The 115,083-nt window shown below is 66.7% G+C and carries 94 protein-coding genes and 2 pseudogenes (2 of these 96 only partly in view); 48 read left to right on the forward strand and 48 right to left on the reverse strand.

Annotated features, from left to right (window positions below):
* Positions 1-596, forward strand: partial view of a GlxA family transcriptional regulator gene (locus WFQ67_RS19375; protein ID WP_337057928.1) — the 3' portion only. It extends 370 nt beyond the left edge of the window; 596 of the gene's 966 nt are visible here — the last part of the coding sequence; the start codon falls outside the window, past its left edge; it ends in the stop codon at positions 594-596.
* Positions 597-736: 140 nt separating this feature from the next.
* Here the strand turns inward: WFQ67_RS19375 and WFQ67_RS19380 are convergent, their stop codons facing one another.
* The gene (locus WFQ67_RS19380) at positions 737-1,957 is read right to left on the reverse strand and encodes an HD-GYP domain-containing protein (protein ID WP_213625069.1); all 1,221 of its coding nucleotides are present in this window, start codon (positions 1,955-1,957) and stop codon (positions 737-739) included.
* 437 nt (positions 1,958-2,394) lie between these two features.
* Between WFQ67_RS19380 and WFQ67_RS30455 the strand changes: the two are divergent.
* Both WFQ67_RS30455 and WFQ67_RS30460 read left to right on the forward strand, forming a co-directional pair.
* A pseudogene (locus WFQ67_RS30455) lies at positions 2,395-3,168 on the forward strand (PAS domain-containing protein); the annotation flags it as partial.
* Positions 3,169-3,342: 174 nt separating this feature from the next.
* Positions 3,343-3,711, forward strand: a pseudogene (locus WFQ67_RS30460) (methyl-accepting chemotaxis protein); the annotation flags it as partial.
* Between the two features lie 108 nt (positions 3,712-3,819).
* Here the strand turns inward: WFQ67_RS30460 and WFQ67_RS19390 are convergent.
* The gene (locus tag WFQ67_RS19390) at positions 3,820-4,710 is read right to left on the reverse strand and encodes a LysR family transcriptional regulator (protein WP_337057930.1); all 891 of its coding nucleotides are present in this window, start codon (positions 4,708-4,710) and stop codon (positions 3,820-3,822) included.
* Positions 4,711-4,813: 103 nt separating this feature from the next.
* Between WFQ67_RS19390 and WFQ67_RS19395 the strand changes: the two genes are divergently transcribed.
* Positions 4,814-6,340: an NADH-quinone oxidoreductase subunit L gene (locus WFQ67_RS19395; RefSeq protein WP_337057931.1), complete on the forward strand. Its 1,527-nt coding sequence runs from the start codon at positions 4,814-4,816 to the stop codon at positions 6,338-6,340.
* Positions 6,337-8,784 carry a YbcC family protein gene (locus tag WFQ67_RS19400; RefSeq protein WP_337057932.1) on the forward strand — a complete coding sequence of 816 codons (2,448 nt, stop codon included), beginning with the start codon at positions 6,337-6,339 and terminating at the stop codon, positions 8,782-8,784. The genes WFQ67_RS19395 and WFQ67_RS19400 overlap by 4 nt, the downstream gene beginning before the upstream one ends.
* 54 nt (positions 8,785-8,838) lie before the next feature.
* Here the strand turns inward: WFQ67_RS19400 and WFQ67_RS19405 are convergent, their stop codons facing one another.
* Entirely contained in the window at positions 8,839-9,627 is a 789-nt protein-coding gene (locus WFQ67_RS19405) for an EAL domain-containing protein (protein WP_337057933.1), read from the reverse strand.
* A gap of 278 nt (positions 9,628-9,905) precedes the next feature.
* On the reverse strand, positions 9,906-10,814 hold the full coding sequence (locus tag WFQ67_RS19410) for a LysR family transcriptional regulator (RefSeq protein ID WP_213625075.1): 909 nt from the start codon (positions 10,812-10,814) through the stop codon (positions 9,906-9,908).
* Positions 10,815-10,996: 182 nt separating this feature from the next.
* On the opposite strand from WFQ67_RS19410, the gene WFQ67_RS19415 reads away from it, so the two are divergent.
* From WFQ67_RS19415 to WFQ67_RS19440, 6 genes are all read left to right on the forward strand, one after another.
* Complete coding sequence (locus WFQ67_RS19415) at positions 10,997-12,025, forward strand: alpha/beta hydrolase (protein ID WP_337057934.1); 1,029 nt, start codon at positions 10,997-10,999, stop codon at positions 12,023-12,025.
* 17 nt (positions 12,026-12,042) lie between these two features.
* The gene (locus WFQ67_RS19420) at positions 12,043-13,284 is read left to right on the forward strand and encodes an MFS transporter (RefSeq protein ID WP_442969614.1); all 1,242 of its coding nucleotides are present in this window, start codon (positions 12,043-12,045) and stop codon (positions 13,282-13,284) included.
* Positions 13,285-13,381: 97 nt separating this feature from the next.
* Positions 13,382-13,726 carry a cyclophilin-like fold protein gene (locus WFQ67_RS19425; RefSeq protein WP_244862900.1) on the forward strand — a complete coding sequence of 115 codons (345 nt, stop codon included), beginning with the start codon at positions 13,382-13,384 and terminating at the stop codon, positions 13,724-13,726.
* Positions 13,727-13,917: 191 nt separating this feature from the next.
* Positions 13,918-14,457 carry a DUF1003 domain-containing protein gene (locus tag WFQ67_RS19430; protein ID WP_213625078.1) on the forward strand — a complete coding sequence of 180 codons (540 nt, stop codon included), beginning with the start codon at positions 13,918-13,920 and terminating at the stop codon, positions 14,455-14,457.
* Positions 14,458-14,567: 110 nt separating this feature from the next.
* Positions 14,568-15,296: a Crp/Fnr family transcriptional regulator gene (locus tag WFQ67_RS19435; protein WP_213625079.1), complete on the forward strand. Its 729-nt coding sequence runs from the start codon at positions 14,568-14,570 to the stop codon at positions 15,294-15,296.
* Between the two features lie 136 nt (positions 15,297-15,432).
* Positions 15,433-16,155, forward strand: coding sequence for a Crp/Fnr family transcriptional regulator (locus WFQ67_RS19440; RefSeq protein WP_213625080.1), 723 nt, complete (start codon positions 15,433-15,435; stop codon positions 16,153-16,155).
* On the opposite strand, the gene WFQ67_RS19445 is transcribed toward WFQ67_RS19440, so the two are convergent.
* From WFQ67_RS19445 to WFQ67_RS19455, 3 genes are all read right to left on the reverse strand, one after another.
* Positions 16,147-18,267 (reverse strand): putative bifunctional diguanylate cyclase/phosphodiesterase, encoded by a 2,121-nt coding sequence (locus WFQ67_RS19445; protein ID WP_213625081.1) that lies wholly within the window; start codon positions 18,265-18,267, stop codon positions 16,147-16,149. The two genes, WFQ67_RS19440 and WFQ67_RS19445, sit on opposite strands and share 9 nt — an antisense overlap.
* Positions 18,268-18,301: 34 nt before the next feature.
* On the reverse strand, positions 18,302-18,793 hold the full coding sequence (locus WFQ67_RS19450) for an OmpA family protein (RefSeq protein WP_213625082.1): 492 nt from the start codon (positions 18,791-18,793) through the stop codon (positions 18,302-18,304).
* A gap of 132 nt (positions 18,794-18,925) precedes the next feature.
* Entirely contained in the window at positions 18,926-19,228 is a 303-nt protein-coding gene (locus WFQ67_RS19455) for a hypothetical protein (protein WP_213625083.1), read from the reverse strand.
* 740 nt (positions 19,229-19,968) lie between these two features.
* Between WFQ67_RS19455 and WFQ67_RS19460 the strand changes: the two genes are divergently transcribed.
* Positions 19,969-20,346, forward strand: coding sequence for a DUF883 family protein (locus tag WFQ67_RS19460; protein ID WP_213625084.1), 378 nt, complete (start codon positions 19,969-19,971; stop codon positions 20,344-20,346).
* A 422-nt stretch (positions 20,347-20,768) separates the two neighbouring features.
* Here WFQ67_RS19460 and WFQ67_RS19465 read toward each other — a convergent pair whose 3' ends face one another.
* The 4 genes from WFQ67_RS19465 to WFQ67_RS19480 all read right to left on the reverse strand — a co-directional run bounded on the left by WFQ67_RS19465 (position 20,769) and on the right by WFQ67_RS19480 (position 24,918).
* The gene (locus WFQ67_RS19465; protein WP_213625085.1) at positions 20,769-20,927 is read right to left on the reverse strand and encodes a DUF3309 family protein; all 159 of its coding nucleotides are present in this window, start codon (positions 20,925-20,927) and stop codon (positions 20,769-20,771) included.
* Positions 20,928-21,912: 985 nt separating this feature from the next.
* On the reverse strand, positions 21,913-22,746 hold the full coding sequence (locus WFQ67_RS19470) for a BON domain-containing protein (protein ID WP_213625086.1): 834 nt from the start codon (positions 22,744-22,746) through the stop codon (positions 21,913-21,915).
* 114 nt (positions 22,747-22,860) lie between these two features.
* Entirely contained in the window at positions 22,861-23,073 is a 213-nt protein-coding gene (locus tag WFQ67_RS19475) for a CsbD family protein (RefSeq protein ID WP_213625087.1), read from the reverse strand.
* A gap of 1,071 nt (positions 23,074-24,144) precedes the next feature.
* Positions 24,145-24,918 carry an SDR family oxidoreductase gene (locus tag WFQ67_RS19480; protein ID WP_337057935.1) on the reverse strand — a complete coding sequence of 258 codons (774 nt, stop codon included), beginning with the start codon at positions 24,916-24,918 and terminating at the stop codon, positions 24,145-24,147.
* Between the two features lie 117 nt (positions 24,919-25,035).
* On the opposite strand from WFQ67_RS19480, the gene WFQ67_RS19485 reads away from it, so the two are divergent.
* Positions 25,036-25,932: a LysR substrate-binding domain-containing protein gene (locus WFQ67_RS19485; protein WP_337057936.1), complete on the forward strand. Its 897-nt coding sequence runs from the start codon at positions 25,036-25,038 to the stop codon at positions 25,930-25,932.
* 13 nt (positions 25,933-25,945) lie between these two features.
* Here the strand turns inward: WFQ67_RS19485 and WFQ67_RS19490 are convergent, their stop codons facing one another.
* Positions 25,946-27,385 carry an HD domain-containing phosphohydrolase gene (locus WFQ67_RS19490; RefSeq protein ID WP_337057937.1) on the reverse strand — a complete coding sequence of 480 codons (1,440 nt, stop codon included), beginning with the start codon at positions 27,383-27,385 and terminating at the stop codon, positions 25,946-25,948.
* Positions 27,386-27,471: 86 nt separating this feature from the next.
* On the opposite strand from WFQ67_RS19490, the gene WFQ67_RS19495 reads away from it, so the two are divergent.
* Complete coding sequence (locus WFQ67_RS19495) at positions 27,472-28,245, forward strand: alpha/beta hydrolase (RefSeq protein WP_213625091.1); 774 nt, start codon at positions 27,472-27,474, stop codon at positions 28,243-28,245.
* Between the two features lie 107 nt (positions 28,246-28,352).
* On the opposite strand, the gene WFQ67_RS19500 is transcribed toward WFQ67_RS19495, so the two are convergent.
* The 5 genes from WFQ67_RS19500 to WFQ67_RS19520 all read right to left on the reverse strand — a co-directional run bounded on the left by WFQ67_RS19500 (position 28,353) and on the right by WFQ67_RS19520 (position 34,700).
* Positions 28,353-29,282 (reverse strand): hypothetical protein, encoded by a 930-nt coding sequence (locus WFQ67_RS19500; RefSeq protein ID WP_213625092.1) that lies wholly within the window; start codon positions 29,280-29,282, stop codon positions 28,353-28,355.
* 306 nt (positions 29,283-29,588) lie between these two features.
* A complete protein-coding gene (locus tag WFQ67_RS19505; RefSeq protein WP_213625093.1) occupies positions 29,589-30,851 on the reverse strand; it encodes a cyanophycinase in 1,263 nt (420 codons plus the stop codon).
* 302 nt (positions 30,852-31,153) lie between these two features.
* Positions 31,154-32,449, reverse strand: coding sequence for an OprD family porin (locus tag WFQ67_RS19510; RefSeq protein ID WP_213625094.1), 1,296 nt, complete (start codon positions 32,447-32,449; stop codon positions 31,154-31,156).
* Between the two features lie 65 nt (positions 32,450-32,514).
* Complete coding sequence (locus tag WFQ67_RS19515; protein WP_213625095.1) at positions 32,515-32,841, reverse strand: hypothetical protein; 327 nt, start codon at positions 32,839-32,841, stop codon at positions 32,515-32,517.
* Between the two features lie 86 nt (positions 32,842-32,927).
* Positions 32,928-34,700: a cyanophycinase gene (locus tag WFQ67_RS19520; RefSeq protein ID WP_213625096.1), complete on the reverse strand. Its 1,773-nt coding sequence runs from the start codon at positions 34,698-34,700 to the stop codon at positions 32,928-32,930.
* Positions 34,701-35,125: 425 nt separating this feature from the next.
* Here WFQ67_RS19520 and WFQ67_RS19525 point away from each other — a divergent pair, with 425 nt between their 5' ends.
* From WFQ67_RS19525 to arsH, 7 genes are all read left to right on the forward strand, one after another.
* The gene (locus tag WFQ67_RS19525; RefSeq protein ID WP_213625097.1) at positions 35,126-35,899 is read left to right on the forward strand and encodes an ABC transporter substrate-binding protein; all 774 of its coding nucleotides are present in this window, start codon (positions 35,126-35,128) and stop codon (positions 35,897-35,899) included.
* Positions 35,900-35,968: 69 nt separating this feature from the next.
* A complete protein-coding gene (locus tag WFQ67_RS19530) occupies positions 35,969-37,081 on the forward strand; it encodes a succinylglutamate desuccinylase/aspartoacylase family protein (RefSeq protein ID WP_213625098.1) in 1,113 nt (370 codons plus the stop codon).
* A gap of 70 nt (positions 37,082-37,151) precedes the next feature.
* Entirely contained in the window at positions 37,152-38,081 is a 930-nt protein-coding gene (locus tag WFQ67_RS19535) for a MurR/RpiR family transcriptional regulator (RefSeq protein ID WP_111260261.1), read from the forward strand.
* A gap of 122 nt (positions 38,082-38,203) precedes the next feature.
* Complete coding sequence (locus WFQ67_RS19540; protein ID WP_213625099.1) at positions 38,204-38,545, forward strand: metalloregulator ArsR/SmtB family transcription factor; 342 nt, start codon at positions 38,204-38,206, stop codon at positions 38,543-38,545.
* Positions 38,546-38,567: 22 nt separating this feature from the next.
* Positions 38,568-39,851: an arsenic transporter gene (locus tag WFQ67_RS19545; protein ID WP_337057938.1), complete on the forward strand. Its 1,284-nt coding sequence runs from the start codon at positions 38,568-38,570 to the stop codon at positions 39,849-39,851.
* A 16-nt stretch (positions 39,852-39,867) separates the two neighbouring features.
* On the forward strand, positions 39,868-40,338 hold the full coding sequence (locus WFQ67_RS19550; RefSeq protein ID WP_213625101.1) for an arsenate reductase ArsC: 471 nt from the start codon (positions 39,868-39,870) through the stop codon (positions 40,336-40,338).
* 13 nt (positions 40,339-40,351) lie between these two features.
* Positions 40,352-41,050: an arsenical resistance protein ArsH gene (arsH, locus tag WFQ67_RS19555; RefSeq protein ID WP_213625102.1), complete on the forward strand. Its 699-nt coding sequence runs from the start codon at positions 40,352-40,354 to the stop codon at positions 41,048-41,050.
* On the opposite strand, the gene WFQ67_RS19560 is transcribed toward arsH, so the two are convergent.
* Both WFQ67_RS19560 and WFQ67_RS19565 read right to left on the reverse strand, forming a co-directional pair.
* The gene (locus WFQ67_RS19560; RefSeq protein ID WP_337057939.1) at positions 41,018-41,716 is read right to left on the reverse strand and encodes a phytanoyl-CoA dioxygenase family protein; all 699 of its coding nucleotides are present in this window, start codon (positions 41,714-41,716) and stop codon (positions 41,018-41,020) included. The two genes, arsH and WFQ67_RS19560, sit on opposite strands and share 33 nt — an antisense overlap.
* Positions 41,717-41,762: 46 nt before the next feature.
* A complete protein-coding gene (locus tag WFQ67_RS19565; RefSeq protein ID WP_213625104.1) occupies positions 41,763-42,218 on the reverse strand; it encodes a GNAT family N-acetyltransferase in 456 nt (151 codons plus the stop codon).
* Between the two features lie 353 nt (positions 42,219-42,571).
* Between WFQ67_RS19565 and WFQ67_RS19570 the strand changes: the two genes are divergently transcribed.
* The 3 genes from WFQ67_RS19570 to WFQ67_RS19580 all read left to right on the forward strand — a co-directional run bounded on the left by WFQ67_RS19570 (position 42,572) and on the right by WFQ67_RS19580 (position 52,710).
* Positions 42,572-51,193, forward strand: a complete 8,622-nt coding sequence (locus tag WFQ67_RS19570; protein ID WP_337057940.1) for a GH36-type glycosyl hydrolase domain-containing protein — start codon at positions 42,572-42,574, stop codon at positions 51,191-51,193.
* Between the two features lie 907 nt (positions 51,194-52,100).
* Positions 52,101-52,433: a hypothetical protein gene (locus WFQ67_RS19575; RefSeq protein ID WP_213625106.1), complete on the forward strand. Its 333-nt coding sequence runs from the start codon at positions 52,101-52,103 to the stop codon at positions 52,431-52,433.
* Positions 52,434-52,527: 94 nt separating this feature from the next.
* Complete coding sequence (locus tag WFQ67_RS19580) at positions 52,528-52,710, forward strand: hypothetical protein (RefSeq protein WP_213625107.1); 183 nt, start codon at positions 52,528-52,530, stop codon at positions 52,708-52,710.
* A 12-nt stretch (positions 52,711-52,722) separates the two neighbouring features.
* Here WFQ67_RS19580 and WFQ67_RS19585 read toward each other — a convergent pair whose 3' ends face one another.
* On the reverse strand, positions 52,723-53,037 hold the full coding sequence (locus WFQ67_RS19585; RefSeq protein WP_213625108.1) for a DUF3509 domain-containing protein: 315 nt from the start codon (positions 53,035-53,037) through the stop codon (positions 52,723-52,725).
* 169 nt (positions 53,038-53,206) lie between these two features.
* Between WFQ67_RS19585 and WFQ67_RS19590 the strand changes: the two genes are divergently transcribed.
* Together WFQ67_RS19590 and WFQ67_RS19595 are read left to right on the forward strand one after the other, a co-directional pair.
* Positions 53,207-53,935, forward strand: coding sequence for a Crp/Fnr family transcriptional regulator (locus tag WFQ67_RS19590; protein ID WP_213625109.1), 729 nt, complete (start codon positions 53,207-53,209; stop codon positions 53,933-53,935).
* Between the two features lie 169 nt (positions 53,936-54,104).
* Positions 54,105-54,755, forward strand: a complete 651-nt coding sequence (locus tag WFQ67_RS19595; protein WP_337057941.1) for a hypothetical protein — start codon at positions 54,105-54,107, stop codon at positions 54,753-54,755.
* A 282-nt stretch (positions 54,756-55,037) separates the two neighbouring features.
* Here WFQ67_RS19595 and WFQ67_RS19600 read toward each other — a convergent pair whose 3' ends face one another.
* A complete protein-coding gene (locus tag WFQ67_RS19600; RefSeq protein ID WP_337057942.1) occupies positions 55,038-57,113 on the reverse strand; it encodes a phosphocholine-specific phospholipase C in 2,076 nt (691 codons plus the stop codon).
* Positions 57,114-57,633: 520 nt separating this feature from the next.
* On the reverse strand, positions 57,634-59,937 hold the full coding sequence (gene metE, locus WFQ67_RS19605; RefSeq protein ID WP_337057943.1) for a 5-methyltetrahydropteroyltriglutamate--homocysteine S-methyltransferase: 2,304 nt from the start codon (positions 59,935-59,937) through the stop codon (positions 57,634-57,636).
* Between the two features lie 238 nt (positions 59,938-60,175).
* Between metE and WFQ67_RS19610 the strand changes: the two genes are divergently transcribed.
* Complete coding sequence (locus WFQ67_RS19610) at positions 60,176-60,427, forward strand: hypothetical protein (RefSeq protein ID WP_337057944.1); 252 nt, start codon at positions 60,176-60,178, stop codon at positions 60,425-60,427.
* A 130-nt stretch (positions 60,428-60,557) separates the two neighbouring features.
* Positions 60,558-61,730, forward strand: coding sequence for a hydroxymethylglutaryl-CoA reductase (locus WFQ67_RS19615; RefSeq protein ID WP_213625114.1), 1,173 nt, complete (start codon positions 60,558-60,560; stop codon positions 61,728-61,730).
* A 45-nt stretch (positions 61,731-61,775) separates the two neighbouring features.
* Here the strand turns inward: WFQ67_RS19615 and WFQ67_RS19620 are convergent, their stop codons facing one another.
* From WFQ67_RS19620 to WFQ67_RS19665, 10 genes are all read right to left on the reverse strand, one after another.
* On the reverse strand, positions 61,776-63,137 hold the full coding sequence (locus tag WFQ67_RS19620; RefSeq protein WP_337057945.1) for a CSLREA domain-containing protein: 1,362 nt from the start codon (positions 63,135-63,137) through the stop codon (positions 61,776-61,778).
* Between the two features lie 155 nt (positions 63,138-63,292).
* On the reverse strand, positions 63,293-64,057 hold the full coding sequence (locus tag WFQ67_RS19625; protein ID WP_337057946.1) for a CHAD domain-containing protein: 765 nt from the start codon (positions 64,055-64,057) through the stop codon (positions 63,293-63,295).
* 200 nt (positions 64,058-64,257) lie between these two features.
* Positions 64,258-64,473 (reverse strand): DUF3079 domain-containing protein, encoded by a 216-nt coding sequence (locus tag WFQ67_RS19630; protein WP_337057947.1) that lies wholly within the window; start codon positions 64,471-64,473, stop codon positions 64,258-64,260.
* A 260-nt stretch (positions 64,474-64,733) separates the two neighbouring features.
* Complete coding sequence (locus WFQ67_RS19635) at positions 64,734-65,363, reverse strand: LysE family transporter (RefSeq protein WP_337057948.1); 630 nt, start codon at positions 65,361-65,363, stop codon at positions 64,734-64,736.
* Positions 65,364-65,496: 133 nt separating this feature from the next.
* Complete coding sequence (locus tag WFQ67_RS19640; RefSeq protein ID WP_213625119.1) at positions 65,497-66,636, reverse strand: hypothetical protein; 1,140 nt, start codon at positions 66,634-66,636, stop codon at positions 65,497-65,499.
* Between the two features lie 149 nt (positions 66,637-66,785).
* Entirely contained in the window at positions 66,786-67,880 is a 1,095-nt protein-coding gene (gene sfnG, locus WFQ67_RS19645) for a dimethylsulfone monooxygenase SfnG (RefSeq protein ID WP_213625120.1), read from the reverse strand.
* 26 nt (positions 67,881-67,906) lie between these two features.
* Positions 67,907-68,461 (reverse strand): FMN reductase, encoded by a 555-nt coding sequence (msuE, locus tag WFQ67_RS19650; RefSeq protein WP_337057949.1) that lies wholly within the window; start codon positions 68,459-68,461, stop codon positions 67,907-67,909.
* A 372-nt stretch (positions 68,462-68,833) separates the two neighbouring features.
* The gene (locus WFQ67_RS19655) at positions 68,834-71,986 is read right to left on the reverse strand and encodes a CusA/CzcA family heavy metal efflux RND transporter (RefSeq protein WP_337057950.1); all 3,153 of its coding nucleotides are present in this window, start codon (positions 71,984-71,986) and stop codon (positions 68,834-68,836) included.
* Positions 71,987-72,007: 21 nt separating this feature from the next.
* Positions 72,008-73,519, reverse strand: coding sequence for an efflux RND transporter periplasmic adaptor subunit (locus WFQ67_RS19660; RefSeq protein ID WP_442969610.1), 1,512 nt, complete (start codon positions 73,517-73,519; stop codon positions 72,008-72,010).
* 74 nt (positions 73,520-73,593) lie between these two features.
* On the reverse strand, positions 73,594-74,859 hold the full coding sequence (locus tag WFQ67_RS19665) for a TolC family protein (RefSeq protein WP_213625123.1): 1,266 nt from the start codon (positions 74,857-74,859) through the stop codon (positions 73,594-73,596).
* A gap of 451 nt (positions 74,860-75,310) precedes the next feature.
* Here WFQ67_RS19665 and WFQ67_RS19670 point away from each other — a divergent pair, with 451 nt between their 5' ends.
* Positions 75,311-75,985, forward strand: a complete 675-nt coding sequence (locus tag WFQ67_RS19670) for a heavy metal response regulator transcription factor (RefSeq protein ID WP_213625124.1) — start codon at positions 75,311-75,313, stop codon at positions 75,983-75,985.
* Positions 75,982-77,364, forward strand: coding sequence for a heavy metal sensor histidine kinase (locus WFQ67_RS19675; RefSeq protein WP_213625125.1), 1,383 nt, complete (start codon positions 75,982-75,984; stop codon positions 77,362-77,364). Before WFQ67_RS19670 ends, WFQ67_RS19675 begins: the two co-directional genes overlap by 4 nt.
* Before the next feature lie 596 nt (positions 77,365-77,960).
* Here the strand turns inward: WFQ67_RS19675 and WFQ67_RS19680 are convergent.
* A complete protein-coding gene (locus WFQ67_RS19680; protein ID WP_337057951.1) occupies positions 77,961-79,283 on the reverse strand; it encodes an OprD family porin in 1,323 nt (440 codons plus the stop codon).
* Between the two features lie 303 nt (positions 79,284-79,586).
* On the opposite strand from WFQ67_RS19680, the gene WFQ67_RS19685 reads away from it, so the two are divergent.
* Complete coding sequence (locus WFQ67_RS19685; protein WP_213625127.1) at positions 79,587-79,817, forward strand: hypothetical protein; 231 nt, start codon at positions 79,587-79,589, stop codon at positions 79,815-79,817.
* Positions 79,818-79,876: 59 nt separating this feature from the next.
* Here WFQ67_RS19685 and WFQ67_RS19690 read toward each other — a convergent pair whose 3' ends face one another.
* Positions 79,877-80,080, reverse strand: a complete 204-nt coding sequence (locus WFQ67_RS19690; RefSeq protein ID WP_175384272.1) for a hypothetical protein — start codon at positions 80,078-80,080, stop codon at positions 79,877-79,879.
* Positions 80,081-80,233: 153 nt separating this feature from the next.
* On the opposite strand from WFQ67_RS19690, the gene WFQ67_RS19695 reads away from it, so the two are divergent.
* Entirely contained in the window at positions 80,234-80,695 is a 462-nt protein-coding gene (locus tag WFQ67_RS19695; RefSeq protein WP_337057952.1) for a methyltransferase family protein, read from the forward strand.
* A 7-nt stretch (positions 80,696-80,702) separates the two neighbouring features.
* On the opposite strand, the gene WFQ67_RS19700 is transcribed toward WFQ67_RS19695, so the two are convergent.
* From WFQ67_RS19700 to WFQ67_RS19725, 6 genes are all read right to left on the reverse strand, one after another.
* Positions 80,703-81,920 carry an MFS transporter gene (locus tag WFQ67_RS19700; RefSeq protein WP_337057953.1) on the reverse strand — a complete coding sequence of 406 codons (1,218 nt, stop codon included), beginning with the start codon at positions 81,918-81,920 and terminating at the stop codon, positions 80,703-80,705.
* A 223-nt stretch (positions 81,921-82,143) separates the two neighbouring features.
* Entirely contained in the window at positions 82,144-82,344 is a 201-nt protein-coding gene (locus WFQ67_RS19705; RefSeq protein ID WP_213625130.1) for a hypothetical protein, read from the reverse strand.
* A gap of 14 nt (positions 82,345-82,358) precedes the next feature.
* Positions 82,359-84,419 carry a pyridoxamine 5'-phosphate oxidase family protein gene (locus tag WFQ67_RS19710; RefSeq protein ID WP_337057954.1) on the reverse strand — a complete coding sequence of 687 codons (2,061 nt, stop codon included), beginning with the start codon at positions 84,417-84,419 and terminating at the stop codon, positions 82,359-82,361.
* A 49-nt stretch (positions 84,420-84,468) separates the two neighbouring features.
* Positions 84,469-85,098 carry a glutathione S-transferase family protein gene (locus WFQ67_RS19715; RefSeq protein WP_173180301.1) on the reverse strand — a complete coding sequence of 210 codons (630 nt, stop codon included), beginning with the start codon at positions 85,096-85,098 and terminating at the stop codon, positions 84,469-84,471.
* A 269-nt stretch (positions 85,099-85,367) separates the two neighbouring features.
* A complete protein-coding gene (locus WFQ67_RS19720) occupies positions 85,368-86,258 on the reverse strand; it encodes a LysR family transcriptional regulator (RefSeq protein ID WP_337057955.1) in 891 nt (296 codons plus the stop codon).
* On the reverse strand, positions 86,255-87,178 hold the full coding sequence (locus tag WFQ67_RS19725; RefSeq protein ID WP_337057956.1) for a LysR family transcriptional regulator: 924 nt from the start codon (positions 87,176-87,178) through the stop codon (positions 86,255-86,257). Before WFQ67_RS19725 ends, WFQ67_RS19720 begins: the two co-directional genes overlap by 4 nt.
* A gap of 495 nt (positions 87,179-87,673) precedes the next feature.
* On the opposite strand from WFQ67_RS19725, the gene WFQ67_RS19730 reads away from it, so the two are divergent.
* The gene (locus WFQ67_RS19730) at positions 87,674-88,177 is read left to right on the forward strand and encodes a GNAT family N-acetyltransferase (RefSeq protein WP_337057957.1); all 504 of its coding nucleotides are present in this window, start codon (positions 87,674-87,676) and stop codon (positions 88,175-88,177) included.
* Positions 88,178-88,277: 100 nt separating this feature from the next.
* Here the strand turns inward: WFQ67_RS19730 and WFQ67_RS19735 are convergent, their stop codons facing one another.
* The gene (locus WFQ67_RS19735; protein ID WP_213625134.1) at positions 88,278-89,003 is read right to left on the reverse strand and encodes a TrmH family RNA methyltransferase; all 726 of its coding nucleotides are present in this window, start codon (positions 89,001-89,003) and stop codon (positions 88,278-88,280) included.
* Between the two features lie 11 nt (positions 89,004-89,014).
* Positions 89,015-90,634, reverse strand: coding sequence for an NAD(P)/FAD-dependent oxidoreductase (locus WFQ67_RS19740; protein ID WP_213625135.1), 1,620 nt, complete (start codon positions 90,632-90,634; stop codon positions 89,015-89,017).
* A 256-nt stretch (positions 90,635-90,890) separates the two neighbouring features.
* Between WFQ67_RS19740 and rlmE the strand changes: the two genes are divergently transcribed.
* The 3 genes from rlmE (at position 90,891) to WFQ67_RS19755 (ending at position 92,978) form a co-directional block, all read left to right on the forward strand.
* Complete coding sequence (gene rlmE / locus WFQ67_RS19745; RefSeq protein WP_173180294.1) at positions 90,891-91,511, forward strand: 23S rRNA (uridine(2552)-2'-O)-methyltransferase RlmE; 621 nt, start codon at positions 90,891-90,893, stop codon at positions 91,509-91,511.
* Positions 91,512-91,659: 148 nt separating this feature from the next.
* Positions 91,660-92,559: an aromatic amino acid DMT transporter YddG gene (gene yddG / locus WFQ67_RS19750; protein WP_213625136.1), complete on the forward strand. Its 900-nt coding sequence runs from the start codon at positions 91,660-91,662 to the stop codon at positions 92,557-92,559.
* Positions 92,560-92,624: 65 nt separating this feature from the next.
* The gene (locus WFQ67_RS19755) at positions 92,625-92,978 is read left to right on the forward strand and encodes a VOC family protein (RefSeq protein WP_213625137.1); all 354 of its coding nucleotides are present in this window, start codon (positions 92,625-92,627) and stop codon (positions 92,976-92,978) included.
* A gap of 164 nt (positions 92,979-93,142) precedes the next feature.
* Here the strand turns inward: WFQ67_RS19755 and WFQ67_RS19760 are convergent, their stop codons facing one another.
* Positions 93,143-93,814, reverse strand: a complete 672-nt coding sequence (locus tag WFQ67_RS19760) for a DUF3313 domain-containing protein (protein WP_213625138.1) — start codon at positions 93,812-93,814, stop codon at positions 93,143-93,145.
* 333 nt (positions 93,815-94,147) lie between these two features.
* Here WFQ67_RS19760 and WFQ67_RS19765 point away from each other — a divergent pair, with 333 nt between their 5' ends.
* From WFQ67_RS19765 to rimI, 4 genes are all read left to right on the forward strand, one after another.
* Positions 94,148-95,728, forward strand: a complete 1,581-nt coding sequence (locus WFQ67_RS19765) for a RimK family protein (RefSeq protein WP_337057958.1) — start codon at positions 94,148-94,150, stop codon at positions 95,726-95,728.
* Positions 95,729-95,742: 14 nt separating this feature from the next.
* The gene (locus WFQ67_RS19770; RefSeq protein ID WP_337057959.1) at positions 95,743-96,690 is read left to right on the forward strand and encodes a magnesium transporter CorA family protein; all 948 of its coding nucleotides are present in this window, start codon (positions 95,743-95,745) and stop codon (positions 96,688-96,690) included.
* Between the two features lie 73 nt (positions 96,691-96,763).
* Positions 96,764-96,910, forward strand: coding sequence for a hypothetical protein (locus WFQ67_RS19775; protein ID WP_021220067.1), 147 nt, complete (start codon positions 96,764-96,766; stop codon positions 96,908-96,910).
* Positions 96,911-96,965: 55 nt separating this feature from the next.
* Positions 96,966-98,123 (forward strand): ribosomal protein S18-alanine N-acetyltransferase, encoded by a 1,158-nt coding sequence (gene rimI, locus WFQ67_RS19780; RefSeq protein ID WP_213625141.1) that lies wholly within the window; start codon positions 96,966-96,968, stop codon positions 98,121-98,123.
* On the opposite strand, the gene WFQ67_RS19785 is transcribed toward rimI, so the two are convergent.
* A complete protein-coding gene (locus WFQ67_RS19785; RefSeq protein ID WP_337057960.1) occupies positions 98,066-98,734 on the reverse strand; it encodes an O-methyltransferase in 669 nt (222 codons plus the stop codon). The two genes, rimI and WFQ67_RS19785, sit on opposite strands and share 58 nt — an antisense overlap.
* A gap of 95 nt (positions 98,735-98,829) precedes the next feature.
* Here WFQ67_RS19785 and WFQ67_RS19790 point away from each other — a divergent pair, with 95 nt between their 5' ends.
* The 4 genes from WFQ67_RS19790 (at position 98,830) to WFQ67_RS19805 (ending at position 104,385) form a co-directional block, all read left to right on the forward strand.
* The gene (locus tag WFQ67_RS19790; protein WP_213625143.1) at positions 98,830-99,465 is read left to right on the forward strand and encodes a TetR family transcriptional regulator; all 636 of its coding nucleotides are present in this window, start codon (positions 98,830-98,832) and stop codon (positions 99,463-99,465) included.
* 735 nt (positions 99,466-100,200) lie between these two features.
* Positions 100,201-101,748 carry an AMP-binding protein gene (locus tag WFQ67_RS19795; protein ID WP_337057961.1) on the forward strand — a complete coding sequence of 516 codons (1,548 nt, stop codon included), beginning with the start codon at positions 100,201-100,203 and terminating at the stop codon, positions 101,746-101,748.
* 14 nt (positions 101,749-101,762) lie between these two features.
* Positions 101,763-102,926, forward strand: coding sequence for an acyl-CoA dehydrogenase family protein (locus WFQ67_RS19800; protein ID WP_337057962.1), 1,164 nt, complete (start codon positions 101,763-101,765; stop codon positions 102,924-102,926).
* Positions 102,927-103,086: 160 nt separating this feature from the next.
* Positions 103,087-104,385 carry an MFS transporter gene (locus tag WFQ67_RS19805; protein ID WP_213625146.1) on the forward strand — a complete coding sequence of 433 codons (1,299 nt, stop codon included), beginning with the start codon at positions 103,087-103,089 and terminating at the stop codon, positions 104,383-104,385.
* On the opposite strand, the gene WFQ67_RS19810 is transcribed toward WFQ67_RS19805, so the two are convergent.
* The gene (locus WFQ67_RS19810) at positions 104,349-105,311 is read right to left on the reverse strand and encodes a LysR family transcriptional regulator (RefSeq protein WP_213625147.1); all 963 of its coding nucleotides are present in this window, start codon (positions 105,309-105,311) and stop codon (positions 104,349-104,351) included. The two genes, WFQ67_RS19805 and WFQ67_RS19810, sit on opposite strands and share 37 nt — an antisense overlap.
* A 307-nt stretch (positions 105,312-105,618) precedes the next feature.
* Here WFQ67_RS19810 and WFQ67_RS19815 point away from each other — a divergent pair, with 307 nt between their 5' ends.
* The 4 genes from WFQ67_RS19815 to WFQ67_RS19830 are packed head-to-tail and all read left to right on the forward strand — an operon-like array spanning position 105,619 to position 109,566.
* Entirely contained in the window at positions 105,619-107,472 is a 1,854-nt protein-coding gene (locus WFQ67_RS19815) for a DUF1302 domain-containing protein (protein WP_337057963.1), read from the forward strand.
* A 12-nt stretch (positions 107,473-107,484) separates the two neighbouring features.
* Positions 107,485-108,849 carry a DUF1329 domain-containing protein gene (locus WFQ67_RS19820; RefSeq protein ID WP_337057964.1) on the forward strand — a complete coding sequence of 455 codons (1,365 nt, stop codon included), beginning with the start codon at positions 107,485-107,487 and terminating at the stop codon, positions 108,847-108,849.
* 53 nt (positions 108,850-108,902) lie between these two features.
* Positions 108,903-109,286 carry a YidH family protein gene (locus WFQ67_RS19825; protein ID WP_213625150.1) on the forward strand — a complete coding sequence of 128 codons (384 nt, stop codon included), beginning with the start codon at positions 108,903-108,905 and terminating at the stop codon, positions 109,284-109,286.
* Entirely contained in the window at positions 109,279-109,566 is a 288-nt protein-coding gene (locus WFQ67_RS19830; protein WP_337057965.1) for a DUF202 domain-containing protein, read from the forward strand. Before WFQ67_RS19825 ends, WFQ67_RS19830 begins: the two co-directional genes overlap by 8 nt.
* A gap of 732 nt (positions 109,567-110,298) precedes the next feature.
* On the opposite strand, the gene WFQ67_RS19835 is transcribed toward WFQ67_RS19830, so the two are convergent.
* From WFQ67_RS19835 to WFQ67_RS19845, 3 genes are all read right to left on the reverse strand, one after another.
* The gene (locus tag WFQ67_RS19835; protein ID WP_213625152.1) at positions 110,299-112,266 is read right to left on the reverse strand and encodes an alkyl/aryl-sulfatase; all 1,968 of its coding nucleotides are present in this window, start codon (positions 112,264-112,266) and stop codon (positions 110,299-110,301) included.
* A 175-nt stretch (positions 112,267-112,441) separates the two neighbouring features.
* The gene (gene katG, locus WFQ67_RS19840; RefSeq protein WP_337057966.1) at positions 112,442-114,706 is read right to left on the reverse strand and encodes a catalase/peroxidase HPI; all 2,265 of its coding nucleotides are present in this window, start codon (positions 114,704-114,706) and stop codon (positions 112,442-112,444) included.
* A 364-nt stretch (positions 114,707-115,070) separates the two neighbouring features.
* Positions 115,071-115,083: the 3' end of an alpha/beta fold hydrolase gene (locus WFQ67_RS19845; protein WP_213625156.1), read on the reverse strand. The gene runs 806 nt beyond the window's last position; the window shows 13 of its 819 coding nt (coding positions 807-819); its start codon lies off the right edge, out of view — the gene reads right to left on this strand; the stop codon is at positions 115,071-115,073.

Below are 115,083 nucleotides of genomic sequence, written 5' to 3' on the forward strand. Positions count from 1 at the left end.
TGGACGGGCAACCCGCCACGGCGACTTGGTGGCTGGCAGATGCGTTGCTGCAGCGCTACCCCAGGGTGCGGTGGCAGTACGAGCAGAACTGCGTCTTCACAGAACACACGGGTACCGCCAGTGGAGTCAACGGCTACTTGCCCCTGGCCCAGGCGCTGATCGAGCGACATGTCAATGCAACAGCCTTCGAGGACCTCAATCGGCTGATGGTGCTGCCGCGTCCAACCCGATCTCACGGTGCCTTCAAGACCCTGAGCCTCATCGAACAACCCAGCCAGCTGCTGCGCAGGCTGCATGCACTGGTGCAGGAGATGCCTGCCGAACGGATCACCATCCAGGCCCTGGCGCATGAGTTGGGAATGAGCGAGCGAACCCTGGCGCGCAAGGTCAGTGATGAAACAGGCACCGCAGTGGCCAGCTACGCTCGCCGCATCAAGTTGAGCCAGGTAAGCGAGCGCCTGACACTGACCTCTGCCCCACTCAAGACCATCAGTGGCGAACTCGGCTTCAGCAGCGATTCGAATCTTCGAAGAATGTCCAAGGAGCTGACTGGCTTGACCCCAGCGCAATACCGGCAACGATTCGGTCGCGTCTAGCGCAGCAGGCGTCCAGGATGCGGCCCCCTAGCCTCGGGGTGCTCGTGAGAGTTGATGCTGCTCCGCATGGGTGACCCAATGGCAGCGACTCCAAGACATCGGGCACGCCCCATGACCTGCCCCTATGGCAGCTCAACGCCTCAGAGATTCCCCGGAACCAGGAGCCCCTTGCATCGATACGCCCCGATATCGATGCCGAAGGCCCCGCTGCTATGCACTTCCCGCACTCGACAGGTCCTGCCGACAGCGACATCGGCGAGGTCCAGTATTCTTTCCTTGCACGGTTCTTTCTCAGCGTTGCGGACGATCAGAACCCTTGGCTTGAGCTTGTTGCCTGCGGCGCAGCCGATGATGATGCCAACCTCCCCGGTGCTTAGCTCGGCGATCTCCCCCGGGGGGTAGATGCCGACCATGCGTATGAAACACCCGACAATCGCTTCATCGAAGTGGCTGTTGGCCGCCTCGAGCAGGATGCGCAGTGTTTCCAGGCTGGATTTGCCCTTGCTGTAGACACGATCACTGTTGATGGCGTCGTAGCTGTCGGCCACCGCGACGATCTTGGCGAAGTAGGGAATCCTGGCGGCATCCAGTCCACGCGGGTAGCCTTTTCCGTCAATCCGCTCATGGTGCGAGTAGGCGACATCAACGGTCGCAGGGGTGATCTGCTGATTGCTCATCAGGAGCTTCCGTCCTTCGGACGCATGGCTCTGCATGATCCGCAGCTCTTCGGCAGTCAGCGCCCCGGGCTTGTTGAGTATTTCGTTCGGCACCTTCAACTTGCCCACGTCATGGAGCATGCCGCAAACACCGATCTGCTCCAGCTGGTAGGCCGGCATACCAAGTTCACGCCCCAATGCGATCGACAGGATGGAAACTCTCAGCGAATGCTCGGCCGTGTAATCGTCGCTGTTCTTGATACGCGCCAGCCACAGCATCGCTGCAGGATTTCGCAGAATACTTTCTACGCATTCCTTGATCACAGCCTTGACTGCGACGACATCCAACTCCGCCCCCAATTTCACTGCATTGAGGATACGTAACGACTCCTCACGCGCCGCATCCCAAACGGGCGACGCGCGCTCCAGTTCCTGGGAAAAGTCGACCTTGCCGATGGTGGGCAAGAGGGGAGTTGCAAGGTTCTCCGCGAGCTGCACATGTACACCCAGCGAACGCCGGGCGTCGACCCATACGTAATCGCAAACCTCCTGCAACAAGCGGATTTCCTGTTGCTGACGGATTCGAAACCCTTGAAATAGAAAATTGGTATCCGTCCAGGGGCGATCCAGCTCCGTCACATACATGCCAATAGCCAGCTGTGCGGCTTCGACTTTTATGCGGTCGTTCGTCGCGCTATCAGCCATGAGGGGCACTCCAAAGACTGCAATGAGCAATATCAATTAGCCATCAAACATGCCGCTCAGAGCCAATTATTTTTGGCTATGGCGCGACTTCACCAGATAAGTGTCAGCGAGGGGCACGGGACTTCATCGAGCCGAAAAAGCCCGAGACCCACGCAGAGGCACAGCAGGGAGCAGATGCTGGCGGCCAGCCAGGGCAGGCCATCCAGGACCGGATGCGAACCAGCAGCGGACCATGGCCAACCTGGACGACGCTAAGCGACGGGTAGCTTATGGGCCCACTGCAGCCACTCACAGGTTCCTCCGGCACTCATCGGCCCCCGACTGCCCGGGCTGCCTCCACGGCGCGAATTTCATCGCAGGCCTCACCCTTGATGGCCTTCGGACGATATTCTGCAAAGAATAGTCCTCCGCCCCTCAACCGCTGCATCGAGGTCCCCATGTTCGGTTCACACCTTCGCAATGAATTGCAGGCCTACAAGAATCGCTTCCAGAACATCGACCAGAAACTGGCGGCGATACGCAGCAGCATGGCGATGATCGATTTCACACCGGCCGGCGAGATCCTGGACGCGAACCAGGCGTTCCTGAACGTGGTGGGTTATCGCCTCGAGGAGGTGGTAGGCCAGCACCACCGGCTGTTCTGCCCCGCGAGCCTGGCGAACAGCCCGGAGTACCGGCAGTTCTGGAGCCGACTCTCGAAGGGCGAGAGCTTCAGCGACCGTTTCATGCGGCTGACCAAGGATGGCCACGAGATCTGGCTCGAAGCCACCTATATGCCCGTCCACAACGGCGAGGGCCAGGTGGTGAGCGTCATCAAGATTGCAGCCGATATCACCCGGCAGATCCAGGCGGAGAACAAGCAGACCAGCATGCTCACCGCCCTCGACCGTTCGATGGCCGTGATCGAGTTCAACCTGAACGGGGAAGTGCTGGAAGCAAACGAAAACTTCCTGGCCACCATGGGTTATCGATCGGAAGAAATCCGTGGCAAGCACCACCGCATGTTTTGCGAGCCTGCCGAGGTCAACAGCGATGATTACCGCCGTTTCTGGCAGCGCTTGAATCAAGGCGAATACATCCACGAAGTCTTCAAGCGCGTTGCCAAAAATGGCCGTGTCGTTTGGCTCAGAGCCACCTACAACCCGCTCTATGATGCGGCCGGCAAACTCTACGGGGTCGTCAAGTTCGCCAGCGACATCACCGCGCAGGTCGAGCGCCGGAACGCCGAGTCGGCCGCAGCGCAACTGGCCTATGAGATCGCCCAGAAAACCGACGGGAGCTCGGTGAAGGGCGCGGCCACGGTGGATGAGACCAGGCAGGTCGTTCGCGGCATTTCCGAGGAACTGGACCGGGTCTCCGAGCAGATCGGCGCACTCAACACCCAATCGGAGCGCATCGGCAGCATCGTCCAGGTCATCAGGGGCATCGCCGACCAGACCAACCTGCTCGCCCTCAATGCTGCGATCGAGGCTGCACGGGCAGGTGAACTCGGGCGAGGCTTTGCGGTGGTGGCGGACGAGGTTCGCAACCTGGCGTCGCGCACCAGCCAGGCGACCCTGGAAATCAACGAGGTCGTGCAGCTGAACCAAAACCTGACCCAGAGCGTCGTGGCGAGCATGCTGGGCAGCCAGGAAAAAGTGAGGAAAGGTGTCGCCCTCGCAGGAGAGGCCGGAGAGGTCATGCTGGAGATCCGCGCAGAGGCGCAACGGGTGGTGAGCGCGGTCGGCCAGCTACGAGAAACGGTTCAGAACTAGACCTCAGACCCTGGCACCGGACGACCGTCAGCTTGCGCTCGGCAGCGCCCCTCCTCCACCCAGATGCGCCCTCCCCCCCGCAACTGCCCGCGCACGCAGCCCACGCCCTCATTTCACGTCGTGCGCCCTCGGCCCGCCGAACATCTCGTCGAGGATATTGAGGTTGAACTGGCGCTGCAGCGTGACGGCGTAGAACCGTTCGGCGATGTCGGGGACTTCGGCGTACAGCTCCAGCGCACCGCTGCGCAGTTCGTCCTGCACCACCACGGCAGGCAGCAACGCAATATCGCCGGAGTCCCGCGCCAGCAGGCGCAGCATGGCCATGTCGTCGACCTCCGCGCAGATGTCCGGCTGCACGCCGTGGCTGTTGCAGTAGACCTCGAACTGGCTGCGCACATCGCTGCTGCGGCCGGGCACGATCAGGCGGGCCTGCTGCAGGTCGCGGCGCAGGTCGAAGGGGTGGGCATCCTCGCGCGGCGGGCCGATCAGGCACACGGCCTGGCGATCGAGCAGGCGGCACTGCCAGGTGCGCTGGCTATCGGCGCTGACCGCCTTGTTGGTCAGCACCACATCCAGCTTGTGCAGGGCCAGGCGCTCCAGCAGCTCATCCACGCTGCCTGACTCCAGCGTGATGCGCAGGCCTTCACGGCCGAGGAAGGGGCGCAGCAGGTTCTCCTGGAAGTTCCTCGACAAGGTGGCGACAGCGCCGATGCGCAGCGTCTGGCTGGCCTGCCGGCTGTTCTGCAGGGTGGTCTGCAGTTCGCTGCCGAGGGCGAAGATGGTGTCGGCATAGTCCAGCACCAGCTGCCCCGCCTCGGTGAGCCGCAGGCTGCGGCCGGAGCGGATGAAGAGGACATGGCCGAGCTGGTCCTCCAGCACGCGGATCTGCGTGGACAGGGCTGATTGCGATACGTGCAGCGCGTCGGCGGCCCGGGTCAGGTTGCCTTCCTTGGCCACGGCCCAGAAGTAATGCAGGTGATGGAAATTCAGTCGGCGCATTTTTCGTTCTTCCAAAGTGAACGATCAGTTCTTATCAATCTATTTTTAATAGTTCAAGCACTCTCCGACACTGGCGCCATCCAGTGTTCGCGGAGCGTGCGCCATGCCCACCCTGTCTCTTTCCCTGGCCCAGCTGTTGCCCTGGGTCTACGCCCTGGCCCTGCTGCCGGCGGCCTGCATCGGCTCGCCACGCCGGCTCTGGTGGCCGGCCCGCACCGCCGGCTACCTGGGGCTGGCCGTCGTCGCTGCCGCCTGGCTGCAGGCCGCCCTGGACGGGCAGGACAACGACCGGCTCGGTCTTGCGATGGCCGGCCTGGTCGCCCTGCTGGCCATGGTGATCACCGACTACTCGCACCGCTACCTGGATGGCGAGCCGGGGCAGCGCCGTTATGTGCTGGCCTTGCTCGGCACCCTGGCCGCCGTGGCGACGGTGGTGACCAGCGCTGACCTGTTCCTGCTGGTCGGCGCCTGGATCCTGTCCAGCCTGTGCCTGCACCCCTTGCTCACCTTCTACCGCGACCGCCCCCAGGCCGTCGTGGTGGCCCACAAGAAATTCCTCGCCAGCCGGCTGGCCGATGTCTGCCTGCTGCTGGCCACGGTGCTGCTGGTGCGTGCGAGTGGTGACAGCCAGATCGCCGCCATCCTGGAAGTGGTCGACGCACGCCTGCAGGCCAGCGGCCAGCTCGGCTGGGATCTGCACCTCGCAGCCCTGCTGCTGGCCCTGGCGGTGATTCTCAAGTCCGCCCAGCTGCCGGTCCACGGCTGGCTGATCCAGGTGATGGAGGCGCCGACACCGGTCTCGGCGTTGCTGCATGCCGGGCTGGTCAACCTGGGGGGATTCCTGCTGCTGCGCTTCGCCCCGCTGCTGTCCGCTGCCACTCCGGCGCAAAGCCTCCTGGTGCTGGTCGGCGGTCTCACGGCGGTGATCGCCGCCCTGGTGATGATGACTCGCATCAGCATCAAGGTCCGCCTGGCCTGGTCGACCTGTGCGCAGATGGGGCTGATGCTCCTGGAATGCGGCCTTGGCCTGTACGAACTGGCCCTGGTGCACCTGCTGGCCCACTCGCTGTACAAGGCCCATGCCTTCCTGGCTGCCGGCGAGACCGTGGCCCAGGCCCGCCACCAGGCGCTGCACCCACAGGCGCCCGCGCCCGGGTTGGGCAGCCTGGTGCTCGCCCTGCTGCTGGCGGGCGTGGCGCTGGCCCTGCTGCACAGGCTCTGGACGTGGGCGTTGCCCGGCTACGCGCTGCCGCTGGTGGCCCTGACGCTCCTGGCAATCGGCCTGGCGCCCTGGTGCCTGCGCCGAGGCCAGCTGGCATATGGATCGGCGATGTTCGCCCTGCTGCTGGGCGCGTACCTGGCCTGGCACCAGGCGGCCGGATGGATCCTCCACCAGCAGCTCGCCGAAGCGCCGATGCCGCTGAGCGGGCTGGCCGTGCTGCTGTTCCTCGGCCTCTATCTACTGCAGGCCGTGATTCTCGCCCACCCCCACGGCGCCCTGGCGCGACGCCTCTACCCCCTGGCCTTCGCCGGCTTCTACCTGGACGAGCACTTCACCCGCCTGACCTTCCGCCTGTGGCCCGTGCGTCCGCCGCAGCACGCTCTTTCACCCCACGGAGACCGCCCATGACCGCGCTCGAACCCATCACCGGCCTCGAGCCGGACGCCCTGCACGAGGTCGCTCGCCAGGCCTGCGACCGGGTCGCGCCAACCTGGCCACTGGATCGGATGATCGCCGTCAGCCCGCTATGGGAACGCCGCGACCAGGACTGGCAGACCGTCGCCAGGCAGCTCTGGCAGCGCGCCGGCATCCGCTTGACCCTTGGCGCCGCCGACTATCGCCAGGCGTGGCGGGACGGGGGGATCGCCACGCGCCATCTGCACCAGGCACTGGCCGAGCACGGCGCGGCGGGAACGACCGCACAGCTGCTGCAGGCACTGGACGCTGCCGAGGAGCCCAGTCCGGGATTGCCGCTTCTGGAGGACCTGACCGAGCCGGGCATCCCGCTGCCCGGCTGGCCCGTGCTGATCACCCAGCAGATCGGTCAATGCTGCGCCGCCTGGTTCGACCACGAGCAGGCGGACTGGCGTCCAGGCGAGGGCACCGGGCTCTACCAGGCCTGGCGCAGCAGCATGCTGGCAGATAAGGGCTTGAGCGTGCTAAGCGCGTGTCGCGACCTGCACCAGCGCATCGTCGAGCTGCCGGAACACCCCCAGGCAGCCCTGGAGATGGCGGTGCGGCGGCTCGGCTTGACGCCGGACGACTGGGCACCCTGGTTCGACTGCCTGCTGCTGCGCTCCCTGGGGTGGGCGTCCTGGTGTGCCTACCGCCGCTGGCAGGCCAATCTGCGGGGCGAAGACGACCAGACGATGCTCGAGCTGCTCGCCATCCGGGCGGCCTGGGAGTCGCTGGTGGATGACCGTCGGCGTGACGGTGACAGCCGCTGGCAGCGTTGGCGTTCGGCCTGGCAGGAGCACCTGCTGCAGCCGTCGTCGGCCACCTGGCAGGCGCTGCAGGTGTGGCAGCGGGCCGACGAGCTGGCGTGGCAGGAGCGACTGCAGCAGACACTGTGCCGCGCCACACCCGCCGAACGGCCGCAGCAATCGCTGGCCAAGCTGTTCTTCTGCATCGACGTACGCTCCGAACCGCTGCGACGCGCGCTCGAACACACCTGCCCGGAGCTGGAAACCGGCGGCTTCGCCGGCTTCTTCGGACTGCCGATCGCCTACACCCCGCTGGGTACCCAGGCCACGCGCCCGCAACTGCCAGGCCTGCTCGCCCCACAGCTGCAGGTCAGTGACGGCAGTGGCGACGCCATCCGGGACCGGCAACTGGCGCGGAGGCGCCGGGGTCGCCTGGCGCGCCAGGGACACTGGCGCCTGTTCGAGCGGCTGCCGGCATCAACCTTCACGCTGGTCGAGAGCCTGGGCCTGGGCTACGCCGGCGCGCTGCTGGGCCGGACCTACGGCCTGGCCGGCGGCGCAGCCCAGCCGGAGCGCAGCGCCTGGCGCCGCGTCGAATGGCAATGCCTGGAGCCACGCTTGCTGGAGGTGACGCTGCAACAGAAGGTCGAGCTGGCCGAGCGCATCCTCAAGGCCCTGGGCCTCGACGGTCCCGTGCCGCCGCTGCTGGTGCTGCTCGGCCACGGCAGCCAGAGCGCCAACAACCCCCAGGCGGCCGGGCTCGACTGCGGCGCATGCTGCGGCCAGAGCGGCGAGATCAACGCGCGCCTGCTTGCCACCCTGCTCAACGACACCGAGGTCCGGGAGGGCCTGCGCGAGCGCGGGCTCGACCTGCCGGCGCACTGCCATGTCCTGGCCGGCCTGCACAACACCACGACCGATGAGGTGCAGGTGTTCGGGGTCGAGACGCTTGCGCAGGCCCTGCAGCCCAGCTGGCTGCGCCTGCGCGCGGCGCTGGACAGCGCCGCCATGGAAGTACGCCGGCAACGGGCCATGAAACTGGGGCTGGCCCCGTTGCGCGAGCAGCCTGGCAAGCTGCTCGGACGGCTGCGCCGGCGCGCCCGCGACTGGGCGCAGACCCGCCCCGAGTGGGGCCTGGCCGGCAATGCCGCGTTCATCGCCGCGCCCCGTTCGCGCACCCGTGGCGTGGACCTGCAGGGCCGCGCCTTCCTGCACGACTATGACTGGCGGCGGGACGAGGACGGCCGGATGCTGGAGCTGATCATGACCGCGCCCATGGTGGTGGCGCACTGGATCAACCTGCAGTACTTCACCTCGACCACCGACAACCTGCGACTGGGTAGCGGCAACAAGCTGCTGCACAACGTGGTCGGCGGGCAGATCGGCGTATTCGAGGGCAACGGCGGCGACCTGCGCATCGGCCTGGCCCGCCAGTCGCTGCACGATGGCCAGCGATGGATGCATCGTCCGCTGCGCCTGCACGTGGTGATCGAGGCGCCGCAGGGCATGATCGACCGGGTCATCGCGAACCATGCAGTGGTGCGCGACCTGGTGCAGCACGGCTGGCTGCACCTGCTGCGCATCGATGGCCAGCCCGCGTGCCTGGAGCGACGTACATCCGCAGGCTGGCAGGCGCTACCGATGGACTGAGCGACCCGCCACAGCCGCCGCCCGAACCTTCAGGCGGCGGCTGTGGCGATCGATCTAGTTCTCGGCATCCCGCGGAAAGACAGCCTGTGCCAGCCGTGCGATTTCGGGCCGGGCGAAGAGGTAGCCTTGCATGAGCTCGATGCCGAGAGTGAGCAGCGCATCGCACTCCTCGCGCGTTTCGATGCCCTCGGCCACGACCACGATGTTCAGGCGTTTGGCGACCAACACGATGCCTTCGACTATCGCGGCCCTCACCGGGTCCCGATCGATATTCCGGGTGAGCGCCATATCGATCTTCAGCACCTGCGGCTGGAACATCGCCAGTAGGTTCAACCCGGAGTAACCCGAGCCGAAATCGTCTATGGATGTGGTGAAGCCGCGGCGCTCATACTCCTCGAAAATCGACTTCAGGTGCAGCGGGTCGTCGACACGCTCACCTTCGGTCACTTCGAACATCAACCGCTCCGGCGGGAACTCGAACAGCCTGGCCGCCTCCAGGGTGGCTCGGATGCAGGTCTCGGCCCGGTACACGGCCTTTGGCAGGAAATTGATGCTGAGCTTGCAGTCCGGAATGCCCAGCAGCCCCAGCGCCGTCGCCCTCTCGATGGCCTTGACCCGGCAGGCCTGGTCAAAGCGGTACCGGTTGGCATCATCGACCCGGTCCAGGATGCTTGCCGCAGACTCGCCGTTCACGCCGCGAACCAGGGCTTCGTATGCGAAGGGCTTGCGGGTTCTGACGTTGACGATCGGCTGGAACGCCATCGTGAAGTCGAACCCCAGCCCTTCCAGATTCCGGCACTCTGCGCAGCCGATCGATTCGAATCGCGCGATATCCTGGGGCATGACTGATCCTCGAAATTTTCAACGAACGCCAAGTGCAACCGTAGCGCCTCGACAGATTGATAGAGCTGCATGGACGTTAGCAGTACGCCCAATGCGTATTTTGGAAAGTGCCCGATAGCGTCATGCTGCGCAGGCACATCCAGGATCGCAGCCAGTTCCGACACATCGGTGCCCCCGGAACGAGAGCATATTATTTCACCCCCTTCAAACCCCCGCATCTTGGCGATTGCATTGGCTTGCGACAGGCACCTGCCGGCCATCGAGGGTGTCGATGGAGCCTATCCTGCATCGACCCGTTTCGTTGACCGCAACGCTTCGAGCACGAGAGCGAAAGCAGGCGAAGGCTGCCTGCGGCTGGGATAGTAGAGGTGATAGCCGGAGAAGGGCTCGCACCAATCCTCCAGCACACGAATCAGCCGGCCCTCTTCAAGGTGCGGGGCGAACTCGTCTTCGGGTAGATAGGCGATTCCCAGGCCGCCGACGGCTGCATCCGCGATATGGGTAGTGGTATTGAACACCAGTTGCCCTTCGACCCTCACCCTCAGCTTCTTACCTTTGCGCTCGAACTCCCAGGCATCCACACCGCCATAGGTTGGAAAGCGGATATCGATGCAGCGATGGGCAGCCAGATCATTGGGGTGTGTGGGGATGGGGTGCTGGGCGAAATAGCGGGGGGCCGCCACTGCTGCCATGCGCAGCTCGCCACCGATGGGCACCGCGATCATGTCCTGAGCCACCGTCCCGCTGAAGCGCACGCCAGCATCCAAACGCTCGGCCACGATGTCACGGAAGCCGTAGTTGATATCGAATTCGAGCCTGATATCGGGATAGGACTCCAGGACGGGTATCAGCTTGGGCAGCAAGGTCGTCTTGATGATGTTGTCGCCACAGGTGATACGCACCGTGCCCGCCGGTTTGTCGCGCAGCTCGGTCAGGGCATCCAGCTCGGCCTCGATTTCATCGAAGCGGTGGCCGATAGCCTCCATCAACCGTTCACCAGCAGCCGTCAGCGAAACACTGCGGGTGGTGCGGGTGAGCAGGCGAATCTGCAACCGCGCCTCTAGCCCTGACACCACCTGACTGACGGCCGACTGGGTGACCCCCAGGTGCGCGGCTGCACGAGTGAAGCTGCCTTCGCGAGCCACTGTCACGAATGCCTGGAGGTCGTTGAAATTATGCCGAGGCATGTGCCCACCCTCTGATTAAGTAGCAGAGGTTATAGCGGCTTTAAGCATTCATAAGCTAATCAACGCCTATCTCTTTCACGACAATGCCGCTTGCCCCCCTTTCGCCTTCTCCTGCGAGCGGGGTCAGGCAATCGCCAGATCCCGCTGGGCGATTGATCTTCAATCCGTGAAGAGGACGCCCCATGAACAGACTTCTTGCAGCCCTGGGCCTTCTGCTCGGCTCATTCACAGCCTTAGGAGCCGACATGTCCAACGGTGCAGACAATTTCTACCAGAGCGACAAGGTGACCCATGAGAAGGTCAGGTTCAACAACCAGTACCAGATGGCGGTGGCAGGCAACCTGTTCATTCCCAAGCGCCTGGGTAAGTCCGCACGCAGCCCGGCTATCGTCGTGGGCCATCCGATGGGCGCGGTTAAGGAGCAGAGTTCCAACCTCTATGCGCAGAAACTGGCGGAGCAAGGCTTCGTTACCCTGGCGCTGGACCTGTCGTTCTGGGGCGAGAGCGAGGGCAGCCCGCGCAACGCCGTGCTCCCCGACCTGTACGCGGAAGGCTTCAGTGCGGCTGTGGATTATCTCGGCACCCAGGCGTTCGTGGATCGGCAGCGCATCGGTGTACTGGGCATCTGTGGCAGTGGTAGCTTCGTGATCAGTGCCGCCAAGATCGACCCGCGCATGAAGGCAATTGCAACGGTCAGCATGTACGACATGGGGGCGGCCAACCGCAACGGCCTCAAGCATTCGCAAACCCTGGAGCAGCGCAAGCAGGCAATCGCCGCAGCAGCCGAGCAGCGCTACCTGGAGTTCACCGGCGGCCAGACTCGGTACACCAGCGGCACCGTGCATGAGCTGGGGGACGATACCCACCCGGTCCAGCGTGAGTTCTTCGACTTCTACCGCACTGCACGAGGCGAGTTCACTCCGGCGGGCTCCAGTCCGGGGCTGACCACCCACCCGACGCTGACCAGCAGTATCAAGTTCATGAACTTCTATCCGTTCTCGGATATCGAGACGATTTCCCCGCGCCCGATGCTCTTTATCGCCGGCGAGAATGCTCACTCGCGCGAGTTCAGTGAAGAGGCCTTCCGCCTGGCGGGCCAACCCAAGGAGCTTTTCATCGTCCCCAACACCGGGCACGTCGACCTGTATGACCGAGTGAACCTGATTCCTTTCGACAAGCTCACCCGGTTCTTCCAGAGCGCCCTGAAGTGATCGACCAGGCAGACACCATGATGAGCCAACCTACCGACCAGCCATGTGCCATCACCGCCGGCCAGCCGTCGTCCCGCTCCGGTCACTGGGGTGGGGTCCTGGCGATGACGCTCTGCGTCTTTGCTCTGATCGCCTCGGAGTTCATGCCCATCAGTCTGCTGACGCCACTGGCAACGGACCTCCATGTCAGCGAGGGCGCTGCGGGACAGGGAATAGCGATCTCCGGTGCGTTCGCCGTACTGACCAGCCTTTCGATCACCTGGCTGGCAGGCAGCATCGATCGCAAGGCGCTTCTGCTCGTCCTCACGGGCCTGATGGCGATCTCCGGCGCCGTGGTAGCGCTCGCGCCGAGCTTCACCCTCTATATGGTGGGTCGGGCGTTGCTCGGTGTGGTCATCGGTGACATCTGGTCGATGTCGGCGGCCACGGCCATGCGCCTGGTACCCGATGATCAGGTGCCCGAGGCGCTGGCCATGTTCAACGGTGGTAACGCCTTGGCAACGGTTATCGCGGCGCCGCTGGGCAGCTACCTGGACTCGGTAGTCGGTTGGCGGGGGACGTTCTTCTGCCTGGTGCCTTTGGCTGTCATCGCACTGGCCTGGCAGTGGCTCGCCCTGCCGAGCATGAAGGCCCCGGTGCGAAAGAGCCCTGCACCCAGTACTTTCGGGCTGCTCGGCACTCGCCCGGTGGCGTTCGGCATGGCGGCTTGCGGTGCCTTCTTCATGGGGCAGTTCGCTCTGTTCACCTATCTTCGCCCCTTCCTCGAAACGGTGACCCTGGTCGATGCCACAACCCTGTCATTGATCCTGCTGGTTATCGGTGCAGCCGGCTTGAGTGGAACCCTGTTGATCGGCGCACTGCTGAAAAAGGGCCTGTACCGCACCCTGATCACAATTGCAGTGTTGATGGCCATGATTGCCCTCGCGCTGATCCCTGTCGGCCGCTGGGTCGTTCCAGTGGGCATATTGCTGGGGCTGTGGGGGCTGATGGCCACGGCGGCACCTGTCGGCTGGTGGAACTGGATTGCCCAAGCGATGCCCAATGATGCCGAGGCAGGTGGTGGGCTGATGGTGGCAGTGGTGCAGTTGGCGATTGCCTCGGGCTCGGCCCTGGGCGGCTGGTTGTTCGACCGCAGCGGCTACCAGAGCACCATCACTGCAAGTGCAGCCATTCTGTTGCTTGGCGCGGCCCTCGCCGTTCTGGCCATGCGTGCGCAGCGGGGTCGGCCCGGTCGAGGTGGGCGTCCTCAGGATGAATGAGCCCAGCCAGCTCCTCTGCCTTCCGGGCATCCGGCCATGCCTGCTGTTCTTGCTGAGTGGATGCGCATTCGCGGAGACAACTCTGAAGGAGGACCGTATGTGGATGACCGTTGGCGAACAGCGCTTCGCTATCACCCTGGTGGGCGATAGCGAGACCTCACGGGCACTCGAGCAGCTATTGCCACTTAGCCTGGACATGAGCGAACTCAATGCAAACGAGAAATACGCGAGCCTGCCGAGGCGGCTGCCAGTCCGCGCAGTAAGGCCCGGCACGATCCGCGCTGGCGATCTGATGCTGTACGGCGCGGATACGCTGGTGATTTTCTACCGGACGTTCGAGTCGACCTACTCCTACACCCGAGTTGGCCATGTCGATTGCCCCGAGTCGCTAGCCGAAGCGCTAGGTCGAGGTGATGTGACAATTCGCCTCTCGGTGGAGTAGGAGAAGCACGGAGCCTGATCGGTGAGCGTCCGCTTATGGCCGATTGCTGCCGGGGACGAGGGGCGGCAACCAGCCACTAGCCCTCCCCTGCAAACAGCGTCAGGCCATCCCTTCGCCAACGGCCAGACAGGCAATCTCCATCGTTCACCGTGGCACATAGACTCATGGAAGATTCCGCTCAGGAGGTTTCCATGAAAACGTCATCGCCCACCCCCTCGTCACTGTCGTCCGATTTAGCCCACGACGATCATTTGCGCTTCCATCGCCCCCACGATCACCTCACCCCGACCTTCGGCAGCGACCGGTTCGCCTTGAAGGCCGAAGCCTTCGCCCGCTTCTTCGGCACGCCACTGTTCCTGGGAGCGCAGACCCTGATCGTGATGACCTGGATCGGTACCAACGTAGCCGGTCTTTTTGATTTCGACACCTATCCGTTCATCCTGCTCAACCTGGCGTTCAGCCTCCAGGCGGCCTATGCGGCACCCCTGATCCTGCTGGCTCAGACCCGCCAGGCCGCGCGCGACAAGGCCAACGCGGAAGCGGACGCCAGGCACCGCGAAGCACTGGCTATCGCCAATGAGCGTCGGCAGGCCATTGCCGCACACAACAGTGCGCAACTCCTGGAGCTGCTGCAGCAGAACACGCAACTTACAGGGCTCACCAAAGTACTGACCGAGCGTATCGAGGCACTGACCGTCGAAGTGCACGCGCACCTGCTCAAGCCAGGCTAGGCCGCGCCGCGCCTAATCGATCGGACCCGTCACGCTGTTCATGTCGGTAGCGGGCATTACGGGCCTATAGTAGGCCTCTTGGCGAGGGGACCCCACTCCAAGGGGGCTACATGTCCGAAGCACCCATACCGCAACAGAACAATTTGCTGGCTGCACTCTCCGGTGACGTTCAGCAACGCCTGTTCAGCAATCTCGAGCGTGTGGCCCTGCCGCTCGGCAAGGTGCTCTACGAGTCTGGCGATACCATGCGCCATGTCTACTTCCCCACCGACTCGATCATCTCGTTGCTCTACGTGATGGAAAGCGGCGCCTCGGCGGAAATATCGGTGGTCGGCAACGAGGGGCTGGTCGGCATTGCTCTGTTCATGGGCGGAGAGAGCACGCCCAGCCGCGCCATTGTGCAGAGCGGCGGCCACGCGTATCGGCTCAGCGGGCAGCTAGTCAAGGATGAATTCAACCGCCATGGCGAGTTACTGGTGCTGGTGTTGCGTTATACCCAGGCGCTGATCACCCAAATGTCACAAACCGCCGTGTGCAACCGCCATCACTCGATCGACCAGCAACTCTGCCGCTGGCTGCTGTTATCGCTGGATCGCCTGCCAGGCAACCAGCTGACCATGACCCAGGAACTGATCGCCAACATGCTCGGCGTACGCCGCGAAGGGGTCACCGAAGCGGCCGGCAAGCTGCAGCGTCAAGGGGTGATCGAGTACAGCCGCGGGCATATCACCGTGCTCGACCGGAAAAAGCTCGAACAGTTGAGCTGTGAATGCTATGCGGTGGTGAAGAAGGAAACCGATCGCTTGCTGCCCTACCCTCCGATACACCAGGGCCACTGACCCCAAACGCGTAAATCTCTCCAGCGTGTCGTAGCGAACAGAGCGCCGGCACTGCGTCGAGCAGACTAGGCCGACGGGTCTGCCAAGCACCCTTCCCGCGCCCCCCCAGGCTTGATCCGTGCTGCAGGACATTTCCATGTCAGCCGCCACCACGCCACCTATCGTCAATCTGCTGCTCGACGACCTGACACGCAAGGAACGCAATCGCCTGAGCGCGAATTGTGAAACCGTGAAACTGGCATTCGGCACCATTCTCTGTGAACCCGAACAAGCCTTCCGGTACCTGTATTTCCCGCTCGACAGCTTCATTTCCATGGTCACGACCCTGGGCCAACATCGGCCCTTGGAGTTGGGCCTGATTGGCAACGAAGGCATGCTCGGCGCCACGATTGCCCTAGGCGTCGATGTCGCGCCCAGCCGTGCCGTGGTTCAGGGCAGCGGCAGCGCCCTGCGCATCAGGGTCTCGCACTTCCGCCAGGTATTGCGTGAGTGCCCGGGCCTGGTGCACATCCTCAAACGCTACCTCTATGTGATGCTCACGCAACTGACCCAGAACGCCGCCTGTGGCCACTTCCATGAAGTGGAGCCCCGTCTAGCACGGTGGTTACTGATGACCCATGACCGAGCACACTCGGATCGCTTCTACCTGACCCACAGCTACCTGGCCGATATGCTCGGGGTCAGGCGTAGCGGCGTCACCGTCGCCGCCGGTGCGCTGCAGTTGCGTCAGTTGATCCACTACAGCCGAGGGCAAATCACCATTGTTGATCGTGGCGGACTGGAAACTGCTGCCTGCGAGTGCTATGAAGCCCTTCGCGCGGGTTATGCCCGTCTACTGAAGGCCCCACCCTTACCCTGACCCGGCTGGTTCCTCGCAAGCACCTGGCACCAGGTACGGCTGGATCTTCAACATCGCGGCCAACTGGTTACCCAGCAGACCGGGACTGAATAGGTGGCCCTGCCCTTCATGGCACTGCCCACCGAGCAGGAAGGCCAGCTGGGCCTGGTTTTCCACCCCTTCGGCGACCACCTGGTAGTGAAGCTTGGCCCCCAAGGCAATCACCGCGTCGACGATGATGCCATTCCCTGAGCCGGCACTGATCGCATGCACAAAGGATTGATCAATCTTCAGCACATCGATGGGGAACCTCAGCAGGTAGCTGAGGCTGGAGTAGCCCGTACCGAAATCATCGACGGCCAGTTGCACACCGATGGCCTTGAGCTGATTGAGGATCTCGATACTGGCCTCGGCATCGTGCATCAGCACGCTTTCGGTAATTTCCAGTTGCAGGCAACGCGGTGGAAGCCCGGTATCGGCGAGTGCAGCGCGTACCCCGACAACGAAGTCAGCATGGCGAAACTCCGGTGAACTGATATTCACGGCTATCGAATCCAGCCCCAAGCCTTGCTGCCGCCACCGTAGTGCCTGGGAGCAGGCCTCGCGCAACACCCAGCGCCCCAAAGGCAAAATCAACCCGCACTCCTCGGCTACCGGCACGAAACGCTCTGGCAATGTGATACCCCATTGTGGGTGCTGCCAGCGCAAGAGCACCTCACAACCGGTGATGACACCGCTCTTCAGATTGACTTTCGGCTGGTAGTGGAGAACGAACTCCTGCCGCTCCAGAGCCTGCCACAGGCTGCTTTCTATGACCTGCCGCTGCACCGCGCGCACATTCATCTCGTGTTTGAAAAACTGGTAGTTGTTCCGCCCAACCGCCTTGGCGTGATACATCGCCGTATCCGCATTCTTCAGCAGTACCGGTGCGCTGTCGGCATCGGTGGGATACACGCTGATACCGATGCTGCAGGTCACGTGAAGTTCGTGCTGATCGACGATGTAGGGCATCGCCAGGGATGCGATGATTTTCTGCGCGGTGACGCTGGCATCCTGCATATCGCGGCCCTCCGCCAGCAGCACCACGAATTCGTCGCCACCATTGCGACTCACCGTGTCGGAGCTACGCACGCAAGCCGACAAGCGCCGTGCCACGGCCTGTAGCAACTGGTCGCCGACGGCATGACCGAGGGAGTCGTTGATGCACTTGAAGTGATCCAGGTCGAGAAACATCAGTGCGATGGCTTTGCCGCTGCGCTCCGCCAGGCTGATGGCCTGGGCTATGCGGTCGTCAAGCAGCACGCGATTGGGCAGATGGGTAAGGAAATCGTGCTGGGCCAGGTACGCCATGCGCATGGCCATGGCCCGTGACTCGGATACATCATGGAACACCACCACGACTCCAGTGATCTGGCCTCCACGGTCGACAATCGGCGCGGCGGAGTCCTCGATCGCCACATTGCTGCCGTCGCGGCGTACCAAGACGGTGCCCGCGGTCATCCCCATCGACTGGTTCTGCTGCAGCACCAGACCAACCGGATTGACCGCCACCGCGGCCGTTTCGCCGTCGATCAGCGGCATGACCTGGTCGATGGGCTGGCCACGGGCTTCATCTCGCTGCCAGCCGGTCATGTGTTCCGCCGCGAGATTCAGGTAGTCGACGTTGCCCTGCAGGTCGGTGCCTATCACTGCATCGCTGATCGAATTGAGGGTGATCTCGGCACGGGCACGCTCCAGGCCCAGATGCGCCTCCAATGCCCTGCACTGGATGATATGGCGCAGCGATTGGGCCACGAGATAGCTGGCGAGAGCCCCCTTCAACAGATAACCCTGGGCGCCGCACTCCTGTGCCTGCAAGGCCAGCGCCTCGTCCTCCGGCTGGCACAGGGTGATGATCGGCACCCAAGGAGCCACTGCGAACAGCCGCCTGAAAGTATCGATCCCCTGGCTGTCGGGTAGCGACAGCTCAAGCAGCACCGCATCGATGCCGCCACCTTGCATGCGCATCAGGGCGGCCGCCAGGGATCCGACCGGCTCACTGTCGAAAGGGCCACCCGGGGCCTCGCCGAGCATACTCTGCAGGCCGCTGCAGTCGTCGGCATCAGCGGTGACAATCAGTATTCGATGGGTCATCGCATCACCTGACGTGCACGAGGCACAACCCGTTTCAGTACTGAGCGTTGGATGTGGTGCGGATGATCACTTCCACCCGAGGGTCCGTCTGCCGGGCGCAAGCCGAGTCATTGCCGGCCACAGGTGACGCCTCCCCCTTGCCGGAGGCGCCCAACCGGCTGGCGGAGATAGCCTGCCCTTGCAGGTAGGACATCACCGAATCGGCCCTGCGCTGCGACGATCTCAGATTGGCCGACGTGCTTCCGACATCGCCGTCATGCCCTTCGATCAGCACATCGCGATCGGGGTGCGGCTGGAGAAACATCGCCAGCTTATCCGGTTTTTTGGCTGTATCAGTCCTGAGCTCGGAGCGGCCATTGGAGAACAGCAGGTCGCCAAGGGTCATCACCAGGCCAGGCTCGGTCTGCTTGGCATTCAGCTCATCGAGCTGCTGTTGCAACTGGAAGCTCTCACGTTGCACCTGAGCCGTGGCGATTTCCGCACTCAACACCACCACGCTACGGGCTTTCTGCTTGATCGGATTCATGCTGTGTTCCTCATGGGCAACATCGCTGCACTCGGCCTGGGCGACCTTGCGGGAAGTTTGTCGATGCCGCACTGCTCTACCGGCCTACGCATCCTGGTCCAGGAGTGAACCAGGGTGCGGGCAGCTCAGGGTTCAGAAACTGAGCCCCCTGGGCTGTTCACGTTGGCTGCCGGCCACTCCTGCGTGCAGTTCGGTGACGGGCAGACATTCCTCCATATGGCCCTCTCCGCGGGCCGTGCAACAGGAGGTCCGGCGGGTGTGCAGCAGCAGCACATTGTGCTGCTGCGCCAAGGCGTAGTTTTTCCAGACCTGGGTTTGCTGGCTAGCCTGCTCCATGCCCCGTGACAGGCTCAGTGCGATCACCAGATTGCACACCACCAGCATCGCCAAGGCGGTGCCGGATATGAGTAGCAACGAGCGGGAGAAGGATTTCATCTGGGCTCTCCAACTGAAATGAACGCAGTGGCGGTGCTCTGCACCCTGTAGAAACGCGGCGATAAAACTCAGCTCATCCAGCCGCGACTACAGCTTGCAGGCAGCCTGGCGCATGCCAGCGTTTGCAAGAGGAACTCATCCACCTGCTGGTCGGCCAACGCCTGAAGCGGGCCAGACAGGCGCTGGGCCTGGACTGGTCACGCAGCCGCCCGTTCGCCGTCAGCAGGCGGCACCGTTGTTGTGCTTCCAGAGCCCAGGGCATACGACCGGCCTCGAGAAGCTCATGCCTTGCCCGGCTGATCGGAGCCTTCGTCACTGAGCACGGCGCCCAGCGGACCGCCCTGCATGGGCCACCCGGGCGGCTTGCCAACCCCAGGTTGCACGCAGGTTGGCTGTTCATGGGGCGCGCCAGGCCGCGGCAGACGCTTGGAGCGAGTATCCGTGTGGTTGACGGCAGTAACCGGAGCAACGGGTTCGACAGGCGTGTTCATACGCACCTCCAGTGCACCCCATTCCGCGTAAATAGCGTGGTTCGGGAGAACGACAATGGCAGCTGCCCTGCAGCCTGTCCGTACGCTGCCGCGCATAAGCGATGAGATTCGCCGGAACGGTAACCAGCGTTCGCTGGCGCACAGACAGAGAAACCGTTGTCGCCCAGGGTAGGCACTCATCGCGTCAGCCGGCATCGCCAATCGGGCGGTCGGCCTTGCGCAACAGCCATACCCGGACAGGAGCCCACCATGCCCAACCCGACCTCCAAGGCGGAAAGCGCCATCAATGGCCAAGGAAGCGGAGCATCCGCGATAGCCAGAGCTGGGAACGTCGTCTCGTCATCGGCGATTTCTCGCGAATTCCATAACTTCCTCGGCGACATCGAGGAGCTGATCAAGGAAACCAGCTCGCTGACCGGCGACGAACTGGCCCAGGCCAAAATCAAACTCGATGCCCGGGTAGCCGCCGCCAGGAAATCCGCCGAGGAAATGGGCGAAAGCATCGCCGTGCGCGCCCGGCAAACCGCCAGTGTGACCAACGACTATGTCCACGGGCATCCCTGGAAGGTGCTCGGTGCCGCCACTGCGGTTGCCTTCCTGTTCGGACTCCTCATATCCCGACGCTAGTCCGCCCTGGATGACGCACACGCCCCCGCACGACCCGCCGCACGACGCAGGGGCATCCGCTACTGAAAAACCGCACGGAACCCGCCGACCTCGACCAGCCCGCCCTCCCTCGCCCGCTGCGTTCGGCGGGCCGGGCACAGGCCACTTGGGCGCAACAAAGGACCGTCTGCCCCGGGTACCGCTGATCACACCGCCCGGCTCTGCTGGCTGGGTCTGGCGGGGCGCTGGCGTCGAGCTCAGCCCCTCCTGCCGCATCCCGACGCTCCCACCCCTTCCGCATATCCACGGCCCGCCCTGCTCCGCTCGCCCGGCGCCGTCTGCGTGCCCGGCCCAAGGATGGCGTGGCCATGCGCACCCTGCTCCGCCATCCAGCCGCGGCCACGCCCGTTCCATTGCCTGGGACCGCTCTAGTGCTCGTCGTGTCAGATTCGCCCGAGCACCAGCAAGATGACGATGACCAGCACGACCAGCCCCAACCCGCCACTGGGGAAATAACCCCAGTTGCGGCTGTGTGGCCATGCGGGAATGGCGCCGATCAGCAACAGGATCAGTACGATCAGCAAGATGGTGCCTAAGCTCATGATATTCCCCTTCGAACCTGCCCTGGATCTGTGATGCAGTGGCGCTGCTGCCGTGCCACGCAGCATCGGGCGAAGGCTGATCGGCGGCGCGCCATGTCTAGAAACCACGGTTGTGCGCCACTATCGTCTCGCCTGGCCTTGGCATCGCGAGATGCAGGGCGATGTCCTCTAGCTTGAATGGATGGGTGGGTTTAGCAGGCGCTGAATCGGTGCGCTACATGCCAGCAGCATGGGCGCAACCGCTACCGCTCATCTGTACGCCGTCGCACACAGGGCGCCTTGTTTCACCGCCCCACTACCCCAGCTCCCAGGAAACCGGACCTCCTCATGCACAGGCTCAAAGAGACCGCACGCTGGAGCGTGAAACGTCGCCATCGACGGTGCCCGGTCGCAAAGCAGCGTCACGCCATGGCGGTCGATGCACGGCAGGTGCGGAAGCTGCCCCGCTCATCCAGAACCATCGCGTGCTGCTGGATAGGCGGCAGTCACGGGTGCCCATCGGCCCGTTGCCGCCCCAAACCTACCCGCAGATACCCGGGCTCGTCGACGTCCGGCGCATGGTTGATCGCGAACGGCCAGGCATGGGACCAGGGCTGATCATGGCCAGGTCCGGGAAGAAGGTATTGATCGGTGCACCACTCTTGCAGCAACCCGACGTTGGCTTGGCCACGCTCGATCGACAGCGGCCCGTGTGGCGCCTCCGGGGCTGCACGCAGAGGGTCGTGAATCCGGGGCACCAAGGAGCGGCAGGACGCTGCATCCCGCCAGTGGGGCCCGGCAGAGCAGCGCGAGCAACAGCAGCAGCTGTCGACCAACAGGAGGGGACATGAAAACCCCTCCGGAAAAGGGAGGGGTAGGGAGTTAGAATCGGCCGGGCAATGGACAGCCAGCGACTGGCAGGAGCCTCACCGCAATGCGCCCTGATGGATCGCCACGCCGACGGCTCCGCCGGCGACGTGAAGATCCTGCAGCGGTCAGCGCTGGGTCAGAACACCAGTTCCTTGGCCTGCACGCTCTTGACCCCTCGAACGTTCTGCGCCAACTCGATGGCCAGGTCATGCTCGGCGCCGTTGTTGACCTTGCCACTGAGGCTGACCACCCCCTTGTTGGTGGTCACATCGATGGCCGTACCGGGCACATTGCTGGAGTAGAGCAGGGTCGACTTGACCTTGGTGGTGATCCAACTGTCGGAGATATCGGCGCTGGCCTCATCGCTCATGCTCTTGCCGCTTTCGGCAAGGGTGGGCTTGGAGGCACTGACCTTGATCTGGTTGTCCACGGCGGCCACGCCATGGGTATTCATCGCGATGCGCCCTGCCAGGTCACGCTCGGCAGCGCTATGAGCCGTGCCACGCAGCGTTACACGACCGTACTTGGTATCCACATGGGTGGACATGCCATCGGTGCTCTTGCCCCATATGAGTTTCGACTTGATCGTCGCGGTGATGCTGGCGTCATCGATGGCATCGCCAAAGCTGCGTTCGCTGCCCTGCTTGACCGGCTGGTAATCGGCATTGACGACGATCTGGTTGTCGACCGCGGTGATCCCTTTGACGCCCAAGGCGATCTCCTTGGCCAGGTCCTTGTTGACATCTTCGGCGACGATGCCGGTCAGGGTGGCCTTGCCATTGTCCACCGAGACCTTGAGGTCATTGGCACGCAGGTAGGGGCTCAGCGCGTAAGTGGTCCATATCTGGGTTTCCTGGCGGGCATCGGTGACATCCTGCTCGGCCGTAGCGGCAAAGACTCCAGCGCTAACGGTGGTGAGTGCGAGAGCGAAGACACGAGCGAGGTACAGGGTACAGGGTTGTTTGTTCATGGCATTTCTCCACTCGGGAAAAGACGTGATGCCTCAGAGGACAGTCAAGGGACCGTTCCCGATGAGGCCCGCAGCTGACCGCCTCGCTTCGGCGAAGCGGCGCCACGCTCGACATCAGCTTTTGCATTTCTTGATGAAGTCCTTGACCTGCTTGTCGGCCTCGCCACGCGTGATGGCGTATCGTTCCTGAACCAGCCCGGCAAGCTTTTCCTCACGACCTTCGGACTTGAGCAACTCGTCCTCGGTCAGTTTTCCCCAGGCGATCTTGGCGGCGCCGACCTGCTGCTTCCATTTGCCCTTGAGCTCGTCTGCGTTAGGAAGACTCATGATTTTTTCGGCCCCTGGCTCATCAAGTCATCGTCACCCCTGGCGGCACGCAGCTGAGGCTTGGCAGCACCCTTGGCAGGTTTCTGCGCGGCCTGGCGGACATCCTTGGCATGCCCCCCTGCGCCATCCTCCCTGGTGTCCGGGTTGGGTTTATGATCCGACTGGCTACTTCTACCACCGGGCTGCTGTTCACCCGTCTTGGTAGGGCTGCGGGGGTGACGCGGTTCGCTAGGCTTGCTCATGGTGACCTCTGTGAAATTCCCGTAACCCGCGGTATTGCGGGGTTCCAGGCAGAGGACAATGGCAGCCACGGCACGCCCCGTCGGTGCGCTAGCGAGCTTAGAGACGGCGACGATCACTCGGTGAGTGTCAGCAGAATGTCGGCATACCGGGTGCAGTTCAGGCCGAGTGCCTAATCCTGCTTACGATCACGGCTACCCAGATCGTGGCGGGCCGGATGCATTCCGAGCAGCACCCAGGGCAAGGCGCCCTGCGCAACCGCCTGCATCACCATCGATGCAGCACGGGTAACGCGATGGGCCCGCGCATCGGTAAGGAAGTGACCCGGCTCCTGGAAGCGCAACCCGAAAGACGATGCCAGCACGGCGTGTCGCACCACAGGCACGCTGTGCAGGGCGTCGTGCCGACCTCGATCAACTCGGCAGGTTGATGCAGGTGTCGGGGATTGAACGCGTGATGAACCATCATCGCGGGCAACGCCGATCGCCGGATCTCGATCACCGCTACATCGACTTCCCCTCGGCGGCCCCTGCCCTGGCGCCAGAGGCTCAGGCCATTGCGGTACAAGGGGATGGAAATGGCGCTGGACGCCGCCACATTGCCTGCACAGCCTTCTTTGGTCGCTCGCCCCGGGGACGCCCTCACCCGACGGGAACCTGCTCCGAAGTGAATACGGCACCAAGGTGCGAGGCAGGTATCCAGCCCGGTTGGCTGGTCAGGCTGCCAACTGCCGGTTTGAGCGAGAAAACGTGGGCCGTCGAGGGCGATCAGCCAGTCGACGGCACTCGCATATCGGGGCGTATTTCAAGCGATGACGGGGTTCGCTCCGGCCTACGCCGTCGGCACCGTACCGCCATCGATCACGAACTCGGTGCCCGTGATCGACGCCGCACGTGGCGACGCCAGAAAGGCAATCAGCTCGGCCACCTCGACGGGCTTGGCCGGACGGCCCAGGGGGATGCCGCCCAATGAATCCATGATCAGTTGCTTGCCGCCTTCATAGTCGGTGCCGGCTTCCTGCGCCAGCCGTTCGGCCATTGCCACCGATGCCTCAGTCTCGACCCAGCCGGGCGACACCCGAACCACTCGCACGCCCTTGGGCGACACCTCCTTGGACAGGCTCTTGCTGTAGGTGGATAGCGCTGCCTTGGCCGCTGCATACGCCGTGGTGGCCTCGGGTAGCGGCAGACGGTTCTGGATGGACGTGACGTGGATGATCACGCCGGCATTGCGCTGCAGCATGTCCGGCAGCAACGCGCGGTCCAGCCGCACGGCCGGAAACAGATTCAGGTCCAGTTCGTTCCGCCACTCGTCCTCGCCCAACACGGCAAATCCGCCGACGGGAGCGGAGGAGCCGCCGAGCACATGGACGATGACATCGACGCCGCCCAGGCGCTCCCGGGTGGCCGCCACCAACGCGTCACACCCTTGTGTGGTCGTCAGGTCCGCCGCGAAAAACACCTCTCGTGGCGTGTCCTCCGCAGCCTGCCGCGCCGAAGTCAGCACCTTGGCGCCCTCCTCCAGCAGCAGTCTTACGACGGCGCTGCCTACGCCTTTGGTGCCGCCGGTGACCAGGATTCGTTTGCCGCTCAGGTCAAGGTTCATGGCCTGTGTCCTCTCGTTTGGAAGGTGGATGGAACGAGAGCCATCTTGCTGCGCCCTGGATTGTTTGCTCAACTGGGACAACGATTAACGAGTCATCCCATATTTCTGGACAATCATATGTCGGACCCCCGCATCGGCCTCCACGAACTGGAAGCGGTCATGGCCGTGGCACGCCGGGCATCGTTCCGCCAGGCGGCGGTCGATCTCGATATCTCGACCACCGCGCTCAGCCACACCATCGCCAAGCTGGAAGCGAGCCTGGAAACGCGGCTTTTCAACCGCACCACGCGCAGCGTGTCGCTGACCGAGGCCGGCGAGATGTTCCTCGAACAGGTGGGGCCGGCCTTGCAGGATGTGCGTTCGGGGCTGGACGCGGTGCGTTCGCACAACGCCGGGCCGGCGGGCGTGCTGCGCATCAACGCATTCGCCAGCGCCGCCCGCGCGGTGCTGCTGCCACTGGTGCTGGAGTTCTTGCAGCGCCATCCCCAGGTGCATGTCGATCTGGTGACGGAGGAGCGCCTGGTCGACATCGTTGCCGACGGGTTCGACCTCGGCTTGCGAGCGGCGAGCCTGGTGCCCAGCGACATGATCGTGATCCCCCTGGGCCAGCCGCAACGCTACGCCGTGGTGGGCACCCCCGCCTACCTTGCCGCGCATGGCCGGCCACTCAATCCGACGGACCTGGTCCGGCATGCCTGCTTGCGTATCCGTTTACCCAACGGGGCGATCTTCCCCTGGCAGTTCGAGCGCGATGGCGAAGTCATCCGCCTGGATGTGCACGGCCCGCTCACCCTGGACGAGCCCGGCGTGGCGAAGGCAGCGGTGCAGGCCGGCATCGGGCTCGGCTTTTTCATGGAGCAGGACGTCAGGGAGGAAATCGAATCGGGCCAGTTCGAACAGGTGCTGCACGCCTGGACGCCACCGCGCGACAAGTTGTGCCTGTACTACGCCAACAGGCGCAATCCGTCGGCGGCACTCAAGGCCTTCATCGCCCTGGCCCGCGCCGCCGTCTAGTCCACCGCGGCCTTCAGGCGATCAACCCCAGCGTCAGCCCTTTCAGCGTCGCCGCCGCCCGGGTGGAGCATCCCAGCTTGCGGAAGATGCTTTCCATGTGCGTGCGCACGGTACTCGGGCTGATGGCCAGGTTGCGCGCCACCTCCTTGTTGCTGGCGCCCTGGCTGATCTCGAGAAGAATCCGGCATTCACGCGGAGTCAGCAGCGCGCCTCTAGGCTGGGTGAAAGTGCGTTCGCCACGGGCGGCGGCGATCACTGCATCGCAGATTTCCTCATCGAACAGGCCACGGCGGGCATCCTGCTTGAGCAGCCTGGCGGCATCGGCCTCGCCGTGCGCGGTGCGCCAGGGCCTGGTACCGCGCAATGCCACCCATGCGACGGCAGTGGCCAGTAGGCGGTTCTCGACACACAGCGCTTCCGCCCGTGCCCCCCGGTAGTAGCCGCTGCCGTCGAGACGTTCGTAGGCATGGGCAGCGATCTCGCCCGGCGTGTTCAGTTCGCGGATGGACCGGGTCGCCTTTTGCGTCCAGTACGGCACCAGGTGCACACGCTCGGCAGCGCCGTAAGGCAACGGCCCGGTGGTATTCCAGACGTGGTTGGAAACGGCCGCTCGGCCCAGGCCATGGATAAGCGCGGCCTTGCCGATCTCCGCCCGCCCGGGCTCGGCCACCCCCCACAAGCGGGCGGCCTCCGTGGCGACATGCGCCACCTGCCGCGAATGCCCTGCCAGCCACGGCAGCTTGAGATCGATCACGTCGCCCACCAGGCTCAGGCACACGGGGCGTTCGCTGTCGGCATCACCCGGCTCATCGGCCGCGCCGTCCAGCCCGGCCAACCATTGCCTGGCATCCTTCACCAGCAACGTTGCGAGGTCGGCGGGGTAGCGTCGATCGGCCTGCTCGCCGATCCACGTCAGCGCCGCCTCCACGCCGTGGGCGCGGCTGAGAATATCCAGGTCCCCGGCGAGCACCACCAGGTAGGCCGCCTCCGGGATGTGTTCGTGGGTCAGCCCCATCGGCCTGCCGCTGCCATCGAAGGTTTCGAAGACCCGGCTCAGCGCGGTCTGCACGGCGGCGCCCAGCTCCAGCGTTCTGGCGATTTCGCTGGCCACTTCGCAATGCACCACGGCGAGCGGTGCCGCCTTGTGCACGGCGTTCATGTCGTCGGCGTTCAGCGTGCCGTCCAGCATCGCGCGGCGGCCATCCACATCGTCACCCAGAAGGTGGGCAAACCCGTCGGCGTTGGCCGTGCAGCCCGACCAGCGCAGCAAGGCCACCTGCTCGACCACCTTCACCTGCCCGGGGTCGGCCCGCCTCGCCTGCGCCAGCTGCCCGGCCAGTCGCGCCACGCGCAGGGAGTGCCCCAGCGGCTGGCCCATGCTGAGGTCACCGACCTGGGCGATGGCCGCCAGTGCTGCGTTCAGGGAAACCTCGTATCGCGGCGCGCTATCCATGAAAACTCCCCGGCTCGGATAAATGACCGATATCGGCCTTGCAGGCCCATCAGCAAACTGAAGCTCCCTACACAGGAGCCACCCCCATGAAAACAATCAACACTCGCATCGCCACCCTCGCCCTCGCCATGGCCACCACCCTGGGTACGAGCATCAGCCACGCCGAGAGTACCCCGCCTTCGGTGGTGATCGTACACGGCGCCTTCGCCGACGGTTCGGACTGGGCCAAGGTGGTTCCGCTGCTACAGGCCAAGGGCATCGCGGTGACGGTCGTGCAAAACCCCCTCACCTCCCTGGCCGATGACGTCGCCGCCACTCAACGCGCACTGCGCAACCAGCCGGGCAAGGTGGTACTGGTCGGCCATTCGTGGGGCGGTACCGTGATCAGCGAAGCGGGTGACCAGAACAATGTCGGGGCACTGGTGTACGTGGCCGCGTTCGCACCCGACGCCGGGCAGATCAGCGGCGAACAGGGCAAGGGCGCACCGACCCCGCCCGGCATCAGCCAGATCAAGCCCGATGCCAACGGCTTTCTCTACCTGACGCCGGAGGGCATGGCCAAGGACTTCGCCCAGGACCTGCCGGCTGAGCAGACGGCCGTGATGACCGCGACACAAGGGCCGATTCGCGCTTCCGCATTCGAGGAAAAGACCACGGTCGCGGCCTGGAAGACCAAGCCCTCCTGGTACGTACTGGCCAGCGAAGACCGCATGATCCACCCCGATGTACAGCGCTCGTCCGCCAAGCGCATCGGCGCCCGGCTGACCGAGCTGCACAGCAGCCATGTGCCGCAACAGTCGCAACCGGCCGATGTCGCCGCGGTCATTCTCAAGGCGGTGGACAGCGTCGCCAGCCAGTGATCGGCGCCGCCGGAACCTGGGCGCCAATACGGGCGAAGGGGGCCTATCGGGCTGCGGGAACGCAGCCCGGTTACCCGACCCGAATGCCTGGACACGGGGCCACCCCACTAGAATTCGGCGATGTAGAACGGCGCCTCCCCCATGTACGCGTTCAGGTCGATGCGCCCCCGCTCATTCCTGGCTTGGCGCCACATCGTGCCGAGCGGCTCGAGCAATGGCCCGGCGTCCAGCAGCTGCCGAATCTCGGCACAGTAGGCAGCACGCTCGGCGTCGACGCCTGACTCCGGATACCGCGCCACCAGAACCAGGAAGCAGTTCAAGTAGAACTGAATCGACTCCTGCTCCCGGATTTCGCCCATATGGGCTTCGTCCATGCTCATGAACCAGCGCGAACCCAAGTAGTTATAGAGGCTGTAGGTGTTGCTAGGCAGGGTGCCATCCAGCCATTTGCAACGGTCGTAGTAATAGATATGGCCGAAGTGGAAGCGAGGATCGAATAGTTTCTTGCCGTCGTAATGCAGGTGTTCAGTGCCGGGTGTTTGCCCGCTGAGGAAGTGATAGAGCTTCTTCTCAAGGCCGCCCATGAACCCCAGCGGCGGAACGACATCGGAACCGGCAAAGGGCTCGCTACCGTCGAAGTGGCTGGCCCCGGCCTTCTGGACCAGGATCTGATACGAGTCGGCAAGACTCCTCGCGATGATATGCCCGCCCAGATTGCCCCTGCTGGCTTCAGCCCAGGACTCGCCATCACCGGTCGGCTCGATGCTTACGTCGGTTCTCCAGGCGCTGGGGCCCGCGAGAAAGCGCTCGGTAATCCTCAACCATCCTTCAAGGCTTTGATCCTGAGCCAGCCAAAGGCGGTAGACCAGGGGCATCGGATCCTCTTCATAGGGGCGCAAGACCGGCTCTTTGCCCTTCATGAAATAGGCTTCGAAGGTTTTCAGAGGAACTCGGCACTGGGCGTACTGCAGGCGAAATTTTATGTCGGCCCAGGCGGCCTTGCGCTCTTCGAGTTGTTGGCGTTTCAGATCGTCCATGAAGGGTCCTTCGGGATTCGGTGGGATGAGCGGCGCGACGTAGTGTCGTGGGGCGCTTGATGCAAAGCAACCGGCGCCAGCGTCTACGCGAAATGGAATTTCCGAAGGGCAGTCGCTGCGAGGCTTTTCAGGGGCACCTCCTTGCCAAACCCATGCCCTTCACAGAACTCGAAGCGTCCTCGGCTCTTTCTGCAACGCGTCCCTGAACGGCGCTCCCGAGGCAGTGGGACCTCTTCGCGCTGTCGCAATCGAGCAGCCGAACAGGCATTGCACGAGAGCCCCCTGGGCGGCTCTCGTGCCGGAGGATCAGTTGGGAAGCATGTCCACCAGGAGTCGCAGGTAGGACGTCATGGTCTGGCCACCCAGGGTGCCCTTGTAGCCCTGGCTGTCGAACTGGGTGCTCTTGACCAGGTTGACGCGGTAGCGTGGGCTGGTTTCATAGGTGCGCCCCAGCGTGCTGGTCGAACGGCTGTTGAAGAGATCGGCGCTGACGGTGACGAACTCGCGCGGCTTGCGCCGGCCGTTGGCGCCACTGTTGTTGGGGCTGCTGAAGATGTCGCCGGTGGCCGTCATCGCGCTGCTGTACTGCTCGCGACCGCGCAGGCTGGTCTTGCCGCTGGCGATCACGTACTGGCCTGTCTGCGGGCGGTACTTGTCGCCGCTGGTCAGGTAGCTGGCCAGCACATCGTACAGGGCCCAGCTGCTGCCACCGCCGAGTTCGGCATTGCGCAGGTCGAAGACGAATACGCCCCCGGTCCCGATGACCTCCATCTCCACCTGGCCGAGGCTGGCGTTGTTCTGCACCAGCAGGCCGGTGTTCTCGTCGACGCCGAAGGCGAAGGGTACGCCGGTGTAGTCGGCCAGGCGCACGATGCGGCCCTGGCGGCCACGTTCGCTGAAATGGGTATCGAGCAGGCCGTAGTCGAAGAAGCCGAAGCCGCCGTCCGGGTCATAGGAGAGGTCATCGCCGGACGGGGTCGTATAGGGGCCGTAGCGCAGCGCTTCATAGCTCTCCCCGCCCGTGACCATCGGGCCGTCGACCATGATCGCCGTGCCGGCACTGGTGCCGGCCAGCACGGCACCGGCGGCATAGCGGCTGCGGATGGCCGCCAGTGCCGGCGAATCACCGCGACTGGCCGTCTGCAGGGTCTGGACCAGGCGCGACTGGTCGCCACCGCCGAAGAAGAAGCCGGTCATGCCGTTGATCTGGCTGATCACGGTCGGGTTGGCGTTGTTGGCGATAGTGTCCAGGTCGATGGGAATCCACTCCGCCTTCACGGCGCCATAGCTCTTCAGCAGATTGGCGTAGTAGAGGCCGTTCGCCTTGGCGTTGGCGGCATTCGCCGTCCCGGCATCCGGGTCCTGGCTTTCCGGGATGGAGGCGGCGGTGATGACGCCGATCCTGGCCTGGCCACTGCCGCCGGCCAGCTGGATGAAGCGTTGGTAGATGGCGCTGTTGTCGTCCTTGAGGCCTCCGCCGACCAGCAGCAGCGCGCCGGCCGCATGACCCAGCCCTGGAACCAGCGCGACCAGCAGGACGACGTGGCGACACAATTTACTCAGTCTCATCTTCAGTTCTCCGTGGCTGCAGTCAGCTGCAGCGTCGTTGTGGATGTTGTGCAACGGGTACTGCGAAAACGGCGGATCGATGGGCGCAGAAGCCTGGGAAGCGCGGGTGCCCGAGGCCGCATGCGGGCCCGACCGCAGGCAGGGCATTCCCATGAGCGACGCCCCGTGGAAAAAAAGGCGCCGGGCAGGCGCCCCAAGGCCAAAGGAGCAATCGAGCGGACCTTGCAATCGAAGCGGCCGGCATCCGTGCCCGAGGGACGGCGGCCTGCGCCCTGGAAACGGCCCGTGCGCGGGCCACAGCGTCAGAGGATGCTCAGCGGGTAGTCGACGATCACGCGGAACTCATGCAGATCCCCCTCGCCCTGGTCCTCGTTGGCGTAGTGGAAGGCCTGGCGCAGGCGCACCGAAAGATCCTTGGCCGGCCCGTCCTGGACGACGTACTTGATGTCGATGTCGGTCTCGCTGTGCTCGCCGTCCTCGCCGTAGAAGCCGGCGTAGCCGCCGTTCGCATCCGCATCGGTGCCGTCGATGTCGGTGCCCTTGACGTAGGTGACCTTGGTGGTCAGGCCGGGCACGCCGAGGCCGGCCCAGTCGTAGCCGTAGCCGATGCGCCAGGACCGCTCGTTGGGCGCGTTGAAATCGGAGAACTGCATGGAGTTGGAGAGGAAGATCGAATCGCCTCCCACATAGTCGAACGGGGTGTCGCCGTCGACGCGCTGGTAGGCCAGCAGGATGGAGTGCGAACCCAGCGCGTAGGTGGCCGCCAGGCTGTACGTGGTGTTGCTGATGTCGCCCTGCAGGGCATCGCCCGTATCGCCGGTGCGGTACAGGTTGAAATCGACGTTCAGGCTCTGCCCTTCGCTGAGGCCCAGGGTGTAGTTGAGGTTGCCGTAGTACTGGTTCCAGGTGTCTTCGAAGCGCGAGGCATACAGCCCCACGGACAGGTCATCGCTGACGGCGTAGGAGCCGCCGGCGAAGTCGATGGTCTTGCCGACCTCACCACTGCCGTAGTTGAGGTACAGCGCTTCGTCGCTGTTGGTCGAGTTGCGGTTGTTGTAGGCGGTGAAGTGACCGGCCTCCAGGGCCAGGCCCTCGATCTCGCCGCTGGCGATATGGAAACCCGTCGCGGTTTCCGGCAGCAGGCGGCTGTGCGCCGTGGCGAACACCGGCGCCTCGGTGCGCATCTGGCCGTATTTGAGGGTCGTCTTGGAGATCCGCAGCTTCGCCGCCCCGCCGGCCTCGCCGTACTCATCCTGCGCGCGCCCCTCGTCGCTGATCGGCAGCAGGCCCGTGCCGGCCCGACCACGGCCGCTGTCGAGCTTGATCCCCAGGTAGCCATAGGCATCGACCCCGAAGCCGACGGGGCCCTGGGTGAAGCCCGAGGCGAACTCGGCCATCACGCCATGGGCCCACTCCTCGCGGTAGCTCTGGCTACCGGGCTGGTTCTTGAAATCGCGGTTGAAGTAGTAGTTGCGATTGAGCAGCTTCAGCGCGCTGTCGTCGACGAAGCCCTTGGACTCGGCCTGGCCGGCAACGGCCAGCTGACTCCCGGCCGCAGCGACCGCCAGTGCGAGACAACTCAGTTTCACGAGGTTCATGCCTTACTCCGTTCTGGGTGTTGTTGGGGTGGCTGGGCCCTCGGGCCCTTTCTGGTTTTGCCCGGTCAGGCGAAGAGCTCCGCCGTCAGCACGTCCGGGCGCCGGCCCTGGCTGATCACCGCCTCCAGGCACAGGGTCGACTCGCCATCGGGCCAGCAGACGAAGTAACCCGCGGCCTTCCTCGGGCTCTTCAGCTTGAATTTCCACTCGCGTTCGGAGAGCTCGCCGACATCCCGCAGGCGTTGCTGCAGCTCGATCACCGCGAAGAAACCGTCACGGGTCTCGACACGCTCCAGCACGCGGGCCCCGGCGTCGTGGAGGACCTGGTCGGCGATCTCGTGGTCGTGCAGCAGCTTGTCCAGGGCGAAGAGCTCCAGGCTGTTCAATTGCATCGGTGCCTCTCGTTTGGGGTTTCGCGGGCAAAGGCTGCCCGTCCGCCCCGTCACGACGGGGCGAAGCAGGTTTCGGAACAGGGGGGTCAGGAGGGTGTGGCGAGCCCTATCAGGCGGGCCAGGGTGCGGGCAGCCTCTTCGCGGCTGACCGTCGCCTGCGGGCGGAACCGGCCGGACTCGGCGGCCATCCAGCCCTCGCCCACCAGCAGCTCGGCAGCCTCGGCGACGGCAGGATCGACTCCGCCCAGGTCCTTCAGCGGCGAGCGGCTTCGCAGGCGGGTCCCGGCGAAGCCCTCGACCAGCGCCTTGCAGGCCAGGGCCCACTCCGCGCGGGTCACCTCGCGTTCGCCCTCGAAGCGTTCCCCGGCCGGCAACCAGCCGTTGGACACCACCACCTCGATCTGCTCGCGAAGCGGATGGTTGCGCTTGACGTCGGCGAGCGTCGGCAGCCTGTCCGGGACGGGCTCGGCGGCCAGCGTCATCTGCAAGGCGTTGGCCAGCTCGAAGCGGGTCAGCGCGCGCTTGGGTTCGAAGTGATTCGTCGCATCGCTGGTCATCAGGCCGCGGAAGCTCACCGCGCGTACCGCATCCGGCCAACGGCTGGTGACGGCATCCTGCGGGCTGCTGCGCGCCGGGTCGCCGAGGAAGGCATCCACCGGGGCGATGTCCAGGCGCACGTTCTGCACCGTGTAGCGGGTCAGCGAATCCTGGAAGCCGCTGTGGGCCAGGAAGCCCGGGGCCTCGCTGAACTCGAAGCGATAGCCGTAGTGGTAGCCGTTGGCCGGGTTGTAGCGGGTCATCAACCCCACCTGGCGGGTGGCGGTGTTGTCGGCCAGGCCGTAGAGCACCGCTCGCGACATGGCGGAAACCGCGGAAAGGTCCGTGATCAGCTGGTTGCCCACCAGGTATTCGTTGCCCGCCACTATGGCTTCCTGGCCCTCGGCCGGCTGCACCTTGCCGGTCGCCAGGTCGTAGCGGTCGCCGTTGCCGAGCATGGCCAGCCGCACGTTCTGCAAGCGCGTGCCGTACAGGCCGAACTCCTTGCGCGCCTGGCTGGCGTCCATCACCGTGAGGTAGCCCTCGCCCAGCACCTGCAACTCGCCGCCGGGCTGCACCCAGATGGCGGTATTGGTATCCAGGCCGAACCCCCTGGCCGGCTGCTGGCCGACCAGGTAGCTGGCCATGCGCGCGGCGCGCCCGGTGCTGGTCTCTTCGATGCGGTCGAAGTGCTGGTCGATGATGCCGGCCTTGAACAGCCCTGCTCCCTTGAGCAGCGCGGTGCCGCGCTGGTCGGCCCTGGCTGCCACGCCGAAATCCAGCGTGTCCATGACCACACCGTAGGCGGTCGGCATGGTGCTGCCGAGAATGCTCGCCCCGGCGCTGGTGCCGGCCACCACGCCGCCCTTGTCGAACACGCCACGCACCGCCTTGAGCGTCAGCGACTCGCTGCCATCGGCGTTGTACAGCGCACGGGCGATACGCGCCTGATCACCACCGACGAACCAGACGGCGCTGGCTTCGCCCAGGGGCTCGAGCACCGCCGGGTCGTTCATGGTCCTCTGGTAGTTCTGCTTGTCGATACCCACGATGGTGACGCGTTCGGCCGGTACCCCGAGCGCCTGCAACTCGGCCTGGAAGCGTTTGCTGGAGCCCAGGCTGCCGCTGGCCGTGGGCATGATCGCTATGCGTGCCCGCTCGACACCGCCGGCCAGCTCGATGAGCTTCTGGTAAACCGCGGTGTTGCTGGCACGCAACATGCCGCCTACCGCCAGCAGGTGGCCTTCGGCACGGGTCGGCGCGCAATGGCCGGCGAGGATCAGGGCGGCAAGCAGCACGCCCGGCTTGGTCAGCATTCTCATTTCTTGTTGCTCTTCTGAGGATAGGTGCGGACCTTTCGGATGAATCAAACAAATTCACCGAAAGCAATTTGTGAAATGTTTTATATCAACAAATAGCCCGCCACAACCCCTCTCATCGCTCTCGATTCCGTCCAAAAGGCCAGCTTTAATGGCAGTAAAGCCCCTGGAAAGCGCCTTTCAGGGAAATTGCGCTGATGAAATTATTTTTTTCATCAAAATCACACATTGACACGGATAATTCTTCTAATTAGCTTTGCTGACACAAAACGTGTCACGCCTCGCAAGCACCACGCAGCGAGCTGGGCCACCTCGCCGAGGGGCGCCAGGTCCACCCCAGCCAGGGCCGGGCTCCGGCGCTCGTCGCACGCGAAGCCTCAATCCCGCCGCACTGGCGGGCCCCAACCATCCGCAACTGGAGTCATAAGATGAACAAGATCGCTCTGCTCGGCGCCCTGGCGCTCTCCGCCTGCGCAACCCTGGCGAACGCCCAGGACACCCTGCGCATCGGTATCGAGGCCGCCTACCCGCCTTTCGCCTTCAAGACACCGGACGGCCAGATCAGCGGATTCGACTACGACATCGGCAATGCCCTGTGTGCCGAAATGCAGGTCAAGTGCGAGTGGGTCGAGCAGGCCTTCGACGGCCTCATCCCTTCGCTCAAGGTGCGCAAGGTCGACGCCGTGCTGTCCTCCATGTCGATCACCCCGGACCGCCTGAAGGCCGTGGACTTCACCAAAAAGTACTACCACACCCCCGGCAAGCTGGTGATGAAGGCGGGCACCGAGGTCAAGGACCCGCTGGTGGACCTGAAGGGCAAGCGGGTCGGCGTGCAGCGCGCGTCGACCTACGATCGCTATGCGAGCGACAAATTCGCGGACGCGGGCATCGAAGTGGTGCGCTACGGCTCGCAGAACGAAGCCTTCCTCGACCTGGCCTCCGGTCGCATCGATGCCTCCCTGGCCGACGTGGTGAACATCGGCGAGGGCTTCCTCAAGACGCCGGAAGGCAAGGATTTCGCCCTGGTTGGCCCCGACTTCAACGATCCCAAGTATTTCGGCAACGGTGCCGGCATCGCCGTGCGCAAGGGCGATAAGGCCACGGCCGAGAAGTTCAGCAACGCCATCGCCGCCCTCCGCGAGAACGGCAAGTACAAAGAGGTCCAGGACAAGTACTTCGCCTACGACATCTACGGCCAGTAAGAGCCGGCTCCGCAGGGGTGTCCGGCACGACCGGGTGCCCCTTTTTTCTGCCCAGCCATCAGGTTTCCTATGCATCGGATCGAGCATTCACTTCCCTGGAGCACACCCGGAACGGAGCGCCGCCTGACCCTCTTCGCGTTCGGCCAGGGCCCGCGCAAGGCGTACATCCAGGCGGCGCTGCATGCCGACGAACTGCCCGGCATGCGGGTCGCGGCGGAGCTGCGCTGGCGCCTTGCCGAACTCGAAGAGGCCGGGCGACTGCTGGGCCGCGTGGAGCTGGTCCCCGTGGCCAACCCGATCGGGCTGGCCCAGGTCATACAGGGCACCCACCAGGGGCGCTTCGACTTCGCCAGCGGGCGCAACTTCAACCGCGACTTCCCCGACCTGGCTTCGCTCGTCATCCCCACCATCGAGCGGCACCTCGGCCAGGACGCCGACCACAATGCCCGGCTGCTGCGTGAAGCCATGGTCGATGCGCTCGTGCAGCTTCCACCGCCCGCGTCCCCCCTGGAGGGCCTGCAGCGCCTGCTGCTTCGCCACGCCTGCACGGCCGACCTGGTGCTCGACCTGCACTGCGACTTCGAGTCGGTGCTCCTGCTGTACGCCCTACCCCAGGTGTGGCCCGCGCTGCGCGGCCTGGCGGCGCACCTGCGCGCCCGGGTCGCGCTGCTGGCAGAAGACTCCGGCGGTTTCTCGTTCGACGAAGCGTGCGCCGGCCCCTGGCTGAAACTGGCGGCCGCCCTTCCCGGACACCCGATTCCCCAGGCGTGCGTTGCCGCGACACTGGAGCTGGGCGGCATGGCCGATACCGAGCCTGATCGCGCCAGGCACAGCGCCGAGGCCATCCTGGCCTTCCTGGCCCGGGAGGGCTTCATCGAGGGTGAATGGCCCGACGAGCCCGAGCTGGACTGCCCCGCCCTGCCCTTCGCCGGCGCCGAATACGCCTATGCCCCGCACACCGGCGTCGTCAGCTACCTGCAACCGCTGGGAGCACGGGTATCCCCGGGTGACCCGCTGTTCGAAGTCATCGACCCCCTTTCCGGCCAGCGAAGCGTGGTACGGGCGAGCACCACCGGCATCCTCTACGCGCGGGAACGCCTGCGCTTCGCCCAGCCCGGGCTCTGGCTGGCCAAGGTGGCCGGCTCGTCCCCCATCCGCAGCGGCCGCCTGCTGAGCGACTAGGGCTGCCTGGGATCCGCCGCCATCGGATACACTCGCCCACCCGCCCTCCAGACCGAATTCAGCGACCGCCATGACTCCAGCTCCGAACGATCTGACTGTCTACACCTCGCCGATGATGCGAAAACTGGCATCGGCCTCGCCGGACCTGCAGCCGTCGCTGCGCAAGGTGGCGGACTTCATCCTTCGCCACCCGCTCAAGGCGGCGACGCTGACCATCGAGGAGCTGGCGCAGGAAACCTCGACCTCGGCGGCGGCAGTCAATCGCCTGGCCCGCGCACTCAAGCTGCCCGGCTTCACCGCCCTGAAGGCCGCCCTGGTGAGCACGCTGCAGGACCTGGTTTCCCCCGTGGACAAGTTGCGCAACGAGCTGGCACAGCGCCCGGACGGCGCCTTCGGCCTGCATGAGCAGATCCAGGTCGCCAGCGGCAACCTGGGATCGGCGGCGAGCAGCAACAGCCCCAGCACCTTCGAGGCCTTCGTCGACTGCCTGACCCAGGCCCGTCGCATCTACATCCTCGGGTTCGGCAACAGCGCCTACATGGCCGGCCTGGCTGCGGCGAACCTGATGCCCTATTGCGCCGACGCGGTGGCCATCAGCATGGAAGGCGGCAACGAAAATGCGGCCTACCGCCTCGCGGCGATCACCGAGCACGACGTGCTGCTGGCCATCTCGCTGCCGCGCTATTCGCTGGACACCATCCACCTCGCGCGCTTCGCCAACGAGCGAGGAGCGCGGGTACTGGCCATCACCGACTCACCGGCCTCCCCCCTGGTACGACTGGCCGAGCAGGTGCTCTTCGCGCCCGCCGATCACCCGGTGCTGATCAGCTCCAACACCGTGGTGCTGGCCCTGATCGAAAGCCTCGTCGCCGCCGTCATGACCCGCAACAAGGAGGCGGTGAAGCTCGCCGCCGAGCTCACCGAGAGCGTGCTGTCCTACCTGCACGTGCAGGCCGAGCAACCCCGCCCGCGCAGAGCCATCCGCAAGCGCAAGGAGTGATCGCGGCGCCCCGCGACCGGACGGCCATCGCAGGGTTCATCTGGCGCTCCCCATGGAACCGGGGTTTCCAATACATATGAATTTCCGTATATTCGAAAATCCATATATAACAGGAAGCCGCCGTGCTCACCCCGCCCGAGCTGTTCAAGTGCCTGGCCGACGAAACCCGTGCGCGCGCCACATTGCTGATCGTCGAGCACGGAGAGCTGTGCGTCTGCGAGCTGATGTGCGCGCTGGAGGAAAGCCAGCCCAAGGTATCCCGTCACCTGGCCCTGCTGCGTAGCGCCGGCCTGCTGCTCGACCGCCGCCAGGGGCAATGGGTCTATTACCGGCTCAACCCGGAGCTGCCGACCTGGGCCGCCGAGGTACTCGAGACCACCCTGAAAGCCAATGCCGACTGGCTGGGCACCAACACCGCCCGCCTTTGCGACATGGATGGACGCCCTGTCCGCACCTGCTGCTGACCCCTGCCTGGAAGAGCCCGCCATGCTGATTGCCGCTGCCGTTTTTCTTCTCACCCTGGTCCTGGTCATCTGGCAACCCAGGGGCCTTGGCGTTGGCTGGAGCGCTGCGCTGGGCGCCCTCCTCGCGTTCGTCGTCGGGGCTGTGTCGCTGCAGGACATTCCCACCGTCTGGGCCATCGTCTGGAACGCCACCGCGACCTTCATCGCGGTCATCATCATCAGCCTGTTGCTCGACGAGGCCGGGTTCTTCGAGTGGGCCGCGCTGCACGTGGCCCGCCGGGCGGGAGGCAGCGGCCACCGCCTGTTCGCTTTCTGCGTATTGCTGGGCGCCGCCGTATCCGCGCTGTTCGCCAACGACGGGGCCGCGCTGATCCTCACCCCCATCGTCATATCGATGCTGCTGGCGCTGCGCTTCTCCGCCGCGACGACGCTGGCCTTCGTCATGGCGGCCGGGTTCATCGCCGATACCGCCAGCCTCCCACTGGTGGTGTCGAACCTGGTGAACATCGTCTCGGCGGACTACTTCGACCTGGGCTTCGCCGAGTACGCCTCGGTGATGGTGCCGGTCAACCTGGTCAGCGTCGCGGCGACACTGCTGGTCCTCTACCTGTTTTACCGCCGAGACATCCCGGAACGCTTCGCCACCGAGGCCCTGCGGGCACCCGTCGAGGCGATCCGCGACCGTCCGACCTTCGTCGTCGGCTGGTGGGTGCTGCTGTTGCTGCTGGTCGGCCTGTTCGCCCTGGAGCCACTGGGCATCCCCATCAGCGTGGTAGCGGCCATCTGCGCGGCCATCCTCTTCGCCGTGGCGGCCAGGGGACATGTCATTTCCACGCGCCGGGTGCTGCGGGAAGCCCCCTGGCAGGTCGTGGTCTTCTCGCTGGGCATGTACCTGGTGGTCTACGGCCTGAAGAATGCCGGCCTGACCGACGCCCTCACCCAGGCCCTGAACCGCCTCGCCGAGCAGGGCCCATGGGCCGCGGCCCTGGGTACCGGGCTGCTGTCGGCGGCCCTGTCATCGGTCATGAACAACATGCCCAGCGTGCTGATCGGCGCCCTCTCCATCCAGGCCAGCGAAGCCAGCGGCATCGTGCGCGAGGCGATGATCTACGCGAACGTCATCGGCTGCGACCTGGGCCCGAAGATCACCCCCATCGGCAGCCTGGCCACCCTGCTCTGGCTGCACGTACTGGAGCGCAAGGGCATCCGCATCACCTGGGGGTACTACTTCAAGGTCGGCATCCTGCTGACCTTGCCGGTCCTGTTGATCACTCTCTCGGCCCTGGCACTGCGCCTGGCCATCTGACCGAACGGAGCACAGCATGCGAGTCCTCTTCATGTGCACGGCCAACAGCTGCCGCAGCATCCTTTCCGAAGCCCTGTTCAACCACCTGGCGCCCGAGGGTTTCGAAGCCGTCAGCGCCGGGAGCTTTCCCAAGGGCCAGGTGCTGCCACGCAGCCTCACGACCCTCCAGCAGGCCGGCATCGCCATCGACGGGCTGAGCAGCAAGGGCAACGATGCCTTCGAGAACGATCCGCCAGACATCGTCATCACCGTCTGCGACAAGGCGGCGGGTGAAGCCTGCCCGGTGTACTTCGGCCCGGCGCTGAAAACCCATTGGGGCCTGGAAGACCCCTCCGAGGTTCAAGGTGACGAAGAGCACGTGGAGGCGGCCTTCCACGCCACGCTGGCACGCATCGACGTGCGCTGCCGCGCCTTCTTCGCCTTGCCCTTCGGGCAACTGGGGCGCGAGGCGCTCAAGCGTGAACTGGACAGGATCGGCACCCTGTAAGCGAGCGCGAACGATGACAGACCCCCTACCGAATCTCGATCCGACCCTGTTCGACGCAACACCCGCAGCCCATGAAGCCAGCCAGCACAAGCCGCGCATCCTGCTGCTCTATGGCTCGACGAGGGAACGCTCCTTCAGCCGCCTGCTGACGGAAGAAGCGGCGCGACTGCTGGAACACTTCGGCGCGGAGACCCGCCTGTTCAATCCCTCCGGCCTGCCGCTACCGGACGATGCGCCGGTGGAGCACCCCAAGGTCCAGGAGCTGCGTGACCTGATCCTCTGGTCGGAGGGCCAGGTCTGGTGTTCGCCTGAGCGTCACGGCGCGGTATCGGCCGTGTTCAAGGCCCAGATCGACTGGGTTCCCCTGGCCCTGGGTGCCATTCGCCCCACACAGGGCAAGACGCTGGCGGTGATGCAGGTCTGCGGCGGCTCGCAGTCGTTCAATGCCGTCAACCAGCTGCGTATCCTGGGTCGCTGGATGCGCATGTTCACCATCCCCAACCAGTCCTCGGTGCCGAAGGCCTACATGGAGTTCGACGACGCAGGCCGCATGAAACCCTCCGCCTACTACGATCGGGTCGTCGATGTGATGGAGGAGCTGGTGCGGTTCACGCGGCTGCTGAGGGATCACCCCGAACTGGTGGATCGCTATTCGGAGCGCAAGGAGGCCGCACAAGCGCTATCCGAACGGGTCAACCTGGGTTCGATCTGATTCCGCTGCCGGCGGCTCGAACCACTCCACCCCCTCCATCCGGATCCCCCGCAGGCCCGCCGTCTGCAGATGCGACGCACGCAGCGCTTCGGCGTAGTAGGCGATGAGGAGGGAGCGGCGGCGCGTGCCGAGCAGGTTCAGGCTGCCCGCATGCACCAGGTCGACATCGAACGCGAGGACGTCACCCGCCGAACCGGAAAGCTGCACGGCGCGGGACTCGTCGCTGAAGTCGAACGGCGGCTCGCCCGGCGCCGGCCGGTGGCTGGCGGGCACGATGCGGGTGGCGCCGTTGCCGGGGCCATAGTCGTCGAGGAAGACCAGGGCGTTGGCGATGTCGCCCGGGCGGTACGTTGAGAGGTCACGGTGCAACTGCTGGTGGCCGCCGCCCGCCAGCGGCTCACGGCCTTCCGCCTGGGCGAGGAAGAAGCGCTCGCCGATCAGCTCGCCCACCACCGCGAGCAGCGAGGGCAGGCGGCACACCGCCCGCACCCTCGGATCATGATCCAGCAGCGAGTGGCGCCAGTCCCTGCCACGCGGCACGGGCCACTGGTCCGAGGGCTTCACGCCGGCATCGAAGGTGGCGCGCAGCTCTTCCAGCCACTGGGCGGGGACCGCCTGGCGCAGCAGTGCATAGCCGTCGCGATGGAGTTGTTCCGGGTTGCTCATGGTGCTGTCGATTTCCTTATCGTGGGTCCATCCTGCAGCCCTGTGATCAGGCGCCCTGGGCGCGCGGGCGCAACTTGACGAAGACCAGCTCGGGGTCGCCTTCGTCCAGGTTGTCGATATGGCCGCTGGGAACGAAGCCCTGCCTGGCGAGCAGGCCGCGCATCGGCGCGTTGGAGCTGTTGGTGGAGGTGAACAGCTTGGCGCCGGTGCCCTGCCCCTCCAGCACGCCGATCAGGGCGGTGGCGATGCCGCGACGCCGCGCCGACTCCCTCACCACCAGCAGCGGGATGAAGTCCTGCTCGAAGAAGGCGTCGTTGATCACCCCGTAGCCGAGCAGCGCCGATGCATCGTCCGCCTCGGTAGCGACCCAGCACTGGCCGGCGGCCACGGCGCTGGCGATGAAGTGCCTGCGGCCCTGTTGCAGACGGGCGATGGGGTCCAGCGCGCAGAGGGCGTCGATGTCCCCATCCCGGGCAGGTCGTATGTGCGGTTGGGTAGCCATGTGTCGGGCGGGTACCGTGGTTGCGGAGCCGCCAGTGTAAGCGCCGGCTCGCTCTGTTCGCAGCAGTTGAATTCGTTTCTCCAGCAATGCCTGCCGTCATCACCTCGGCGCCGGTCTTCTTCGGACCATGTCAAACCGCACAGGGGGCCGGCGCGCAGCCGATTCCCCGGTCCACAACGCCGCACGCGTCTATGTTCGCTACCGAACAGACGGCACGGACGCCGTCCGATAGGCTCGTCAACCTTCAAAATTGCCCTCGGGCAACACGCCGCTTCATCGAGCCGTCTACCCAGGCTCACCGCCAACACCCCCGCCTGCGCTCGAGAGGCGGGCGTGTCGTGCAAGGGACCCATATGGACAGCATTCGTACCCGCGCCTGGCTGGCGCGCCTGCATTTTCGCTACGCACAGTGGCGTACCTCACGACGCAAATTCGAGTATGAGCCCATCCTGCGCGCGGAACTGTTCAACAGCGAGCAGATGGCCGCATACGGAGCCTGGCTGGCCCAGCACCATCATGTGGGCCGGCATCCGGTGCGCGATACGCTGCTGGCACGCCTGGCGCAGAATGAAACCACCCTGGCCAGCAGCTGCCTGGCCCTCAACAGCGCGCCCGGGCCCAACCATCACGTCACACCGGCAGCGGAATGGCTGCTGGACAACTTCTACCTGGTCGAGGAACACATCCGCACCGCCAAGAGCCATCTGCCGCGTGGCTATAGTCGTGAGCTGCCACGCCTGGACAGCGGCCCTTCGGCGGGCCTGCCCAGGGTCTACGACATCGCACTGGAAACCATTTCCCACGGGGATGGCAGGGTCGACGGCGAAAGCTTGAGCCGCTTTGTCGCGGCCTACCAGAGCGTCACGCCCCTGACCCTGGGTGAGCTGTGGGCGATTCCCATAATGTTGCGCCTGGCGCTGATCGAGAACCTGCGGCGCGTCGCGTCGCGGGTCATGGTCAACTGGGACGAACACAACCTGGCCAACGACTGGGCCGATCGCCTTATCGAGACCGCCGAGCGGGACGCCAAGAGCGTGGTGCTGACAGTCGCGGACATGGCGCGCTCCGCGCCTCCGCTCACTGCGTCCTTCGTCGCCGAACTGACACGACGCCTGCAGGGGCAGAGCGCGGCGCTGGTCCTGCCCATGACCTGGTTCGAGCAGGCACTCGCCGAAAAAGGCCTAAGCATCGAGCGCCTGGTGCGTCTTGACGCCCAGCAACAGGCAGCCGAGCAGGTCTCCATCGGCAACAGCATCGGCAGCCTGCGCCTGCTCTCGGCAACCGATTGGCGCGAATTCGTCGAAAACCTGAGCCAGGTCGAACAGGTGCTGCGCGCCGATCCGGCAGGCATCTACCCACTCATGGACTTCGCCAGCCGAGATCGGTATCGACACGAGGTCGAGCGCCTGGCCAGGAACTGCGCCCGCAGCGAAGAGCAAGTCGCCGAGGCGGCTCGCCTGCTCAGCGTCGCCAACCCGGAAGCGGCCCCGGCAGGGCACGTGGGCTACTACCTGATCGACCATGGCCTCACGGAGCTGGAACGCAGCATCGGGGCGCGCATCCCCATGACTCAGCGCTGGCGGCGACTGCTGCGAAGCGCTCCCCTGGCGTTCTTCCTGACACCCGCCCTGCTGCTCACGCTGGCGCTTGCCTGGCCATTCATCGAGGCCTCGCGGCGCGACGGCACCCCTGTCTACCTGCTGATACCACTCGCCATCGGCGCGCTGCTGATGACCAGTCGACTGGCCATCGGCCTGGTGAACTGGCTGGTGACCCTGACCGTGGTACCCACTCCCTTGCCGCGCCTGGATTTCAGCAAGGGCATTCCAATGGATGCCTGCACCCTGGTTGCAGTCCCTACGCTGATCGCCAACGCCGACGACGTCGAGGAACTGGCCGAAAGCCTGGAAGTCCGCTATCTCGCGAACCGGGACAACAACCTGTACTTCGCGCTGCTCACCGACTTCCTGGACGCCCCAAGCGAGGTGACAGACGCGGATGCAGGCCTGCTGAGCCTGGCGCGTCGGCAGATCGAAGCACTCAACGCGAAGTACCCGGACAGCGAGGGAGATCGCTTCTTCCTCCTGCATCGGCCACGGCAGTGGAACCCGGCCGAGCGGACCTGGATGGGGTACGAGCGAAAGCGCGGCAAGCTCGCCGAACTCAATGCGCTGCTCCGCGGGCGCGGTCGGGAGCGCTTCGCGCTGATCGTAGGCGACATCGATGCGCTGCCTCCGATCCGCTATGTGATCACCCTGGATACCGATACCCAGTTGCCACGCGACGTCGCCCGCCAGCTCGTCGGCGCCATGGAGCATCCGCTCAACCGCGCGACCTTCGACCCGAGCCTGGGGCCGGTCGGCGGCGGCTACGCCATTCTCCAGCCCCGCATCGGCATCAGCCTGCCGAGCACGGCAAGATCCGCCTTTGCCCGCCTGTTCGGCAGCGATGCCGGCGTGGACCCCTATACGCGGGTCGTGTCGGACGTCTACCAGGACCTGTTCCGGCAGGGCTCCTTCATCGGCAAAGGCATCTACTCCATCGATGCGTTCGAGCAGGCCCTGGAAGGCTGCTTCCCGGAGAACCGCATCCTCAGCCACGACCTGATCGAAGGCTGCTACGCACGCTCAGGCCTGCTCAGCGACGTGCAGCTCTACGAAGAGCACCCCGCCCGCTACAGCGCCGACGTCAAGCGCCGACACCGCTGGATCCGCGGTGATTGGCAACTGCTGCCCTGGCTACTGCCCTGGACGCCCCGCCTCGATGGCGGCGCCGAACGCAACCGACTGAGTGCCCTCGCACGCTGGAAGATCCTCGACAACCTGCGGCGCAGCCTGGAGCCAGCGGCGTTGCTGGGCATGCTCGCCTGGGGCTGGCTGATGTCCTCACAGCCCTACCTCTGGACCTCCGCGCTGGTACTGGTGGTGCTCGTCCAACCGCTGCTGAACACGCTCCTGGAACTGCTGCGCAAGGCGCCCGAGATTCCGCTTCGCGAGCATGTGTCGGCAGCCCTTCGATCCTCCGGCATGCACTTCACCCGCGCGCTACTGAACCTGGCGTGGCTGCCCCACGAGGTGTTCTACAGTCTCGACGCGATCATCCGGACCCTGTGGCGCATGGCGGTCAGCAGGAGAAGCCTGCTGCAGTGGAATTCCTCCAGGGAGGTGGAGCGCACCACCGGCAACGACATCCTCGGCCTGTATCGCAGCCTGTGGATCGCGCCACTGCTGGCGCTGTCACTGCTGGCTCTGCTGCTGCCCGACCCCGACGTGCTGGCACTGGCCAGCCCTTTCCTGGCGACCTGGCTGGCCAGCCCCGCCCTGGCCTGGTGGCTCAGCCGCCCCGCGGCGATCGCCCATTTCTCCTGCTCCACCGACGACCTGCGCTTCCTGCATGTACTGGCGCGCAAGACCTGGGCCTTCTTCGAACAATACGTCGGCCCGGAGGACAACTGGCTGCCACCGGACAACATCCAGGAGCAGCCACGTGCCGCCATCGCTCATCGGACCTCGCCCACCAACATGGGCATGGCGCTGCTATCCCACCTGGCCGCCCATGACTTCGGCTACCTGAGCGGTGGCCGCCTGCTGGACCGCCTGGAACGGATGCTCGCCAGCATGGCCGGCCTGGAGCGACATCGCCGCCACTTCTACAACTGGTACGACACCCGTACCCTCCAGCCCCTGCCCCCGCGCTACGTTTCCAGCGTCGACAGCGGCAACCTTGCCGGCGTGCTGCTGACCCTTTGCCCCGGCCTCATGGCACTGGCCGACGAGCGACTGCTGGATAGGCGCGTGGCCGCTGGCCTGATGGACGGCATCGACGCGGTGCGGGACGTGCTGCTCGCAACCGACCTCGACGCCCGGGAACTGGCCGACCTGCGCGCAGAAGCCGAGGCGATGAGCATGGAGAGCGAGCCTGCGGACATTCCCCGGATGATCGGACTGCTGCAGAGAACGGCGGACACCACCCGCCTCCTGTCGCCCGGGGACACTACGGACGCAGCATTCTGGCTCGACCAACTGTATGGCCAGTGCATGGACCTGCAGCTGGAGCTGCAACGCTTCCAGCTGCCGGAGCCCCTTCAGGCGGGCCACGCGGAACAGGCCACCTGGCGCCAGATGGCACAGCTGGATACCCGCCTCTGGGCCCCCGAACACCAGGACAGGGTGCAGGCGGTACGTGAGCTCGCCGCCGTGCGCGTGCAGGCGCTGGAGCGGCTGGTACAAATGGCAGTCACGCTGGCGGACATGGATTTCACCTTCCTCTACGACACCCGCCGAGACCTTTTCGTGATCGGCTACAACGTCGATGAGCGGCGACTCGACGCTGCCTTCTACGACCTGCTCGCTTCGGAGATGCGCCTGACCAACTTCGTGGTCATCGCCCAGGGCCAGTTGCCCCAGGAGGGTTGGTTCACCCTCGGCCGGCTGCTGACCAGCAATGGCGGAGTGCCGGTGCTTCTGTCCTGGTCCGGGTCTATGTTCGAGTACCTGATGCCGCTGCTGGTGATGCCCGGCTACGAAGGCACGCTGCTCGACCAGACGTGCCGCGCGGCGGTGGCCAGGCAGATCGAGCACGGCAACCAGAACGGCATTCCCTGGGGGGTTTCCGAATCGGGCTACAACACCCTAGACGCACAGTTCAACTACCAATACCGCGCCTTCGGCGTACCGGGGCTTGGTCTCAAGCGCGGCCTCGGCGCGGACAGGGTGGTGGCGCCCTACGCCAGCGTCCTGGGCCTGATGGTTGCCCCCGAAGCAGCCTGCAGAAATCTCCAGCGTCTCGCATCGCTGGGTCTCGCGGGCCGCTTCGGCCTCTATGAGGCGGTGGACTTCACGGAAGCGCGCCTGCCCCGTGGGCAGTCCTCTGCCATCGTCCGCTCCTTCATGGCCCACCATCAGGGCATGAGCCTGCTGGCACTCACCTGCCTGCTGCTGGACCGCCCGATGCAACGTCGTTTCGAATCCGTACCACAGTTCCAGGCCACCCTGCTCCTGCTGCAGGAACGTGTCCCCAAGACCGCGGCCCAGTACATCCACGCCACCAACGCGCCGGCCGACGAAGCCACGCGCCTCAACGACACCAAGCTGCGCGTCTACACCGATCCAGGCCGCAAGCGCCCCGCCGTGCAGTTGCTCTCCAATGGCCGCTACCACGTGATGCTGAGCAATGCCGGCGGCGGCTACAGCAGACGCCGGGATCTGGCGATCACCCGCTGGCAGGAAGACTTCACCCGTGATGGCCACGGCATGTTCTGCTACCTGAGGGACGTCGCCAGTGGCGCCTACTGGTCGGCCGCGCACCAGCCGACCCTGCGTCGCCCCGAATTCCATGAGGCCATCTTCACCGACGCCCGAGCCGAATTCCGCATTCGCGAATGCGACTTCGACAGCCACATGGAGATCGTCGTATCCCCGGAGGACGACATCGAACTGAGGCGCCTGCATCTCACAAACCGGGGCCGTACGCGGCGGAGCCTGGAGCTGACCAGCTATGCCGAAGTGGTGCTGGCTTCCGCCCTGAGCGACGCGATGCACCCGGCTTTCAGCAACCTCTTCGTGCAGACCGAGTTGCTGCGCCCGCTCCAGGCCATCGTCTGCACCCGCCGGCCCCGCGCCAGCGACGAGGCAGTGCCCTGGATGTGTCACCTCCTTGCGGCGCACGGCGTGGACATCGACAGCATCTCCTACGAGACGGACCGTGCCCGCTTCATCGGCAGGGGGCGCACCGTGGTCGCTCCAGCTGCACTGGCCGAAGGCATGGACCAGCTCTCCGGTACTGCCGGCCCGGTACTGGACCCCATCGTGGCCATCCGCTGCCGGATCACCCTGGACCCCAACCAGACTGCCACCATCGATCTCGCGACCGGTATCGCGGACAGCCGCGAAGACTGCCTGCACCTGATCGAGAAATACCGCGACCGCCATCTGGCCGACCGCGTCTTCGACCTCGCCTGGACCCACAGCCAGGTGCTGCTGCGCCAGCTCAACGCGACGATGGCAGATGCCCGCCTGTTCGAGCAGATGGCAGCCGGCATCCTCTATGCCAACGCCGCGCAGCGCACCGACCAGGCGACACTGATGGCCAACCGGCGCAACCAGTCAGGTCTATGGGGCCAGGGCATATCCGGCGACCTGCCCATCGTTCTGGTGCAGATCGCCGCTCCCGCCAGCATCGAACTGGTCAGGCAGATGGTGCAGGCCCATACCTACTGGCGGCAGAAGGGCCTGGAGGTGGACCTCGTGATCTGGAACGAGGACCAGGCCGGCTATCGCCAGCATCTTCAGGACCTGATCATGGGACTGGTCACCTCAGGCAGCGAAGCCAATCTGGTGGACCGCCCCGGCGGCATCTTCGTGCGCCCCGCGCAACAGCTTTCGGGCGAGGACCGAACCCTGATCCTCGCGGTGGCCCGCCTGGTGATCAACGACAGCAAGGGTAGCCTCGCCGAGCAGGTCCAGAGGCGCCGGGCCGAGCCTTCGCTGGGCCGATTCGAACCCTCCGTCGCGCCCCCACAGCCACGTGCGCTGCCGCAAGACCCGCCCCGCCCCCTGCAGCGGATGCTGACCAACGCCTATGGCGGCTTCAGTGCCGACGGCTGCGAGTACATCATCGAGGTGCAACGCGATCACCCCACCCCGGCGCCCTGGGTCAATGTGCTGGCCAACCCGCAGCTCGGCAGCGTCGTCTCCGAAAGCGGCAGCGCCTACACCTGGGGCGAGAACGCCCATGAGTACCGACTCACGCCCTGGCACAACGACCCGGTCAGCGACCCTAGCGGCGAGGCCCTCTACCTGCGCGACGAAGACAGCGGTCACTACTGGTCGCCCACGCCCCTGCCCTGCCCGGGTCGCGGTACGTATCGCATCCGCCATGGCTTCGGCTACAGCGTCTTCGAGCACGAGGAGAACGGAATCCATACCGAGCTATGGGTCTACGTGGCCCTGGAGGCGCCCATCAAGTTCTCCCGGCTCAGGGTGCGCAACAGCTCCGGCCGCCCCCGCCGGCTGAGCATCACCAGCTACGTGGAGTGGGTGCTCGGCGACCTGCGCAGCAGATCGGCCATGCACCTGGTCACCGAGGCCGACCCCTTCAGCGGTGCGCTGCTCGCGCGCAACGCCTACTCGATCGACTTTTCCAGCCGAGTGGCATTCCTCGATGCCGATACGGAGAACCCGGGATTCACCGGCGACCGCACCGAGTTCATCGGACGCAACGGCAACCTGGCATCTCCGGCCGCAATGGAGCGCGCACGCCTGTCCGGTCGCACCGGCGCGGGCATGGACCCTTGCGGCGCGCTCCAGGTACCGCTGGTGCTGGCCGAGGGTGAAAGCCGCGAAATCGTCTTTCGTCTGGGTTTCGAGAACGACGCCAAGGCCGCCAACCTTCTACTGCTCAAGCACCGAGGCACACTGGCCGCCATCAGCGAACTGGACAAGGTGCGCAAGCACTGGCGCGACACCCTGGGTGCCATCCGCATCGAGACACCCGACCCATCCATCGACTTCATGGCCAACGGCTGGCTGATGTACCAGGTCATCGCCAGCCGCTTCCTGGCGCGCAGCGGCTATTACCAGTCCGGCGGCGCCATCGGCTTCCGCGACCAGTTGCAGGACTGCATGGCGATGATCCATGCCGACCCTGTCTCCGTGCGCCGCCACCTGCTGCTCTGCGCCGCGCACCAGTTTCCCGAGGGCGACGTACAGCACTGGTGGCACCCCCCGCGGAACAGGGGCGTGCGCACGGGTTGTTCGGACGATTTCCTCTGGCTGCCGCTGGCCACGAGCCGCTACGTCCAGGTCACCGGGGACAGCGGCGTTCTGCATGAGAAGGTCGGCTATATCGATGGCCGTCGGCTCAACGCGGGCGAGGAGTCCTACTATGACCTGCCGGGCCACTCGCCTCTGGAGGAAAGCCTGTACCAGCACTGCGTGCGTGCCATCGAGAACAGCCTGCCGCGCGGTGAACGCGGTCTACCACTGATGGGTTGCGGTGACTGGAACGACGGCATGAACCGGGTGGGCGAACAGGGACGGGGAGAAAGCGTCTGGCTGGGCTTCTTCGGCCACGAGGTCCTGCTGCGATTTGCCGAGATGGCCCGACTGCTAGGCGACACCGCGTTCGCCCAGCGTTGCACCGAGCAGGCGCAACGGCTGGGCGCCAGCCTGGAAGAACACGGCTGGGACGGGGACTGGTATCGACGCGCCTACTTCGACGATGGCCAGGCGTTGGGGTCGTTCCGCAACGAAGAGTGCCGGATCGACTCCATCGCCCAGAGCTGGGCGGTATTGTCCGGCGTCGCGTCGGACGACCGCGCACGCCGCGCCATGGCCGCGCTGGATGAGCATCTGGTTCGCCGCGAAATCGGCGTCGTGCTGCTGCTGGACCCGCCCTTCGACCGCAGCTCGCTGGACCCAGGCTACATCAAGGGCTACGTGCCAGGTGTCAGGGAGAACGGCGGCCAGTACTCCCACGCCGCAGTCTGGGCAAGCATGGCGTTCGCCCGACTCGGCGACCGCGATCGGGCCTGGGAACTGCTGCACATGATCAACCCCGCCGGCCAACACGGTACGACGCGGATCGAAACCTACAAGGTGGAACCCTACGTGATGGCGGCGGACGTCTACGGCGCCGCGCCCCATGCAGGCCGTGGCGGCTGGAGCTGGTACACGGGTTCGGCCGGGTGGATGTACCGCTTGATCATCGAATCCTTGCTGGGCCTGCAGCGCAGTGGCACCAGGATGCGCGTCCAGCCGCTGCTGCCTGCGCATTGGCCGGGCTACACCCTGCACTACCGATTCGGAGAAACGCGCTATCGGATCGAGGTCCGCCCCGCCGTCAGCGGTGGCGGCTCGCTGAGCCTGAACGGACAGGTACAGGCCGACGCGACCCTGGAATTGCAGGACGACGGCGGGGAGCACCAGGTCCTGGTGCTGTACCACGCGCCCTCTACAAGCCTGGAGAGGGCCTGACGGGGCGCGCTCAGGGTGCGGGGGGGCCCACGAAGGGCGCGGCGCCAGGCGCGGGCTGGGGATGCGGGGCGACTGCCGGCGGATCGCTTGGATCAGGGAAGGAATAGCGCTCGGAGCGCGAATAGATGGGCCGCTGCGGAGCCCGCCCCGTCGTGTTCTCAGGACGTGAGCAGTTGATATGGAGCGTGCTGTCGCTGTGGCTTGACGTCTTCATGGTGCCCTCGAAGGCAGCCCGGCTCTGCTGGAATGTGACGCACCGGGACCTTGAGCTTAGCGAGACCCGCATGCGGCTTCGGTGCGTTGGCACGCTTAACGGGCAACCGGGTAGCGCAGACAGGCACTATCGAAATCTTCCAGGACACGGGAAGCGTGGATCAGGTCCATACCGGACGCGTACAACGTCGCATGGCGGCGCTGCCCCAGGCACGGGGCCAGCAGGTGAATGACGGTCGGGGTGTCCTCCGGGGCGTGCTCGCGCCGTATCAACCGGATCACATTGCCGCTTTCCCGGGCAATGACGAAGTAGAAGGAAGCCGCGTGCCCTGCCCCCCTCCGGCCGCTCATGGCTGTGGCCCCTGGTGTAGCGGCTCGCCGGCGGGCCCAGGGATATCCTTCTCGTCGGCTTCCAGGCTACGCCTGAGCAACAACTGCCCTGCGGTGACCTGAAGCGGGAAGCGCCTTGCCACAGGCTTGCCGGGCCGACGGACCAGATTTGGATCGGAATGTCTGTTCATCTCTACCTCACAAGGCTTCGCAGGTGCGACGCTCCTGGCGAGCATCGCAGATGCTGCCGCCGGCCTCGGTGCGTCAGGGCGCTTAGGGCCGATATAAGTGCTCCAACGCACCGACACCCCCGGGCGAAGTCTGCAATCGTACGGACGACCTCAACCCAGACCCGAGAAGCACCATGACCGTTTCGATTGCAAGTGCCACCCCCCCACCGGGCCACATACCCGAAACCGCGCACGAACGAGCGATGCGTGAACGACGGACCCGCGAGCTAGAGCAGTTCCTGATCGCCGTCGACGCCATCATCAGAAAACGCAGCGAGCTTTCCCCGGAAGAACGCAGCAGCGCTGCGAGTGATCTGCAAGCCCGTTACGAAGCGGCACGCAACGCCATGGATGCGTTGCAGGCATCACTCGCCCGCCGCGCCATCCGTAGCCTGCAGCCGGAAGCCTGCCAGACGACCGGTGCCGAGCTCCTGAAGGCCTGCAGGCTGGAACGACGCTACGAGTAGAGTCCCACGCCCACGGTAATCACCTGCCTCGCGTCATCCGGATCGTTTCCCAGTCCAAATGAACGCTCCGCCACCACGGAGGACGGAGGGACTCATGCACAAGCCAGAGGAAGACCGCATGGACGCGCTCGAACCGAGCCCCGACGATCCGCCGGAACGGCGCAAATCGACACAGGACAAACGCCTGCTCCTTGAAGCACTGCGCGCCGAAATCGCCCTCTACGACAGGCAGCTGTCCTTGCCCCTGGACACTCCCGGCAAGCCCGACAGGCGCTAGCGTGTCGCCCCCTCATCGAGGCCTTGCCATGAAAGGTTTCTTGCTAAGGCGCAGCGGCATGCCGCTGTAAGTCGGCAACTCGCCGGACCAGTGGCCATCCCTAGCCAGCCAGAGCTCGCCCCCTTCCCTGAGCTTGAGTTCCAGCTGGATCTGCATGACCAGCGCGTGAAGCTGGTCAGGATCGGTCATTGCACCGGCGGCAACCACTCTCAGGCAGCGATTGCCCTCCCGCTCCAGGCACACCACCAGGCTACCGCCCGGTCGTGCGCTCAGGGTCACGCTGTAGTCGGGAAAAAGTCTGGCGATATAAGTAGTGAGAGGTTTCATGGTGGCCCCTGGGAGCGTCGGATCGGTCAGCTGTCCTGCAGGCTGCACGAGCCAGAACCTGGCGTCTGTACGGCAGCGCACCCAGGGAGAGCGGCAAGACTCCGTACGCAGAGCCACAGGAGGAGTAGTCTGAAGCGTCCGGGACCTTCACTTCCCCAAGGCGACCATCATGACGCTTTCACCCGAACCACAGCGCAACCACCTCCTGTCCGCATTGCCGGACGACGCGCGCAAGCGCCTGCAGCCCTACCTCGAGCTCGTCGAGTTCCCGCTGGGCAAGGTGCTCTACGAATCCGGCGGTGCCATGCGCCACGTGTATTTTCCCATCGACGCCATCGTTTCCCTGCTCTACGTCATGGAGAACGGCGCGTCGGCGGAAATCTCGGTGGTGGGCAACGAAGGAATGATCGGTATCGCGGTGTTCATGGGCGGCGAAAGCACGCCCAGTCGCGCCATCGTGCAGAGCGCAGGCTACGCCTATCGGTTACCGGGGCAGCGCTTGAAGGACGAGTTCAACCGCCATGGAGAGATGCTGCAATTGATGCTGCGCTACACCCAGGCGCTGATCACCCAGATGGCGCAGACCGCCGTCTGCAACCGCCACCACTCCATCGACCAGCAGTTGTGCCGCTGGCTGCTGCTGTCGCTGGACCGGCTGTCGGGGAACTCGCTGAACATGACCCAGGAACTGATCGCCAATATGCTCGGGGTCCGTCGTGAAGGCGTTACCGATGCTGCTGGAAATCTGCAACGCCAGGGCGTGATCGAGTACAGCCGGGGCCACATCCGGGTGCTGGACAGGGCCAGGCTCGAAGCATTGAGCTGCGAATGCTACGCGGTGGTGCGCAAAGAGACCGAGCGCCTCCTGCCCTACCTGCCGTCCCAGGCCACTGCCTGAACGGCAGTGATCCAGTCTCGCCCCCACCGCCTACCGGAGCCCCGGCTCGATCAGCAATGTGAGGCCCGTAACATCGATAGAGAGGGGGCGCAGGTTAATCTGCGCCATGCACAACCCGAGCGGTGCAACGCCCCGTTTTCCAGGCACCGCAGAACCGAACAGGGACGAAATGAGATTCTCCGATGAAGTCGCAGCCGCCTTTCCGGCCGCCAATCCGCTGCCCAGCCTGTTGCGCCAGGCCATCGAACTGATGGAAGCGCGCGGCTGCGTCCGCACGCTCCCAAGCGGGGCCCGCTACATGACCCTGCACCCCGAGCCCGAGTTCAGCGACATCTCCACCACCTCCATCCACGTACCGGACCCAACCGACACCCGCGCCTGGACCAACAGCGAAGCCCCCGCGGTGAACGAGCGGCTGGTGATCTTCCTCAGGACCGGCGGTGACGGCTCCTGGGCGGGCCTCTGGCTGGACGACGCAGGCCAGCAGCGCATCGTCCACCTGGGCTCGGGCTCCGGCTCGGTGATGCTCTGCGTGCTGACGCAGACCATCGAAGACCTGCTGCGCCTGCTCGCCATCGGCTACGACGAACTCTGCTGGCCGGAGCAGTTCGGTGTGACACCCCGGCAGATCAAGGACGCCGACTACGAAGACGCCGACTACCCACCGCCCCCACGCCTGTTCCGCGAGCATGTCGAGCGCACGCTGGGGCTGAGCATCCCGCCGCGCGCGAAGGAAATCATCCACAGCACCGCGAGCATGGACGACGAGGAATCGAGCGATCCGTTCTGGAACTGGCTGAAGCGGGTTCGAGGGGATTGATGGTGCCGGGCGCGCCGCTCTGATCCGCTCAGCGCGGCACACCCGCTTTGGGCTCTTGGAGGAGCGTTACCAGCCACCGCACACTCCGGATGTAGGGTGTGCTGCGCGCACCTGGGGCTCACCGAAAGCACCGAGCGGAGGTGCGTACAGCACACCCCATGGCACGAACCCTCGAGTACAGGACGACCGCTGAAACGCCCTGTCGATGGAGGCCAGGCCGGAGCGAATTTCAAAGTCCCGCCTTCCCCGACCTGGCCCGCCAAAGCGGGCCAGGCCTCCCCCTCAGAAGGTCAACGATCCCAGCCCCATGCCCGGATCACTGAAGCCCGCGCGGCCGTCTTCCATGCGCCCGCTGAAGCGGCGCAGGAAGCCTTCCACGCCTTGCGCGCGGACGCTGAAGTCGTACCAGTTGCCGCTGCTGCGCAGCGAGAAGCGCACTTCCCTGCGCTGGCCCGGCGGGACGGTGAGGGTCTGGCTTTCGCCCCGGTAGTAGACGTTGTCCTTGAGGGTCAGCTTCAGCGGCTGGCGGCCACGGTTGATCAGTTGCACCTGCAGCCTGCCGAGCGTGGGCTGGTAGTCGACGCGCACTTCCGGCAGCGGCGCCTTTCGGTCCGAGGCGTCGCGCCGCAGGTTGCCGCGGAACACCCGCAGGAAGCCGTTCGGGCCGTGCACTTCCAGGTGGTAGTCGCCGCTGGCGTCGCCCGGGAAGCTGTCATGCAGGCGTCGGTGCGCGCCCACCGTGTAGCGCTTCGGCGCGCTGACGCTGTCCAGCAGGTTGAACACCTGGAACACCGCACCGGCCTTGCCGGTGTTGGCGAAGGTCAGGCTCAGCGCCGCCTCGCCACTGCGGTAGCGCGCGTGCACGCCCAGTTCATAGGGCAGCGCCCGGGCACGGCGGATGCCCATCTCCTGCACGGGCATGGCGGCCACCGCCGGCGGCCTGGGTTTCGGCAGCTTGATCTGGCTGGCGACGATGGCGTCGGCCTGGCTGGTGTCCGGCAGCCCCGGGAACGACCCGTTGGGATGGGCGAAGTCGAAGGCCGAGGTCAGGTCGCCACACACGGCGCGGCGCCAGGGGCTGATGTTGGGCTCCATGACGCCGAAGCGCTGTTCGAGCAGGCGAATCACCGAGGTGTGGTCGAACACCTGGGAGTTGACCCAGCCGCCCTTGCTCCACGGCGAGATCACGTACATGGGCACGCGGGGGCCGAGGCCGTAGGGCTGGTTGCGGTAGCGGGTGTCGCCCAGGGTGTGCCATTCGAGGGTAGCGTCGGCGGTGGTCTTGCCGTGCAGCGTGCCGTCGGCGTTCAGGCTCGGCGCGGCAGGGGGTGCCATGTGGTCGAAGAAGCCGTCGTTCTCGTCGAACATCACCAGCAGCGCGGTCTTGCTCCACACCTCGGGGTTGGCGGTCAGCGCATCCAGCACCCAGGCGGTGTACTCGGCGCCCCAGATCGGGCTCGACGGGCCGGGGTGCTCGGAGTACTTGGCCGGCGCCACGATCCAGGACACCTGCGGCAGCGTATTGGCCAGCACGTCGCGCTTCAGCGCGTCCAGCTTCCAGGTGCTCAGGCCATTGACGATCAGCGGCGAGTCCGGCCCGGCCGCGCGGTACTGGCGGAAGCCGATCAGCGGGTTGTCGGAGAAGTTGTCCGCCATGTCCTGGTACACGCGCCAGCTGATGCCGGCGGCCTGCAGCCGTTCCGGATAGGTGGTCCAGGTGTAGCCCTCTTCCACCGGGCCTTCGCTGTCGTGGTCGTTGGTGGTCACCGGCCCGCCGTGCTGGCCGAGCGGGTCGTTGGTGCCGGTCCAGAGGAACAGGCGGTTGGGGTTGGTGCCGCCCTGGAACGAGCAGTGGTAGGCATCGCAGACGGTGAAGGCATTGGCCAGGGCGAACTGGAAGGCGATGTCCTGCTCCTTGTAGTAGCCCATGGAGCGCTCGGTCTTGGCCGGCAGCCACTTGTCCATGCGCCCCCCGTTCCAGGCCTGCTGGGCGTCGGGCCAGGTGTGCGGGGTGCCATCCACGCGCTGGGCGCTGGTGGTACGGGTGTCGAAGTGGTACGGCAGGATCTCGCCCTTGCTGCCCTTCTGGTGCCATACGCGCTGGCCGTCGGGCAGCGGGATCGCCATGCGGTCGCCGAAGCCGCGCACGCCCTTGAGCGTGCCGAAGTAATGATCGAACGAACGGTTCTCCTGCATCAGGATCACCACGTGCTCGATGTCCTTGAGGTTGCCGTGGCGGCGGTGCGCGGGGATCGCCAGCGCCGCCTGGATGCTGGCCGGCAGCATGCTGCTGGCGACGGTGGCACCCACCGTGCCGGCCGCCAGGCGGATGAAGCTTCTTCTGCTTTTCGAAATCATCGGGGAACTCACCAGGTCGTATGAGTGGCAAAAGGCTGCTGAGCGCTTCCATGACGCTGGCAGCGAGATGTTCGAACACAGGCGACGCTAGTAATGGAAAAAGACGCTTTGGTTTCAACACGCCTTGCAACAGCGATTCATGCCAACCCGATCACGTTTACAGGCCATGTTTTTGGTCTAGGCCAGCTTTCGCTTGACAGGTTCGGCCGATTGGAAAAGCCCAGGATAGAGCGGTTCCTGACATCGCCGTGCCAGTACGCAGCGCCGATTCCGAGTGGTACAGACCAACCTCGGAAAAGCGCATGACAGCCGCTCGGTGTGGCGGCGGTTGCAGGGTGGATGACGCGCCGCCCATCCATCATCGGAGCGCCACCCAGCACCGAGGGGTGGAGGTAAAAAGCGACCTCCACCCTACGCAAGAACCAGCCTCGCGCATCACATGGCACCGTTGGGCCCCGGGTGCACCGTGCAACGCAAAACGGGACGCATGGCGTCCCGTTGGTTGGCTGCGCGCCTGGGCTCAGGCCAGTTCGCGGCGCAGTTGCCGTGCCGCCGCCACCATGTTGACCAGGGCCGCTTCGGTCTCCGGCCAGGCTCGGGTCTTGAGGCCGCAGTCCGGGTTGACCCAGAGCCGCTCGACCGGCACGCGCCGGGCGGCCTTGCGCAGCAGCTTGATGATTTCGTCCGTGGTGGGCACGCGCGGCGAGTGGATGTCGTAGACGCCCGGGCCGATCTCGTTCGGGTAAGCGAATGCCTCGAAGGCCTCCAGCAGTTCCATGTCCGAGCGCGAGGTCTCGATGGTGATCACGTCCGCGTCCATGGCGGCGATGGATTCGATCACGTCGTTGAACTCGCTGTAACACATGTGGGTGTGGATCTGCGTCTCGTCGCGCACGCCGCTGGCGGTGAGGCGGAAGGCCTCGGTCGCCCAGTCCAGGTAAGGCTGCCACTGCGCCTTGCGCAGCGGCAAGCCCTCGCGGAAAGCGGCTTCGTCGATCTGCACCACCTTGATGCCGGCGGCCTCCAGGTCGACCACCTCGTCGCGGATCGCCAGGGCCAGTTGGCGGGCCTGCACCTCGCGGCTCACGTCCTCGCGGGGGAAGGACCACATCAGCATGGTCACCGGGCCGGTCAGCATGCCCTTCATGACCTTCTGCGTCAGGCCCTGGGCGTAGCGGATCCACTCCACGGTCATGGGCTTCGGACGGCTGAGGTCACCGACTATCACCGCCGGCTTCACGCAGCGGGAACCGTAGCTCTGCACCCAGCCGAAGCGGGTGAAGGCGTAGCCGTCCAGCTGCTCGGCGAAGTACTCGACCATGTCGTTGCGCTCGGCCTCGCCGTGCACCAGCACGTCCAGCCCCAGCTTCTCCTGTACGTCCACCGCATGGCGGATCTCACTGTGCATGGCCTCCGTGTACTCGGCCAGCGACAGCTTGCCCTGCCTGTACGACTGGCGCGCCAGGCGGATGGCGGAGGTCTGCGGGAAGGAGCCGATGGTGGTGGTCGGGAACGCCGGCAGATCCAGCAGCGTGCGCTGCTGGGCGATGCGCTTGGCGAAGCGCGAGGCACGCCGGGCGTCTTCCGGACGCAGGGCGGCGACGCGGGCCTGTACGGCGGGCTTGTGGATACGCGGCGAGGCGGCGCGGCTGGCCTGCACGGTACGGCTGGCTTCGCGGGCGGCGAGCACCTCGGGGTCTTCCGGCTCATCCAGGGCACGGGCCAGCACGGCCACTTCGGCGCATTTCTGCACGGCGAAGGCCAGCCAGCTCTTCAGCTCGGCATCCAGCTTGTCCTCACGCTCCAGGTCCACCGGGCTGTGCAGCAGCGAGCAGGACGGCGCGACCCAGAGACGATCGCCCAGGCGCTCGTGGGCATGCTGCAGCACCTCCAGGGCCTTCTCCAGGTCGCAGCGCCAGACGTTGCGGCCGTTGACCACGCCCAGGGAGAGGATCTTGTACGCCGGCAGCCGGTCGAGGATGGTCGGGTACTGCTCGGGAGCGCGCACCAGGTCGATGTGCAGGCCATCCACCGGCAGGCCGGCGGCCAGGCCGAGGTTGTCTTCCAGGCCGCCGAAATAGGTGGCGACCAGCTTTTTCAGCGGCTCGCGCTGCAGCAGGTTGTAGACGCGCTCGAAGGCGTTCTTCCAATCCTGGGGCAGGTCCAGCACCAGGATCGGCTCGTCGATCTGCACCCACTCCACGCCCTTGGCGGCAAGGCGCTGGAAGATCTGGCCGTACAGCGGCAGCAGGCGCTCGACCAGCTCCAGCTTGTCGAAATCACCGCCCTTGGCCTTGCCCAGCCACAGGTAGCTCAGCGGGCCGATCACCACGGGCTTGACCTCGTGGCCCAGCGCCCTGGCTTCGTCCACTTCCTCGAACAGCTGCTCCCAGCTCAGCTCGAACTGCTGGTCGGCAGCGAATTCTGGGACCAGGTAGTGGTAGTTGGTGTCGAACCACTTGGTCATCTCCTGCGCATGGGCGCCGCCGCAGCAGCTGTCGCTGTGGCCGGTCGCCACGGAGCCACGCGCCATGGCGAACAGAGTCTGCAGGGTGGGCTTGGCGTTGCCGTGACGGAAACGCTCGGGGATGACGCCGAAGGTCAGCGAGTGGGTCAGCACCTGGTCATACCAGGCGAAGTCGCCCACCGGCAGCAGTGCGATGCCGGCGTCCTTCTGCAGCTGCCAGTGCGCCGCGCGCAGCTCGCGGCCAACGGCGCGCAGGCCGGCCTCATCCAGTTCGCCCTTCCAGAAGGCTTCCTGGGCTTTCTTCAGCTCGCGGTCACGACCGATCCGTGGGAAGCCAAGCGTGTGTGCCAAGGCCATGGGTGTTCCTCCATCGAAAATGTATGGGGAATTCTCGGCGCCCGGAACACATGAGACAAACTCAATTAATTCTTCATCAACTCAAGTTTCTCTCATGTTTGCGCGTATCGGAAAACCCTGCTCACCCAGGGAAACGAATGTGCGGGGCGTCGCAATGCCGGGCCGGCGCTGCATCGCCGTCCCTCGCAACGCGGTATGTTCGGGCCAGCCCAAACGGCACGGGAATGGAGAGGAAACCATGAAGGAACTGGAAAGCTGCCCACGGTGCTCGGCACTCTTCCCGGCGCGCAAGGCGCTGGTTTCCAGCGGCGTGGGCGTCAGCCAGAACGCATTCGCCTCGCGGATGCAGGTGCGCTGCCCCGAGTGCTGGCACATCTTCACGGCACGCACGCTGCGCCTGTTCGGGTTCCTGCCACCCAGCGGCCTGCGCTGGGTGGTGCTGGGCCTGCTGGTGGCGTGCGTGGTGCTGGCGAAGGTATTGCCTTGCTGAACGTTCAGCGATTGACGCGTTGGATCATCCGATTGGCGTGGTCGGTCATGTCGCCTCCCCTGTCCTTGGGCACACTCGGGGTCACGGATTCTCGCCTAGGCTGAATCACCCGACCCCGCAGGAGAGCACGATGTCCAGAGGCGCCCCCATTCCCCGCAACCCCGAGAACGACTACACCCGCGAGCAGGCCACGTTGCGTCGTGACTTCATCAAGGAGCAGACCGGCGCCGCGCTGGACACGGTCGGCCAGTACGCCATCGACCCGGCCGTCACCCGCGGCAATATCGAGAACTTCATCGGCGTGGTGCAGATGCCCCTGGGGCTGGCCGGCCCGCTGCGCATAGAAGGCGAGCACGCGCGCGGCGATTTCTACATCCCCATGGCCACCACCGAAGGCACGCTGCTGGCCAGCTACAGCCGGGGCATGCGCGCCATCAGTGCCTCCGGCGGGGTGAAGACCACGGTGGTCAAGCACTCCATGCAGCGGGCCCCGGTGTTCTTCTTCGAGGATGCGCTGCAGGCCCGCGAGTTCGGCGTCTGGCTGGTGCGCGAGTTCGAGGCGATCAAGGCGGCGAGCGAAACCACCACCCGCAGCGGCAAGCTGTTCGAGATCGAGCAGTACCCGGTGGCCAACATGCTCTACACCCGCTTCTGCTACACCACGGGCGATGCCGCCGGGCAGAACATGACCAGCAAGGCCACCTACGCGGCCTGCGAATGGATCAAGGCCAACCACCCGTTGCAGCCGCGCTACATCCTTTCCGGCGCCATCGACACCGACAAGAAGCACTCGGCCATGAACATGATCCAGACCCGCGGCAAGCGGGTGATCGCCGAGTTCACCCTCAAGCGCGAGGTGGCCCACGAGCTGCTGCGCGTCGACCCCGCCAACCTCTACCGCTACCGGCAGATCGCCGCCGTGGGCGCCTTCCAGGCCGGCTCCGCGTACAGCGGCGCGCACTCGGCCAACGGGCTGGCGGCGATGTACATCGCCACCGGGCAGGATGCGGCCAACGTGGCCGAATCCCATGGCGGCATCACCTACGGGCAACTGCTGGAGAACGGCGACTACTACTGGTCGGTGACTCTGCCCGCCGTGATCTGCGCCACCCATGGCGGCGGCACCAACCTGCCGACCCAGCGGGAATGCCTGGAGCTGCTGGGCTGCCATGGCGCAGGCAAGGCGGACAAGCTGGCGGAGATCATCGCGGCCGTGGTGCTGGCGGGGGACGTATCCCTGACCTCGGCGATCCTGGCCGGCGACTGGGTCAGCAGTCACGAGGCGCTGGGGCGCAACCGCTGAAGATGCAGGCCCGGCGGACCGGCCGGGCCCGTCTCTGCCACGGGCTCAGGGATAGGCCCGCTCGAAGGCGCCGAGATCGCAGTTGACCACACCGTCGCCATTGCCATCACGCTGCCGGTCGAGGCCACGCTGGTCATGGCTGGCGCAGTTGCCGACACCGGCGTCGATGGCGGCGCTGTTGCGCCTCAGCGGGTGCACCAGGGCGCCGTTGTTGTCCTGCAGCGGGAACAGGTGGCGGGTGAAGGTCGTCTCGTCGGCGATATAGGTTTGCGCGACGCAGTTGCCGCCGTCCGTACCAAGCAGCAGGCCACGCACCCGCAAGTCCACGGCGCCCGGCTGGTTGCGGCAGTTGCGTACGTCCTCGAACTCGCTGGAGCGGTTGCCGGCGATCAGGCTGTTGCGCAGCAGCACATCGCCCCGGTTGGTCAGCCCCCAGCCGTCGTTGCCGGCGATGGTGACGTGGACCAGCTCGGCGCGTGACTGCGCGGACAGCTCCGTGAGCCAGGGGTGGCCATTCTCGAAGGCGCCACGCTCGATGCTGCGGTTGCCGGAGAGGGTGCTGTTGGCCAGGCGCATCCACCCGGCGTTGGCGATGGCCGAACCAAAGCCGCTGCGCAGCACCTGGTTGCCCTGGAAGCTGGTGCGGGCGATGTCCGCCGTGCCCTGGTTGTAGAGCGCGCCGCCCATGCCCATCTCGCTGTAGTCCGATGCCCAGTTGGCGCTGAACAGGCTGTCGCGCACGGTGATCGCGCCCTCGTTGTAGAGTGCTCCGCCCAGGCCCGCGCCCTGGGCCTCCTCGCCCGCGTTGCGGTTGTCGCGGAAGGTCGTGCGCTGCACCTCGAGCACGCCGAAGTTGGCGATGGCCCCGCCGTTGCCGGCCAGCGCAGCGGGATAGGGCATGTAGACGGCGACGCGGTTGCCGACCAGCTCCACCTGGTACAGGTGCAACTGGCCACGATTGAGCACGGCGCCCCCGTCGTAGATCTGGCGGCCACCGGTGAGGGTCAGCCCGCGCAACTGCACCTGCGCGCCGGCGTGCACATGGAACAGCCGGTCCAGGCCCTGCCCGTCGAGGCGGGTCACGCCCACGCCCTTGCCGATCAGGCTCACCCGGCCATGGACATCGAAGTCGCCGATGGCGTTGGCATCTTCCTCCACCGGCCAGTTCAGGCCCGGGTCGGGGTTGGCCTTCTGCAACAGGTAGTTGCCGGCCTCCAGGCGGATGACGCTCTCCCCCGGCGCGGCGTTGGCGGCCGAGACGGCCTCGCGCAGCGAGCAGTGGGCGGGCGTGCACTGGCCATCGTCCTCGTCGGCGAAGGTGCTGACCCGCAGGTCCAGCGCATCGGCGACCAGGGGCGAGGCCAGGGAAAAGGTGAGCAGCAGGGTTCGGTGGCAATGGCCTGGCATGGGAAATTCCTCGTTCAGGAATCAGCGCTCGACAGCCCGGCTGAGGCCAACATCACTGTGGATTCAGGAGTACTGCGGTGGGTGCCGCTAGCAACAGACCTGCCGAACCCACGGAAGATTCCTGAAGACTGTCCCGCGCCCGCCGAACGCCCTGCTCAATGCGCCTGCAATCGCTCCAGCAGGTTCTGCAGCTCCGCCTCCGCCGCCTTGAGGGAGGCGTCCATGGCGATCTCCCAGGGGCGGCGCAAGGGTTCGAGGTCGCGCTCGGCGTCGACCTTCAGGCACCACTGGAAGTGGTCGTGCCAATCTCCCAGGGCGCCTTGCACGGCCTTGAGAGAGGCCGCGGCCTTGGGCGAAATCGGCGACAGGCTCGGGTAGGCCTCGTGGGCGTAGCGCATCCGCTTGACCAGGATGCGCAGTGCGTGGCGGTCGTAGCCAGGGTCCTGCAGGGCGGCGACCAGCAGGTCGCGCTGCTTCTTCAGGCGCTTGCGGATGAAGTCGCGCAGGGCCCGCAACTCGCCCGCCCGCTGGGCATCGCGGAACGACTCCGGCCAGTCGTCCAGACAGGCCATCAACCGGCGCACGGTGGGGCTGTCCTCGACCATCCGGTAGCCCTGCTCCAGGCGCTGGCGACGTGGTTGCGCCAGGTCGGGCAGCCCCTGTCGCTGCAGCTCGATGATCATCACCTCCAGATCGCGGACCGGCGTGGTCAGCCGCCCCACTTCGGCTGCCGCGGCGTCCAGCTCGCGCACCGAATCCAGGTTGCGGATGGGCCGCAGCAGGCTGCGCAGCCGTCGCAGGCCGATGCGCATGTCATGCAGCGCCTCGTCATCCGTGCGACAGAGCAGGCGCACGCAGCTGTGGTGGATCCCCAGTTCTATTCGAAGCACTTGCTCAACGATCGAGTCGACGAAGGACATCGGGCACTCCAGGGTGAGTCGTCAGTGGCCGGGCGTGGAGCCGGGCCTAGCATAAGAGCGCTGGTGCAGCGCCAGGAACATGGGATCGTCACGGCATTTTTCATCCCGGCGCAGGCATGCTGCGCCCCATGCATGACGGTCATGCCTTCACGTGCAATATCCTGGCACCGAGCAGCACCAGCGGCAGGTGCCCCAGCGGCTCATCGCAGCTTTTCTTCCCGCTGGACATCCGGGCCCATCACCGGTTCGATGCCCCAGTCGCCCTGCTCGTGCCAACCCTCCCCGAAGGTCTCGACGGGGTGCATCGTGCGGTCGGCGCCATTGCCGCACGCCAGGTCGCTCGCCGCGCAGTAGCGGTCACACCCCCAGCAGATGCGCTCGGGGTGCCTGGGATTCACGGGAAAGGGCTTGGCCATGTGGACGCTCGGGCCTGGTCTGGGAAGGCCTCACGTTACCGCGCACGCACCGCAGCGCCTTGATCGCGATCAACGTCCCCACCCAGCGAAAACAGGCAGCCCGAACAACCGCTCGAGGCAGGTCCGCTGCGCAGGGTGGAGGTCGCTTTTCACCTCCACCAGCGGTGCCGCCTCGGGCTCCGAAGGGTGGACGGATGGAGCGTCGTCCACCCGTCCCACTCGCGACGATGCCCGCGCAAATCAGGCAGGCTGCGAGCGCCTCAGCGCGCAAGCATCCTCTGCAACCCCAGCGCCACCAGGGCCGCGCCGGCGCTGCCGTTGATGCCCCGCTCCATACGCAGGTAGGACGCACGCAAGGCTGCAGAACCGAACACCTGGGCAAGCCCGATGTGCCAGCCGAGCGACAGCGCGCCGATGAGCAGGACGGTGACCGGGTAGAACCAGAGCGGCGCGGCAATCGGGAAGATGGCCGCGAAAGCGCTGGTCCAGAAGGCCGCGCCCTTGGGGTTGGTCACGCAGGTGAAGAGGCCCGTGCGAAAGGCCGCCACACCCGAGCCGTCAGGTTCGGGCTGCCGTACGCTCACCCGCCGCTGCGAAGGCCGGATGGCCGACCACAGCAGGCGGCCGCCGTACCAGACCAGGTAGGCCGCGCCCAGCAGGCGCACGCCGGACTCCAGCCAGGGATGTCGCGACAGCAGCGTCGCCACTCCGGCGACGGACACCACCACCCAGAACACCGAGCCGGTGGCGATGCCATAGGCGACATGGCGAGCATCGCGGTGGCGCTGGCTCAGGGCCATCTGGCTGAGGATGAAGAAGTTCGGCCCGGGGCTGGCGAGCACCGCCAGGTAGATGCCGCTGATCAGCAACAGGGAATAGGCGTAGGTCATGGTCTGGCAGGGCTTCTGGGGGACAGGGCGTGCTCGAACACTACCAACGGCCCCCTCGGCCCGATAGATACAGACGGGCATGATTTGCGGGATACAGGGCCAGGTGGCCGCGTACAAACGGCGCCACCCGCGATCAGCCCGCCGCGTGCCGGTCGAGGAAGCACTCGAAGCCCTTCTTCCACACCTTGAAGCGCACCCGGATGCCCTCGTGCAGCCAATGCAGCGTGTAGACGTTGGGATGATCGTCCCGGTAGGTCGCCGCCACATCGAGCCTGTTCAGGTGCTTGCGAGCGGCTTCGAGGTCGAGTTCCGCATCGCCCACGGTGTAGATCTCGAACGCCTCGCGGCTGCCGTCCGAGAGCGATACGTAGTGACCGAAGCCGTCGAAGGAATAGGCGTCGATGCCCTTGAGCAGCGCGAACAGCTCCGTCAGCTCCACATCCAGCAACGAGGTGGCGCTCAACCGTTGCACGAAGGCATCCGGCTTGCCCTCCAGATCCTGCAGGTAGCGGCTGACGAGCGGCGCGAACGGCCCCTCCATGAAAGCCTTGTTGCGACCACTGAACCTGACCTTGCGGGCCTTGGTCGGGGCGATGCTGCCGAGCTGGATCTTGCTCGGCCGGCGGGCGAAGGCCACCGTCTCGCCCTCGTACTCGCCCAGCTCGAAGGTGGCGGAGAAGGTGCAGGTCTTCTCGTGATCGTCGGCGGTCATCGCCGTCAGCCCGGACGCGCCCTTGTAGAGGAACAGGCGCCCGTCCTCGGCCTGCATGCGCATCACGCAGAATCGCTCGAACAGCGATTCCTTCCACTCGTGGCCGAGCAGCGTGGCCTTCACAGTCACCCGCCCCTCGGGCAGGAACAGCTCGGCGCCCGCCTTCAGGGGCGGCTTGGGCATGAGCGCGGCACTGGCCTCGAAAGCCTTCTGCGACACCTTCTTCGGCCCGATGAAGTAATGCCTCTGGCCGCCTTCGTCACGCGACTCGCTCAGCACCGTGCGGGTCGCGCCGAGGTGGACCAGGCCCGGGACCAGCCAGAGCGGCGGGTCGATGCGCCCGGCGTAGCCCGCCACGACCAGCGTCGAATCCTCGCGCCCAAGGCGTTCGATATCGATGCCCTGCTGCGGATCGTGGTCGCCGACGGGCGCCAGCGCAGCAAGGCTGGCGGCCAGCTCGTGGCCATGGGCTTCGGCGGCGTGACTGATGGCTTCAAGCACTTGTTGTGCCTGTGCCTCATCGCTGAACTGCACGCGCAGGTTGATGGTGGTTTCGGACATGAACGGCACTGCCTCCTTGCGACCCCGGGCGGAAGTTGCCCGCGAAGGCACCTACGATAGCGCCTCGCCCTATCGCCCGGCTCGCCCGCACTGGCACATTGCCAACCCCAGCACAGAAAACCCGGCCAACCCCACCACCCGCCGGTCCTTCAGGCCACCGCCTTCTCCGCCCGCCTCTCCTCCTCCAGCTCACGCACCAGCGGCAGCACGTGCTGGCCGAAATACTCCACCTCCTCCTGGAAGTGCAGGAAGCCGGAGAGGATCAGGTCCACGCCCACCGACTTGAGCGCGACGATGCGTTCGGCGATCTGCCGGGGCGTACCGATAAGGTTGGTCTTGAAGCCGTCGTTGTACTGCACCAGGTCCTCGAAGCTGGACTTGGCCCAGTTGCCCTCGCGCTCGGGGCTGGCGGCGCCGGCGTTCTTCACCTCCGCACCGAAGGCGTTGACCGCCTCGGGGTTGGCCTTGTCGATGATTTCCTGCAACACCGCGCGTGCTTCTTCCTCGGTGTCGCGGGCGATGATGAAGGCGTTCACGCCGACCTTCACCGAGTGCCCGTTGGCCGCGGCCTTGGCGCGGATGTCGTCGACCTGGGCCTTGATGCCCTCGACGCTGTTGCCATTGGTGAAGTACCAGTCCGACACGCGCGAGGCCATGTCGCGGGCGGCTCGCGAGCTGCCGCCCTGGAATATCTCCGGGTGCGGTTGCTGCAGGGGCTTGGGCTTGAGGCTGTAGTTGCGGAAACGGTAGAAGTCGCCGTTGAAGGTGAAGTCGTCCTGGGTCCAGATGCCCTTCAGGGCGCGGATGAACTCCTCCGAGCGGCGGTAGCGCTCGTCGTGGTCCAGCCAGGGCTCGCCGATGGCGTGGAACTCGCCACGGAACCAGCCCGACACCACGTTGATGGCGATGCGGCCGCCGGTGAGGTGGTCGATGGTAGCCAGCTGCTTGGCCGCCAGCACGGGGTTCCAGGGGCCGGGCAGGATGGCGGCGATCACCTTGAGCCGCTCGGTGGCGGCCAGCAATGCGTGGCTGATGGCCACCGACTCGTGCTGGAACTCGGCGCCATAGCCGGCGGTGAAGCGGATCTGCGACAGGGCGTAGTCGAAGCCCGAGCGCTCGGCGATCTGCGCCAGCTTGCGGTTGTAGTCCACGTCCCAGCTGGTGCGCTGCTCGATGTTGCTGACCACCAGGCCGCCACTGACGTTGGGCACCCAGTAGGCGAAGCGGATCGGTTGTTGGCTCATCTCGGTGACTCCTCGGGTCCAGGGATTCAGGCGGCGTGCGCCGCGGCGCCGCAGAAGAAGGCGACGACGGGGTCCAGCGCGCGCTCGATGCGTTCGAGCTGGGCAGGGTCGGCGAGGCGGTGTTCGGTGAAGGCATCGACCGTGGCGTAGAGGCCGTAGGGCAAGGTGTGTGCCTGGAAGAAGGCGAACAGCGGGCGCAGCTGGTGGTCGATCACCAGGGCGTGGCGCTCGCCGCCGCCGGTGGCGGCCAGCAGCACCGGAACGCCCTTTAGCGCCTGGTAGTCCACGAGGTCGAAGAGGTGCTTGAACAGGCCGGTGTAGGAGGCGCGATAGACCGGGCTGCCGGCGATGATCAGGTCGGCCGTCTCGATGGCCTGCAGGTGCGGCAGCAGCGCCGGCGAGGCGGTGTCGCGCTCCAGCGAACCGGCGAGGGAACCCGCCAGGTCGGCGATGCGGACCCAGTGCAGCTCGACGTCCAGGCGCGCCTGCAAGCGCTCCGCCAGCGCCTCCAGCAGCCCATGGGTGCGCGATGGATTGCGCAGGCTGCCCGACACCACCACCACTTTTATCGTCCGACTCATTCCGACCTCTCGCCACGGCGAAGTGCATGTACACAGGTCAGAGCAGCAGTCGTGCCAACACGGAAATCACACGGAGATCAATCAGATAGGAAAAAACACCAACAGCTGCGCTGTTGGGTGGCTGGCAGGGATGCTGAACAGCTGTTGCACGGGCAACAGTTGTCGAGCGGCAAAGAAGTATCCCGAGCGTAGGGTCGAGGTCACTTTTACCTCCACCAGCGGGGCCACGCCGGACTCCGCATGGTGGACGGATGAAGCGTCGTCCACCCTATCCGTCACCATCCGCACCGGCGCATCCGGAGGCGTAGGGTGGAGGTCGTTTTTCACCTCCACCAGCGGGGCCGCTCCGGGCCGTGAATGGTGGGTGGACGGTCATGCCGTGGGGCCGGCGTCTTCCTCGCGACGATGCACCCAGCGGTACAGCGCCGGCAGCACCAGCAGGGTCAGCGCGGTGGACGAGAGGATGCCGCCGATCACCACCGTCGCCAGCGGGCGCTGCACCTCGGCACCGGTTCCGGTGGCCAGGGCCATGGGCACGAAGCCGAGGGAAGCCACCAGCGCGGTCATCAGTACCGGGCGCAGGCGCGTCAGCGCCCCTTCGATCACGGCGTCGTGCAGCGAGCGGCCTTCCTCGCGCAGGCTGCGGATGAAGGCGATCATCACCAGCCCGTTGAGCACCGCCACGCCGGACAGGGCGATGAAACCGACCCCCGCCGAGATCGACAGCGGGATGTCGCGCAGCCACAGCGCCAGCACGCCGCCAGTGAGCGCGAAGGGAATCCCGGTGAACACCAGCAGCCCGTCACGCAGGTTGTTGAACATCATGAACAGCAGGGCGAAGACCAGCAGCAGCGCCACCGGCACCACGATCTGCAAGCGCCTGGCCGCCGACTGCAGCTGCTCGAACTGGCCGCCCCAGGTGGTCCAGTAGCCGGCGGGCACCTTCACGTCCCGAGCCAGGCGCTCGGTGGCCTCCGCCACGAAGGAGCCGATATCGCGCCCTCGCACGTTGGCGCTGACCACCACCAGGCGCTTGCCGTTCTCGCGGCTGACCTGGTTGGGGCCGAGCACCAGTTCGAGGCGGGCGACGTCGGCCAGGGTGATGAAGGCGATGCGCTCCGAGGCGCCGCCCGGCAGTGGCGGCACGGGTATGAGCAGGCGCGAGAGCCCGTCGATATCGGTTCGCAACGAATCGGAAAGGCGCACCACCATGTCGAAGCGGCGGTCGCCCTCGAACACTGTCCCCGCCCGCTGGCCGCCCACCGCCACGGCGATGGTGTCCTGCACATCGCCAACGTTGAGGCCGTAGCGCGCGGCCTTGTCACGGTCGATGTCGATGGTCAGCACCGGCAGGCCCGAGGTCTGCTCCACCTTGACCTCGGAGGCGCCGTCGACGCCTTCCAGGGCCTCGGCTATCTCGCCGGCGGTGCGGTTGAGCACCGCCATGTCGTCGCCGAACACCTTCACCGCCACGTCGCTGCGCACCCCGGAGATCAGCTCGTTGAAGCGCAGCTGGATGGGCTGCGACAGCTCGTAGGCACTGCCCGGCACGGCCGCGCTGATGCGCTGCAGGTCGGCGATGAGCGCCTCGCGGCTCTTGCCCGGGTCGGGCCATTGCTCCTTCGGCTTGAGCATCACGTAGGCGTCGGAGATGTTCGGCGGCATCGGGTCGGAGGCGATCTCAGCCGTGCCGGTGCGGGCGAATACCCGCTCGACCTCCGGCATCTGCTCGACCAGCGCCTTCTCCAGGCGCGCCTGCATGTCCACCGACTGCGTCAGGCTGGTGCCCGGCACCCGCAGCGCCTGCAGGGCGAAGTCGCCCTCGCTGAGGCTGGGCACGAACTCGCTGCCCATGCGAGCAGCCAACAGGCCGGACATCAGCACCAGCACCAGGGCGCAGCCGAACACCAGCGCGCGATGACCCATGACCCAGCCCAGCACCGGCTCGTAACCCCGGCGCGCCAGGCGCATGACGAGGTTCTCCTCCTCCCTGACCTTGCCGGTGACGAACAGCGCGATGGCCGCCGGCACGAAGGTCACCGAGAGAATCATCGCCCCCAGCAGGGCGGTGACCACGGTAAAAGCCATGGGGTGGAACATTTTCCCCTCCACCCCGGTGAGGGCGAAGATCGGCAGGTACACGACCATGATGATCAGTTGCCCGAAGATCAGCGCCCGACGCGCCTCCCTGGACGCGGCGAACACCTCGTGCAGGCGTTCGGAGCGGGTGAGCATGCGCCCATGGTGCTGCTGGGCATGGGCCAGGCGGCGGATGGCGTTCTCGACGATCACCACGGCGCCGTCGACGATGATGCCGAAGTCCAGCGCGCCCAGGCTCATGAGGTTGGCACTGACCTTGTTGGTGAACATGCCGGTGAAGGTGAACAGCATCGACAGCGGGATCACCATCGCGGTGATCAGCGCCGCGCGGATGTTGCCGAGGAACAGGAAGAGGATGGTCACCACCAGGATGGCGCCCTCGATGAGGTTCTTCTTCACCGTGGCGATGGCCTTGTCCACCAGCTGGGTGCGGTCGTACACCGGCACCGCGACCACGCCCTCGGGCAGCGAGCGGTTGATCTCCTCCAGGCGCGCCGCCACTGCGCGGGCCACGCCGCGGCTGTTCTCGCCGATGAGCATGAACACGGTGCCCAGCACCACCTCGCGGCCGTTCTCGGTGGCCGCGCCGGTGCGCAGCTCGCGCCCGATGCCCACCTCGGCGACATGGCTGATGCGGATGGGCGTGCCGTCGACGTTGGCGATGACGATGTTGGCGATGTCGCGGGCATCGCCCACCTGCCCCGGCGCACGCACCAGCAACTGCTCGCCGTTGCGCTCGATGAAGCCGGCGCCGACGTTGGCGTTGTTGCGCTCCATGGCGGTGATCAGGTCCACCAGGGTCAGCCCATAGGCGGCCAGGCGCTTGGGGTCGGGCGCCACCTGGAACTCCTTGGCGTAGCCGCCGATGGTATTGATCTCCGCCACGCCGGGCACGTTGCGCAGCTGCGGCTTGATGATCCAGTCCTGGATCACCCGCAGGTCCGTCGGCGTGTAGGCCGTGCCGTCTTCCTTCAGCGCGCCGGCCTCGGCCTCCACCGTCCACAGGAAGATCTCGCCGAGGCCGGTGGAGATCGGCCCCATAACCGCTTCGGCGCCCTCGGGCAACTGCTCACGCGCCACCTGCAGGCGCTCGTTGACCAGTTGCCGGGCGAAGTACAGGTCGGTGCCGTCCGCGAAGATCACGGTGACCTGGGAAAAGCCCGAACGGGACAGCGAACGGGTCTGCTTCAGGTGCGGCAGGCCGGCCATGGCCGTCTCGATGGGAAAGGTGATGCGCTGCTCGGTCTCCAGCGGCGAGAAACCGGCGGCGCCAGTGTTGATCTGCACCTGCACGTTGGTGATGTCGGGCACCGCGTCTATGGGTAGTTTCTGGTAGCTGGCGACGCCGAGGCCGGCCATCGCCAGGACCATCAGCAGCACGATGATGCGCTGCTCGATGGCGAACTGGATGATGCGTTCGAACATGTCGTGGTCTCGTCGTGGTGGTCAGTGGGCGTGGTCGGCGGAGCCCTTGCCGAGCTCGGACTTGAGGATGAAGCTGCCCTCGGCGGCCACCGCGATACCGGCGGCCAGGCCCTGCGTCACCTCGACGACGCCGTCGCTGCTGGCGCCGAGGGTCACGGGTTGCGGGACGAAGCCTTCGTCGACCCGCACGAACACGGTGGGTTTGTCCTCGACGCTCTGCACCGCCTGCTGCGGGACGGTGACGGCCGCCTGGCGCGACTCGGTGGCCAGCTCCACGGCGACGAACAGCCCCGGTCGCCAGGCGCCCTCGGGGTTCTTCAACACGGCGCGCGCCGTGGCGGTGCGGGTCTGCTCGCCCAGCAGGTTGCCGATGTAGGAGACCTGGCCGAGCACCTCGCTGCCGAGCTCCGGCGAGATGACCTTCACCGCGCGTCCCACCCGCGCGTCCTTCAGGTCGCCAGCGGACAGGCTGAAGGTGGCCCACACCTGGGTGAGGTCCGACAGGGTGAAGGCGTTGCTCGCCTCGCTCACCACCTCGCCGGGCACCAGGTGCTTCTCCACCACCGTGCCGTCGAAAGGTGCGCGCAGCTCATAGCGATTGCCCCGCGCCTGGCGTCCCGCCCCGCCCAGCGCCTCCAGCTTCTGCCGCGCGTTGCCCAGGGCGATCTCCGCCTCCTGCAGCGCCTGGCGCGCCTGGAGGAAATCCTGCTCGGCGGAGATGCCCTCCTTCCACAATTGCCGCTCGCGCTGGAGGGTGGTGCGGGCAAGCTCTTCGCGACGCTCGGCCGCCGCCAGTTCGCTGCGCTGCTCGGAGACCTGCGAACTGGCTATCACCGCCAGCAACTGGCCCTTCTTCACACGCTCGCCGAGGCTCACCGCCACGCGCTCAACCACCCCCGAGATGCGCGGCACCACGTGAGCGGTGCGGTCCTCGTCGAAGCGGATCTCGCCCGGCAGCTTGACCCGGTTTTCCAGGCTCCACGCCTGCGCCGTGGCCAGGCGGATGCCGGCGGCCGCGACCTGCTCATCGCCCAGCTCCAGCACCCCCTCCTCCCTGGCATAGTCGACACGGGTCGTGCGGCCGTCGTGGCGGACCTGCAACGTAGCGGCGAAGTGATGCGGCTCGGCGATGCCCGAAGAGCTGACGAAGGCGCCGTCACGCGGGATGAACATCAGGGTGTCCACCTCCCCCGACACCCGCCGCACCTCCAGGCTGGCCTGGATTCGCGAGTCGGCAGCGATGGGCCGTCCGGCTCGGGACAGGTAGAGGGACATCGGCACGCTGCCGTCCGCGCTTTCCGGCGCCACCAGTTCGACGTCGAGGTCGTCCAGGCTGAACAGCTGGCCGCCATTGGGGCCGCGCAGGGAGGGCCCCGACTCCGCGCGCCCCTCCTCGCCATGCCTTTCTCCTGCGTGGCCGACAGGCGCGTTGCCGGGCTCCTCGGCCTCGCTGCCGGGCATGAAGACGACTGCGCCGGCAGACACACCGATACCTGTGGCGAAGGCGATCGCCAGGGCCAATTTCCTGCTCATGGATACTCCCGAAATGAAGGGCTGGTGCCCGCGCTCAGCGGTACGGGCAAGGGATTGGTTGGGGGCGTGGGCGATCAGGTGCCCGGGCGGTCGATGCGCGAGACATCCCCGTAGATTCGTTCCAGGCTCACCCAGGCTGCGGTCGCCGACGCCAGTGCCTGCACGTAGCCGCTGCGTGCCTGGATCAGCGTGCGTTGCGCGTCGAGCACATCGAGGAAGGCGAACTTGCCCATCTCGAAGCCGCGCGCAGTGCTGTCCACCGCGCGGCTGGCCGCGGGCAGGAGGGCGCTCTGGAAGGCCTCGACCTCGGCGCTGGCGGCCTGCCACTGGCCCAGCGCCTGCTGCACCGCGCCACGCAGGCGCAGTTCGGCGGCGTTGCGCTGGTCACGCGCCTGGTCGGCCCGGCGCGCGGCCGCCAGTACATTGCCCTGATTGCGGTCGAACAGCGGGATGGGCATCGACAGCCCCACCACGTTCACCCGCTCGCGATCCTCCGCGCTGTACTGGCTGCCCAGGCTGATGTTCAGGTCGGGTATGCGCCGGCGCTTCTCCAGGCTGAAGGCGGCGTCCTGCTGATCGATCAACCGCTGCGCCAGACGCAGTTCGGCGCTGCCCGGCAGCGCGCCCATCAGGCCGGAGGCGTCCGGCATGCGCGGGAGCTCGGCGGCGTCCCCCACTGGCTTCAAGGCTGCGCTCGCATCGCCGCCAAGGGCCACCTGCAGTTGCACCTGGGCGCTGGCGCGCTCCTGGGTGGCACGGCGCAGTTCGAGGCCGACTTCGGCGAGTTGCACCTGGGCGCGGGTCAGTTCGATGGGCGACACCTTGCCAGCCCGCACCCGCCCCTCGGCGATGACCACGCCACGCTTGGCCAGGGCCTGCGATTGCTCGGCCAGAGAAACCCGCATATCCGCCTGCAAGGCGCCATAGAAGGCCTGGATGACCTCGGCGCGGAGTTCGTTGCGCGCGCGCTCGACTTCGACACCGGCGGCGTCGATGCCCCGCTCGGCCAGCGCGGTCCGGGCGCCGCGCTTGCCGCCTAGCTCGATGGGCTGGCTGATCTGCACGGTGGTGGTGCGAGTGTCACTGCGCGTGTCTTCCATCTCCCATGAGAGTTCCGGGTTGGGCAGCAGCGACGCCTGCTCGCGCTCGCCCCGGGCGATGTCGACCGACCACCCGGCGGCTGCCAGCGCAGGGTTGTTCGCCCGCGCCCGCTCCAATGCCTCGGCCAGGGTCAGCGCAGGGGGCGAGGCCAGCGCCTCCCCCAGGGAAAGGCCCAGTGTGATGACGAGAACCGTTGCGGATCGCCGGAGTCCGGCCAGTGGTTGATCGATGAATGACACGAGTCGCTCCCGCTAGTACGACATGAAATGACGCCAGCCTCATTCACCAGGAAATGAAGTCCGGACCGGCAATGAGCGGGAAATCTAGTGGGCCACCCTTATCGTCAAGGTGACTGCAGAATTACAAATATGTAATCAACGCACGCTTAGCGGTATACCTGAATTAACATGCCGCCGGCCCCAATAAGTAACCTTGAACTCGACAAGGTTCGTAACAAATGAAGTTGAAACTTTCCGAGCATCGCAGCCTGAAGATCCAGCGCAACTCCCTCGGCACCGCGACAGCTTGTCGCACCCATGCCGGCCGCACCAGGCGGGCATTGACCCTGTAGCCGCTACAGGCTTTAACCTCCGCGAAAAATTAATCGAGCCGGCGCATCGCCAGGCATCGGACTTCATACAAGCCACGTGCTTGAAACTATTCAATGCCTAACTTCCAGGTAACTTGACCATGCGAATCCTGATTATCGAGGACGAGCCGAAAACAGCCGAATATCTTCATCAGGGACTCAGTGAAAGTGGCTATGTAACGGATAAGGCCGCCACCGGTATCGATGGCCTGCACCTGGTCCGGCAACATGCCTACGACCTGGTGATACTGGATGTGAACCTGCCCGAAATCGACGGCTGGGGCGTGCTGGAAAACATCCGCCGCACCAGCAGCACCCGCGTCATGATGCTCACTGCCCGGGGCCGCCTGGCGGACAAGGTCCGGGGCCTCGACCTGGGCGCCGACGACTACCTGGTCAAGCCATTCGAGTTCCCCGAGCTGCTGGCCCGGGTCCGCTCGCTGCTGCGTAGGGCGGAGCAGGTGCCGATCCCGGACACCCTCAGGGTTTCCGACCTGGAGCTGGACCCCGGCCGGCACCGCGCCTTCCGTGGCGATCAGCGCATCGACCTGACCACCAAGGAGTTCGCCCTTTTGCACCTGCTGATGCGCCGCTCGGGCGAGGTGCTGTCGCGCACACAGATCATCTCGCTGGTCTGGGACATGAACTTCGACTGCGACACCAATGTGGTGGAGGTGTCGATCCGCCGCCTGCGGGCGAAGATCGACGACCCCTTCGACAACAAGCTGATCCACACCCTGCGCGGCGTCGGCTATGTGCTCGAGGAGCGCCCATGAAGCCCGCCAGCCTGTCGCTGCGCCTGGGCATCTCGGTGGCGATCATGGGAGCCGCGCTGGTGATCCTGCTGGCGGCGCTGGCCTATTTCGCGCTGCTCCACGAACTGTCGTCCCTCGCCCGCGAGGGCCTGCGGGACAAGCTCCAGCAGATCGAGCATCGCCTCGACGAAGACGCCATCACCCCCACCGACCTGCTCGGCAAGCCCCACGGCCTGCTCGACCTGGTGCTCGGCCACGACAACCTGCAACTGGCCATCTACCAGGCCGGTAGCAACGGCCGCCTGCTGCTGGACATCAGCAGCCGCGCCCGGCCCATCGGCCCGCTGGACGCGATGCCGGAGCGCATCAGCTACCACGAGAGCCGCGACGACTTCGGCCACGACACCCTGACCGCAGCCACCCGGCTGCGCCTGGAAGACGGCACGCCGGCCATCGTCCAGCTGACCATGGACCGCACCGCCGACGCGGTGCTGCTCACCGCCTACCTGCGCTCGACACTCTATGCCCTGCCCTTGCTGCTGCTGGTGATCGGCATGGGCGCCTGGTGGATCGTCCAGCGCGGGCTGCGGCCGCTGCAGCAGTTCCGCAAGGTCGCCTCGCTGGTCTCGACCCAGGACCTGACCCACCGCATCCCCGTCGAGCGGCTGCCCCAGGAGCTGGCTGACCTCGCCCAGGGCATCAACTTCATGCTGCACCGCCTCGACGGCGGCGTGCAGCAGCTCTCGCAGTTCTCCGACGACCTCGCCCACGAGCTGCGCTCGCCCATCACCAACCTGATGGCCCGGGCCCAGGTGACCCTCTCGCGGGAGCGGCCGCCGGAGGAATACAAGGAGGTGCTGGAGTGCTGTACCGAGGAGCTCACCCGGGTCACGCGCATCGTCACCGACATGCTGTTCCTGGCCAACGTCAGCCACCCTGCCGCGCTGGTGCCCTTCGAGACCATCCACCTGGAGGACGAGGCGCGGCGCGTGGCCGACCTGTTCGCCCACACGGCGGAAGAGCGGCGCGTCGAGATCGTCGTGGCCGGCAGCGGCACCACAGCCGGCGATCGGCTGATGATCCAGCGCGCGATATCCAACCTGCTGTCAAACGCCATCCGCCACAGCCCGGCGGGCAGCCAGGTCTCGGTGGTCATCGAGCGGCACCCGGACAAGGTCTCGCTGGCGGTGGGCAACCCCGGCATCGGCATCCCCGCCCAGCACCTGCCGCACCTCTTCGAACGCTTCTACCGGGTGGACACCGGCCGCTCACGCGCGGAAGGCGGCACCGGCCTCGGCCTGGCCATCGTGCGCTCGATCATGAGCCTGCACCACGGCAGCGTCGAAGCCAGCAGCCTGCCCGGCAGCTTCACATTGTTCCGCTTGGTGTTTCCCGCCTGAATCGATGGGCGCTCGAGGCCCGGCCCAACACTCCGCCGTTGGGCCTCTGCGCTCGGCACCAACCTGCGGCACAAGGTTTGTAGGATGGGTCGGACGGCGTTCCGCGAGCGGAGCGAAACCCATGCTGCCCGGTGCCACACCGCAACCCCGCATGGTGGAGGTAAAGAGCGACCTCCACCCTACACCCGGCCCATCTCCGTGCCCGCAATCCAGCACGGCACCGTAGGAGCGAGCTCTGCTCGCGAAGCTGTGGCTGGTGGCATCTGTGGGAGCGAATTCATTCGCGATGGAATACCCGGCCACTGGTAGCCATGTGCCGGCGGTGGGTCTTTCGCGGCTGGTGCCGCTCCCACAAGTAACATTCGGAGCGAGGCCGGACATCGCTGCGTTGGGCCTCGCTGCGCTCGGCGCCAACCTGCGGCGCCGCGCCAACAAAAGTCCCGTGCATAAAAAAGGCGCCCATCGGGGCGCCCAAGGATTCACCTCTTCCAAAGGAGCATCACTGCTTCAAAGGTGAATTGAGTGGAAGTATGCGAAAGCGAAAATGACGGGACCGTGGTCGGCGAATTACAAATTCGTCATCTTCGCCAAGACCGCTACAGCACGCTGAGCGGGTATTCGACGATGAGGCGGAATTCGTCCAGGTCCGACTCGAACTGGGTGGCGCGGGTGTTGGCCTGGCGGATGCGGAAGGACATGTCCTTGAGCGAGCCGCTCTGCACCACGTACTTCGCCTCGATATCACGCTCCCAGCGCTTCTGGTCAGTGAGCGGGTCACCGTTGGCGTCGCGGCGCATGTACACCGCGTTGGCGTTGGAATAATCGGCGTCGGTGCCCTTGCCGTAGCGGGTCATGAACGACAGCCCGGGGATGCCGTAGGCGGCCATGTCGAGGTCGTAGCGCACCATCCACGAACGTTCCTTCGGGGAGTTGAAGTCCGAGTACTGGATGGAGTTGTCGAGGTAGATGGAGTCCGACTGGCGCAGGTAGTCGAAGTCGTCGTTGCCGTTGTTGCGCTGGTGGGTCAGCGCGACGGTGTGGGCACCGAAACGCACGCCGACCTTGCCGCTCCAGATGGTGTTGTCGAACTCGCCGAGCTGCTTGCTGCCCTCGTCCACCGCCTTGTAGAGGTTCAAGCCGCCGATCAGCGCGAGCTCGTCGCTGAGCGGGTAGCTCAGCGAGGTGCCGACGTAGTACTGGTCCCAGACATCCTTGAGCCGGGCGCTGTAGGCGCTGAGGCTGACGTGGTCGTTGAGCACGTAGTCGCCGCCGAAGTAGCCGACCCAGGGCGAATCCACGCTACCGGCGTAGAAGGTGGCGAAGTTGTCGCGCATGTTGCTGGAGACCGGCTGGCTCATCGAATGCAGCCGGCCGCCCTGCAGGGTCAGGCCGTCGATGCTGGTGTTGGCGAGGGTGACGCCACGGAAGGATTCCGGCAGCAGGCGCGAATCGCCGTACTGCACCACCGGCGTGACGGGGAAGACGTCACCCACCCTGACCACGGTGTCGAAGGCCTGGACCTTGGCCGCCCCGCCCACCTTGGTGTACTCGTCCCGCGCGTCACCGGCGCTGTCCACGGACAGCACGTCGAAGGAGCTGCGCGCCCCGTTGCGGCCGCCACCGGTGTCCAGCTTCAGGCCGAGCATGGCGAAGGCGTCCACGCCGAAACCGACGGTGCCCCGGGTGAAACCGGACTCGAACCTGCCGATCACCGCGTGGGCCCAGGTTTCGGAGTAGCCCGCACCGCCGGCGCCATCCTCGCCGTTGCGGTTGTCGCGGTTGAAGTAGAAGTTGCGGTTGAGGACGCTGAGGCTGCTGCCCTCGATGAAGCCTTCCTTCTGCTCCTCGGCATGAGCGAGCGGGCTGACCCCGAGAACGGCGGAAACGACGGCAAGCGACAGCTTGGCTTTTCTGTTCATCTATTGCTCCTGGCCAATGGCAGTTCTTATTGATCTGGGCGGGCGCCTGGAATTGTTCGAATGAATGCGACCGCGCCATATCGTCACCGCCGGGAGCTAACGCCAGGATGATCGGAACATTACAATTCTGAAAGGCCGAGCCCCGCGCAGCCCTTCAAGACCGGGGCCTGCGCCGGGTGCCGCGAAGATTGCAGCAATGTAATTCGCGGCTCATGCCCCTGTTAGTTTCACCTCCGTAGCATCAGGCCCACTTCGCATCGCAACGCTCCCTCAACAGACATGCGAACCCAAAGAGGCCTGCCCATGAAGAAGACCCACTACGCACTCATCGCCCTGCTGGCATTCGGCAGCGCGCCCGCCTTCGCCAAGGGCGACGGGTACGACCGCTCCTACCAGTTCAACCAGAAGGTCCGCGAGGACCAGCAACGCCTCTGGGGCAAGAAGAACCCCGAGGTGGCGGACGCCGGCCAGCAACCGGCCAAGCGCAGCGAGCCGCCGGCAAGCGCCGACGAGAAGAAACGCAACGGCGGCTGATCCCTCTGCCCACAAAAAAGCGCCCCTCGGGGCGCTTTTTCGTGGCGTGGCGGCCCTGCTCAGAAGCGCGAGCCGGGCCGGCGCTTCGACAGCTCCTGGACCATCGCACTGGCGATCACCGCCGTGGGCAGCAGGGTCTGCGGGGCGCCGGGGCCCCTCAATCGATAGCCGCGAACCTCGGTGGAGCCGTCCTGCCGCACCGCGACCCACTGCACCACGCTGAACTCGCCCTTGGTGAAAACCGTTGCCCCTGAGTGTTCCATCATGCGTTCCGTTGCTGAAATCAGAACGGTCGAGCCTAGCCCCTGGAGCCCGCAGCGCAAGTCGGCGGTGATGGAACACCGGGTCGATGACGCTTGACCCTGGAGTCGCTACAGCCTTCATCCTCAGGCCCGAACACACCCCGAGGAACGATGATGGACCGTCTGGAAAAACGCATTCCCCCCGTGCTGGCCACCCTGGTCTGCGCCCTGCTCATGGCCCTGCTGGCGTACCTGCTGCCCCCGGTGGAGATTGCCTGGGCCTGGAGGCTCGGGGCCGCGCTGGCGTTGGCGGCGCTGGGCGCGGGCGTGTGCCTGGCCGGGGTGGCGTCCTTCCGGCGGGCCCATACCACGGTCAACCCACTGGTGCCGGAGCAGGCCTCGTCGCTGGTGCAGGCCGGCATCTACCGCCACACGCGCAACCCCATGTACCTGGGCTTCGCCATCCTGCTCGTCGCCTGGGCGGCACTGCTGGGCGCACCGCTGGCCCTGCTCGCGGTGGCGGGGTTCGTGCTGTACCTCGACCGTTTCCAGATCGTCCCCGAGGAACGGGCGCTGGCCGGGCTGTTCGGCGCCGACTACACCCGCTACCGGGAGCGGGTGCGGCGCTGGGTCTGAGCGGGGCTCAGGCCTTTTTCGTCGAAGGCAGGAGGATGGTGAGAATGCCCAGCAGCGGCAGGAAGGAGCAGAGGAAGAACACGTGCTCGATGCCGTGGATGTCCGCCAGGTGCCCCAGCAGCGCCCCGCCGATGCCGCCGAAGCCGAACATCAGGCCGAAGAACACGCCGGCGATCATGCCCACGTTGCCCGGCACCAGCTCCTGGGCGAAGACCACGATGGCGGAGAAGGCCGAGGCGAGGATGAAGCCGATGACCATGCTCAGCACGCCGGTCCAGAACAGGTCCACATGGGGCAGCGCCAGGGTGAAGGGCGCGACGCCGAGGATGGAGAACCAGATCACCTTCTTGCGCCCGATGCGGTCGCCGATGGGGCCACCGAAGAAGGTGCCGGCGGCGACGGAGCCGAGGAACAGGAAGAGGTAGATCTGCGAGGTGGCCACCGACAGGTCGAACTTCTCGATCAGGTAGAAGGTGAAGTAGCTGGTGAGGCTGGCCATGTAGAAGTACTTGGAGAACACCAGCAGCGCCAGGATCACCAGGGCGAAGGTCACCCGGCGCCTGGACAGGCCGTGGGTCGCGGCGCCGCCCTGCTTGAGTCGGAACAGGTTCAGGTGGTTGCGGTACCAGCGGCTGAGGCCGTAGAGCACCAGGATGGCGAAGGTGGCGAACAGACCGAACCAGGCCACGTGGCCCTGCCCGTAGGGGATGACGATGGCCGCCGCGAGCAGCGGGCCGAAGGCGCTGCCGGCGTTGCCGCCGACCTGGAAGGTGGATTGCGCCAGGCCGTAGCGCCCGCCCGAGGCCAGCCGGGCGATGCGCGAGGCTTCCGGGTGGAAGGTGGACGAGCCGATGCCCACCAGCGCCGAGGCCATGAGGATGGCCGGGAAGGAGCCGACGAAGGCCAGCAGCAGGATGCCCACCAGGGTGCACAGCGAGCCGGCCGGCAGCAGCCAGGGCTTGGGGTGGCGGTCGGTGTAGTAGCCGACCCAGGGCTGCAGCAGCGAGGCGGTGAGCTGGAAGGTCAGGGTGATCAGGCCGACCTGGGTGAAGCTCAGGCCGTAGTTGGCCTTGAGCATCGGGTAGATCGACGGCAGCACCGCCTGGATCAGGTCGTTGATCAGGTGGGCCAGCGCACAGGCACCGATCACGCGCATGACCAGCGGGCTGGCCGGGTTCGCCGCCGGAGTCGCGGCCAGGGGAGAAGCGGTGGTGCTGACGGACATGGTGGAACTTCCAGGCAGGAGCAGCGCACACCTCGGGCTGGACGACCGTGGCACGACGCTGCCGGAATTCAGGATCGGGCGCCATCCTATGCCGCGCCACCCTGGCTGTCTCACGCAATCCGGCCAACCACCATCGCAAAAGAGACATCCTGCGCCGCCACCCGGCTGCCGCTTTCGTAGGGTGGCGTAGAGCGCAGCGAAACCCACCGCCCGGCCGCTCGGCTCAGCAGCGCCAGTCCCCTTCCCCGCATTGCGCGCCAGCCTCCCGCCTCGGCAGGTCCAGCGGGAACAGCAGTTGCGACAGCAGGAAGCCGGCCTCGGTCTCCACGCACGCGGGCGTGCCGAGGCGGGATTGGGCGTCACGGTCGGGGGTGTCGTTCCAGCGGGGGATGCCGCTGGCCCAGGGGTTTTGCTGGATGGTCATGATGGCGAGCCTCCTCACAGGTCGAGCACCAGGGGTTGGGTGCCCTCTTCGCCCGCCGCCGGGACGGCGCAGCAGATCAGCACCATGTCGGCCTCGGGCATTTCCGCCGGCGGGTTGGGGTAATGCACCTCGCCGCTGATGCGGCGCGTGCGGCAGGTGCCGCAGGAGCCGCCCCGGCAGCTGAACTCGGGGGTCAGGCCGCGGCTTTCCGCCAGCTCCAGCAGGCTGCCGCTCTCCGGTGTCCAGCGCGCTTCCTTGGCCGAATGGGTGAAGTACACCGGCACCGGGCTCGTGGCCGCCGGTGGCTGGTCCCGCGCGGGCGCCTGCCCGTCGACCTGGCGCCGCAACGTCGAGGGGCCGAAGGCCTCGGCGTGGATACGCGAATCGGCGATGTTCAGCCCGCGCAGGCCGTCGTAGATCGACTGGGTGAAGGCCGCCGGCCCGCACAGGTAGAAGTCGTAGTCGTCGAACGGCAGGCTGGCCTGGATATGCGCCAGGTCGAGGCGGCCGTTCAGTTCGAAGTCATGCCCCAGCCGTGCCTCGGCTTCCGGGGCGCTCAGGGCGCGCACCCAGCGCAGCAGGCCACCCGATCGGCTCGACAGCGCCTGCAGTTCGGCCTGGAACGGCAGGTCGCGCAGCGCCCGCGCGCCCTGGAACAGATGGATGCGTCGGCCTTGCCGCTGCCGTTGGTTGAGCGCCACCAGCTCGCGGGCCATGGAGACCATCGGGGTGATGCCCACGCCCGCGCCGATCAGCACGACGGGGCGCTGGCTGTCGGTCTTCAGGGTGAAGCCGCCCAGGGGCGGGCGGGCTTCCAGCACATCGCCGACCCGCACCTGCTCGTGCAGGTGCCGCGAGCCCTTGCCCTGGGCCTTGACACTGATGCGCAGCTGACCGTCGCTCGGCGCGCTGGAGACGCTGTAGGTGCGCACCAGGGCTTCGCCATCGGCGGTGAGCAAGCGCAGGGGAATGTGCTGGCCGGGGGCGAAGTTCACCTCGCCACCCTCCTCGGGTGCCAGCACCAGCGAGCGGATGTCGCGGCTTTCCTGCTGCTGGCTCAGCACGCGCCAGCGCTGCCACTGGCGCCGCCGCTCGGTCTCGCGCAGGCGCTCGTCCGCCTCGGCCCAGGTGCCGGTGAGCAGGCTGGTGGGCGCGTATTCGTCGAAGTCCCAGCGCAGCGACACCGCGCTGGGGCGGAACACCACCTGCTCGATATCGAGGGTCCAGATGCGCTCGGCACCTTCGAAGGCGGCGATCAGCGGGCTGTCGAGGATCACCTCGGCACGGCCCTGTACCTGCAGCACGTTGCCCTGCTCGAAGTCGACGAACAGCAGGCCGGCGCGCGGGTTGCTCAGCAGGTTGCCCAGGGTGTTGAAGTGCAGGTTGCCGGCGTAGTCGGGGATGGTCAGGCGGTTGCCTTCCACCCGCACGAAGCCTGCGCGCCCGCCACGGTGGGAGACGTCCACGGAGCGGCCGCCGCCCTCGTGGTCGACGTAGCTGGCGACGAAGAAGGTGTCGGCGGCGCGGATCATCGCGCGGGTGCGCTCGTCCAGCTCGGCGGCGTCCTCGCGGACCGTGCCGCGCGGCTCGGGGGAGCTGCTCCATTCCCGTCGCTGGATGTACTGCGGGCAGTTGCCGAAGGAGTGCTCGACCTGCACCACCAACTGCTGTGCCGAGGCCCGGTCGATCGCGCCATTGAGGCGGTTGCGACGCCGCGTGTGCAGTTCGATGCCGAGCAGGCCGAGGGCGGCGCCGGCACCGAGGCCTGGGGTGGCCGGGTCCAGCGGGTCCAGCGGGCGGGCGGCCAGGTCGAAGACCAGGTGCCTGGGGTCGGGCGAGGTGACGAAGCCTTCGGGGCCCTCGATCAGGGTCGCCCAGGGGCGGCCGTCGCCATCCACCGCACCGGCGATCAGGAAGGGCAGTTGATGGAAGAAGGCACGGTGCTGGTCGGGCATGTGGTCGCGGATGACTTTCTGCCCGTGGGCTTCCATCCGCTCGGCCACGCCGACCGTTTCCTGCAGTTGCCGTTCACCGGCATGCCAGGGCGAGGGGCGCTGGCTGGGAGTCTGTTCCATGGTCTGCCCTCCGGAAAGGGGCTGCCGGGGCTCGGCAGCCCGGGGTGGCTCAGGCGGCGTTGAGGCCGGCGGCGGTACGCTGCATGGGCACGAAGCCCGGCAGCGCCTCGATGCGGGCCAGCCACGCACGCACGTTGGGATAGGCCTCCAGCGACACGTTGCCCTCCGGCGCATGGGCGATGTAGCTGTAGTTGGCTACGTCGGCGATGGTCGGCGTGTCGCCGGCAAGGAAGAGGGAGGCGTCCAGCTCGCCTTCCATCACCGCCAGCAGCACATGGGCCCGGTGGATCACTTCCTCGGCATTGAAGGAGGCGCCGAAGACGGTGATCAGGCGCGCGGCGGCAGGACCGTAGGCGACCTGCCCGGCGGCCACCGACAGCCAGCGCTGGATGCGCGCGGCGGCGACGGCTTCCTCGGCCAGCCAGCGCCCCTCGCCGTAGCGCTTGGCCAGGTAGACGAGGATGGCGTTGGAGTCGTTGACCACGGTGCCGGCGTCATCGATCACCGGCACCTGGCCGAAGGCGTTAAGGGCAAGGAAGTCGGGCTGCTTGTGCGCGCCCTTGGCCAGGTCGACGAAGACCAGCTCGGTGGGCAGTTGCAGCAGCGAGAGCATGAGTTCGACGCGATGGGCATGGCCGGACAGCGGGTGGCGGTACAGCTTGATGGCGGGACGAGACATGACGGTGGCTCCTTATCGGTTCGGGGGGTTCACCGTGAACCGCCCGGCTGGGCGTTCGCGACGATGGAGCCATGTTGAGCCCATGCAGCGATGAGCAGAATCACCACGGATGACAATCCACTCTTTCAGTTTATGAAATTGATTGGATCTTGATGCGGGGGCGTGTGCCACACGCGGCTCCGCCCGGTGGAGGTAAAAAGCGACCTCCACCCTACACAGGGCTCATGCCCGCGCGCTGGCTCGGCCTGCTTTCTGTAGGGGCGACCGATTCACCCCTCGAACGCGGGATGGGCTCGCAGCCGTGGCACGGCGAAGTCGAGGAAGCTGCGCACCCGCGCGGCGGCGCGGCGGCCTTCGCGGTAGACCAGGTGCACCGGCAGCGGCGCGGCGGCGAAGGGCTCCAGCACGGTTTCCAGCTGGCCGGCCTGCAGTTCCTGGTACACCTCGTGGCTCAGGCAACGGGTCAGCCCCAGCCCGGCGACGGCGGCGCGGATGGCGGCCTGCGGGGTGCTGCAGAGCAGCCGGGGCGTGACCTTCACCGCGCCGTCGGCGAAGCGCCACTCGCCGGCATGGCCGGTGGAGGTGGCGACTATGGTCGGCAGCCCGGGCAGCGCCTCGGGGCGGTCCGGCCGGCCGTGGCGCGCCAGGTAGCCGGGCGCCGCACAGACGAGGGGGCGGACCCGCCCCAGCGGCACGGCGAACCCCGAGGAGTCCGGCAACGGGCCGGTCACCAGGGCGACGTCGATCCCCTCCTCCAGCAACCGTGGCAGCCCCTCGCAGGCCCGGATGTCCAGGGTCATCCCGGGGAAGGCGTTCAGGTAGTCGAGGGCGATGGGGGTGAACACCTGGTGCGCCATCAGCAGCGGCATCGCCAGGTGCAGTGCACCAACCGGCTCGGCGTGCAGGCCGGTGACGGAGCGCTCCGCCTCCTCCACCCGCCCGAGGATGCGCTCGCAGCTTTCGGCGAAGCGCTCACCCTCCGGGCTCAGGCGGGCCCCGCGCGGGCCGCGCAGCAGCAAGGCGCTGCCCAGCCGCGCCTCCAGGGCGGCGAGGGTGCGCATCACGGTGGCCTGGGACAGTTGCAGGCGGCGCGCGCCCCCCGCCAGGCTGCCCGCGCGGGCCACGGCCAGGAAGACCTGCATCTCGCGGTGGCGGCTCATCGCGCGACCGGCGCCCCCGCCGCGCGCAAGGCGGCATCGGCGCGGAAGCGCGTGGCGCAGTGGTCGACGAAGGTACGCACCTTGGCCGACTCGCGCCGGCCCCCCTGCTGGATGATGTACACCGGCAGCGCGGGCATGGCGAAGGCGTCGAGCACCGCCTCCAGTTCGCCCTTGGCAATGGCCTCGGCCACCTGGTACGACAGCACGCGGGTGAAGCCCCAGCCCAGGCGCGCGGCCTTGATCGCCGCCTGGTTGGAGCTGACCAGCAGGCGTGGCGTCGGCGTGAACCCGAACGGGCCGTCCGGCCCCATGAACTGCCAGTGGGTGAGCAGCCCGCTGGCGGACGACATGACCACCTGGGCGTTCTCCAGGTCCTCGGGGCGGCTCGGCCTGCCGATGCGGTCGAGCAGTGACGGCGCGGCGCAGACCACCGGGCGTATCTGCCCGACCTGCAGCGCCAGGTGCTCGCCTTCGCGGAGCGAGCCGATGCGCACTGCGACGTCCACGCCCTCCTCGACCATGTTCACCACGCGGTCGACCAGCAGGGCGTTGATTTCCACCTCCGGGTACAGGTCGAGGTATTCGGCGATCAGCGGGATGAGGAACAGCTCGCCGAACATCACCGGCGCCGTCACCGTCAGCCGCCCACGCGGGCGCACGTTGCTGCCGGCGGCCAGCTCCTCGGCCTCCTCCAATTCCAGCAGGATGCGCCGGCAGTCCTCCACATAGCGCCGCCCCGCCTCGGTGAGGCGCAGGCTGCGCGTGCTGCGCGCCAGCAGCAGGGTGCCGAGGCGTGCCTCCAGCGCAGCGATGGCGCGCGTCACGCTGGGCGGCGAGAGGCCCATCAGCTTCGCGCCACCGGCGAAGCTCTCCGCCTCGGTCACCGCCAGCAGCACCTTCATTTCCTGGAACCTGTCCACCCTCACCGCCTGGCATCGCGCCCCTTTCCGAGTGGCCGACAGCTTAGCGTCCAGGCCGGGTCGAAGACGAGAGACGGTGCACCTCACCTTCTTGTGGGAGCGAATTCATTCGCGATTGGGCATCCGGCCAGTCGCAGCCCTGTGCCGGCGATGTGTCTTTCGCGGCTGAAGCCGCTCCCACAGGGGGTGTGTAGCGCGGCCAGGCGGTGCCCTACGAATCCCAATCCGAGGCACAAGCCGTAGGAGCGAGCTCTGCTCGCGAAGCTGTGGCTGGAGTCTGTGGGAGCGAATTCATTCGCGATGAAGCATCCGGCCATGCGCAGCCCGGTGCCGGCGGTGGGTCCTTCGCGGCTGAAGCCGCTCCCACAGGGGGTGTGTAGGTTGGGCTGAGGGACGAAGCCCAACCTCGCGTGGCCAGGCACCGTGCCTATGCCGGCCGTGCATGCACCCGGCCGCTGCTTTACCATGCCGCGCCGAACTGCCATCGAGGCCCCCATGAGCACGCCCACCTTCCGCAACGCCACCCTCCCCGACACCGACCGCTGCTACCAGATCGAGACCTCCGCCTATGAAGGCGACGAGGCCGCCACGCGGGAGAAGATCGCGACGCGCATCGGGCAGTACCCCGAGGGCTTCCTGATCCTGGAGCTGGACGGCGCAGTGGTCGGCTTCATCAACAGTGGCTGTGCCCACGAGGTGGTGATGTCCGACGAGGCGTTCAAGGAGCTGGTGGGCCACGACGCCGAGGCGCCGAACGTGGTGATCATGTCGGTGGTGATCGACCCGGCGTATCAAGGCAAGGGCCTGTCGTCGCTGCTGATGCGCACCTTCGTGCAACGCATGCGCGAGAAGGGCAAGGCGACCATCCACCTGATGTGCAAGGAGCGCCATGTCGAGTTGTACCGGCGCATGGGCTACCGCTATGTGCAGCCTTCCTCGTCCGACCACGGCGGTATGGCCTGGCACGAGATGGTGATGGACCTTCGCGTGGCGCCGTGACCGTTCGCGAGACCTGCCCTGCTGAGTCACGGCGCTGACGTTCGAGAAGATCACACCAGGCGTGCCCGGCCGGGGAACGGCCGGGCGCGTAATCAGCGGGTCAGCGGGTCAGCTCGTAGGCGCACATGTTGACCGTCGAGGCCAGGTTCAGCGATTCGATGGCACCGCTGCCGGGGATGGTGAAGGGCCGGGCGTCGAGTGCGGTGAGTTGCTCACGCGGCACACCGCGCGCCTCGTTACCGAACAGGTAGCAGTCGAAGGCCTTGAAGGCGGCGGACTGCACCGGCTCGCCGTGCATGTCCAGGCAGGCGATGCGCTCGAAGCGGCTTCCGAGGGACTCCAGCTCCACATCCAGCTCCATGGGCGCATGGAAGATGGCGCCCATGCTGGCGCGTACGACCTTGGGGTTGTACGGGTCGACACTGCCGGGGCTGAGCAGGCAGCGGAAGCCGCCGAACCACGCCAGGGTGCGCAGGATGGTGCCGAGGTTGCCCGGGTCCTGGATCTCGTGCAGGTAGATGGCGCGCTCGCCGGCGACCGGCGCCGGCGCGGACGCAGCCGGCATCGGCACCAGCGCGATGATGCCCTGGGGCGTCTTGGTATCGGCCACCTGCGCCATCTGCCGGTCGCTGATCAGGTGGGTCTCGAACGGGCTCTGCCAGTGCTCGTAGGCGGCGGTCACGTACAGCTGGCTGCGCAGCAGCTGCGGGTTGTGCTCGGCGGCCTTCTGCAATTCCAGCAGCAGGTGCTCGCCCTCCACCAGGAAGTGACCGAACTCGGCCCGGTACTTCTTCTGGTGGAGCTTCTTGATGTCGTCGAGTTTCATCGATGCACCGCTCAGTGGCTGTGTGCGGACAGCAGCGACCTGGCCAGCGCCTCGGCCACCTTGATGCCGTCCACCCCCGCCGAGAGGATGCCGCCGGCATAGCCGGCGCCCTCGCCGGCCGGGTACAGGCCCTTGAGGTTGAGGCTCTGCAGGGTCTCGTTGTCACGGGTGATGCGCACCGGGGACGAGGTGCGGGTCTCGATGCCGGTGAGCACCGCGTCGGCACGGTCGAAGCCACGGATCTGCTTGCCGAACGCCGGCAGCGCCTCGCGGATGGCCTCGATGGCGTAGTCCGGCAGCGAAGGCGCGAGATCGCCCAGGCGCACGCCGGGCTTGTAGGAAGGCTCCACCTCGCCGAACTCGGTGGAGGGCACGCCACGGATGAAGTCGCCCACCAACTGGCCGGGGGCGCAGTAGTCGCTGCCGCCCAGCTCGTAGGCACGGGATTCCAGGCGCTCCTGGAACTCCACGCCGGCCAGCGGGCCGCCGGGGAAATCCTGCTCCGGGTTGATGCCGACGACGATGCCCGAGTTGGCGTTGCGCTCGTTGCGCGAGTACTGGCTCATGCCGTTGGTGACCACGCGCCCCACCTCGGAGGTGGCCGCCACCACGGTGCCGCCCGGGCACATGCAGAAGCTGTAGACGGCGCGGCCGTTCCTGGCGTGGTGCACCACCTTGTAGTCGGCGGCGCCCAGCTCCGGGTGGCCGGCGTACTTGCCCAGGCGCGCCTCGTCGATCAGGCCCTGGGGGTGCTCGATGCGGAAGCCGATGGCGAAGGGCTTGGCCTCCAGGAACACGCCCTGGCGGTGCAGCATGCGGAAGGTGTCGCGGGAGCTGTGGCCCAGCGCCAGGACCACATGGCGGCTGTGCAGGGTCTCGCCATTGGCCAGTACCACGCCTTCGAGCTGGCCGTCGTCGATCAGCAGGTCGGTCACCTTGCTTTCGAAGCGCACCTCGCCGCCCAGGGCGATGATCTCCTCGCGCATGGTGGCGACCACGCCGGTGAGGCGGAAGGTGCCGATGTGCGGCTTGCTCACGTACATGATCTCTTCCGGCGCGCCGGCGCGGACGAACTCGTGCATCACCTTGCGGGCGTAGAACTTCGGGTCCTTGATCTGGCTGTAGAGCTTGCCGTCGGAGAACAGGCCGGCCCCACCCTCGCCGAACTGCACGTTGGACTCGGGGGTGAGGACCTTCTTGCGCCACAGTGCCCAGGTGTCCTTGGTGCGGCTGCGCACGTCCTTGCCGCGCTCCAGCACGATTGGCCTGAAGCCCATCTGCGCGAGCAGCAGCGCCGCGAACAGCCCGCAGGGGCCGAACCCCACCACCAGCGGACGCTCAGCCAGCCCGGCCGGTGCCTGGGCGACCGGGTAGTAGCGGGTGTCCGGGGCCGGGCGGATGTTGTGGTCGTCGGCGAAGCGCGCCAGGATCGCCGCCTCGTCGCGTGCCTCCAGGTCGATGATGTAGATGAACAGGATGACGCTGTTCTTCTTGCGGGCATCGTAGCTGCGCTTGAAGACGGTGAAGCCCAGCAGGTCGGCGTCGCCGATACCCAGGCGCTTGACGATGGCCTTGCGCAGTTCATCGGGGGAGTGGTCGAGGGGCAGGGACAGTTCGTTGATGCGAATCATGGCGGTAATCCTGGCCGGTCAACCCGGCAAAGGAAGCAACAGGGGAAGGGGTAAGGCGCGAATTGTACCCGCCGCCCCCGCCCCTGTCAGTGGCGGCCTGACGGTCGCGCAGCCGGGCACGGCACCCTCCCCGTCCGGCGAATTTAACCTGTGCGTCATTCTCGGCTTATAATCGCCGCCGCTTCGCACCCATGGCCTCCCCCTGCACCGCCCATGGGTTCGCTCCTCACCTTGATTTTCCGTGGTTGGCTCTAACATGAAACGATCCAAAAGCAGCCGCCGCTGGCTGGATGAACACGTCAACGACCCCTATGTGAAACGGGCCCAGAAGGATGGCTTGCGCTCGCGCTCCAGCTACAAGCTGATCGAGCTGAACGAGAAGGACAAGCTGATCCGCCCCGGCATGCTGGTCATGGACCTGGGCTCCGCGCCGGGCGGCTGGTCGCAGGTGGCCGGCAAGCTGGTGGGCGATACCGGGCGCGTCCTGGCCACCGACATCCTGCCGATGGACGGCCTGGACAACGTCGACTTCATCCAGGGCGACTTCACCGATGACGGCGTGTTCCAGCAACTCCTCGACAAGCTCGACGGCCGCAAACCCGACCTGATCGTCTCCGACATCGCCCCCAACATCAGTGGCGTCGCCGCCGCCGACCAGGCGTCCTCGATGTACCTGGTCGAACTCACCCTCGACATGGTCCGCCAGGTGCTCAAGCCCAACGGCAACTACGTGGTCAAGGTCTTCCAGGGCGAAGGCTCCGACGAGTTCCTCAAGGACGTGCGCACCTCGTTCGAAAAGGTCTTCATCCGCAAACCGGAAGCCTCGCGCCCGCGCTCGCGGGAGGTCTACCTGGTGGGCAAGGGCTTCAAGGGCTGAGCCCGCCTCTGCCCCCCTCGACGTTCGGCCAGCGCCCGGCCGTGCGTCGCTGAGCGGCGGCGCGACGCGGATCGCGGCGCCCCACACCGCGTCCCCCTCGCCAGGTCCCAACCTGTAGAATCGCCGCCCCTTTCAAGATGAGTGGACCATGCGCATCACCAACGGACGCAGTGCGACGGCCTGCGGGCTGGCGGCGATCCTCCTGTGGAGCACCGCCTCCGGCCTGATCCGCAGTGTCAGCGGCTTCTTCGGCCCCATCGGCGGGGCCGCGCTGATCTACACCCTGGGTGCCCTCCTCCTGGTCGCCCTCCTCGGCCGCCCGCGCCTGCGCGCGGGTTCGCGTTTCTACCTGGTCACCGGCTCGGCGCTGTTCGTCGCCTACGAGGTCTGCCTGTCGCTCGCCCTCGGTTTCGCCACAGACGGCACCCAGGCCATCCAGCTCGGCGTGGTCAACTACCTGTGGCCGAGCCTCACCGTGCTGCTGGCCATCCTGATGAACCGCCAGCCGGCCCGCTGGCTGGTACTGCCCGGCACGGCCATCGCACTGTTCGGCATCCTCTGGGTGGTCAGCACCGACGGCCTGTCGTTGCCCAGCATCATCGCCAACGTGCAATCCAACCCGCTGAGCTACAGCCTCGCGGCGACCTGCGCCATCACCTTCGCGCTCTACTGCAACGTCACCCGGCGCTACGCCCGGGGCGAGAACCACGTGGCGTTCTTCTTCATCCTCACGGCGGTGGTGCTCTGGGTGAAATTCGCCTTCGTCAGCGAGCCGCTGCCCGCCTTCACCCTGCGCGGCACCCTCGAACTGCTCGCCGCCGGCATCGCCATGGCCGGCGGCTACGCCCTGTGGAACATCGGCATCCTGCGCGGCAACCTCACCCTCCTGGCCACCGTCTCCTACTTCGCCCCGGTGCTCTCTTCCGCCTTCGCCGCGGCCTGGCTCGGTGCCAGCCTGACGCTGCAGTTCTGGCAGGGCGCGGTGCTGGTCACCGCCGGCTCGCTGGTCTGCTGGCAGGCGACGCGGGCGCGCAGCAGCGCGGGCTGATCGCGCTTCCAGTGGCAGATGGTTCGGCCCTAAGATGGCGCTCCACAACGCGCCAGGAGGCCACGATGAGCACCCAGGGAAAAGACCGCAAGATCGACAACATCGAGTTCAACGTCAGCGACATCGCTCGCAGCAAGGCCTTCTACGGCGAGGCCTTCGGCTGGAGCTTCACCGACTACGGCCCCACCTACACCGAGTTCAGCGACGGTCGCCTCACCGGCGGCTTCACCACGGGCGAGGCGGTGCGCCCGGGCGGCCCGCTGGTGATCCTATACGCCGACGACCTGGCACAGGCCCAGGCCAGGCTGGAGGCAGCCGGCGCCCGCATCAGCCGCGAGGTGTTCGCCTTCCCCGGCGGGCGCCGCTTCCACTTCATCGACCCGGACGGCTACGAGCTGGCGGTGTGGTCCGCCGCGTGAGCAGGGCGCCCGGGCCGATCACCGTGCGGCCGATCGAAACCGGAGAATGGCTTGCGCCCCGTCGGCGAGCCCGAGCCGCTGCGTGACGACACCGCTCTGCTGTGCCAGCCCATGGAACGGGAGCTCCCCGGCCTGGCAGGCCGAGCGCCAGGCCCAATGGAGGCTCACTTCGCCTTGAGCTTCAGGTAGCTCTGGTGCATGTCCTTCGCCCAGCCATCGATCACACCCGTGACATCCGCCGGCTTGAGCACCTGGGCGCTGTTCTCCAGCGGCGTGCCGGTGCCCTTGCGCACCACCTGGGCGATCACCTTGTTGCTGCCGCCGTCGAGGAACTGCGCCTCGGTGGCCAGCTCGGTCTCCTGGTCGCGGATGCCGCTGGCGGTGCTCACCGCCGCCGCCACCAGCGCCACGGGAACGATCTCGTAGGGCTTGAGCCCCTCGGTCTTGCTGCTCACCCCGGTGATCGCCGCACGCACGACGATGACGCCGGGCCCGGGCTTGGCGGCCAGCGACAGGCTGTTGCCGATTTCGCGCTTGAGCGCCATGTCGTAGTAGCGGGTGATGCCGTCCAGGGTGCTCTGCGGGATTTTCTCGGTGGCCTGGGGGCGCGGGTAGAACTGGGTGGGCTCGACGTAGACGGCGGTGTAGCGGCCGATGTCCACCTTGGGGTCGATCCAGCGCATCACCTCCGCGCCGGAGGGCGTGGTCGCCTTCTGCAGGCTGCCGTAACTGGAGAGGAACCCGGAATACTCATCCGGCTGGGTAACCGTACTCGAGCAGCCGACCAGCGCGGTGGAAAGCGCCAGCGCCACGCCCAACGCCAATGCATGTTTCATCGAAGACTCCTTGTCCGAGCAAGTGTGGGAAGGCAGGAAGCGTCGGCGACGCCCTCACGTCATCGCCGCACGGGTACGCCACCGAAGGTCTCGCACGGATGTGAGGAGTCGGCCCCGGCGTCTCGCGCCGCCCCGCTCGAGCGCGAGCCCGAACGAAACGGCGGATGCTGGATTGACGCTAGCAGACTCCCGCCAACTGCCAAGGCGGAGGAGCGCCGCGCAACGATTGCGTAAGGTTCGCCAGCGCCCCGTAAAGCCTGCGTAACGACGCGAGACAGGGCCGCGGCTTGCTGCTTAATTGAGGCGCACCACCTCTCAAGCGGGCCCGTGAAGATGTCTTCGGTTCAAGCCAGTCTCAGCAGCATCCCCCCCGACTCCATCCAGGCCGTCGGCCTCGCGCAGGGCCTCCTGCAGCGTCGCAACGGCGGCCAGGTGCTGATCATCGTCGAGCGCAAGGAGGACTGGTCCTCCTACATCCCCAGCGAGGAGATGCTCACCGCGCGGGAGTACCTCGAGCAGTCGCGAGGCGGCGAGCTCGACAAGAAGGTCCAGGTCATCAACCTGTGCCGCCACTACAAGTACCTCGGCCATGGCTACTACTGCTCGCTGCTGGCCGAGGCGCGCGGGCACAAGGTCATTCCCTCGGTGCGTACCATCAGCGAGCTGGCGCGCAAGTCGCTCTACGGCCTGGCCCTGGACGACCTGGAGAAATCCCTGGAGGTCGCCCTCGCCCAGCACCCCTGCGCCAACACCGAAGGCTTCACCCTCAGCCTGTACTTCGGCCGCACCGACTTCGAACCGCTGCAGGAGATCGCCCGCCAGCTGTTCGAGGCCTTCCCCTGCCCCATCCTGCTGGTGGACTTCCGCAAGGGCGAGACCTGGCGCATCGCCGGCCTGCGCACGGGCTCCCTGCACAAGCTGCGCGAGGACCAGGAAGACCTCTTCGCCAGCGCCCTCGACGGCTTCAACCGCAAGGTCTGGCGCCTGCCGCGCTCACGCCAGGTGGCGCGCTACGACCTGGCCATCCTGCACAACCCGGACGAGCCGCTGCCGCCGTCCAACGCCCAGGCCCTGGAGAACTTCGTGCGGGTCGGCAAGCGCCTGGGCATCGAGGTCGACCTGATCGAGAAGAAGGACTATTCGCGCCTGGCCGAGTACGACGCACTGCTGATCCGCGAGACCACCAGCGTCGACGACCACACCTACCGCTTCGCCAAGAAGGCCGAGAGCGAGGGGCTGATCGTGATGGACGACCCGGCCTCGATCCTGCGCTGCACCAACAAGGTCTTCCTCACCGACCTCTTGCGCAGCCACGGCCTGAGCATGCCGGCCACGGAGATCCTCTACCGCGACAACCCCCAGGAGCTGGAGAAGGTCGGCGAGCGCCTGGGCTTCCCGCTGGTGCTGAAGATCCCCGACGGCTGCTTCTCGCGCGGGGTGATCAAGGTGGAGAACCTGCAGCAGCTGCGCGAGGCCAGCGCCGGGCTGTTCGAGCACTCGGTGCTGCTGCTCGCCCAGGAATTCCTCTTCACCGAGTACGACTGGCGCATCGGCATCCTCAACCGCCGGCCGATCTTCGCCTGCCAGTACTTCATGTCCAAGGGGCACTGGCAGATCGTCAACCACAAGGCCCAGGGCGCCGAGGTCATCGGCGAATGCCGCACCCTACCGGTGGAGCGCGCGCCGAAGGCGGTCGTGGAACTGGCGCTCAAGACCGCCAACCTGATCGGCGACGGGCTCTATGGCGTCGACCTCAAGGAGGTGGACGGCAACGTCAAGGTCATCGAGGTGAACGACAACCCCAACCTCGACGCCGGCATCGAGGATGCCCACCTGCAGGACACCCTCTACAGCCTGGTGCTGGAGGACTTCGTCCGCCGCCTCGAACAAAAGCGCCGCGGCGGCGCCCACTGAAGGAGCACCGGCCCATGCGCCAGAGCTACAGGCTGATCGACGGCACCCTGCGCCCCTGCATGGACGAGGCGGCGCCGCTGCAACTGTGCATCGCCCCGGAGGCCGAGGAACTGGAATGGCTGCGCCAGCGCTACGGCCTCGATGCCCACGCCCTGGCCAGTGCCCTGGACCCGGACGAAGTCGCCCGCGTCGAGTTCCGCACGGGCTCGCTGTTCCTCATCTGGAAGCGCCCGGAGAACTACTCGGGCGACGAGCGCTTCGCCTTCGAGGTGTCCTCCTTCGGCATGCTGCTGGACGAGCGCCAGCTGGTGCTGATCTCCCACGCCGATTCGCTGCTCGAAGGCCTCGCCGGGCGCCACGACCTGCAGCAGCCGCTGGATGTGCTGCTGGCCATCCTGCTGGGCAACATCCACCACTACGAGGGCCACCTCAAGGTCATCAAGCTGGTCGCCCGCGAGCTGCAGCAGCGCTTCAACCAGAGCCTGCACAACCGCCACCTGCTGCAGATGTTCGGCCTCAGCGAGAGCCTGGTGTATTACCTCAACGCCATCCACGGCAACGGCGCGGTGCTGGCCCGCCTGCGCGGCCAGGGCGAGCGCCTGGGGTTCGCCCCGGCGAGCCTGGAGCTGCTCGACGACCTGATCATCGAGAACGAGCAGTGCATCAAGCAGGCGGAGATCTACTCCTCGGTGCTCGCCGGCCTGATGGAGGCGCGCGGCAACCTGCTGAACAACACCATGAACGAGATGCTGCGCAAGCTCACCCTGATCAACGTGGTGTTCCTGCCGCTGAACCTGATCGCCGGCATCGGCGGCATGTCCGAGTTCAGCATGATGACCGCCGCCGTCCCCTGGTGGGTCGCCTACCCGCTGTTCGTCCTCGCCCTCGCCGTGCTGGCGGGCCTCATGCTGCTGGCCCTGCGCCGGCTGGTGGCCGCCCGCGCATCGCCTCCGGCCAGCTGACGCAACGACCACCCCACTCGCAACAGCCGCCGGGCATCCCGCCCGCTGGCCTCACTCATCCAAAGGAAGCCCCATGGAACCCCTGCACATCGCCCTCAGCGTCCTGGTCGCCATCGTCGCCCTGAGCATCGCCATCAACTACGTGGACAGCCGCATGAAGCCCGGCGACCTGGCGCGACAGGCACGCGACAAGGCGTCGCGACGGACACCCCGCCGCTGAGCCCCTCGCGCCGGGCGCAACCGTGCCCGGCCCCTTGCCTGAGCCAGGAAGCGCCATGAACTTCAGCTTTCGCGATGCCCGCCCCGACGACCTCGACGCCCTGCTCCACCTGGAGAACCAGTGCTTCGAACTCGATCGCCTGTCGCCGCGCAGCTTCCAGTGGATGATCAGCCGCGCCCACGCCAGCCTGGCGGTGGCCGAGGCCGCAGGCCAGGTCATGGGCTACGCGCTGCTGCTGTTCCACCGCGGCACCTCGCTGGCGCGCCTCTACTCCATCGCCATCGCCCCCGGCGCCCGTGGCCACGGGCTCGGCAAGGCACTGCTGGCGGAGGCGGAGCGCCGCGCCCGCGACCACGACTGCGCCTACCTGCGCCTGGAGGTGCGCCCGGACAACCACCCCGCCATCGGCCTCTACGAGCGGTTCGGCTATCGCCGCTTCGCCTGCATCGACGACTACTACGAGGACCACGCCCAGGCGCTGCGCTACGAGAAACGCATCGTCCAGCGCCCGCTCGACGCCGCGCGGGCGGTGCCCTACTACCAGCAGAGCACCGAGTTCACCTGCGGCCCCGCCTGCTTGTTGATGGCCATGGCCGGCCTGCAACCGGGCCGCCCGCTCACGCGGCGCGAGGAAGTGCAGCTGTGGCGCGAGGCGACCACGGTATTCATGACCTCCGGCCATGGCGGCTGCAGCCCCCAGGGGCTGGCCCTGGCCGCCTGGCGCCGCGGCTTTCGCGTGCGCCTGCAGGTCAGTGTCGAAGGCCCCTTGTTCCTCAGCGGCGTGCGCAGCGAAGGCAAGCGCGAGGTCATGCGCCTGGTGCACGAGGCCTTCTGCGACGAGCTGCGCGAAAGCGACGTGGAGCAGGTGCCCGCCAGCCGCCAGGGCCTGCCCGCGCAGCTCGCCGAAGGCGGCCTGCCGCTGGTGCTGATCAGCAGCTACCAGCTGACCCGCACCAAGGCTCCGCACTGGGTGCTGGTCACCGGCTGCGACGAGGACTTCGTCTACCTCCACGACCCGGACATCGACCACAGCCGCCACCGCCAGGCGCTGGACTGCCAGCACATGCCGGTCAGCCATGCGCGCTTCCAGCGCATGCGCCTGTTCGGCGGCAACAAGCTGCGTGCGTCCGTCGTCCTCTACCCGCCCGGCGACCCTCACGCCGCCAGGCGCAGCGACAGTTCCACGTCCTCGGCGAAGGGCACGGAGAGGTAGCCGCTGCCCGCCTCGCGCACCCGCGCCAGGTACTCGGGGCTGTGGTCGGCGTTGTCGGCGATCACCAGCGCGCCTGGGCGCAGGCGGCTTTCCACGAGGGCGAGGATCTCCGGGTAGAGCGCCTTGGCACCGTCGAGCAACAGCAGGTCGATGGATTCGGGCAGGTCCTGGGCCAGGGTGCGCAGCGCATCGCCCACGCGGAACTCCACCAGGTCCTCCAGCCCGCCGGCGGCGAGGTTGCCTCGGGCCCGCGCCACCTTGGTGGGCTCGAACTCGCTGGTGATCAGCCGGCCGCCGCCGTTGTCGCGCAGCGCGGCGGCCAGGTGCAGCGTGGAGATGCCGAAGGAGGTGCCGAACTCGACGATGGTCCGCGCACCGCTGCTGCGCGCCAGCATGTACAGCAGGCGGCCGGTCTCGCGGGAGACGGGCAGCGCCACGTCCTTGAGGCAGCCGTAGAACTCGCGGTATTCGGTCTTGCTCTGCATCAGCCGCGCCACTTCGCCCTCGGCGAGGTCGGAAAGGCTCGGCCCCAATGCCTGCCAGGCCGTGTCGGCCTCGGCGAACAGGCGGTCCAGCAAGGCGGTGAGAGCGGGTTGGGTCAGGGTGTTCATGCAAGGTCTCCAGGCGTCGTTGAGCGCATCGTTGGCGCCGGAATAGAATGCGATCAATCCATCACATTTCACTATTCGCATTGCCAGGCCCCGCCATGACCGAACGCCAGAACCCGCGTATTTCCTCGCGCAAGCAACCCCAGCAGGCCCGCTCCAACGAGCTGGTCGCCACCATCCTGCAGGCCGCTGTTCAGGTTCTGGCCAAGGAAGGCGCCCAGCGCTTCACCACCGCCCGGGTGGCCGAGCGAGCCGGCGTCAGCGTCGGCTCGCTGTACCAGTACTTCCCCAACAAGGCGGCCATCCTGTTCCGCCTGCAGAGCGACGAGTGGCGCCAGACCAGCGAGCTGCTGCGCCGCATCCTCGAAGACCTCGCCACCCCGCCGCTGCAACGCCTGCGCACCCTGGTCCACGCCTTCCTCCACTCCGAATGCGAGGAGGCCGACATGCGCATCGCCCTCGACGACGCCGCCCCCCTCTACCGCGACGCCCCCGAGGCACGGGAAGCCAAGGCCGCGGCCGGGCGCATCTTCGAAACCTTCATGGAAGAGGTCCTGCCCCACGCCTCCGAAGCCGCCCGCACCCTGGCCAGCGAGCTGATCACCACCACCCTCGGCACCGTGGGCAAGCAATTCTCCGAACGCCCGCGCACGAAGGAGGAGATCGAACGCTACGCCGACGCCATGGCCGACATGTTCGGCGCCTACCTGGAAGCGGCCGCTGCGCGGGGATAGAGGGAGCGGAACACCGCAGTGCAGGGCCGGACATCGCCGCGTTGGGCCTCGCCGCGCTCGGTGGGCTGAAGCCCACCCTACGAAAGCGCCGTGCCACCGCGCGGGCATGACCACCTGTAGGGTGGATGGCGCTCTTTTCATCCACCAATCGAGGTCGGATCGGGGCACATCGTCAGGCCCCAAGCCCCGCATCATTGGGTTTCGCGGCGCACCATAGGTCGGGTGCAACCCGGCAATGTCGTGTATCCCGGGCGTTCATCGCGAATGAATTCGCTCCCACAGGGTGGCGGCGGATGAGCGGAGTCGGCCGGGGCACGCGTTTATGCCTGACGCGCCGCATCGATGGGTTTCCCGGGGCTCTACCCATCCTACGGGGATGTCGGCCCCATCGCGGCGGATGAACATGACCGGTGCGTAGGATGGATGGCGCTCTTTTCATCCACCAGGCGGGGTAGGTCCTGCACATCCGAATTAACCAATGAGCACCGGACGGTGGGCTGAAGTCCACTCTGCAAGAGCCGGACAGGCAACTTACGGCCGCCAACTGCCGCGCGCAGACATGCATCCGAAGTTGCCACTCTCGATGCGTTACTTGCTCAAATAACGTTGCCCCGACAACAACTTCCAGAGCGCCTATTCCATATCGATATGGCCTGCATCGTACTGTTGTATTGGTGGCGCAAGAGTTCGCTTGGATAGCATCGGCGCACTTTTCCTGCCGATGAGAACAATAAGGTGAATTTAGGAAAGATCATCAGCCGCAGCGCGCTGTACTGGCCCGACCACGAAGCGCTGATCGACAGCCGGCAACGCGTCACCTTCGCCCAGCTCGAACGCCGCACCAACCGCCTGGCCTCCGGCCTCCTGGCCCTCGGCCTGGCCGAGGGTGCGCACGTGGCGATCCTCGCGCTCAACCGCGTCGAGCTGGTGGAGGCCGAGGTGGCCTTCTACAAGGCCGGCATGGTCAAGGTGCCGATCAACGCCCGCCTCTCCCTGGACGAGATCATCCAGGTGCTCGACGACTCCCGCAGCCAGGCGGTGATCGCCGACGGGCGCTTCGCCGCCGCGCTGCATGCCCGCCGTGGCGAGCTGCCGCGCCTGCGCCTGATCGTTTCGCTGGACGACACCGCCGGCGACGCCGGCTACGACAGCGTGCTGGAACGCGGCAGCGAGACCCCGGTGCACTGCGACCCGGCCGACGATGCCCTGGCGGTGCTGCACTACACCTCCGGCAGCTCCGGCGTGCTCAAGGCCGCGATGCTCTCCTTCGGCAACCGCAAGGCGCTGATCCGCAAGAGCATCGCCAGCCCCACCCGCCGCGCCGCGCCGGGCGACGTGATGGCCCACGTCGGCCCCATCACCCATGCCAGCGGCATGCAGATCATGCCGCTGCTGGCGGTGGGCGCCTGCAACCTGCTGCTGGAGCGCTACGACGACCAGTTGCTGCTGGAGACCATCCAGCGCGAGCGGGTGACGCGCCTGTTCCTGGTGCCGGCGATGATCAACCGCCTGGTCAACGTCCCCGGCGTCGAGCGCTTCGACCTCTCCAGCCTGCGCCTGGTGATGTACGGCGCCGCGCCCATGGCTCCGGCCCTGGTCAAGCGCGCCATCGCCCTGTTCGGGCCGATCCTCGCCCAGGGCTACGGCGCCGGCGAGACCTGCTCGCTGGTCACGGTGCTGACCGAGCGCGACCACCTGATCGAGGGCGACGACCACAGCCGCCTGGCCTCCTGCGGGCGCTGCTACTTCGAGACCGACCTGCGCGTGGTCAACGAGGACTTCGAGGACGTGCGCCCCGGCGAGATCGGCGAGATCGTGGTCAAGGGCCCGGACATCATGCAGGGCTACTGGCAGGCGCCGGAGCTCACCGCCGAGGTGATGCGCGACGGCTACTACCTCACCGGCGATCTGGCCAGGGTGGATGAGCGCGGCTACGTCTTCATCGTCGACCGCAAGAAGGAAATGATCATTTCCGGCGGCTTCAACATCTACCCCACCGAAGTGGAGCAGGTGCTCTACACCCTACCCCAGGTGTTCGAGGCGGCGGTGGTCGGCGTGCCCGACGAGCAATGGGGCGAGGCGGTGCGTGCGGTCATCGTGCTCAAGCCCGGCGAGAGCCTCAGCGCCGAGCAGGTCATCGAGCACTGCGGACGCTCCCTGGCCGGCTTCAAGAAGCCGCGCGCGGTGGACTTCGTCCGGGAACTGCCGAAGAACCCCAACGGCAAGGTCGTGCGCCGCCTGATCCGCGAAGCGTACTGGCAGAACAGCGAACGACGGATCTGACGGGAGACACGCACATGATCGAACCAAGCGAAAAGGCCGCGCGCATCATCGCCGGCATCCAGGCCTTCGTCCGTGACGAGCTGGCCCCGCTCGCCGAGCGCGAAGGCATCCTCTGGGGCGAGCCGGTGCCCCGGCCGCTGCTGCGCGACATCTGGCGCCGCTCCTGCGAACTGGGCTTCTACAACGTGATGCTGCCCGAAGCCCTGGGCGGTGCCGGGCTCAGCGTCGCCGAGCTGTGCGCGGTGAAGGAAGCGGCGGTGCTCACCGGCTCGCCCCTGGCCCCGCACGTGCTGGGCGAACTCTCCGGGCCGCCGCGCATCGGCCACCTGTTCCGCGTGGCCAGCGAGCACCAGGTCGAGGCCTTCCTGCGCCCGGTCTGCCGCGCCGAGAAGGCGGTGTGCTTCGCCCTCACCGAGGCCGAGGCCGGCTCCGACGCTACCGCCATCACCACCGAGGCGCGCCTGGAGGGCGATCACTACGTGCTGCGCGGCGCCAAGCGCTACATCTCCGGTGCCTCCTATGCCGACCTCGCCGTGCTGCTCGCCGTCACCAGCCCCGGTCGCGGCCCGCAGGGCATCTCGGCGTTCTTCGTCGACCTCGCCGCGCCCGGTGTGCGCGTGGACAGCGACTATTCGGTGATGTCCGGCGGCGGCGCCCATGGCGACATCGTCCTGGAGGACGTGCGCGTGCCGGTGGCCAACCGCATCGGCGGCGAAGGCGAAGGCTTCAAGCTGGCCATGGGGCGCATCACCCTCAACCGCCTGCTGCACTGCCCCACCATGCTCGGCATGGCCGGCCTGGCCTTGCAGCTGTCGCTGGACCACGCCCGCACCCGCAAGCAGTTCGGCCAGCCCATCGCCATGTTCCAGGCGGTCAACCACATGCTCGCCGACATGGCCACCGAGCTCTATGCCGCGCGGGCCATGATGTACGCCACGGCGGCCAACAACGATGCCGGCGGCGACATCAAGGTGCAGGCGCCGATGTGCAAGCTGTACGCGTCGGAGACCGCCTTCCGCATCATCGACAAGGCCGTGCAGGTGCATGGCGGCGCGGGGCTGATCAAGGGGCATCCCGTCGAGTGGCTGTTCCGCGCGAGCCGTATGATGCGCATCCTCACCGGCACCAGCGAGATCCAGCGCAACACCATCGCCAAGGGCATCCTGATGCCGGGCTGAGCCCCGACGCGCACTCCCGGGGGCGCGCCGGCCACGAATCCGGCCGCCCCCGTGGGCTGCGCCCTTGCGCGTTTTCCGCCCTGCACGGCCCCGGGCCGTCGCAGCCCCGTCCGCCAGGGAAGCCGGACGGGCTTCCAGAACAAGAACAACGAGAGTCCCCATGACCCGAGAAGACACTGCCTTCCGCCCCGGCCCCGCCTGGACGATCGCCTTCCTGCTGGCCTTCATGATGCTGGTCAACTTCCTCGACAAGGTCGTCATCGGCCTGGTCGCCGTGCCCATGACCGAGGAGCTGGGCCTGTCGCCCACCGAGTTCGGCCTGATCGGCGGCGCCCTGCACTGGCTGTTCGCCGCTTCCGCCGTGGTCGGCGGCTTCCTCGCGAACCGCCGCCCGACCCGCACCCTGCTCCTTGGCATGGGCCTGTTCTGGGCCCTGATCCAGCTGCCCATGCTGCTGGCCAGCTCGCTGTGGATGATCGTCGCCTGCCGCGTGCTGCTCGGCATCGGCGAGGGCCCCGCGTCCCCCGTGGCCACCCACGCGCTGTACAAATGGTTCCCCGATGATCGCCGCAGCCTGCCGGTGGCCCTGCTGCACTCCGGCAGCGCCATGGGCCTCCTGGTGGCCGGCGCGATGATCCCCTGGGTCAGCCTGCACTACGGCTGGCGCACCAACTTCGCCGTGCTCGCCGTGATCGGCCTGGTGTGGTGCGGGCTGTGGCTGCTGCTGGGCCGCGAGGGCACGATCGATTCCCTGCGCCGCGGCCAGCTGGCGACGCCCGACGCCCACCGCCTGCCCTACCGCCGCCTGCTCGGCGACCCCAGCGTGCTGGGCAACTACCTCTGCCATTTCGCCGCCAACTGGTCGCTGGCCCTGACCCTGACCTGGGTGCCCAGCTACCTGCAGGTCGGCCTGGGCATGGACCCGCTGCGCACCGGGCACATGTTCGTGCTCTTCGTGGTGGTCACCACCCCGCTCAGCCTGTTCATGGCCTGGGTCTCCCAGCGCCTGCTGCGCCGCGGCCTGCCCTCGCGCCTGGCGCGTGGCGCCTTCGTCTCGCTCTGCCTGATCGCCGGCGGGCTGTTCTCCGCCTCGCTGATGCTGGAGCTGCCGGTCGCGGTGCGCATCGTCAACCTGACCCTCAGCGGCGGCCTGGCCCTGGTGATGTATTCGGTGGGGCCGGCGATGCTCGCCGAGTTTACTCCGGCCAGCCAGCGCGGCGGCATCCTCGCCATCGGCAACGCCGTGGCCTCGCTGGCGGGCCTCTCGGCGCCGGTGGTCACCGGCCTGCTGGTGAGCGGCGCCGGTGCCGCCCATCCGCAGGGCTACGCCCAGGGCTTCCTGGTCTGTGGCGCGGTGCTGGTGGTGGCGGGCCTGGTCGGCCTGGTGACCATGAACCCGCAGCGCTCGCGGGAGCGCCTGGCTCAGGAAGAGACGTCGGCCGCCTGCTCGCGGGCCTGATCGCCCTCGGCGCCGCGCTCGATCAGGGCGCCACGCCAACGCCCGCTGTTCACCGCCTCCACCAGCAGCGATCGCACCAGGTCACGCATGCAGGAGGCCGCGAAGGACAGCGGCCGGTGCACCGAATGGGCGATGGACACGGTGCGGGTGATGCGCGGCTCGACGATCAGCCGCGCGGTGGTCGGCTGGAACAGCTCCAGCAGCGGCGGCCAGTTGCTGATGGTCGCCGCCAGCCCGCTGCGCACCAGGCTGGCGATGCCCGGCGTCGACTGTTGCTCGTAGGCCACGTTCAGCACCACCCCCGCCTCCATCGCCGCCTGCTCGATGCGCCGCCGCAGGTGCAGCGCACGCGGCGCCATCACCAGGCGCGTGGCGCCCGCCTCGGCGAGGCTGATGGGCGTCTCCTCCCCCTCGCCGTGCCCGACCCAGTAGAGGTCCTCGACGAAGATCGGCTCGGCGGCCACATGCTGCAGTTCCTCGGCATTGGGCAGCACGCCGAAATCCACCTTGCCCAGTTCGATGGCCTGGCCGCCCTCGCGGGTCAGCCCGTCGCACACCGTCAGGGCGATGCTGGGGAATTTCTCCGCCGCCCGGGAGATGATCTCCGGCAGCAGCAGCGCCGAGGCCGTCGCCGGGATGGAGATGGACACATGGCCCTTGGGATCGCCCCGCGTGGAGGTCAGTTCGTCCTTCACCGAATCCAGCTTCTGCACCACCGAACGCGCCACCTCGTAGAGCTGGCGCCCCGCGTCGGTGAGCGCCACGCCGTCGTGCTGGCGCTCCAGCAACTGCAGTTCCAGTTCGCTTTCCAGCAGGCCGATCTGGCGGCTCAGCGCCGGCTGGGCGATGTAGGCCCGGCGTGCGGCAGCGGAGAAGCTCCCGGCTTCGGCGATGGCGATCAGGTAGCGCAGCTGTTTGAGGGTCATGCGGTTCTCACTGGGTATGCCGAAGCGTTATGGCAACTATCCGAAGACACTATTTGTGGGCCTTTTCGAGGGCACCTAGTATCGCCGAAACACTAAAACGAAGGGAGTAGCCAACGCACTTGAATACCCGCGCATAACAATAAGAACCGTTGTTTCGACCCCTCTTCAAGTTCGAACAGCCCCACCGCCGAATATGATCGGTTCGTTATAGACGGGCCGGGGTCCTTATTGCCTGAACAACTTCGGAACTTATTGTCCCTGCGCGTGAAACCGACTGTTCACTCGACAACAAAGAGGATAATGAGTGATGAGATCCACGTTGCACGGCATCATCAAACCGCCTTACCTGCTGACCCTCCTGAGTTGCATGATCGGCAACGCCATGGCCGTCGATTTCCAGTTCGGCGACCTCGAAGGCCAGCTCGATTCCTCGCTGTCCATCGGCACCAGCCTCTCCACCGCCAACCCCGACCCGAAACAGCTGCAGAGCGCCACCGGCGATGACGGCCGGCGCAACTTCCGTTCCGGCGATGCCTTCTCCGGCATCTTCAAGGGCAGCCACGACCTGGAGCTGCGCCACGGCGACGCCGGCCTCTTCCTGCGCGGCAGCTACTGGTACGACACCGTGCTGCGCGACCAGGACCAGCGCTTCAAGAACGTCGAGGACGACAACCGCAAGCGCTCGGCGAAGACCGCCGGCGCCGAGCTGCTCGACGCCTTCCTCTACTACAACTACGCCATCGCCGAGCAGCCGGGTTCCGCACGGCTCGGCAAGCAGGTGGTGAACTGGGGCGAGAGCACCTTCATCCAGGGCGGCCTCAACGTGATCAACCCCTTCAACCTCTCGGCGCTGCGCCGTCCGGGTTCCGAGGTGAAGGAAGGCCTGGTGCCGGTGAACATGTTCTACGTCTCGCAGAACCTCACCGATTCCCTCTCCGGCGACTTCTTCTACCAGCTCGACTGGGAACAGACCCAGCTGGACAACTGCGGCACCTTCTTCTCCAGCAACGACTTCCTCGCCGACGGCTGCAACGGCCTCGACGTCGGCGCCAACCTCACCGGCAACGCGTCGGCGGTGGCCGGCCTGACGCCCTTCGGCGTGAACCTCACCGGGGAAGGCATCCGCATCCCCCGGGCCCAGGACCAGGACGCCCGCAACAGCGGCCAGTGGGGCCTGTCCCTGCGCTGGTTCGCCGCCGCCCTGGACACCGAGTTCGGCGCCTACCTCGCCAACTACCACAGCCGCCTGCCCTACATGGGCACCGTCAGCAGCCCCTACTTCACCAACACCGCCTTCGCGCCGCAGCTGTGCGCCAACCTCGGCGTGCCGCTGGCCAACTGCGCGGCCTTCCTCGCCGGCAATACCGGGCAGACGCTGGCCGGCGCGCTGCGCATGGGCACCTCGCACTACACCGCGCAATACCCGGAGGACATCCGCCTCTACGGCCTGTCGTTCTCCACCAACCTGGCCACCGGCACCGCGCTGCAGGGCGAGATCAGCTACCGGCCGAACATGCCGATCCAGCTCAACGGCACCGACATCATCCAGTCGCTGCTCAACAACGCCTCGCGCTCGCCACTGATCGCCGACGGCACCCGCGCGGCGCAGAACGGCGCGCTGTTCGACGGCTACCGGCGCAAGGAAGTGACCCAGGCCCAGGTCACCGCCACCCACTCCTTCGCCCAGGTAATGGGGGCGGACCAGCTGGTGCTGGTGGGCGAAGCCGGCGCCACCTGGGTCGGCGGCCTGGAAGGCACCTACGGCCCGCGCTACGGCCGCAGCGGCACCTTCGGCAGCGGCGTGCTGGCCAACAACGCCGTGTGCCTGTCGACCTCGCGCACGCCACAGCACTGCAACGACAAGGGCTTCCTCACACGCTTCTCGTGGGGCTACCGGATGCGCGCGGCGCTGAGCTACCCCAACGCGGTGGCCGGCATCGACCTGCGCCCCAACCTGTCCTGGCAGCAAGACGTGGACGGCAACGGCCCCGGCGAGGGCTCGGCCTTCAGCGAAGGTTCCAAGGCCATCAGCGTCGGCCTCGATGCCTCGCTGAACAACACCTACAACGCCAGCCTGGCGTACACCGACTACATCGACGGCGACTACGGCACACGCGGCGACCGCGACTACGTGTCCATCAGCGTCGGCGTCAACTTCTAAGCGGAGTCCAGCATGAAACCCACCCACTGCCTGACCCATGGCGGCGCCCTGCTCTGCGCCCTCCTCCTGGCCGGCCACGCCGGCGCCGCCGTCACGGCCGAAGAAGCGGCCCGCCTGCAGGGCGAGCTCACCCCCATCGGCGCCGAACGCGGCGCCAGCGCCGACGGCCGCATCCCCGCGTGGGACGGCGCCACCGTCAACCCGCCGCTGGCGAGCAACGGCACGCCCAGCGACCCCTACGCCGGCGAGAAGCCGCTGTTCACCATCGATGCCGGCAACTACACCCAGTACCAGGACCAGCTCAGCCCCGGGCAGATCGCCCTGCTCAAGCATTTCCCCGAGAGCTTCCGCCTGCCGGTCTACCCCACCCACCGCTCGGTGCCGGTGAGCGATGCCGTGCGCGACGCCGCCGCGCGCAACGCCACCCACGCGCACCTGGTGAACAACGGCAACGGCATCGAGGATTTCGCCGGCGTGATCGCCTTCCCCCTCCCCAAGGACGGCCTGGAGGTCCTGTGGAACCACATCACGCGCAACCGCAACCGCAGCTTCAGCGTCGTCTCCGACAGCGCCGCCCCCCAGAAGGACGGTGCCTACACGGTGATGACCACCCAGCAGTACTTCACCCGGCGTGACGCGATCACGGGCCTCGCGCCGGACCAGGCGCGCAACATCCTCTACTACTACAGCCACAAGCTCACCGCGCCCTCGCGCATGGTCGGCGAGGTGGTGCTGGTGCACGAGACCCTCGACCAGGTGGCCGAGCCGCGCCTGTCCTGGGTCTACAGCGCCGGCCAGCGCCGCGTGCGCCGCGCGCCGAGCATCGCCTACGACACCGCCGGCCCCACCACCGCCGGCCTGCGCACCGCCGACAGCCGCGACATGTTCAACGGCGCGCCGGACCGCTACGACTGGAAGCTGGTGGGCAAGAAGACCCTCTACGTGCCCTACAACGCCTACCGCCTGGCCTCGCCCGAGGTGCCCTACGACACGCTGATCCGGCCGGGGCACGTCAACCCGGACGCCACCCGCTACGAACTGCACCGCGTGTGGGAGGTGGTCGCCACCCTCAAGCCGGGCCAGCGCCACATCTACAGCAAGCGCCACTACTTCATCGACGAGGACACCTGGGCCATCCTCGAGGCCGACCACTACGACAGCCGTGGCGAGCTGTGGCGGGTCGGCGAGGCCCACGGTTTCTACCACCCCAGCGGGCAGTCGGTGGTGGCCGCGATGGAGGTGACCTACGACCTCAACAACGGCCGCTACCTCGCCTCGGGGCTGACCGGCGAACAGCGCAAGCCGTTCGACTTCAGCTACCAGGCCAGCGCCTCCGACTACTCGCCGGGCGCGTTGCGCAGCAAGGGCCTGCGCTGATCCCACCCACGCCGCCGGCCCCCGGGCGCGGCGGCTCCACCGTGCAGGCCACCATGAACGAACCACGCTCCCGCCAGCCCCTGTCGCACGCACTACTGGGCGGCGACGAACCCGACCCGCGCTTCACCCTCGCCAACGAGCGCACCTTTCTCGCCTGGGTACGCACCGCCCTCGCCCTGCTGGGCGGCGGCATCGCCGTGGAGACCTTCGCCGGGCACGCCTTCGAGCCCCGCCTGCGCCTGGTCATCACCCTCGGCCTGCTGTCGCTGAGCCTGCTCGTCAGCCTGGGCGCCTGCCTGCGCTGGCTGGCGGTGGAGCGCGCCCTGCGTCATCGCCGCGCCCTGCCCCTGCCGGCCCTGGTGCCGGCGCTGGCACTCGGCTGCTGCGTGGCGGCGCTGATCCTGGCCGGGCTGTTCTGGCCGCGCTGGCATGCGTGAAACCCAGGCCGAACGCACCGAACTCGCCTGGCGCCGCACCCAGCTCTCGCTGCTGGTGATCGCCTGCCTGGCCCTGCGCGGCGCCGAACCGGCACTGGCCCTGCTCGCCCTCGGCAGCGCCACCGCCCTCTGGCTCGGCCAGCGCCCGCGCTACCGCCACGGCCTCGCCATGCTCCGCGACGAACGCGGCCAGCCTCGCACCACCGCCGTGTTCGGCACCGGCCTGGCGATGGTGGCGATGACGCTGCTGGCGATGGTGAAGGCCGCGATCACGGGCTGACCCGCATCCCCAGGCTGAAGCCCGGGCTACGCAGGCGGATGCGATGGGCAGTAACAGGACCACGGAGCGTGCACCTGGAGTTCGCCGGAAGCAGCGTGCGGTGGTCTCGAGAACGGCGCTTTCAAGGCCATTCTGGATGCCTGGAACGCCCATCTGCGTTAAGTGTTGCTGGATTACTTCGAGTTCAGTTGATTGCCGAGCTTTGCTGATGTTTCTGGTTTCGCCCCCCCGGGCGAGTTTCTTTTGGCAGTCGTCGGGGTGCCGAACCACCCAAAAGAAACCAAAAGGGCTTGCCCCTCCATACGGGTCTAGCTTCGCTAGACTCCCCTCACTCCATCATCGTTTCAGGGGCCCGGCGTAACGGGCCATCCATGGCCCGGTACGCCTTTCGCGACATCCCTGTCGCTCAACCCCTGAAACGACGATTGCGCTCGGCCTCCTGAAAGGGGCGTTTGGCGGCTACTCCAGCTCTGACGCTCGATACTTCACATTGATGTGCGCATCACCACCCGGTGGACGCCGTGGCTGGCGGCTTTCGTAGGATGGTGTAGAGCGAAGCGAAACCCATGCGGTGGGCGTTTCAGGAATCCAGAATCGTCCTGAAAACACCGTTCTTGAGCCTTTTTTTGAACCCACAACAGCTAGCGCAGACAACACCACAGAATTCGCTCCTGCGGGTTTCCCCAATGCGCAAACACCCTGCCCACCGGCCCGGCGGGCAGGGCGCGGGGTTCAGGGGGTCACGAGGTTGAATTGCGGGTTGGGCTCGTCCAGCCCGCCGAGCAGCCGCAGCAGCTTGATCCGTCCCTGGTCGATCTCGATGCCGCCGATCATCGACTCCTTGAGGAAGCCCGTCTCCTTGAGGGCGATGCGGTCGAGCAGCGCCTTGGTCATGCTCAGGCTGACGTCCGGCTTGGCGTGGCGCGCGCCGTTGCGGTGGGTGAGCACGCCGTTGCGCAGGGTCAGGGCGTAGTCCTCGCCCAGGTCGCTGAAGCGCCAGTTGATCAGCAGGTCCTCGTCGGCCGCCTTCATCGCGTCGATGCGCACCGCCAGGTAGTCGAAGAACAGGCTCGGGGTCAGCGCACGGATCATGTCCGGCGCGCTGTTGCGCGCCTTGGCCCGGGCCACGCCCTGGCGCAGTTCCAGCGCGCCGCTGAGGTAGACATTGCGCCAGGTGGCGTTCTCGCTCTGGTAGCCGAGCTGTTCCAGGGTGTCGGCCTGCAGCTCGCGCGCCGCCTGGTTGTCCGGTTCGGCGAAGACCAGGTGGTTGAGCAGTTGCGCCGCCCAGCGGTAGTCGCCGCCTTCGACCGCCTTGCGGGCGAAGGCCAGCACCGCGTCAGGGCCGCCCATGGCCTCGACGTAGCGCTTGCCCGCCTCTTCCGGCGGCAGCGGGTCGAGGTTGGCCGGGTTGCCGTCGTAGAAGCCCATGTAGCGCTGGTACACGGCGCGCACGTTGTGGCTGAGGGAGCCGTAGTAGTCGCGGCTGTACCACTTGCCGGCCAGGCGCGGCGGCAGGGTGGCGAGCTTCGCGGCGATCTCGGTGGGCGTCAGCCCCTGGTTGATCAGGCGCAGCGTCTGGCTGTCGAGGAAGGCGTACATGTCGCGCTGGTCGGCCAGGTACTCGCGGATGCGCGCGCCGCCCCAGGTCGGCCAGTGGTGCTGGGCGAACAGCACCTCGGCCTTGTCGCCGTAGCGCACCAGGGCATCGTCCAGGTACTGCGCCCAGACCTTGGCGTCGCGCACCAGGGCGCCGCGCAGGGTCAGCACGTTGTGCTGGGTGTGGGTGGCGTTCTCGGCCATGCACAGGGTCTTGAACTGCGGGAAGTACAGGTTCATCTCGGCCGGCGCCTCGGTGCCGGGGGTGAGCTGGAATTCGATCTCCACGCCGTCGACGGTGCGGGTCTCCAGCGCCTGGCCGATGACCTCGCTGGGGGCGATCAGGGTCACCGTGGCGTTGCTCGGCGTGCCCTTGCCCAGGCCCGCGTCCACCTGGCCCCGCTCGCCACGTGGCAGCAGCGAGCCGTACATGTACTGCGCCCGGCGCATCATCGCCGGGCCGGCCAGCACGTTCTCGCTGACCGCGTGCTCGAAGAAGCCGTCCGGGGCGATCACCCGCACCTTGCCGGCCTTCACGTCGGCCTCGTCTATCACCCCGCGCACGCCGCCGAAGTGGTCGACGTGAGCGTGGCTGTAGATCACCGCCACCACCGGCTTGCGCGGGCGGTGCCTGTAGTACAGCTCCAGGCCGGCGCGGGCGGTCTCGGCGCTGATCAGCGGGTCGATGAGGATCAGCCCGCTGTCGCCCTCGATGACGGTCATGTTCGACAGGTCCATCCCCCGCACCTGGTAGATGCGCTCGCCGACCTGGAACAGCCCGGCGATGTTGTTCAGCTGGGCGATGCGCCACAGGCTGGGGTTGACGCTGGCCGGCGCGGCGTTGCCATCGAGGAAGTCGTAGGCCTGGCGGTTCCAAACCTCGCGGCCCTCGGCGTTGGCGATGACGCCCTCGAAGGGCTCCAGCAGGCCGCGCCGGGCGTCGTCGAAATCGGCGGTGTCGGAGAACGGCAGGCGCTGCAGCCAGGCCTGGTTCAGCTCGGCGGTGATGGCCGTGGCGGGCTTGCCGGGGGCGACGGAGTCGGCGTGCACGGTGCCGCAGGACAGGAGCGCCAGGGCGATGGCGCTGAGACGGGAAATGGGCATGAAGGGGCTCTTTCTGGTCTTGTTGGAATGAGCGACCGCAACGGACGCCGCCCGACTGTAGGGAGCACGGCGCGCGCCGACCAATACCAGAGGCGCATGCCCCCCATGCCGCACCGCGATGGCCCGCAATGCACGACGCCTCCCGAAGGAGGCGCCGTGGTCAGGCCCTGGCGGATCAGCGCAGGTCGAAGCGGTCGAGGTTCATCACCTTGGTCCAGGCCGCGACGAAGTCCCTGACGAACTTGTCCCCGGCATCGGCGCTGGCATACACCTCGGCGATGGCGCGCAGCTGCGCGTGGGAGCCGAACACCAGGTCGACGCGGGTGCCGGTCCACTTCAGCTCGCCGGTCTTGCGGTCGCGCCCCTCGTAGCTGTTAGCCGAGGCCGGCTTCCACTCCACGCTCATGTCCAGCAGGTGGGTGAAGAAGTCGTTGGTCAGGGTTTCCGGCCGCTGGGTGAACACGCCGTGCCGGCTCTGCCCGGCGTTGGCGCCGAGCACGCGCAGGCCACCGACCAGCACGGTCATCTCCGGCGCGGTGAGGGTCAGCAGTTGCGCCTTGTCCACCAGCAGCTCCTCGGCGGAAACGCTGTAGCGCCCCTTGAGGTAGTTGCGGAAGCCATCGGCGATGGGCTCGAGGAAGCCGAAGGACTCGACGTCGGTCTGCTCCTGGGAGGCGTCCATGCGCCCCGGCGCGAACGGCACGGTGATGCTGTGCCCGGCGTTCTTTGCCGCCAGCTCGACGCCGGCGCCACCGGCCAGGACGATCAGGTCGGCCAGGGAGATCTTCTTGCCACCGGCCTGGGCGGCGTTGAACTCCGCCTGGATACTTTCGAGGACGGCCAGCACGTTCTTCAACTGCTCCGGCTGGTTGGCTTCCCACGAGCGCTGAGGCTCCAGGCGCAGGCGCCCGCCGTTGGCGCCGCCACGCTTGTCCGAACCGCGGAAGGAGGACGCGGCGGCCCAGGCGGTGGACACCAGTTGCGACACCGAGAGCCCCGAGCCGAGCACCTTGGCCTTGAGCGCGGCGACGTCGGCATCGTCCACCAGCGGGTGGTCGACGGCCGGGATCGGGTCCTGCCACAGCAGTTCCTCGGCGGGCAGCTCCGGGCCCAGGTAGCGGGCCATGGGGCCCATGTCGCGGTGGATCAGCTTGTACCAGGCGCGGGCGAAGGCATCGGCGAGCTGGTCCGGGTTGGCCAGGAAGCGCCGCGAGATCTGCTCGTAGGCCGGGTCGAAGCGCAACGCCAGGTCGGAGGTGAGCATCGAGGGCGCGCGGCGCTTGGCCGGGTCGTGGGCGTCGGGGATCTTGCCGTCGCCGGCGCCCCCCTTGGGCCGCCACTGGTGAGCACCGGCCGGGCTCCTGGTCAGCTCCCACTCGTAGCCGAAGAGGTTCTCCAGGTACTCGTTGCTCCAGCGCGTGGGCGTCGAGGTCCAGGTCACCTCCAGGCCGCTGGTGATGGTGTCGCCGCCCTTGCCGCTGCCAAAGGCGTTCCTCCAGCCCAGGCCCTGCTCCTCCAGGCCGGCCGCTTCGGGCTCGGGCCCGACGTTGTCGGCCGGGCCGGCGCCGTGGGTCTTGCCGAAGGCGTGGCCGCCGGCGATCAGCGCCACGGTCTCCTCGTCGTTCATCGCCATGCGGCCGAAGGTCTCGCGGATGTCCCGCGCGGAGGCCACCGGGTCCGGGTTGCCTTCGGGGCCTTCCGGGTTCACGTAGATCAGGCCCATCTGCACGGCGGCCAGGGGGTTCTCCAGGTTGCGCTGGCCCTGGGCGGTGCGGCTCTCTTCCTGGCCGTGCTTCCCGGGCTCGGCCACCAGGGTGCCGTCACCCGGCTCCTGCACCGCCTGGGTGTTGCCGTAGCGCTCGTCACCGCCCAGCCAGACGGTCTCGGTGCCCCAGTAGACGTCCTCGTCCGGCTCCCACACATCGGGGCGGCCGCCGGAGAAGCCGAAGGTCTTGAAGCCCATGGACTCCAGCGCGACGTTGCCGGTGAGCACGATCAGGTCGGCCCAGGACAGGTTGCGCCCGTACTTCTGCTTGATCGGCCAGATGAGCCGGCGCGCCTTGTCCAGGCTGACGTTGTCCGGCCAGCTGTTGAGCGGGGCGAAGCGTTGCTGGCCGGTGCCCGCGCCGCCACGGCCGTCACCAGTGCGGTAGGTGCCGGCGCTGTGCCAGGCCATGCGCACGAACAGCGGGCCGTAGTGGCCGAAGTCGGCGGGCCACCAGTCCTGGGAATCGGTCATCAGCGCGTGCAGGTCGCGCTTCACCGCCTGGAAGTCGAGGCTCTTGAAGGCCTTGGCGTAGTCGAAGTCCGGGTCCATCGGATCGGACAGGGAGGAATGCTGGTGGAGGATCTTCAGGTTCAGTTGCTTCGGCCACCAGTCACGGTTGCTGGTGCCGCCGCCAGCGGCATGGTTGAACGGGCATTTCGATTCGGTCGACATCTGGATCCACCTCGGGTCGCGTTGGTCCGTCTGCCCAACCCGGTCAGGCTGGAACACCGGTGAGCGGACCTGGCGCGAAGCCGACTCGGCGATCGTCCGATCGCCCAGGCCACGCGGGGGAGCGCTGGCTATCAGGGGTGTTCCAACCAGGGTTGCAGCAGGACTCTGTTGTTATCCCTTCATCAGTTGGCGTCGGTCCAAGCCCAACGCCAGATCAAGACTAGACCGCCTGTGCCGGAGGTCTAATAGAGCGAGCATTGGGGGGCGATAGCCTGGCTCTTTCAGCCGCCAGCATGAGATCGGGTCCACCGGGCTCATCGGCTCCGTACGCCGGGGCACGGAGCCGATGTCCAAGGCGGCGCGGTCACTGCGCGAGG

The organism is Pseudomonas sp. USHLN015, from assembly GCF_037153275.1.
GTDB lineage: Bacteria > Pseudomonadota > Gammaproteobacteria > Pseudomonadales > Pseudomonadaceae > Metapseudomonas > Metapseudomonas tohonis.

Bases quoted from the DNA above. Each gene is read 5' to 3' on its own strand.
- WFQ67_RS19660 (WP_442969610.1), bottom strand. From the start codon at position 73,519: ATGAGCAGGAAATTGGCCCTGGCGATCGCCTTCGCCACAGGTATCGGT.
- WFQ67_RS19535 (WP_111260261.1), top strand. From the start codon at position 37,152: ATGACTCCAGCTCCGAACGATCTGACTGTCTACACCTCGCCGATGATG.
- WFQ67_RS19680 (WP_337057951.1), bottom strand. From the start codon at position 79,283: ATGAACAGAAAAGCCAAGCTGTCGCTTGCCGTCGTTTCCGCCGTTCTC.
- WFQ67_RS19705 (WP_213625130.1), bottom strand. From the start codon at position 82,344: ATGACCATCCAGCAAAACCCCTGGGCCAGCGGCATCCCCCGCTGGAAC.
- WFQ67_RS19565 (WP_213625104.1), bottom strand. From the start codon at position 42,218: ATGGCTACCCAACCGCACATACGACCTGCCCGGGATGGGGACATCGAC.
- WFQ67_RS19640 (WP_213625119.1), bottom strand. From the start codon at position 66,636: ATGTCCGAAACCACCATCAACCTGCGCGTGCAGTTCAGCGATGAGGCA.
- WFQ67_RS19390 (WP_337057930.1), bottom strand. From the start codon at position 4,710: ATGCGCCGACTGAATTTCCATCACCTGCATTACTTCTGGGCCGTGGCC.
- WFQ67_RS19720 (WP_337057955.1), bottom strand. From the start codon at position 86,258: ATGAGCCGCCACCGCGAGATGCAGGTCTTCCTGGCCGTGGCCCGCGCG.
- WFQ67_RS19500 (WP_213625092.1), bottom strand. From the start codon at position 29,282: ATGGACGATCTGAAACGCCAACAACTCGAAGAGCGCAAGGCCGCCTGG.
- WFQ67_RS19730 (WP_337057957.1), top strand. From the start codon at position 87,674: ATGAGCACGCCCACCTTCCGCAACGCCACCCTCCCCGACACCGACCGC.
- WFQ67_RS19785 (WP_337057960.1), bottom strand. From the start codon at position 98,734: ATGAACACCCTGACCCAACCCGCTCTCACCGCCTTGCTGGACCGCCTG.
- WFQ67_RS19755 (WP_213625137.1), top strand. From the start codon at position 92,625: ATGAGCACCCAGGGAAAAGACCGCAAGATCGACAACATCGAGTTCAAC.
- WFQ67_RS19805 (WP_213625146.1), top strand. From the start codon at position 103,087: ATGACCCGAGAAGACACTGCCTTCCGCCCCGGCCCCGCCTGGACGATC.
- rimI (WP_213625141.1), top strand. From the start codon at position 96,966: ATGAACTTCAGCTTTCGCGATGCCCGCCCCGACGACCTCGACGCCCTG.
- WFQ67_RS19395 (WP_337057931.1), top strand. From the start codon at position 4,814: ATGCCCACCCTGTCTCTTTCCCTGGCCCAGCTGTTGCCCTGGGTCTAC.
- WFQ67_RS19625 (WP_337057946.1), bottom strand. From the start codon at position 64,057: ATGTCCTTCGTCGACTCGATCGTTGAGCAAGTGCTTCGAATAGAACTG.
- WFQ67_RS19495 (WP_213625091.1), top strand. From the start codon at position 27,472: ATGAAAACAATCAACACTCGCATCGCCACCCTCGCCCTCGCCATGGCC.
- WFQ67_RS19620 (WP_337057945.1), bottom strand. From the start codon at position 63,137: ATGCCAGGCCATTGCCACCGAACCCTGCTGCTCACCTTTTCCCTGGCC.
- msuE (WP_337057949.1), bottom strand. From the start codon at position 68,461: ATGAGTCGGACGATAAAAGTGGTGGTGGTGTCGGGCAGCCTGCGCAAT.
- WFQ67_RS19815 (WP_337057963.1), top strand. From the start codon at position 105,619: ATGAGATCCACGTTGCACGGCATCATCAAACCGCCTTACCTGCTGACC.
- WFQ67_RS19740 (WP_213625135.1), bottom strand. From the start codon at position 90,634: ATGATTCGCATCAACGAACTGTCCCTGCCCCTCGACCACTCCCCCGAT.
- WFQ67_RS19570 (WP_337057940.1), top strand. From the start codon at position 42,572: ATGGACAGCATTCGTACCCGCGCCTGGCTGGCGCGCCTGCATTTTCGC.
- WFQ67_RS19560 (WP_337057939.1), bottom strand. From the start codon at position 41,716: ATGAGCAACCCGGAACAACTCCATCGCGACGGCTATGCACTGCTGCGC.
- WFQ67_RS19580 (WP_213625107.1), top strand. From the start codon at position 52,528: ATGCACAAGCCAGAGGAAGACCGCATGGACGCGCTCGAACCGAGCCCC.
- WFQ67_RS19715 (WP_173180301.1), bottom strand. From the start codon at position 85,098: ATGTCTCGTCCCGCCATCAAGCTGTACCGCCACCCGCTGTCCGGCCAT.
- WFQ67_RS19670 (WP_213625124.1), top strand. From the start codon at position 75,311: ATGCGAATCCTGATTATCGAGGACGAGCCGAAAACAGCCGAATATCTT.
- WFQ67_RS19655 (WP_337057950.1), bottom strand. From the start codon at position 71,986: ATGTTCGAACGCATCATCCAGTTCGCCATCGAGCAGCGCATCATCGTG.
- WFQ67_RS19610 (WP_337057944.1), top strand. From the start codon at position 60,176: ATGAAGGAACTGGAAAGCTGCCCACGGTGCTCGGCACTCTTCCCGGCG.
- WFQ67_RS19410 (WP_213625075.1), bottom strand. From the start codon at position 10,814: ATGCCTCGGCATAATTTCAACGACCTCCAGGCATTCGTGACAGTGGCT.
- WFQ67_RS19380 (WP_213625069.1), bottom strand. From the start codon at position 1,957: ATGGCTGATAGCGCGACGAACGACCGCATAAAAGTCGAAGCCGCACAG.
- katG (WP_337057966.1), bottom strand. From the start codon at position 114,706: ATGTCGACCGAATCGAAATGCCCGTTCAACCATGCCGCTGGCGGCGGC.
- WFQ67_RS19685 (WP_213625127.1), top strand. From the start codon at position 79,587: ATGAAGAAGACCCACTACGCACTCATCGCCCTGCTGGCATTCGGCAGC.
- yddG (WP_213625136.1), top strand. From the start codon at position 91,660: ATGCGCATCACCAACGGACGCAGTGCGACGGCCTGCGGGCTGGCGGCG.
- WFQ67_RS19530 (WP_213625098.1), top strand. From the start codon at position 35,969: ATGCATCGGATCGAGCATTCACTTCCCTGGAGCACACCCGGAACGGAG.
- WFQ67_RS19550 (WP_213625101.1), top strand. From the start codon at position 39,868: ATGCGAGTCCTCTTCATGTGCACGGCCAACAGCTGCCGCAGCATCCTT.
- WFQ67_RS19595 (WP_337057941.1), top strand. From the start codon at position 54,105: ATGAGATTCTCCGATGAAGTCGCAGCCGCCTTTCCGGCCGCCAATCCG.
- WFQ67_RS19800 (WP_337057962.1), top strand. From the start codon at position 101,763: ATGATCGAACCAAGCGAAAAGGCCGCGCGCATCATCGCCGGCATCCAG.
- rlmE (WP_173180294.1), top strand. From the start codon at position 90,891: ATGAAACGATCCAAAAGCAGCCGCCGCTGGCTGGATGAACACGTCAAC.
- WFQ67_RS19770 (WP_337057959.1), top strand. From the start codon at position 95,743: ATGCGCCAGAGCTACAGGCTGATCGACGGCACCCTGCGCCCCTGCATG.
- WFQ67_RS19435 (WP_213625079.1), top strand. From the start codon at position 14,568: ATGTCCGAAGCACCCATACCGCAACAGAACAATTTGCTGGCTGCACTC.
- WFQ67_RS19510 (WP_213625094.1), bottom strand. From the start codon at position 32,449: ATGAACCTCGTGAAACTGAGTTGTCTCGCACTGGCGGTCGCTGCGGCC.
- WFQ67_RS19405 (WP_337057933.1), bottom strand. From the start codon at position 9,627: ATGCCCCAGGATATCGCGCGATTCGAATCGATCGGCTGCGCAGAGTGC.
- arsH (WP_213625102.1), top strand. From the start codon at position 40,352: ATGACAGACCCCCTACCGAATCTCGATCCGACCCTGTTCGACGCAACA.
- WFQ67_RS19825 (WP_213625150.1), top strand. From the start codon at position 108,903: ATGAACGAACCACGCTCCCGCCAGCCCCTGTCGCACGCACTACTGGGC.
- WFQ67_RS19415 (WP_337057934.1), top strand. From the start codon at position 10,997: ATGAACAGACTTCTTGCAGCCCTGGGCCTTCTGCTCGGCTCATTCACA.
- WFQ67_RS19810 (WP_213625147.1), bottom strand. From the start codon at position 105,311: ATGACCCTCAAACAGCTGCGCTACCTGATCGCCATCGCCGAAGCCGGG.
- WFQ67_RS19585 (WP_213625108.1), bottom strand. From the start codon at position 53,037: ATGAAACCTCTCACTACTTATATCGCCAGACTTTTTCCCGACTACAGC.
- WFQ67_RS19400 (WP_337057932.1), top strand. From the start codon at position 6,337: ATGACCGCGCTCGAACCCATCACCGGCCTCGAGCCGGACGCCCTGCAC.
- WFQ67_RS19830 (WP_337057965.1), top strand. From the start codon at position 109,279: ATGCGTGAAACCCAGGCCGAACGCACCGAACTCGCCTGGCGCCGCACC.
- WFQ67_RS19775 (WP_021220067.1), top strand. From the start codon at position 96,764: ATGGAACCCCTGCACATCGCCCTCAGCGTCCTGGTCGCCATCGTCGCC.
- WFQ67_RS19480 (WP_337057935.1), bottom strand. From the start codon at position 24,918: ATGAACCTTGACCTGAGCGGCAAACGAATCCTGGTCACCGGCGGCACC.
- WFQ67_RS19835 (WP_213625152.1), bottom strand. From the start codon at position 112,266: ATGCCCATTTCCCGTCTCAGCGCCATCGCCCTGGCGCTCCTGTCCTGC.
- WFQ67_RS19700 (WP_337057953.1), bottom strand. From the start codon at position 81,920: ATGTCCGTCAGCACCACCGCTTCTCCCCTGGCCGCGACTCCGGCGGCG.
- WFQ67_RS19615 (WP_213625114.1), top strand. From the start codon at position 60,558: ATGTCCAGAGGCGCCCCCATTCCCCGCAACCCCGAGAACGACTACACC.
- WFQ67_RS19445 (WP_213625081.1), bottom strand. From the start codon at position 18,267: ATGACCCATCGAATACTGATTGTCACCGCTGATGCCGACGACTGCAGC.
- WFQ67_RS19690 (WP_175384272.1), bottom strand. From the start codon at position 80,080: ATGGAACACTCAGGGGCAACGGTTTTCACCAAGGGCGAGTTCAGCGTG.
- WFQ67_RS19515 (WP_213625095.1), bottom strand. From the start codon at position 32,841: ATGCAATTGAACAGCCTGGAGCTCTTCGCCCTGGACAAGCTGCTGCAC.
- WFQ67_RS19765 (WP_337057958.1), top strand. From the start codon at position 94,148: ATGTCTTCGGTTCAAGCCAGTCTCAGCAGCATCCCCCCCGACTCCATC.
- metE (WP_337057943.1), bottom strand. From the start codon at position 59,937: ATGGCCTTGGCACACACGCTTGGCTTCCCACGGATCGGTCGTGACCGC.
- WFQ67_RS19455 (WP_213625083.1), bottom strand. From the start codon at position 19,228: ATGAAATCCTTCTCCCGCTCGTTGCTACTCATATCCGGCACCGCCTTG.
- sfnG (WP_213625120.1), bottom strand. From the start codon at position 67,880: ATGAGCCAACAACCGATCCGCTTCGCCTACTGGGTGCCCAACGTCAGT.
- WFQ67_RS19695 (WP_337057952.1), top strand. From the start codon at position 80,234: ATGGACCGTCTGGAAAAACGCATTCCCCCCGTGCTGGCCACCCTGGTC.
- WFQ67_RS19545 (WP_337057938.1), top strand. From the start codon at position 38,568: ATGCTGATTGCCGCTGCCGTTTTTCTTCTCACCCTGGTCCTGGTCATC.
- WFQ67_RS19675 (WP_213625125.1), top strand. From the start codon at position 75,982: ATGAAGCCCGCCAGCCTGTCGCTGCGCCTGGGCATCTCGGTGGCGATC.
- WFQ67_RS19710 (WP_337057954.1), bottom strand. From the start codon at position 84,419: ATGGAACAGACTCCCAGCCAGCGCCCCTCGCCCTGGCATGCCGGTGAA.
- WFQ67_RS19520 (WP_213625096.1), bottom strand. From the start codon at position 34,700: ATGAGAATGCTGACCAAGCCGGGCGTGCTGCTTGCCGCCCTGATCCTC.
- WFQ67_RS19505 (WP_213625093.1), bottom strand. From the start codon at position 30,851: ATGAGACTGAGTAAATTGTGTCGCCACGTCGTCCTGCTGGTCGCGCTG.
- WFQ67_RS19575 (WP_213625106.1), top strand. From the start codon at position 52,101: ATGACCGTTTCGATTGCAAGTGCCACCCCCCCACCGGGCCACATACCC.
- WFQ67_RS19735 (WP_213625134.1), bottom strand. From the start codon at position 89,003: ATGAAACTCGACGACATCAAGAAGCTCCACCAGAAGAAGTACCGGGCC.
- WFQ67_RS19600 (WP_337057942.1), bottom strand. From the start codon at position 57,113: ATGATTTCGAAAAGCAGAAGAAGCTTCATCCGCCTGGCGGCCGGCACG.
- WFQ67_RS19525 (WP_213625097.1), top strand. From the start codon at position 35,126: ATGAACAAGATCGCTCTGCTCGGCGCCCTGGCGCTCTCCGCCTGCGCA.
- WFQ67_RS19425 (WP_244862900.1), top strand. From the start codon at position 13,382: ATGTGGATGACCGTTGGCGAACAGCGCTTCGCTATCACCCTGGTGGGC.
- WFQ67_RS19485 (WP_337057936.1), top strand. From the start codon at position 25,036: ATGTCGGACCCCCGCATCGGCCTCCACGAACTGGAAGCGGTCATGGCC.
- WFQ67_RS19490 (WP_337057937.1), bottom strand. From the start codon at position 27,385: ATGGATAGCGCGCCGCGATACGAGGTTTCCCTGAACGCAGCACTGGCG.
- WFQ67_RS19475 (WP_213625087.1), bottom strand. From the start codon at position 23,073: ATGAGTCTTCCTAACGCAGACGAGCTCAAGGGCAAATGGAAGCAGCAG.
- WFQ67_RS19760 (WP_213625138.1), bottom strand. From the start codon at position 93,814: ATGAAACATGCATTGGCGTTGGGCGTGGCGCTGGCGCTTTCCACCGCG.
- WFQ67_RS19820 (WP_337057964.1), top strand. From the start codon at position 107,485: ATGAAACCCACCCACTGCCTGACCCATGGCGGCGCCCTGCTCTGCGCC.
- WFQ67_RS19430 (WP_213625078.1), top strand. From the start codon at position 13,918: ATGAAAACGTCATCGCCCACCCCCTCGTCACTGTCGTCCGATTTAGCC.
- WFQ67_RS19590 (WP_213625109.1), top strand. From the start codon at position 53,207: ATGACGCTTTCACCCGAACCACAGCGCAACCACCTCCTGTCCGCATTG.
- WFQ67_RS19465 (WP_213625085.1), bottom strand. From the start codon at position 20,927: ATGAGCTTAGGCACCATCTTGCTGATCGTACTGATCCTGTTGCTGATC.
- WFQ67_RS19420 (WP_442969614.1), top strand. From the start codon at position 12,043: ATGATGAGCCAACCTACCGACCAGCCATGTGCCATCACCGCCGGCCAG.
- WFQ67_RS19440 (WP_213625080.1), top strand. From the start codon at position 15,433: ATGTCAGCCGCCACCACGCCACCTATCGTCAATCTGCTGCTCGACGAC.
- WFQ67_RS19460 (WP_213625084.1), top strand. From the start codon at position 19,969: ATGCCCAACCCGACCTCCAAGGCGGAAAGCGCCATCAATGGCCAAGGA.
- WFQ67_RS19630 (WP_337057947.1), bottom strand. From the start codon at position 64,473: ATGGCCAAGCCCTTTCCCGTGAATCCCAGGCACCCCGAGCGCATCTGC.
- WFQ67_RS19470 (WP_213625086.1), bottom strand. From the start codon at position 22,746: ATGAACAAACAACCCTGTACCCTGTACCTCGCTCGTGTCTTCGCTCTC.
- WFQ67_RS19450 (WP_213625082.1), bottom strand. From the start codon at position 18,793: ATGAATCCGATCAAGCAGAAAGCCCGTAGCGTGGTGGTGTTGAGTGCG.
- WFQ67_RS19790 (WP_213625143.1), top strand. From the start codon at position 98,830: ATGACCGAACGCCAGAACCCGCGTATTTCCTCGCGCAAGCAACCCCAG.
- WFQ67_RS19635 (WP_337057948.1), bottom strand. From the start codon at position 65,363: ATGACCTACGCCTATTCCCTGTTGCTGATCAGCGGCATCTACCTGGCG.